The organism is Actinacidiphila rubida, assembly GCF_900110255.1.
GTDB lineage: Bacteria > Actinomycetota > Actinomycetes > Streptomycetales > Streptomycetaceae > Actinacidiphila > Actinacidiphila rubida.
Map to the genome: position 1 here is coordinate 1 of NZ_FODD01000014.1, position 112935 is coordinate 112935.

Annotated in this window: 102 protein-coding genes, 2 tRNA genes and 1 pseudogene (1 of these 105 only partly in view); 52 read left to right on the forward strand and 53 right to left on the reverse strand. The window is 74.5% G+C overall.

Going from position 1 to position 112935, the window contains the following annotated elements; all coding sequences use genetic code 11:
• Window positions 1-465, forward strand: a pseudogene (locus BMW99_RS15255) (hypothetical protein); the annotation flags it as partial.
• An 84-nt stretch (window positions 466-549) separates the two neighbouring features.
• Here the strand turns inward: BMW99_RS15255 and BMW99_RS15260 are convergent.
• A complete protein-coding gene (locus tag BMW99_RS15260) occupies window positions 550-951 on the reverse strand; it encodes a hypothetical protein (protein ID WP_141726422.1) in 402 nt (133 codons plus the stop codon).
• Window positions 952-1144: 193 nt separating this feature from the next.
• Window positions 1145-2779 (reverse strand): ABC-F family ATP-binding cassette domain-containing protein, encoded by a 1635-nt coding sequence (locus BMW99_RS15265; RefSeq protein ID WP_075016968.1) that lies wholly within the window; start codon window positions 2777-2779, stop codon window positions 1145-1147.
• Between the two features lie 513 nt (window positions 2780-3292).
• On the opposite strand from BMW99_RS15265, the gene BMW99_RS15270 reads away from it, so the two are divergent.
• From BMW99_RS15270 to BMW99_RS15300, 6 genes are all read left to right on the forward strand, one after another.
• On the forward strand, window positions 3293-4168 hold the full coding sequence (locus BMW99_RS15270; protein ID WP_069465926.1) for a TIGR03084 family metal-binding protein: 876 nt from the start codon (window positions 3293-3295) through the stop codon (window positions 4166-4168).
• Window positions 4165-5754, forward strand: coding sequence for an acyl-CoA carboxylase subunit beta (locus BMW99_RS15275; protein ID WP_069465925.1), 1590 nt, complete (start codon window positions 4165-4167; stop codon window positions 5752-5754). The genes BMW99_RS15270 and BMW99_RS15275 overlap by 4 nt, the downstream gene beginning before the upstream one ends.
• A 14-nt stretch (window positions 5755-5768) precedes the next feature.
• Window positions 5769-8084, forward strand: a complete 2316-nt coding sequence (locus BMW99_RS42075) for an acetyl/propionyl/methylcrotonyl-CoA carboxylase subunit alpha (protein ID WP_079138813.1) — start codon at window positions 5769-5771, stop codon at window positions 8082-8084.
• The gene (locus BMW99_RS15290; RefSeq protein WP_069465924.1) at window positions 8081-9271 is read left to right on the forward strand and encodes an acyl-CoA dehydrogenase family protein; all 1191 of its coding nucleotides are present in this window, start codon (window positions 8081-8083) and stop codon (window positions 9269-9271) included. The genes BMW99_RS42075 and BMW99_RS15290 overlap by 4 nt, the downstream gene beginning before the upstream one ends.
• 146 nt (window positions 9272-9417) lie before the next feature.
• A complete protein-coding gene (locus BMW99_RS15295) occupies window positions 9418-10158 on the forward strand; it encodes an enoyl-CoA hydratase family protein (RefSeq protein WP_075016969.1) in 741 nt (246 codons plus the stop codon).
• Window positions 10146-10766, forward strand: coding sequence for a TetR/AcrR family transcriptional regulator (locus BMW99_RS15300; protein WP_075016970.1), 621 nt, complete (start codon window positions 10146-10148; stop codon window positions 10764-10766). The genes BMW99_RS15295 and BMW99_RS15300 overlap by 13 nt, the downstream gene beginning before the upstream one ends.
• Before the next feature lie 113 nt (window positions 10767-10879).
• Here the strand turns inward: BMW99_RS15300 and BMW99_RS15305 are convergent, their stop codons facing one another.
• Window positions 10880-11476 (reverse strand): DUF1349 domain-containing protein, encoded by a 597-nt coding sequence (locus tag BMW99_RS15305; protein ID WP_069464337.1) that lies wholly within the window; start codon window positions 11474-11476, stop codon window positions 10880-10882.
• Window positions 11454-12389 (reverse strand): GNAT family N-acetyltransferase, encoded by a 936-nt coding sequence (locus tag BMW99_RS15310; RefSeq protein WP_069464338.1) that lies wholly within the window; start codon window positions 12387-12389, stop codon window positions 11454-11456. Before BMW99_RS15310 ends, BMW99_RS15305 begins: the two co-directional genes overlap by 23 nt.
• A gap of 204 nt (window positions 12390-12593) precedes the next feature.
• On the opposite strand from BMW99_RS15310, the gene BMW99_RS15315 reads away from it, so the two are divergent.
• The gene (locus tag BMW99_RS15315; RefSeq protein ID WP_069464339.1) at window positions 12594-12878 is read left to right on the forward strand and encodes a DUF6343 family protein; all 285 of its coding nucleotides are present in this window, start codon (window positions 12594-12596) and stop codon (window positions 12876-12878) included.
• Window positions 12879-12934: 56 nt separating this feature from the next.
• Here the strand turns inward: BMW99_RS15315 and BMW99_RS15320 are convergent.
• Window positions 12935-13008: transfer RNA gene (locus tag BMW99_RS15320), tRNA-Met, on the reverse strand.
• 170 nt (window positions 13009-13178) lie between these two features.
• Window positions 13179-13550 carry a hypothetical protein gene (locus tag BMW99_RS15325; RefSeq protein WP_069464340.1) on the reverse strand — a complete coding sequence of 124 codons (372 nt, stop codon included), beginning with the start codon at window positions 13548-13550 and terminating at the stop codon, window positions 13179-13181.
• A gap of 428 nt (window positions 13551-13978) precedes the next feature.
• Here BMW99_RS15325 and BMW99_RS15330 point away from each other — a divergent pair, with 428 nt between their 5' ends.
• The 4 genes from BMW99_RS15330 (at window position 13979) to BMW99_RS15345 (ending at window position 18794) form a co-directional block, all read left to right on the forward strand.
• The gene (locus BMW99_RS15330) at window positions 13979-15595 is read left to right on the forward strand and encodes an ABC-F family ATP-binding cassette domain-containing protein (RefSeq protein WP_069464341.1); all 1617 of its coding nucleotides are present in this window, start codon (window positions 13979-13981) and stop codon (window positions 15593-15595) included.
• A 154-nt stretch (window positions 15596-15749) separates the two neighbouring features.
• A complete protein-coding gene (locus tag BMW99_RS15335) occupies window positions 15750-16691 on the forward strand; it encodes a pseudouridine-5'-phosphate glycosidase (protein ID WP_075016971.1) in 942 nt (313 codons plus the stop codon).
• Entirely contained in the window at window positions 16688-17728 is a 1041-nt protein-coding gene (locus tag BMW99_RS15340; protein WP_079176070.1) for a carbohydrate kinase family protein, read from the forward strand. The genes BMW99_RS15335 and BMW99_RS15340 overlap by 4 nt, the downstream gene beginning before the upstream one ends.
• Before the next feature lie 178 nt (window positions 17729-17906).
• Window positions 17907-18794: an endonuclease/exonuclease/phosphatase family protein gene (locus tag BMW99_RS15345; protein WP_069467089.1), complete on the forward strand. Its 888-nt coding sequence runs from the start codon at window positions 17907-17909 to the stop codon at window positions 18792-18794.
• A gap of 39 nt (window positions 18795-18833) precedes the next feature.
• Here the strand turns inward: BMW99_RS15345 and BMW99_RS15350 are convergent, their stop codons facing one another.
• The 5 genes from BMW99_RS15350 to BMW99_RS15370 form a co-directional block, all read right to left on the reverse strand.
• Window positions 18834-19628, reverse strand: a complete 795-nt coding sequence (locus tag BMW99_RS15350) for an aminotransferase class IV (protein WP_069467088.1) — start codon at window positions 19626-19628, stop codon at window positions 18834-18836.
• A 5-nt stretch (window positions 19629-19633) separates the two neighbouring features.
• On the reverse strand, window positions 19634-20092 hold the full coding sequence (locus tag BMW99_RS15355; protein WP_069467087.1) for a RidA family protein: 459 nt from the start codon (window positions 20090-20092) through the stop codon (window positions 19634-19636).
• 137 nt (window positions 20093-20229) lie between these two features.
• Window positions 20230-20313 (reverse strand) — tRNA-Leu (locus BMW99_RS15360).
• A 156-nt stretch (window positions 20314-20469) separates the two neighbouring features.
• Entirely contained in the window at window positions 20470-21135 is a 666-nt protein-coding gene (locus tag BMW99_RS15365) for an NAD(P)-dependent oxidoreductase (protein WP_075016973.1), read from the reverse strand.
• Window positions 21136-21316: 181 nt separating this feature from the next.
• Window positions 21317-21667: a chorismate mutase gene (locus BMW99_RS15370; RefSeq protein ID WP_075016974.1), complete on the reverse strand. Its 351-nt coding sequence runs from the start codon at window positions 21665-21667 to the stop codon at window positions 21317-21319.
• A gap of 140 nt (window positions 21668-21807) precedes the next feature.
• Here BMW99_RS15370 and fdhD point away from each other — a divergent pair, with 140 nt between their 5' ends.
• On the forward strand, window positions 21808-22653 hold the full coding sequence (gene fdhD, locus BMW99_RS15375) for a formate dehydrogenase accessory sulfurtransferase FdhD (protein WP_075017018.1): 846 nt from the start codon (window positions 21808-21810) through the stop codon (window positions 22651-22653).
• Window positions 22654-22719: 66 nt separating this feature from the next.
• Window positions 22720-23094 carry a hypothetical protein gene (locus BMW99_RS15380; RefSeq protein WP_069461957.1) on the forward strand — a complete coding sequence of 125 codons (375 nt, stop codon included), beginning with the start codon at window positions 22720-22722 and terminating at the stop codon, window positions 23092-23094.
• Between the two features lie 66 nt (window positions 23095-23160).
• On the opposite strand, the gene BMW99_RS15385 is transcribed toward BMW99_RS15380, so the two are convergent.
• Together BMW99_RS15385 and BMW99_RS15390 are read right to left on the reverse strand one after the other, a co-directional pair.
• Entirely contained in the window at window positions 23161-23688 is a 528-nt protein-coding gene (locus BMW99_RS15385) for a DinB family protein (protein WP_245791473.1), read from the reverse strand.
• A complete protein-coding gene (locus BMW99_RS15390; protein WP_069461955.1) occupies window positions 23621-24676 on the reverse strand; it encodes a bile acid:sodium symporter family protein in 1056 nt (351 codons plus the stop codon). Before BMW99_RS15390 ends, BMW99_RS15385 begins: the two co-directional genes overlap by 68 nt.
• 91 nt (window positions 24677-24767) lie before the next feature.
• Between BMW99_RS15390 and BMW99_RS15395 the strand changes: the two genes are divergently transcribed.
• Window positions 24768-25637: a LysR family transcriptional regulator gene (locus BMW99_RS15395; protein ID WP_069461954.1), complete on the forward strand. Its 870-nt coding sequence runs from the start codon at window positions 24768-24770 to the stop codon at window positions 25635-25637.
• A gap of 333 nt (window positions 25638-25970) precedes the next feature.
• Window positions 25971-27797 (forward strand): AMP-dependent synthetase/ligase, encoded by a 1827-nt coding sequence (locus BMW99_RS15400; RefSeq protein ID WP_069461953.1) that lies wholly within the window; start codon window positions 25971-25973, stop codon window positions 27795-27797.
• Window positions 27798-27824: 27 nt separating this feature from the next.
• Here the strand turns inward: BMW99_RS15400 and BMW99_RS15405 are convergent, their stop codons facing one another.
• Genes BMW99_RS15405 through BMW99_RS15415 form a run of 3 tightly spaced genes read right to left on the reverse strand, consistent with a single transcriptional unit; the run spans window position 27825 to window position 35130 of the window.
• The gene (locus BMW99_RS15405) at window positions 27825-29804 is read right to left on the reverse strand and encodes a metallophosphoesterase family protein (protein ID WP_069461952.1); all 1980 of its coding nucleotides are present in this window, start codon (window positions 29802-29804) and stop codon (window positions 27825-27827) included.
• On the reverse strand, window positions 29801-34480 hold the full coding sequence (locus BMW99_RS15410; protein WP_143080537.1) for an FtsK/SpoIIIE domain-containing protein: 4680 nt from the start codon (window positions 34478-34480) through the stop codon (window positions 29801-29803). Before BMW99_RS15410 ends, BMW99_RS15405 begins: the two co-directional genes overlap by 4 nt.
• Window positions 34477-35130: an SLATT domain-containing protein gene (locus tag BMW99_RS15415; protein ID WP_107451821.1), complete on the reverse strand. Its 654-nt coding sequence runs from the start codon at window positions 35128-35130 to the stop codon at window positions 34477-34479. Before BMW99_RS15415 ends, BMW99_RS15410 begins: the two co-directional genes overlap by 4 nt.
• 414 nt (window positions 35131-35544) lie before the next feature.
• Here BMW99_RS15415 and BMW99_RS15420 point away from each other — a divergent pair, with 414 nt between their 5' ends.
• A complete protein-coding gene (locus BMW99_RS15420) occupies window positions 35545-36276 on the forward strand; it encodes a class I SAM-dependent methyltransferase (RefSeq protein WP_075017019.1) in 732 nt (243 codons plus the stop codon).
• Between the two features lie 81 nt (window positions 36277-36357).
• On the opposite strand, the gene BMW99_RS15425 is transcribed toward BMW99_RS15420, so the two are convergent.
• Window positions 36358-37110 (reverse strand): Clp protease N-terminal domain-containing protein, encoded by a 753-nt coding sequence (locus tag BMW99_RS15425; RefSeq protein WP_069467643.1) that lies wholly within the window; start codon window positions 37108-37110, stop codon window positions 36358-36360.
• A 97-nt stretch (window positions 37111-37207) separates the two neighbouring features.
• Between BMW99_RS15425 and BMW99_RS15430 the strand changes: the two genes are divergently transcribed.
• Window positions 37208-37789 carry a TetR/AcrR family transcriptional regulator gene (locus BMW99_RS15430; protein WP_075016976.1) on the forward strand — a complete coding sequence of 194 codons (582 nt, stop codon included), beginning with the start codon at window positions 37208-37210 and terminating at the stop codon, window positions 37787-37789.
• Between the two features lie 151 nt (window positions 37790-37940).
• Complete coding sequence (locus BMW99_RS15435; RefSeq protein ID WP_176735738.1) at window positions 37941-38702, forward strand: SDR family NAD(P)-dependent oxidoreductase; 762 nt, start codon at window positions 37941-37943, stop codon at window positions 38700-38702.
• 86 nt (window positions 38703-38788) lie between these two features.
• On the opposite strand, the gene BMW99_RS15440 is transcribed toward BMW99_RS15435, so the two are convergent.
• Window positions 38789-40891, reverse strand: coding sequence for a phage holin family protein (locus BMW99_RS15440; RefSeq protein ID WP_245791474.1), 2103 nt, complete (start codon window positions 40889-40891; stop codon window positions 38789-38791).
• Between the two features lie 194 nt (window positions 40892-41085).
• Here BMW99_RS15440 and BMW99_RS15445 point away from each other — a divergent pair, with 194 nt between their 5' ends.
• Window positions 41086-41877, forward strand: coding sequence for an MBL fold metallo-hydrolase (locus BMW99_RS15445; protein WP_069467017.1), 792 nt, complete (start codon window positions 41086-41088; stop codon window positions 41875-41877).
• Window positions 41874-42527 (forward strand): DedA family protein, encoded by a 654-nt coding sequence (locus BMW99_RS15450; protein ID WP_069467018.1) that lies wholly within the window; start codon window positions 41874-41876, stop codon window positions 42525-42527. The genes BMW99_RS15445 and BMW99_RS15450 overlap by 4 nt, the downstream gene beginning before the upstream one ends.
• Before the next feature lie 73 nt (window positions 42528-42600).
• Here BMW99_RS15450 and BMW99_RS15455 read toward each other — a convergent pair whose 3' ends face one another.
• From BMW99_RS15455 to BMW99_RS15465, 3 genes are all read right to left on the reverse strand, one after another.
• Window positions 42601-43602 carry an MBL fold metallo-hydrolase gene (locus BMW99_RS15455; RefSeq protein WP_069467019.1) on the reverse strand — a complete coding sequence of 334 codons (1002 nt, stop codon included), beginning with the start codon at window positions 43600-43602 and terminating at the stop codon, window positions 42601-42603.
• Window positions 43603-43703: 101 nt separating this feature from the next.
• Entirely contained in the window at window positions 43704-44942 is a 1239-nt protein-coding gene (locus tag BMW99_RS15460) for an aminotransferase class I/II-fold pyridoxal phosphate-dependent enzyme (protein ID WP_075017020.1), read from the reverse strand.
• Window positions 44943-45279: 337 nt separating this feature from the next.
• Window positions 45280-45945, reverse strand: a complete 666-nt coding sequence (locus tag BMW99_RS15465) for an HAD family hydrolase (RefSeq protein WP_069467527.1) — start codon at window positions 45943-45945, stop codon at window positions 45280-45282.
• Between the two features lie 139 nt (window positions 45946-46084).
• Between BMW99_RS15465 and BMW99_RS15470 the strand changes: the two genes are divergently transcribed.
• From BMW99_RS15470 to BMW99_RS15480, 3 genes are all read left to right on the forward strand, one after another.
• Entirely contained in the window at window positions 46085-46771 is a 687-nt protein-coding gene (locus BMW99_RS15470; RefSeq protein ID WP_075016977.1) for an SDR family oxidoreductase, read from the forward strand.
• A 418-nt stretch (window positions 46772-47189) separates the two neighbouring features.
• Complete coding sequence (locus tag BMW99_RS15475) at window positions 47190-48737, forward strand: bifunctional phosphatase PAP2/diacylglycerol kinase family protein (protein ID WP_107485371.1); 1548 nt, start codon at window positions 47190-47192, stop codon at window positions 48735-48737.
• Window positions 48738-48979: 242 nt separating this feature from the next.
• Window positions 48980-49804, forward strand: a complete 825-nt coding sequence (locus BMW99_RS15480; protein ID WP_075016979.1) for an enoyl-CoA hydratase/isomerase family protein — start codon at window positions 48980-48982, stop codon at window positions 49802-49804.
• 62 nt (window positions 49805-49866) lie between these two features.
• Here BMW99_RS15480 and BMW99_RS15485 read toward each other — a convergent pair whose 3' ends face one another.
• Window positions 49867-50346, reverse strand: coding sequence for a winged helix-turn-helix transcriptional regulator (locus tag BMW99_RS15485; protein WP_069462898.1), 480 nt, complete (start codon window positions 50344-50346; stop codon window positions 49867-49869).
• A gap of 269 nt (window positions 50347-50615) precedes the next feature.
• Window positions 50616-51041 carry an SseB family protein gene (locus BMW99_RS15490; protein ID WP_069462899.1) on the reverse strand — a complete coding sequence of 142 codons (426 nt, stop codon included), beginning with the start codon at window positions 51039-51041 and terminating at the stop codon, window positions 50616-50618.
• A 161-nt stretch (window positions 51042-51202) separates the two neighbouring features.
• Between BMW99_RS15490 and BMW99_RS15495 the strand changes: the two genes are divergently transcribed.
• The gene (locus BMW99_RS15495; protein ID WP_075016980.1) at window positions 51203-51838 is read left to right on the forward strand and encodes a GNAT family N-acetyltransferase; all 636 of its coding nucleotides are present in this window, start codon (window positions 51203-51205) and stop codon (window positions 51836-51838) included.
• Between the two features lie 114 nt (window positions 51839-51952).
• Here BMW99_RS15495 and BMW99_RS15500 read toward each other — a convergent pair whose 3' ends face one another.
• The gene (locus tag BMW99_RS15500; protein WP_069467104.1) at window positions 51953-53020 is read right to left on the reverse strand and encodes an RNA ligase (ATP); all 1068 of its coding nucleotides are present in this window, start codon (window positions 53018-53020) and stop codon (window positions 51953-51955) included.
• A gap of 142 nt (window positions 53021-53162) precedes the next feature.
• Here BMW99_RS15500 and BMW99_RS15505 point away from each other — a divergent pair, with 142 nt between their 5' ends.
• On the forward strand, window positions 53163-54155 hold the full coding sequence (locus tag BMW99_RS15505) for a ketopantoate reductase family protein (protein WP_069467103.1): 993 nt from the start codon (window positions 53163-53165) through the stop codon (window positions 54153-54155).
• Between the two features lie 88 nt (window positions 54156-54243).
• Complete coding sequence (locus BMW99_RS15510) at window positions 54244-55083, forward strand: LLM class F420-dependent oxidoreductase (protein WP_069467102.1); 840 nt, start codon at window positions 54244-54246, stop codon at window positions 55081-55083.
• A gap of 123 nt (window positions 55084-55206) precedes the next feature.
• On the opposite strand, the gene BMW99_RS15515 is transcribed toward BMW99_RS15510, so the two are convergent.
• Entirely contained in the window at window positions 55207-57369 is a 2163-nt protein-coding gene (locus BMW99_RS15515; RefSeq protein ID WP_245791475.1) for a DUF5107 domain-containing protein, read from the reverse strand.
• Window positions 57370-57615: 246 nt separating this feature from the next.
• Between BMW99_RS15515 and BMW99_RS15520 the strand changes: the two genes are divergently transcribed.
• From BMW99_RS15520 to BMW99_RS15535, 4 genes are all read left to right on the forward strand, one after another.
• A complete protein-coding gene (locus BMW99_RS15520) occupies window positions 57616-58395 on the forward strand; it encodes a maleylpyruvate isomerase family mycothiol-dependent enzyme (RefSeq protein ID WP_075016982.1) in 780 nt (259 codons plus the stop codon).
• 209 nt (window positions 58396-58604) lie between these two features.
• Window positions 58605-59135: a hypothetical protein gene (locus BMW99_RS15525; RefSeq protein ID WP_143080538.1), complete on the forward strand. Its 531-nt coding sequence runs from the start codon at window positions 58605-58607 to the stop codon at window positions 59133-59135.
• Window positions 59136-59144: 9 nt separating this feature from the next.
• Window positions 59145-59579 (forward strand): ankyrin repeat domain-containing protein, encoded by a 435-nt coding sequence (locus tag BMW99_RS15530; RefSeq protein WP_069465151.1) that lies wholly within the window; start codon window positions 59145-59147, stop codon window positions 59577-59579.
• 337 nt (window positions 59580-59916) lie between these two features.
• The gene (locus BMW99_RS15535; RefSeq protein ID WP_069465149.1) at window positions 59917-60159 is read left to right on the forward strand and encodes a hypothetical protein; all 243 of its coding nucleotides are present in this window, start codon (window positions 59917-59919) and stop codon (window positions 60157-60159) included.
• Here BMW99_RS15535 and alc read toward each other — a convergent pair.
• The 3 genes from alc to BMW99_RS15550 form a co-directional block, all read right to left on the reverse strand.
• Entirely contained in the window at window positions 60152-61285 is a 1134-nt protein-coding gene (gene alc, locus BMW99_RS15540; RefSeq protein WP_069465148.1) for an allantoicase, read from the reverse strand. The two genes, BMW99_RS15535 and alc, sit on opposite strands and share 8 nt — an antisense overlap.
• A gap of 113 nt (window positions 61286-61398) precedes the next feature.
• On the reverse strand, window positions 61399-62322 hold the full coding sequence (locus BMW99_RS15545; protein WP_069465147.1) for a LysR substrate-binding domain-containing protein: 924 nt from the start codon (window positions 62320-62322) through the stop codon (window positions 61399-61401).
• Window positions 62323-62436: 114 nt separating this feature from the next.
• Window positions 62437-63441, reverse strand: coding sequence for an AraC family transcriptional regulator (locus tag BMW99_RS15550; RefSeq protein ID WP_069465146.1), 1005 nt, complete (start codon window positions 63439-63441; stop codon window positions 62437-62439).
• A gap of 312 nt (window positions 63442-63753) precedes the next feature.
• On the opposite strand from BMW99_RS15550, the gene BMW99_RS15555 reads away from it, so the two are divergent.
• Window positions 63754-64263, forward strand: coding sequence for an anthrone oxygenase family protein (locus BMW99_RS15555; RefSeq protein WP_069465145.1), 510 nt, complete (start codon window positions 63754-63756; stop codon window positions 64261-64263).
• 158 nt (window positions 64264-64421) lie between these two features.
• Here BMW99_RS15555 and BMW99_RS15560 read toward each other — a convergent pair whose 3' ends face one another.
• Both BMW99_RS15560 and BMW99_RS15565 read right to left on the reverse strand, forming a co-directional pair.
• Entirely contained in the window at window positions 64422-65246 is an 825-nt protein-coding gene (locus BMW99_RS15560; protein WP_075016983.1) for a crotonase/enoyl-CoA hydratase family protein, read from the reverse strand.
• Between the two features lie 118 nt (window positions 65247-65364).
• A complete protein-coding gene (locus BMW99_RS15565; protein WP_069467390.1) occupies window positions 65365-65964 on the reverse strand; it encodes a helix-turn-helix domain-containing protein in 600 nt (199 codons plus the stop codon).
• Window positions 65965-66082: 118 nt separating this feature from the next.
• On the opposite strand from BMW99_RS15565, the gene BMW99_RS15570 reads away from it, so the two are divergent.
• The 3 genes from BMW99_RS15570 (at window position 66083) to BMW99_RS15580 (ending at window position 68413) form a co-directional block, all read left to right on the forward strand.
• Window positions 66083-66745 carry an AzlC family ABC transporter permease gene (locus BMW99_RS15570; protein ID WP_069467389.1) on the forward strand — a complete coding sequence of 221 codons (663 nt, stop codon included), beginning with the start codon at window positions 66083-66085 and terminating at the stop codon, window positions 66743-66745.
• 49 nt (window positions 66746-66794) lie between these two features.
• Window positions 66795-67106 (forward strand): AzlD domain-containing protein, encoded by a 312-nt coding sequence (locus tag BMW99_RS15575; RefSeq protein WP_075016984.1) that lies wholly within the window; start codon window positions 66795-66797, stop codon window positions 67104-67106.
• A 197-nt stretch (window positions 67107-67303) separates the two neighbouring features.
• Window positions 67304-68413, forward strand: a complete 1110-nt coding sequence (locus BMW99_RS15580) for a phosphatidylinositol-specific phospholipase C domain-containing protein (protein ID WP_245791476.1) — start codon at window positions 67304-67306, stop codon at window positions 68411-68413.
• 175 nt (window positions 68414-68588) lie between these two features.
• On the opposite strand, the gene BMW99_RS15585 is transcribed toward BMW99_RS15580, so the two are convergent.
• The 3 genes from BMW99_RS15585 to BMW99_RS15595 form a co-directional block, all read right to left on the reverse strand.
• On the reverse strand, window positions 68589-68966 hold the full coding sequence (locus BMW99_RS15585) for a nuclear transport factor 2 family protein (RefSeq protein ID WP_069467481.1): 378 nt from the start codon (window positions 68964-68966) through the stop codon (window positions 68589-68591).
• Window positions 68967-69179: 213 nt separating this feature from the next.
• Window positions 69180-70061 carry a L,D-transpeptidase family protein gene (locus BMW99_RS15590; RefSeq protein ID WP_245791477.1) on the reverse strand — a complete coding sequence of 294 codons (882 nt, stop codon included), beginning with the start codon at window positions 70059-70061 and terminating at the stop codon, window positions 69180-69182.
• Window positions 70062-70241: 180 nt separating this feature from the next.
• Window positions 70242-71063 carry a GNAT family N-acetyltransferase gene (locus BMW99_RS15595; RefSeq protein ID WP_075016985.1) on the reverse strand — a complete coding sequence of 274 codons (822 nt, stop codon included), beginning with the start codon at window positions 71061-71063 and terminating at the stop codon, window positions 70242-70244.
• Window positions 71064-71242: 179 nt separating this feature from the next.
• Here BMW99_RS15595 and BMW99_RS15600 point away from each other — a divergent pair, with 179 nt between their 5' ends.
• The gene (locus BMW99_RS15600) at window positions 71243-72265 is read left to right on the forward strand and encodes a MerR family transcriptional regulator (RefSeq protein WP_079138899.1); all 1023 of its coding nucleotides are present in this window, start codon (window positions 71243-71245) and stop codon (window positions 72263-72265) included.
• Here the strand turns inward: BMW99_RS15600 and BMW99_RS15605 are convergent.
• The 7 genes from BMW99_RS15605 to BMW99_RS15635 all read right to left on the reverse strand — a co-directional run bounded on the left by BMW99_RS15605 (window position 72219) and on the right by BMW99_RS15635 (window position 77670).
• Window positions 72219-72932 carry an alpha/beta fold hydrolase gene (locus BMW99_RS15605; RefSeq protein ID WP_069466439.1) on the reverse strand — a complete coding sequence of 238 codons (714 nt, stop codon included), beginning with the start codon at window positions 72930-72932 and terminating at the stop codon, window positions 72219-72221. The genes BMW99_RS15600 and BMW99_RS15605 overlap by 47 nt on opposite strands.
• 168 nt (window positions 72933-73100) lie before the next feature.
• Window positions 73101-73850 (reverse strand): SRPBCC family protein, encoded by a 750-nt coding sequence (locus BMW99_RS15610; RefSeq protein ID WP_069466438.1) that lies wholly within the window; start codon window positions 73848-73850, stop codon window positions 73101-73103.
• 3 nt (window positions 73851-73853) lie between these two features.
• Complete coding sequence (locus BMW99_RS15615) at window positions 73854-74405, reverse strand: dihydrofolate reductase family protein (RefSeq protein ID WP_069466437.1); 552 nt, start codon at window positions 74403-74405, stop codon at window positions 73854-73856.
• Entirely contained in the window at window positions 74402-75022 is a 621-nt protein-coding gene (locus tag BMW99_RS15620) for an ArsR/SmtB family transcription factor (RefSeq protein ID WP_069466436.1), read from the reverse strand. Before BMW99_RS15620 ends, BMW99_RS15615 begins: the two co-directional genes overlap by 4 nt.
• 302 nt (window positions 75023-75324) lie before the next feature.
• Window positions 75325-76056, reverse strand: a complete 732-nt coding sequence (locus BMW99_RS15625) for a Mut7-C RNAse domain-containing protein (protein ID WP_069466435.1) — start codon at window positions 76054-76056, stop codon at window positions 75325-75327.
• A 147-nt stretch (window positions 76057-76203) separates the two neighbouring features.
• A complete protein-coding gene (gene tsaA, locus BMW99_RS15630; RefSeq protein ID WP_069466434.1) occupies window positions 76204-76650 on the reverse strand; it encodes a tRNA (N6-threonylcarbamoyladenosine(37)-N6)-methyltransferase TrmO in 447 nt (148 codons plus the stop codon).
• A gap of 207 nt (window positions 76651-76857) precedes the next feature.
• A complete protein-coding gene (locus BMW99_RS15635) occupies window positions 76858-77670 on the reverse strand; it encodes an exodeoxyribonuclease III (protein WP_069466433.1) in 813 nt (270 codons plus the stop codon).
• A gap of 52 nt (window positions 77671-77722) precedes the next feature.
• Here BMW99_RS15635 and BMW99_RS15640 point away from each other — a divergent pair, with 52 nt between their 5' ends.
• Complete coding sequence (locus BMW99_RS15640) at window positions 77723-78208, forward strand: GNAT family N-acetyltransferase (protein ID WP_407640297.1); 486 nt, start codon at window positions 77723-77725, stop codon at window positions 78206-78208.
• A gap of 83 nt (window positions 78209-78291) precedes the next feature.
• Here the strand turns inward: BMW99_RS15640 and BMW99_RS15645 are convergent, their stop codons facing one another.
• Entirely contained in the window at window positions 78292-78510 is a 219-nt protein-coding gene (locus BMW99_RS15645) for a lipopolysaccharide assembly protein LapA domain-containing protein (protein ID WP_069466441.1), read from the reverse strand.
• Window positions 78511-78714: 204 nt separating this feature from the next.
• On the opposite strand from BMW99_RS15645, the gene BMW99_RS15650 reads away from it, so the two are divergent.
• Window positions 78715-79254: a GNAT family N-acetyltransferase gene (locus BMW99_RS15650; protein WP_069466432.1), complete on the forward strand. Its 540-nt coding sequence runs from the start codon at window positions 78715-78717 to the stop codon at window positions 79252-79254.
• Here the strand turns inward: BMW99_RS15650 and BMW99_RS15655 are convergent.
• Both BMW99_RS15655 and BMW99_RS15660 read right to left on the reverse strand, forming a co-directional pair.
• Window positions 79223-80461 (reverse strand): M14 family zinc carboxypeptidase, encoded by a 1239-nt coding sequence (locus BMW99_RS15655; protein WP_322900202.1) that lies wholly within the window; start codon window positions 80459-80461, stop codon window positions 79223-79225. The genes BMW99_RS15650 and BMW99_RS15655 overlap by 32 nt on opposite strands.
• 1126 nt (window positions 80462-81587) lie before the next feature.
• Entirely contained in the window at window positions 81588-82259 is a 672-nt protein-coding gene (locus tag BMW99_RS15660) for a class I SAM-dependent methyltransferase (protein WP_075017023.1), read from the reverse strand.
• A gap of 293 nt (window positions 82260-82552) precedes the next feature.
• Here BMW99_RS15660 and BMW99_RS15665 point away from each other — a divergent pair, with 293 nt between their 5' ends.
• Together BMW99_RS15665 and BMW99_RS15670 are read left to right on the forward strand one after the other, a co-directional pair.
• Window positions 82553-83347 carry a response regulator transcription factor gene (locus tag BMW99_RS15665; RefSeq protein WP_075016987.1) on the forward strand — a complete coding sequence of 265 codons (795 nt, stop codon included), beginning with the start codon at window positions 82553-82555 and terminating at the stop codon, window positions 83345-83347.
• Window positions 83340-84473, forward strand: a complete 1134-nt coding sequence (locus BMW99_RS15670) for a sensor histidine kinase (RefSeq protein WP_069465441.1) — start codon at window positions 83340-83342, stop codon at window positions 84471-84473. The genes BMW99_RS15665 and BMW99_RS15670 overlap by 8 nt, the downstream gene beginning before the upstream one ends.
• A gap of 21 nt (window positions 84474-84494) precedes the next feature.
• On the opposite strand, the gene BMW99_RS15675 is transcribed toward BMW99_RS15670, so the two are convergent.
• The 6 genes from BMW99_RS15675 to BMW99_RS15700 form a co-directional block, all read right to left on the reverse strand.
• Window positions 84495-85436 (reverse strand): S66 peptidase family protein, encoded by a 942-nt coding sequence (locus tag BMW99_RS15675; RefSeq protein ID WP_245791479.1) that lies wholly within the window; start codon window positions 85434-85436, stop codon window positions 84495-84497.
• Window positions 85433-87424 carry a dipeptidyl-peptidase 5 gene (locus BMW99_RS15680; protein WP_069465442.1) on the reverse strand — a complete coding sequence of 664 codons (1992 nt, stop codon included), beginning with the start codon at window positions 87422-87424 and terminating at the stop codon, window positions 85433-85435. Before BMW99_RS15680 ends, BMW99_RS15675 begins: the two co-directional genes overlap by 4 nt.
• Window positions 87421-88800, reverse strand: a complete 1380-nt coding sequence (locus BMW99_RS15685) for a M20/M25/M40 family metallo-hydrolase (protein ID WP_069465443.1) — start codon at window positions 88798-88800, stop codon at window positions 87421-87423. Before BMW99_RS15685 ends, BMW99_RS15680 begins: the two co-directional genes overlap by 4 nt.
• Complete coding sequence (locus tag BMW99_RS15690) at window positions 88793-89626, reverse strand: M55 family metallopeptidase (protein WP_069465444.1); 834 nt, start codon at window positions 89624-89626, stop codon at window positions 88793-88795. Before BMW99_RS15690 ends, BMW99_RS15685 begins: the two co-directional genes overlap by 8 nt.
• Before the next feature lie 85 nt (window positions 89627-89711).
• A complete protein-coding gene (locus BMW99_RS15695) occupies window positions 89712-90434 on the reverse strand; it encodes a class I SAM-dependent methyltransferase (protein ID WP_069465445.1) in 723 nt (240 codons plus the stop codon).
• Between the two features lie 88 nt (window positions 90435-90522).
• Window positions 90523-93117: an ATP-binding SpoIIE family protein phosphatase gene (locus tag BMW99_RS15700; RefSeq protein ID WP_069465446.1), complete on the reverse strand. Its 2595-nt coding sequence runs from the start codon at window positions 93115-93117 to the stop codon at window positions 90523-90525.
• Between the two features lie 297 nt (window positions 93118-93414).
• Here BMW99_RS15700 and BMW99_RS15705 point away from each other — a divergent pair, with 297 nt between their 5' ends.
• A complete protein-coding gene (locus BMW99_RS15705; RefSeq protein WP_218108457.1) occupies window positions 93415-95124 on the forward strand; it encodes an MFS transporter in 1710 nt (569 codons plus the stop codon).
• A gap of 86 nt (window positions 95125-95210) precedes the next feature.
• On the opposite strand, the gene BMW99_RS15710 is transcribed toward BMW99_RS15705, so the two are convergent.
• Both BMW99_RS15710 and BMW99_RS15715 read right to left on the reverse strand, forming a co-directional pair.
• Window positions 95211-97763, reverse strand: a complete 2553-nt coding sequence (locus BMW99_RS15710; RefSeq protein WP_075016988.1) for an MFS transporter — start codon at window positions 97761-97763, stop codon at window positions 95211-95213.
• Between the two features lie 169 nt (window positions 97764-97932).
• Entirely contained in the window at window positions 97933-98376 is a 444-nt protein-coding gene (locus BMW99_RS15715; RefSeq protein WP_069467544.1) for an SRPBCC family protein, read from the reverse strand.
• A 136-nt stretch (window positions 98377-98512) separates the two neighbouring features.
• Here BMW99_RS15715 and BMW99_RS15720 point away from each other — a divergent pair, with 136 nt between their 5' ends.
• The 10 genes from BMW99_RS15720 to pssA all read left to right on the forward strand — a co-directional run bounded on the left by BMW99_RS15720 (window position 98513) and on the right by pssA (window position 110551).
• Window positions 98513-99601 carry an Rv2578c family radical SAM protein gene (locus BMW99_RS15720; RefSeq protein WP_075016989.1) on the forward strand — a complete coding sequence of 363 codons (1089 nt, stop codon included), beginning with the start codon at window positions 98513-98515 and terminating at the stop codon, window positions 99599-99601.
• Window positions 99602-99619: 18 nt separating this feature from the next.
• Entirely contained in the window at window positions 99620-100147 is a 528-nt protein-coding gene (locus BMW99_RS15725) for a GNAT family N-acetyltransferase (protein WP_069467545.1), read from the forward strand.
• A gap of 274 nt (window positions 100148-100421) precedes the next feature.
• Entirely contained in the window at window positions 100422-102302 is a 1881-nt protein-coding gene (locus BMW99_RS15730) for a 3-hydroxyacyl-CoA dehydrogenase family protein (protein WP_075016990.1), read from the forward strand.
• 157 nt (window positions 102303-102459) lie between these two features.
• Window positions 102460-103248, forward strand: a complete 789-nt coding sequence (locus tag BMW99_RS15735; protein ID WP_069462585.1) for a TetR family transcriptional regulator — start codon at window positions 102460-102462, stop codon at window positions 103246-103248.
• A 511-nt stretch (window positions 103249-103759) separates the two neighbouring features.
• On the forward strand, window positions 103760-105097 hold the full coding sequence (gene ccrA / locus BMW99_RS15740; protein WP_069462584.1) for a crotonyl-CoA carboxylase/reductase: 1338 nt from the start codon (window positions 103760-103762) through the stop codon (window positions 105095-105097).
• Window positions 105097-107154, forward strand: a complete 2058-nt coding sequence (locus BMW99_RS15745; RefSeq protein WP_075016991.1) for a protein meaA — start codon at window positions 105097-105099, stop codon at window positions 107152-107154. The genes ccrA and BMW99_RS15745 overlap by 1 nt, the downstream gene beginning before the upstream one ends.
• 1 nt (window position 107155) lies before the next feature.
• Window positions 107156-107662 (forward strand): MaoC family dehydratase, encoded by a 507-nt coding sequence (locus BMW99_RS15750; protein WP_069462582.1) that lies wholly within the window; start codon window positions 107156-107158, stop codon window positions 107660-107662.
• Window position 107663: 1 nt separating this feature from the next.
• Entirely contained in the window at window positions 107664-108878 is a 1215-nt protein-coding gene (locus tag BMW99_RS15755) for an acyl-CoA dehydrogenase family protein (protein WP_069462581.1), read from the forward strand.
• 181 nt (window positions 108879-109059) lie between these two features.
• Window positions 109060-109716 carry a phosphatidylserine decarboxylase gene (locus tag BMW99_RS15760; protein ID WP_069462580.1) on the forward strand — a complete coding sequence of 219 codons (657 nt, stop codon included), beginning with the start codon at window positions 109060-109062 and terminating at the stop codon, window positions 109714-109716.
• Window positions 109703-110551 (forward strand): CDP-diacylglycerol--serine O-phosphatidyltransferase, encoded by an 849-nt coding sequence (gene pssA / locus BMW99_RS15765; protein ID WP_075016992.1) that lies wholly within the window; start codon window positions 109703-109705, stop codon window positions 110549-110551. Before BMW99_RS15760 ends, pssA begins: the two co-directional genes overlap by 14 nt.
• A 167-nt stretch (window positions 110552-110718) precedes the next feature.
• On the opposite strand, the gene BMW99_RS15770 is transcribed toward pssA, so the two are convergent.
• The gene (locus BMW99_RS15770; protein ID WP_069465772.1) at window positions 110719-111825 is read right to left on the reverse strand and encodes a glycerate kinase; all 1107 of its coding nucleotides are present in this window, start codon (window positions 111823-111825) and stop codon (window positions 110719-110721) included.
• Window positions 111826-111952: 127 nt separating this feature from the next.
• On the opposite strand from BMW99_RS15770, the gene BMW99_RS15775 reads away from it, so the two are divergent.
• On the forward strand, window positions 111953-112474 hold the full coding sequence (locus tag BMW99_RS15775) for an NUDIX domain-containing protein (RefSeq protein WP_069465773.1): 522 nt from the start codon (window positions 111953-111955) through the stop codon (window positions 112472-112474).
• 54 nt (window positions 112475-112528) lie between these two features.
• Here the strand turns inward: BMW99_RS15775 and BMW99_RS15780 are convergent, their stop codons facing one another.
• Window positions 112529-112935, reverse strand: the 3' portion of a protein-coding gene (locus tag BMW99_RS15780; protein ID WP_069465774.1) for an NUDIX hydrolase. 106 nt of this gene lie beyond the right edge of the window; the window shows 407 of its 513 coding nt (coding positions 107-513); its start codon lies beyond the right edge, outside the window — the gene reads right to left on this strand; the stop codon is at window positions 112529-112531.

The following is a 112935-nucleotide window of genomic DNA, read 5'->3' on the forward strand; positions in this document are numbered from 1 at the left end:
GGCGGCTGCACCGCCGCACAGCTGCTGGGCAACCCGGGCTTCGAGACGGGCACGGCCGCGCCGTGGACCGCCTCCAGCGGCGTGATCGACAACAGCACCGGTGAGGCCGCCCACAGCGGCTCGTGGAAGGCGTGGCTGAACGGCTACGGCACCACCCACACCGACACGCTGTCCCAGTCGGTGACCGTGCCGGCGTCCTGCACCACCGCCACCCTCACCTTCTACCTGCACATCGACACGGCCGAGACCACCACCACGACCGCGTACGACAAGCTGACGCTGACCGCCGGCTCGACGACGCTGGCCACCTACTCCAACCTCAACAAGAACACCGGCTACGCCCAGAAGTCGGTGAACCTGTCCTCCTACGCCGGCCAGACGGTGACCCTGAAGTTCACCGGCACCGAGGACTCCAGCCTCCAGACCTCGTTCGTCATCGACGACACCGCGGTCAACGTGAGCTGACGCAGGAACGCGCCACCAGCACACGACGGACCCGGGTCGGCCCCCACTGCCGACCCGGGTCCGCCGTTTCCCCCGGTCACCCGGTCACCGCACGCTGACGGTGACCTTCCACCCGACGATGGCGTGGCAGGACACACCGCCGGGTTTCGCGCCCGGGCAGGCGTGCCGGAAGCCGCTCAGCTGGGCACTGCCGGCCCGTGCGCCGCGGTAGACGCCGGGTGAGACCTCGGTCAGGGCAGTGCCGTTCAGGTTGGCCGGCACGTCCTTGGCGCCGATCCGCACCCGTACGGTGCTGCCCACGTTCAGACACACCTCGCGCGCACCGGTGGCGTCCAGGTCGACGACGACGTCGCCGCAGTCCGGCTGCGCACCGGCCGTGCTCGGGTCCGGTGCTCCCACCCGCACCCCGCCAGCCGAGCCGCATCCGGCCACCAGCACCAAGGACGCGACGGCCGCCCCCGCGGCCGCTGCCATCCGAGCGCGCATTCCCCAACCTCCCTCGCCCGGGCCGCCCTTGGTCGGGGAGCGGCCGGTCATGGGTGGGACGCAGGCCGGCCGGGTCCGGTTCCCCGCGGCCGCGGGGACGGCGGGGCGGGTCGGGGCGCGGGGCGGGCCCTGGCCCAGGCGGGCCGAGCCCCGCAGCGTTGCGGACCGCGCACGGCCGGAGCGCGGGCCGGGCTCAGCGCTCGGTGATCCGCCCGTCGGCGACCTCGATGCGGCGGGTGGTGTGCACCGCGTCGAGCATGCGCCGGTCGTGGGTGACCAGCAGCAGCGTGCCCTGGTACGAGGCCAGCGCCGACTCCAGCTGCTCGATGGCGGGCAGGTCGAGATGGTTGGTCGGCTCGTCGAGCACCAGCAGGTTCACGCCCCTGGCCTGGAGCAGCGCCAGCGCGGCGCGGGTGCGCTCCCCCGGCGACAGGGTCGCGGCGGGCCGCAGCACGTGAGCGGCCTTGAGGCCGAACTTGGCGAGGAGCGTGCGGATCTCCGCGGGCTCCATGTCGGGAACCGGTGCGCGGAAGGCGTCGAGCAGCGGCTCGCCGCCGCGGAACAGCGCGCGGGCCTGGTCGACCTCGCCGACCTGCACGCCGGGGCCGAGCGCGGAGGTGCCCTCGTCCAGGGGCAGCCGGCCGAGCAGCGCGGCCAGCAGCGTCGACTTGCCCGAACCGTTGGCGCCGGTGATGGCGACCCGGTCCGCCCAGTCGATCTGCAGGTCGACCGGGCCGAACGCGAAGTCGCCGCGCCGCACCCGGGCGCCGCGCAACGTGGCCACCACCGCGCCGGAGCGGGGCGCGGCGGCGATCTCCATCCGCAGCTCCCACTCCTTGCGCGGCTCCTCCACGACGTCCAGCCGCTCGATCAGCCGCTCGGTCTGCCGGGCCTTGGCCGCCTGCTTCTCGCTGCCCTCGGCGCGCGCCTTGCGGGCGATCTTGTCGCCGTCGGGCGCCTTGCGCAGCGCGTTGCGGGTGCCCTTGTCCATCCAGCCCCGCTGCATCCGCGCCCGGGCCTCCAGCCCGGCCTTGGTGTCGGCGAACTCGTCGTACTCCTCGCGGGCGTGCCGGCGGGCGGTCGCCCGCTCCTCCAGGTACGAGGCGTAGCCGCCGCCGTAGACGCCGACCTGCTGCTGCGCGAGGTCGAGTTCCACCACGCTGGTGACGGTGCGGGTGAGGAACTCGCGGTCGTGGCTGACCAGGACCGTGCCGGCGCGCAGCCCGGTGACGAACTTCTCCAGGCGCTCCAGGCCGTCCAGGTCGAGGTCGTTGGTGGGCTCGTCGAGCAGGAAGACGTCGTAGCGGCTGAGCAGCAGCGAGGCCAGGCCGGCGCGGGCCGCCTGCCCGCCGGACAGCCCGCGCATGTCCGCGTCGAGACTGATTCCCAGCCCGAGCGTGGCCGCGGCCTCGTCCGCCCGGTCGTCCAGGTCGGCACCGCCCAGGGCGAGCCACCGGTCGAGCGCCGCCGCGTACGCGTCGTCCGCGCCGGGCGCCTCCTCGACGAGCGCCTGCGTCGCGGCGTCCAGGGCGGTCTGCGCGGCGGTCACACCGGTGCGGCGCCCGAGGAACTCGCGCACGGACTCCGCGCGCCGGTCGGGTTCCTGCGGCAGGTACCCGACCGTGGCGTCCGCGGGGCTGAGCCGCAGCGCGCCGTCCTCGGGCGCGTCGATCCCGGCGAGCAGCCGCAGCAGCGTGGACTTCCCGGCGCCGTTCGCCCCGACCAGTCCGATGACGTCCCCGGGGGCGACGACCAGGTCGAGACCCGAGAACAGGGCACGGTCGCCGTGTCCGGCGGCAAGCTTCTTGGCTACGAGGGTGGCACTCATCAGAGGCCGGATCCTATCGCCTCCCCTCGAACGCAAACCACCCGATTCCCTCCGGGCCCACCTGTACGCCGAACCGTCCGCACGCCCCCGCACCGCTCCGGCCCCCGGCACCGGCACCGGCACCGGCACCGGCACCGCTGAAGATCGTCCACCACGTCGACGACCGGCCACAGCTCGAGCCGCCGCCGTGGACATCCGGCAGCGCACGGCAACCACCACCGCCCCCTCGGGCCGACGGGCCAGACCCGCCGTACGCGGTCGAACCGCGCCCGCGCCCACCTTCCCCTCGGCCGGCCACGCCCGAACCGTCGTACAGGTGCGGCCGTGCCGGCCGCAGGCTTCGGGCCCGGGCCCCGTCGGGGGCCTCCGGCACGCGAGGGACGGCGGAGAGAACACGCGCGCGTCGGGGCGGAAAATCATGCATGCATGCTTGATTGTTTTTCGGGGGGCTGCCACGCTCGGGCCGCACGCTGACTTCGACGTCGTCACATCGGCGTCATCCGAGGGGTGGCCATGGCCGATCCGCAGTCCGTACGCACCGTCCTGGACGATCTCCGTGCCGAGAGCGACGCGCTCGACAGCATCGTCGCGGGACTGGACCCCGAGCGCTGGGGCGATTCGACGCCCGCCGCGGGGTGGACCGTCGCGCACCAGATCGCGCATCTGGCCTGGACCGATCACCAGGCGCTGCTGGCGATCGACGACCCGGACGCGTTCGCGGCGGAACTCACCTACGCGATGGGGAACTTGGACACGTACGTGGACGAGGCCGCGGCGGAGGGCGCGCGGCTGCCCCCGGCCGCACTGCTGGAGCGGTGGCGTTCCAGCCGGGCGCGGCTCTGGGCGACGCTCGTCGCGCAGCCGCAGGGCGTCCGGCACCCCTGGTACGGGCCGCCGATGAGCACCGCCGCGGTGGCGACCGGGCGGCTGATGGAGACCTGGGCGCACGGCCAGGACATCGCCGACACGCTGGGTGTACGGCGCGAGGCGACCCCGCGCCTGCGTCATGTCGTGCGGATCGCGGTGCGCGCCCGCGACTACGCGTTCGCGGCACACGGCCGCCCCGCGCCCGCCGCCGAGTTCCGGTGGGAACTGATCGCGCCGGACGGCACGTTGTGGACCTTCGGTCCCGAGGACGCCGAACAGCGCGTGACCGGACCGGCGGTCGACCTGTGCCTGCTGGCGGTGCAGCGCCGCCACCGCGACGACCTGGCGCTGCGCGCAGAAGGGGAGGACGCCGACACCTGGCTGTCGATCGCCCAGGCGTTCGCCGGTCCTCCCGGCAACGGCCGTCCGCCGGGCGGGACTTCGGGATCCTCGGCGAGCGCCGGAAGCGCCGCGGGCGGCACAGGCGGTGGCCGGACGGATTCCGCCGGAGGCACCCGATGACGGGCACGCTTCCCCGCGGCGCGGACTTCGCCGAGCGCCGTACGACGATGCTGGAGCGGCTCGCCGAGGTCGCGGGCGCGCACGCCGAGGCACTGGCCGGCGGCGGCCCCAAGTACCAGGAAAGACACCGGAGTCGCGGCAAGCTCGGCGCGCGCGAGCGGATCGAGCTGCTGCTCGACCCGGACACCCCGTTCCTCGAACTGTCGCCGCTGGCGGGCTGGGGCAGCGACTTCACCACGGGCGCCTCGCTCGTCACCGGCATCGGCGTGATCGAGGGCGTCGAGTGCCTGGTCACCGCCAACGACCCGACGGTGCGCGGCGGGGCGAGCAACCCCTGGACGCTGAAGAAGGCACTGCGCGCCAACGAGATCGCCTTCGCGAACCGGCTGCCGGTGGTGAGCCTGGTGGAGTCGGGCGGCGCCGACCTGCCCAGCCAGAAGGAGATCTTCATCCCGGGCGGCGCGCTCTTCCGCGACCTGACCCGGTTGTCGGCGGCCGGAATCCCCACCGTGGCCGTCGTGTTCGGCAACTCCACGGCCGGCGGGGCCTACGTACCCGGCATGTCGGACCACGTCATCATGGTCAAGGAGCGCTCGAAGGTGTTCCTGGGCGGCCCGCCGCTGGTGAAGATGGCGACCGGCGAGGAGAGCGACGACGAGGAGCTCGGCGGCGCGGACATGCACGCCCGTGTCTCCGGCCTCGCGGACTACTTCGCCCTCGACGAGCCGGACGCACTGCGCACCGCCCGCCGCGTCGTGGCCCGCCTCAACTGGCGCAAGATCGGCCCGGCGCCGCGCCCCGCCCCGCGCCCGCCGCTGTTCGACGAGGACGACCTGCTCGGCATCGTGCCGGGCGACCTGCGCACGCCGTTCGATCCGCGTGAGGTGATCGCGCGGATCTCGGACGGCTCGGAGTTCGACGAGTTCAAGCCGCTCTACGGCCCGAGCCTGGCCACCGGCTGGGCCGAGATCCACGGGTACCCGGTGGGTGTCCTCGCCAACGCGCAGGGCGTCCTGTTCAGCGCGGAGTCCCAGAAGGCCGCGCAGTTCATCCAGTTGGCCAACCAGCGTGACATTCCGCTGCTGTTCCTGCACAACACCACCGGCTACATGGTGGGCCGCGAGTACGAGCAGGGCGGCATCATCAAGCACGGCTCGATGATGATCAACGCCGTCTCCAACTCGAAGGTCCCGCACATCTCCGTGCTGATGGGCGCCAGTTACGGCGCCGGCCACTACGGCATGTGCGGCCGTGCCTACGAGCCGCGGTTCCTGTTCTCGTGGCCGAGCGCGAAGTCGGCGGTGATGGGCCCGGCCCAGCTCGCCGGAGTGCTGTCGATCGTGGCCCGCCAGTCCGCGCTGGCCAAGGGGCACCCCTACGACGAGGACGCGGACGCGGCACTGCGCGCGATGGTGGAACAGCAGATCGAGGCGGAGTCGCTGCCGATGTTCCTGTCGGGGCGGCTGTACGACGACGGCGTGATCGACCCGCGGGACACCCGCACGGTGCTCGGCCTGTGCCTGTCCGCGGTGCACGGCGCGCCCGTCGAGGGCGCGCGCGGCGGCTTCGGCGTCTTCCGGATGTGAGGGGCGGGCAAGGGATGGCAGCGACAGCAGCGGCGCCGGGCGAGCGGCGCAAACCCGATGGCACGGGCACGCCCGACGTACCCGAGCGGCCGGACGCCGCCCGGAGGACGATCCGTTCGGTGCTGGTGGCCAACCGCGGCGAGATCGCCCGGCGCGTCTTCCGCACCTGCCGCGACCTCGGCATCACGACGGTCGCCGTGCACTCCGACGCCGACGAGCGGGCACCGCACGTCCGCGAGGCCGACGCGGCGGTGCGCCTGCCGGGCGACGCGCCCGCCGACACGTACCTGCGCGCCGACCTGCTGGTGGCCGCGGCACTGGCCGCGGGGGCGGACGCGGTCCACCCGGGGTACGGATTCCTCTCGGAGAGCGCGGAGTTCGCCCGTGCCGTGCAGGAGGCGGGCCTGACATGGATCGGGCCGGCGCCGGGCGCGGTCGCCGCGATGGGCTCGAAGACACGCGCGAAGGAACTGATGGCGGCCGCGGGCGTCCCGCTGTTCGGCCGCCTGGACCCGGCCGCGGTGACCGCGGACGACCTGCCGCTGCTGGTGAAGGCCGCCTCGGGCGGTGGTGGCCGCGGCATGCGCGTCGTCCGCGAACTCGACCGGCTCCCGGCGGAGTTGGCGGCCGCCGAGGCCGAGGCGTGCTCGGCGTTCGGCGACGGCGAGGTCTTCCTGGAGCCGTATGCGGAAGGCGCCCGGCACGTCGAGGTGCAGGTCCTCGCGGACACGCACGGCACGGTGTGGGTGCTCGGCGAGCGCGACTGCTCGCTGCAGCGGCGGCACCAGAAGGTGATCGAGGAGACCCCGGCCCCCGCGCTGCCGGAGGACGTGCGCGAGGTCCTGCACGAGGCGGCAGGGCGGGCTGCCCGCTCCATCGGCTACACCGGCGCGGGCACCGTGGAGTTCCTGGTCGCGCGCGACGGCCGGCCGTACTTCCTGGAGATGAACACCCGCCTGCAGGTGGAGCATCCGGTGACGGAGTGCGTCACCGGACTCGATCTCGTCGCGTGGCAGATCCGCGTCGCCGAGGGCGCCGCACTGCCGCCGGAGCCGCCGCGGCCACGCGGCCACGCGATCGAGGCGCGGCTGTACGCGGAGGACCCGGCGCGCGGATGGCAGCCGCAGCCCGGGCCGCTGCACCTGCTCGACGTACCGGGCGTGGACGCGGAGTTCGCGGTTCCCCCGGGGCGGGAGACGGGTCTGCGGCTGGACGCGGGCGTGGCGGGCGGCGACACGATCGGCGTGCACTACGACCCGATGCTGGCCAAGGTCATCGCCTGGGCGCCGACCCGGGCCGAGGCGGTCCGCCGGCTGGCAGGTGCCCTCGAGCGCACCCGGCTGCACGGGCCGCGCACCAACCGCGATCTGCTCGTCCGGGCGCTGCGGCACCCGGAGTTCGCGGCGGCCCGGCTGGACACGGCCTTCCTGGAGCGCCACTCCGCCGAACTGGGCGTGGGCACCGGCGCATCGGCGCACGCGGACGGCGGGACCAGCACCAGCACGGCCAGCGGCACGGTCACCGGCACCGGCACCGCCGCGGACACCGGCGCGACGTCCTCCTTCGTGGACGGCACCGCGGCGGCCCCGGAGGCCCCGGCTCAGGACCGGACGGCGCTCGCCGCGCTGGCGGCGGCCCTCGCCGACGCGGCGGCGCGGACGGCCGGCGGGTCGGCCGCCCCGGGCGCGGCAGCTTCCGGCCCGGGCACGTCCGGCCCGGCGGCCTCGGGCCGGCGGGCTCCCGGCCTCTCCCCCACCGACTCCCCTACGGACGGAACGGCGGTCGCTGCCGTCCCGATCCGGCTCGGCGGCTGGCGGAACGTTCCCTCGCAACCGCAGCTGAAGCGTTTCCGCGCCGAGGCCACGGGAGCCGTCCACGACGTCCGCTACCGCCTGGACCGCGACGGCCTGACCGCCCCGGACTTCCCCGGCGTCACGCTGGTGAGCGCAGCTCCGGACCGCGTCGTCCTGGAGATCGCGGGCGTCCGGCACCCCTTCTCGGTGGCCGCCTACGCCGAACGGGTGTTCGTGGATTCGCCCTTCGTGTGCACGGCACTGACCGCGCTCCCCCGGTTCACCCCGCCCGGGGAACGCACCGCGCCGGGGTCGCTGCGTGCGCCGATGCCCGGAACCGTCGTCCGGATAGGTGAATTCACCGCCGGCGACCGCGTCACCGCCGGCGCCCCGCTGCTGTGGCTCGAGGCGATGAAGATGGAACACGTGATCGCCGCGCCCGCCGCGGGGACCCTCACCGAACTCACCGCCGAGGTCGGCCGCCAGGTCGAACTCGGAGCCGTACTCGCCGTCGTCAAGGAGGAAACGGGACCATGACCACCGTCCGCAGCACCTTCGACAGCGCCATGCTGGAGAGCGAGGAGCGGCGCGCACTGCGCGAGGCCGTGCGCTCGCTCGGCAGCCGCTACGGGCGCGACTACTTCACGGCGACCGTGCGCGCCGGCAAACACACCGACGACCTGTGGCAGGAGGCCGGCCGGCTCGGCTATCTGGGGGTCAACATCCCGGAGGAGTACGGCGGCGGGGGCAGCGGCATCAGCGAACTGTCCATCGTGCTGGAGGAGCTGGGGGCGGCGGGCTGCCCTCTGCTGCTGCTCATCGTCTCCCCCGCGATCTGCGGGACGGTCATCGCGCGCTTCGGCACCGACGCGCAGAAGCAGCGCTGGCTGCCCGGCATCGCCGACGGCTCGCTGCGGATGGCGTTCGGCATCACCGAGCCCGACGCCGGTTCCAACTCGCACCGGATCACGACCACCGCCCGGCGCGACCCCCAGACCGGCGGCTGGCTGCTGACCGGCCGGAAGGTGTTCATCTCCGGTGTCGACATCGCCGACGCCACGCTGATCGTGGGCCGGACCGAGGACGCGAGGACCGGGAAGCTCAAGCCCTGCCTGTTCATCGTCGAACGGGACACCCCGGGCTTCGAGTTCCGGCAGATCGACATGGAACTGTCGGCGCCGGAGAAGCAGTTCCAGGTGTTCCTGGACGACGTGGCGCTGCCGGCCGAGGCGCTGGTGGGCGACGAGGACGCGGGCCTGCTGCAGCTGTTCGCCGGGCTCAACCCGGAGCGCATCATGACCGCCGCGTTCTCCGTGGGGATGGGCCGCTACGCGCTCGCCACCGCGGTCGACTACGCGCGGACGCGGCAGGTCTGGACGTCGCCGATCGGCTCCCACCAGGCCATCGCCCATCCGCTGGCGCAGGCCCACATCGAGCTGGAGCTGGCGCGGCTGATGATGCAGAAGGCCGCGTACCTCTACGACGCGGGCGACGACATGGGGGCGGGCGAGGCGGCGAACATGGCGAAGTACGCCGCGGCGGAGGCGGGCGCCAAGGCCGTCGACCAGGCGGTGCACACCCTCGGCGGCAACGGGCTGACGTCGGAGTACGGTCTGGCGTCGATGCTGACGGCGTCCCGGGTGGGCCGAATAGCCCCGGTGAGCCGGGAGATGATCCTCAACTTCGTCTCCCACTACACCCTCGGCCTGCCCAAGTCCTACTGAGCGGGGCCGCGTTCGTCCCGGCGGTCTGGCCCTTCCCGCCCGCCCCGGCCGGTCTCCGTCCGATCCGAGCGACCGTTGGGGCCCGGCTCCGGTCCGCACGAAGCCGAACCCTGTCCCGACCCGCATCCACACACCAGGAGCCCGCAGTGACCACAACGCCGCTGGTGCGGCGGCACACCGACCGCGGTGTCGCCGTGCTCACCCTCGACTCGCCGGGCAACCGCAACGCCCTGTCCGCCGACCTCGTCGCGGAGTTGGGTGCGGCGCTCGACGAGGCCGGCGCCGACAACGGGGTGCGGGCGCTGCTGCTGACCCACACCGGGCCGGCGTTCTGCGCGGGCGCGGACCTCAAGGGGGGCGGTGCGGGGAAGGGGCCGCAACTGCTGGTGGACCTGATGCGGCAGATCGCGATGCTGCCCAAGCCGGTGGTCGCACGGGTCGACGGACATGTGCGGGCCGGCGGGCTGGGGCTCCTGGCGGCCTGCGACATCTCGGTGGCGACCGCGGCGGGTTCCTACGCGTTCAGCGAGAGCCGGCTCGGGCTGGCCCCCTCGGTCGCCTCCCTCCCGGTGCTGGCCCGGGCCGACCGGCGGGCGGCGGCCCGCTGGATCATCACCGGCGAGCGGTTCGACACCGCGGAGGCGGTGCGGATCGGTCTGGTCACGGCCTGGGACGAGGCGCTCGACGGCATCCTGGACGGGATGCGCGCGGCCTCCCCGCAGGGGCTCGCGGCGTCGAAGGAGCTGACCACGGCGGCGTTCCTGCGCCGGCTCGACGCCGACGCGGACGAGCTGTGCCGCCACAGTGCCCGGCTGTTCGCCTCGCCGGACGCGGCCGAGGGCGTGCGGGCGCTGCTCGAACGGCGGGATCCGCCATGGGCGCTGTGACCGAGCGGGCGCCCAAGCAGGACCGCAGCCGGGCCACCCGGCAGCGCATCCTGGAGGCCGCGGTGGCGTGCCTCGCCGAACACGGCTGGTCCGGCAGCACGGTGGCGGTGGTGTGCACCCGGGCCGGGGTGTCGCGTGGCGCGGCGCAGCACCACTTCCGCACCCGCGAGGAGCTGTTCACCGCGGCGATCGCGCACGTGGCGGAGCAGTGGCTGACGGCGGTCCGTGAGCGGGCGCGGGCCCTGCCGCGCGAAGGCCCTGACCGCACCTACGCGGTGGTGGACATGCTGGTGGCAGTGCACACCGGGCCGCTGTTCCGCGCGGCCCTGCACCTGTGGGTGGCCGCCGGGGAGGAGGAGGCGCTGCGCCCCCGGGTGACCGCGCTGGAGTCCCGGATCGGGCGGGAGGCGCACCGGCTGGCGGTCGACGTCCTCGGCGCGGACGAGGGCAGGCCGGGGGTGCGGGAGACCGTCCAGGGCATCCTGGACATGGCGCGCGGGCTGGGCCTGGCGAACCTGCTCAGCGACGACTCGGCGCGGCGGGGGCGGATCGTCCGCCAGTGGTCGCGGATGCTCGACGCGGAACTGCGCGCTACGGCGCAGGGTTGAGCCGCGCAGGCGCCGAGCCGGGCTGAGCTCCGTTGGGCTGGGCTGGGCTGGCCTGGTCGGCGGCTGGGCTGGGCTGGTCGGCCGCTGGCGCCGCGGTCCGGCGGCCCCCGGGCTCAGGAGTGCAGGGCGGTGTCCGCGGGCCCGGCGGTCAGCCGGGTGAAGCGGACCTGGAGCCCGGCGCGCTGCGGGGAGCAGCAGAACGGTCCGGCTGACGCCTGCGCCGCCGGGTCCAGCCAGGCGAGCCGGATCATGCGCCAGGGTTCGCCGTCGCAGCGCGCCCGTACGGTCACCGCGTCGCCCGCCCGGCTGACGCGGACGGTGACCTCGCGTCCGGCCCACCCGGGTACCGGCGCGAGCGACCAGTCCGACGTGCCGTGGGTGACGACGGCGCCCAACTGAGGTACGCCGTCGGACAGTTCGACGCCCGCCTTGATCCAGGTGCCGGGGTCCACCCGCACCAGGGCGCCGGCCTGGTCGAAGACCTCGTCGAAGTCCGCGACGAAGGAGACCTCCACGGCGGTGCCGGCCGGGAAGGGGAACAGCAGGGCGTGGCCGTCGTCGTGCACGAAGCCGTAACTCGTGGTGCGCCAGAAGTCCGTGTCCTGGCGGGTGGTGACGAGCAGGTGGGAGCCGTCCTCGCGGGCGCCGGCGGGCGGGTTGAGCCAGTCGCCGTCGCTCCAGGACAGGTCATGCCCGGTCGGTGAGCTCACGGATGTACCGCCATTCGGTCGCGGACGGCTGGTAGCCGAGCCATCGGTTCACGGCGAGCATCGGCGCGTTGCCCCCGTCGTTGCTGGTGTACGCCTCATGCAGGCCGCGGGCGCGGGCCAGGTGCAGGGAGTGGGCCTTGGCGGCCCGGGCGAGCCCGCGGCCGCGGTGCGCGGGGTGCACGGCGGTGCCGCTGGACCAGTACCGGCCGCGGTCGTCGGTCTCCACGAGGAGCAGCCCGGCGACGGCGCCGTCGACCACGGCCACGGTGCTCAGCTGCTGGTCGAAGTCGGGCCGGTCCCAGATCGTGGTGCGCCAGTCCTGGAAGGTGATGGCGTCGGGCGTCACGTCGCCGGGCTCGCCGACGAAGCACTCCTGGTCGGCCTCGTGCAGGGCGGGCAGGTCGTCGGCCCACTCGGCGGCGGGCCGCAGCCGCACACCGGACGGAAGGGCGGGCGGTTCGGGGAGCGGACCGCTCTCGGCGAGGTCCAGCCGCAGGTAGTTCGCGGAGCGGCCGCGGTGGTAGCCGTGCCGGGCGGCGAAACCGTGGGCTGCGGGGTCGTCGAAGGCCCAGGCGTACACGGTGTGCGCGCCGACGGCGGCCAGGTGCTCCTCGGCGGCGGCCAGCAGCGCGCTGCCGACGCCGTTGCCGCGGTCGCCTTCGTCGACGACGAGGCTGGTGAAGGACAGTCCGGGGTCACTGGTGTCGGCGAACAGGGCGGCACGCACGTATCCGGCGATCCGCCCGTGCCCGTCCTCGGCGACCAGCAGCCGGTAGTGCTGGCGGGCCGGGGAGTCGACGACCTGGGTGTGCAGTCCTCGCGGCGTCATGACCCGGTAGGGGGCGTTCGCGTACAGCAGTGCGACGACGGCTTCGGCGTCGCCGGCGCGGTAGTCCCGCACGAGCGCAGTCATGGTGAGGGACCCTACGCGCCGTGTTCCCTCCGGCGCCCGGCATTTTCCGGCGGCCGGGCGGGGCCCGGACCGGAGGACGGGAGCGGGTGGGCGGCGACGGCCGCGCGGGGCGTCCGCGGCGCCGGAAAGGGGCCGGATTCAGGGCCGTCCGGCGGTCCCGGAGGGCCGGATCGGGGGGATGCTGGGGGTAGGGAGATGACAGGGATGCCCAGGACCGGATCGGAGCCCGTCCAGGCCCGCAGTCCGCTGCGGCTGCGGCTGGTGCTCGCGCTGCTGGGGGTGGTGTGGGGCGTGGCGGCCGCGGTCGGCTTCGCGCTGGCCGGCCAGCCGGGCTGGGCGGCGTTCGTCGCGGCCATCGCCGCGGTGGCGCTGGTGGACGTGGTCGTGGTGATCCGGCACATGCGGCAGGGGGCCCACTGGCAGCCGGGGCGCGGCATCCCGCCGTACCGCCCGGTGGAGAGTCGGCGACGGCCCACGCAGCGGCGATGACACCCGTGCGAGAACGCGACGAGGCCCGGCACATGGTGCCGGGCCTCGTCGTGCAGTAGCGGGGACAGGATTTGAACCTGCGACCTCTGGGTTATGAGCCCAGCGAGCTACCGAGCTGCTCCACCCCGCGTCGGTGAACTCCACTTTAGGGGGTGTTCACCCTGACGCCAAATCGATTTCCGCGACTTCGGCACTCCCGGCCCGGCTCACCCCCTGCCACCTGGCCTTTCCCGCCGTACGACGCGGGGCGTGGCCGGACGCCGGCAGTGCCGGGATCCCTCGCCGCGCCGTTCCCGCGGCCTACCGCGGGGTGAGCAGCCGGCGCCGCCGCGGGTCCTCCGTGACCAAGGTCACGGCCGCGAGCGCCGAAACGCACGCCGCGGCCCACACCGGCCACAGGGCCCAGGCGGAGACGACCGCGGCGGCCACCTCGAGGAGGACCATCAGCACCGTCGCCCAGCCGGGCACCGCGACGATCACCTGCGCCTTGTCGCCGGGCGTGGCGAACACGGCGGGCAACCCGATCAGCACGACCAGTGACAGTGCGGCCAGGACCCAGGAGGTGTGCGACAACCACCAGGGAGTGGCCACCCAGGCGACCAGTTCCGTCGCGAACCGGAACGCCGACGGCACGGTGTCCTTGGGTGCGGCACCCGCCGCCTGACTCGTCACGGCCGCAGCGTCTCACGCGGCCCGATCGCCGTACAGAGGTGATCCGCACACGGGCACGGGCCCCGCGCCGGAGTGCGGCACGGCAGGCGGAGAGCGGGGATCGGGGAACCGGGCACGGCGGAAATCCCGTTGCCCGCCTGCCCGCGCCCCCGTACCGTCCTTCCCCGAAGGCCGTGTTGCCGTCCGACAGGAGTAGGCCGTTGTACGTCTGAGGTCCCGGGTCACCGATGCCCGAGCGCCGCGTCCGCGTGAGAAACGCGTGACGCCGCCCAGGTACGTGTGTGCGACCTCGACGTCCGAGCAGGCCAGGGGCGGAACTTCACAGCGGTGTCCTCGCGTCGGCGAGCCCGCCTCCGCCCCTCCCCCGCACACACACCGGTGTCCCGTTCCGTCGCTCTGCCCACCACCCAGCGACCCGGGAGACCTTCATGTCATTCACCCCTGCCTCCGTCGTCTGCGCGCAGCTGACCTTCGGATGGCCCGACGGCACCGCCGTCTTCGACCGCCTCCAGTGGGCGGCCGCACCCGGCCGCACCGGCCTGATCGGCCTCAACGGAGCCGGAAAATCGACCCTGTTGAAGCTGATCGCCGGTGAACTCGCCCCCGGCTCCGGCTCCGTGAAGGTGTCGGGCGAGATCGGCTACCTGCCGCAGGACGCCGCTCTCGACACCCGGCTGCGGGTGGACCAGGCGCTCGGCATCGCCGGGGCCCGGGCCGCGCTGCACGCGATCGAGGCCGGCGACACCGGCGAGGAGCACTTCGCGGCGGTCGGCGACGACTGGGACGTCGAGGAGCGCGCCCGCGCCACCCTCGACGCGCTCGGCCTGGAGCGCATCGGCCTGGACCGCACCGTCGGCGAGGTGTCCGGCGGGGAGTCGGTGCTGCTGCGGCTGGCCGCGCTGCTGCTGCGCCGGCCCGACGTGCTGCTGCTCGACGAGCCGACGAACAACCTGGACCTGCGCGCCCGGCGCAGGCTGCACGCGGCGATCGCGTCCTGGCGCGGACTGCTGATCGTGGTCAGCCACGACCGCGAACTGCTGGAGCACGTCGACCAGATCGCCGACCTGCGCGACGGCGAGGTGCTCTGGTACGGCGGCAACCTGTCGGCGTACGAGGAGGCGCTGGCCGTCGAGCAGGACGCCGCGGAGCGGGCGGTCCGCGCCGCGGAGGCCGACGTCAAGCGGCAGAAGCGCGAACTGGTCGAGGCTCAGGTCAAGTTGGCCCGCCGGGTGCGGTACGGGCAGAAGATGTACGAGATCAAGCGGGAGCCGCGGGCGGTGATGAAGCTGCGCAAGCGCTCGGCCGAGGTGTCCGCGGGCAAGCACCGGCAGGTGCAGGCCGACCGTCTCGCCGAGGCCAGGGAGCGCCTGGGCGAGGCGGAGCTGGCGGTCAGGGACGACGACGAGATCCGCGTCGACCTGCCGCACACGGCGCTGCCCGCGGGCCGGACCGTGCTCACCGTGGAGCGCGCGCGGCTCCGCCACGGCACGCACGTCGACCTGGACGTGCGCGGACCCGAGCGGATCGCGCTGCTCGGCCGCAACGGCGCCGGCAAGTCGACGCTGCTGCGGACGCTGACCGGCGAGATCGCCCTGGCGGAAGGCGAGATGGTGGTGCACGTCCCGGTCCGCCATCTGCCGCAGCGCCTCGACGTGCTGGACCCTGAGGCGACGGTCGCGGAGAACGTGGCGGCGTTCGCACCGTCGGCGACGGAGAACGCGGTCCGGGCCCGGCTGGCCCGGTTCCTGTTCCGGGGCGCGCGGGCCGACCAGCCGACCGGCTCGCTGTCCGGTGGGGAGCGCTTCCGGGCGACGCTGGCCGCGCTGATGCTGGCCGAGCCGGCGCCGCAACTGCTCCTGCTGGACGAGCCGACGAACAACCTGGACATGGCGTCGGTGCGGTCGCTGGCCTCGGCGCTCGCCTCGTACGAGGGCGCGCTGGTGGTCGCCGGTCACGACGTGCCGTTCCTGCGGTCGCTGGGCATCACCCGGTGGCTGCGGATCGAGGACGGAGTGCTGAGGGAGGTGGACCCGGTGCTGCTCTGAGCGGCGACCGGCGGCGGGGCGGTCCCGCCACGGCCGACCCGTCACGGCCGCCACACCGCGGCCGACCCGCCTGCGCCGCGGCCACCCGGCCACGCCTGTCCCGCCGCGGCTCTCCCGAGGTTTGGGGAGGGCCGCGGCGTGCCAGGTAAGGGCCATGAACTCTGACGGATCCGTCCCGGCCGCCGCCTTCGCCCTCTCCCCCGAGGTGGCGGACGCGGTGGCCCGCCGCGCGCCCGTGGTGGCGCTGGAGTCCACGATCATCTCCCACGGCCTGCCCCGGCCGCGCAACCTCCAGGTCGCGCGGGAGCTGGAGCGGATCGTGCGGGACGCGGGCGCGGTCCCGGCCACCGTGGCCGTCCTCGACGGCGTGCCGCGGATCGGTCTGGACAAGGACCAGGTGGAGCGGGTCGCGGAGGATCCCGGGCTGCGCAAGCTGGGGTTCCGCGACCTGGCGCCGGCCGTCGCGTCGGGCGCGAGCGGTGCGACGACCGTGTCGGGCACCGCGTTCCTCGCCGCGCGGGCCGGCATCCGGGTGTTCGGCACGGGCGGCCTGGGCGGGGTGCACCGCGGCTGGACCACCGTGCAGGACGAGTCCGCGGACCTGGGCCTGCTGGCCAGGACCCGCATCACCGTGGTGTGCGCGGGCGTGAAGTCGATCCTCGACGTCCCGGCGACCCTGCAGCGCCTGGAGACGCTCGGCGTCGGCGTCCTGGGCTACGGCACCGGCCGCTTCCCCGGTTTCTACCTCACCGACTCCGGCGAGCCGGTCGACTGGACGGTGGGCACGCCCGAGGAGGTCGCCGCGGCCATGGCCGCGCAGGATGCCCTGGGCGGCCCGGAGTCGGCGCTGGTGGTGGCCAACCCGGTGGCGCCCGAGCGGCAGTTGGACCCGGAGTTGCACGACCGGGTGCTCGCCGAGGCGCTGTCCGCCGCGGAGCGGGACGGGGTCGCGGGCCAGGCCGTCACGCCGTTCCTGCTGGCGTATCTCACCGAGCACACCGCGGGCGCCTCGCTGGAGGCGAACCTCGCCGCGGTGCGCGGCAACGTGGAACTGGCGGCGGCGGTCGCCGTGCAGTGGTCGCGCCGCGCGGCATGACCGCCGTGACGGCCGCGGCGGCCGCGAACGGCGTGCCGGGCGCGGCGGGCGGGGCGCCCGGCCTGCTGGTGGTCGGCGACGTGGTCACCGACGTGGTGGCCCGCCACGCGGAGCCGCTCGCGCCGCACACCGACACCGCGGCCCGTATCGCGGTGCTGCCGGGCGGCGCGGGCGCCAACGTCGCGTGCTGGGCGGCGCGTTGCGGGGCGAGGGTCCGCCTGCTGGCCAGGGCGGGCGCGGACTCCGCGGACTGGCACCGCGCCGCGCTGCTGGCCGCCGGTGTCGAGCCGGCGCTGCGGGTCGACCCGGAGCTGCCGACCGCGGTCGTGGTGGCGCTGGTCGACGCGGCGGCCGAGCGGACGCTCGTCACCGACTCCGGGGCCGCGTTCCGGCTGGGCCCGGAGGACTGGGACGAGGACCTGCTGGACGGCAGTCCCGGTGGGCACGCCGGCGGCGGCGCCGTCGGACGGGTCCACCTGTCGGGGTACCTGTTCTTCTGCGCTCCCGGGCGGGAGTTGGCGACCGCGGTACGCAAGGCGGCGCTGGCCCGCGGGATTCCGGTGAGCGTCGACCCGGCCTCCGCGGGCTTCCTGCGCGGCCTCGGGACGGAGGCGTTCCTCGACGCGGTGCGCGGGGTGGACCTGCTGCTGCCGAACGCGGCGGAGGCGGCGCTGCTGTCCGGGCGGGACGAACCGGCGGCCGCGGCTGCGGAGTTGAGCGCCCGGATCGGCGGCGGCACCGTCGTGGTGACGCTGGGCGCCGGCGGCGCGCTGGCCGCCGAGGCCGGTGCGGTCACGGTGCGGTCCGCTGCCCCGCGGGCGGCGGCGGTGGACAGTACGGGCGCGGGCGACGCGTTCACCGGGGCCCTGCTGGCCGCCCGTCTCGCGGGCGCGGACCTGGCGGCGGCGCTCGACGCGGGGTGCCTGGCGGGGGCGCGGGCGGTCACGGTGGCGGGCGGCCGGCCGCCGCTGTCGCACGACGCGCCGCACACGGTGGTGTCGGCAGCCCGTCCGACGGCACCGGACGCCCTCCCCTGACCCGCGGTTCACACCCGCGCCCGCCCAGGTTGACGGAGAGTTTGGCGGAAAGTTTCATCTGATCGGTTCTTCGCGGCAGAAGGTTCCCTGAGCGGGGTGGGGCCGCTAGCGTGATCGCCGTTACGGCGGCGGGCCGCTGCGGTCGCGTCGCCGCGCCCCGATAACCAGGAGGTTCCCCATGCGTGCCGGAAACCGCCGCAGGCGGTCCGCTGTCCTGTTCTGCTCCACCGCCCTGCTCTGCGCGGCCGCCGCCCTGCCGGCCGCCGCGCAGGACCAGGCCACCGAGGCGGCACCGCCGCCGGTCGCGGTCCGCGCGATGACGTTCAACATCCGTGCGGGATCCGGCGAGGACGGCGTCTTCGACATCGCCAGGACCTCCGCCGCGATCGCCGCGCAGCACCCCGACGTCGTCGCCCTCGAAGAGGTCGACGTGCACTGGGGCGCCCGAAGCGACTGGCAGGACGAGGCCACGCGGATCGCCCGCGCGACCGGCATGCGGGTGTTCTTCGCGCCGATCTACAGCCTCGACCCGCCGCAGGCCGGGGCGCCCCGCGAGGAGTTCGGCGTCGCGCTGCTGTCCCGCCACCCGATCCTGTCCGCCGTCAACCACCAGCTGACCCGGCTCTCCACGCAGGTGGCGAACCCGGTGCCGGCGCCCGCGCCCGGCTTCCCGGAGATCGTCACCGAGATCGGCGGCGCCCTCGTGCACGTCTACGGCACGCACCTGGACTACCGCGCGGACCCGTCGGTGCGGCGCCTGCAGGTCGCCGACACCCTGAGGATCCTCGACGAGGACCACGGCGAGCAGCAGGTCCTGATGGGCGATCTCAACGCCACTCCGAACGCCCCGGAGCTCGCCCCGCTGCTGGACCGCCTGACCGACGCGTGGGCCGTCACGCACCCGGGCGACCCGGGCCTGACCTACCCGGCCGGGGTCCCCGCGGAGCGCATCGACTACGTGCTGGTCTCGCACGGTGTCGGCGTGCGCGGCGCGGCCGTGCCGGTGACCGAGGCGTCCGACCACCGCCCGGTGGTGGCCGACCTGACGGCGGCCCGCGGGCGCTGACCCCGCCGGGCCGCGCTCAGCACGCCGGCGCCCGGACCGTCAGATCGTGTCCCACGGTGCGGACGCGTACAACTCGCTGATCTTGGCGAGGAGTTCCGCGTCCGCGGGAAACGGCACGTCGTCGATGAGCGAGATCGGCGACGTGCCGCGCGAGTTGGCGAGGAAGGCGCCGTCGTACCCCGGGACGTCGGCGAGCCGCAGCGGCCGCCGGATCTGCGGAACCCCGGCAGCGTCGAGGAGTTCCTCCAGCACCTGGAGCGTCACACCGCGCAGGTGCGGCGCGGTGGGCCACACGACGGTGCTGCCGGCCACGAAGCCGATGTTGGTGACCGCGCCCTCGGCGATCTCGCCGCCCGGACCGGTGAGCAGTGCCTCGCCGAACCCCTCGGCCGCCACCCGCCGCAGGTGGTAGCCCTGCCCGAAGCCGCCGAGGTGCTTCAGGTGCGCGGCCGGACGCTGATACGGCACCGACTTCACGCGCATCGGGCCGGCCGGCGCGTGTCCCGGCGGCCGGACGCTGACCACGAGCGTCACCGGCGCGCCCCCGCCGTCGTCCGGCTGGTAGACGTGGACGCGCACGGAGGCGTCGGTGCGGCCGGAGGAGGACAGCGCGTGCGTGACGGCGGCGCGCACCCGCGCGCCGTCCAGCGCGGTGCCGAACAGCTCCCGGGTGGCGCCGTCGAGCCGGGCGAGGTGGAAGCGCAGGCCGCGCACCCGCCCGTCCCTGACCTGCATCGCGGTGAAGTGGCCGTACCCGGTGAGCACGGCGCCCAGGGCGTCGGCGGTCGCGGGCTCGCCGTCCGCCTCGACCAGCAGTTCGGGAGTGTCCGTCATGCCCGTCAGCCTAGGCGGGGTGTGCGGGCCGGGAGCGCGGCGGTGAGGTCCAACTCCACGAGCTGGCCGGTGAATCCGAGCCGGGTCACACCCAGCAGCGTGCTCGCGGTGCTGAACGCGGGCCCGAGATCGGTGGAGTTGAGGGCCTTCCAGACGAGGCCGAGCACTTGGGTGCTGTCGCTCGCCACGTAGACGACCGACCGCACGACGTCCTCCGGACGGGCGCCGACCGCGGCCAGCGCGATCAGGCTGTTGGCGGCGACCCGCCGGGCCTGCGCCTCGTGGTCGCCGGGCCCGACGAGGTTCCCCGCGGCGTCGAGCGGGCACTGCCCCGCCAGGTAGGCGGTCCGGCCGGCCTCCACCACGGTGATGTGGTGGTAGCCGGGCGTCGGATGCAGGCTGTGCGGGTTGACCCGCGTGATCCGGGGGCTCGCCGCGGCGTCCGCGGTCTCGGGGGGCTTCATGCCGGGGAGTCTGCCCCACCCGCGGCGGCCTTCCCATTCCTTTTCCCGCGGGCGGGACGCGGCCCCGGGCACGCGCGGGGCCGGGAACGAAAAAACGGTGCCGACCCGAGGGGTCGACACCGATCATGTACACAGAGTGTCCGAGGGGGGACTTGAACCCCCACGCCCAATAAGGGCACTAGCACCTCAAGCTAGCGCGTCTGCCATTCCGCCACCCGGACCGGGTACGACGCCGCGACCTGCGTGGTCGCGGTGACAGGAACAACGATACCAAGGATTCGGAGTGCTCCTCACCTCCATTGCGCGCGGGCGGGAACGCCGCAGGCGGGCCCCGCCGCGGCCTGCCGGCGGGCCCGCCTGGGGCGCCGCGGTCACGCCTAGTCGGCGATCCCGACGGCCCTCCGGATCATGCCCGGGTCCTCCAGCGCGCGCAGCATGCAGTGGGCCACGTCGGCACGGGCGACCGTCATGCCGCCCCTGACGTTGCACCCGTAGGCGGTGCGGTAGGCGCCGCTGAGCGGCCTGCCGGTGAGCCGGGGCGGGCGGACCGCGGTCCAGTCCAGCCCGCTGTCGCGCAGCACGTCCTCCATGACGGCCAGGTCCGCGTACTGCCGGCCGAACACCCGCCGCACCAGCGGCGTGGCCACGTAGCGCGTGAGCGGGGCCTCCCCGGGGTCGTGGCGGGGCGGGTTGGGGCGGCCCGGGGACGGCGTGACGGAGACCGGCGCCGCGCTGACCACGACGATCCGCCGCACGCCCGCGGCCTGCATCGCCGCGGTGATCGCGCGGGTGCCGGCGGCCGTGATGCCGATGTCGGCGCGGGAGCGGGGGCCGAGCGCGGACAGCACCGCGTCCGCGCCCTCGACCGCCGTCCGCAGCGCGGCCGGGTCCGGTGCGGCCAGGTCGGCGGCCACCGACGGCACGTCCCGGGTGAGGTGGGCGGGGTGCCGGGCCACGGCGGTGACGTCGTGGCCGGCGGTGAGGGCCTGCTCCAGCAGGTGCGTGCCGATGCCTCCGGTGGCGGCGAAGATCGTCAGCTTCATCGGTCGCTCCTCGTGTCCGTGGCGTCGCCGCGTGCGGTCCCTACGGGATCAACGCGGAGGTCCGCCCGCGGTTGCGGGAGCGGTCGCCGGGCGTTCCGGGCCCGGCTCACGGCCGGCGGTGTCGCGAGGCCGCCGGGTCCGGGCGTTCCGGGCCTGCGGCAGCGGAGGCTCGCGGGAGGCGTCAGGCCGCGGGCCCGTCCTGCCGCGGTCGGGCGGCGATCGCACGGTGGTGGCGGACCACCTCGTCGATGATGAAGTTCAGGAACTTCTCGGCGAACGCGGGGTCCAGCCGGGCGTCCGTGGCAAGCCGCCGCAGCCGCGCGATCTGGTCGGCCTCCCGGGCCGGGTCGGCGGGCGGGAGGTGGTGGGCGGCCTTGAGCTCACCGACCTGCTGGGTGCACTTGAAGCGCTCCGCCAGCAGGTGGACCAGTGCCGCGTCGAGGTTGTCGATGCTGCCGCGCAGGGCCCGCAGCTGCTCCAGTGCGGCCTCGTCGCCCACCAGAGTGTTCTCGGCGGTCGGCTGGTCGTTCATCTCGGTCTGCCATCCTGGTCGGTCCGTGGTGCTCCCATGCGCTGCCGGCTTCACCCTATGACACCCTGCACGAAGGGGCCGAGCGCGCCCGAAGGGCGGACACCGCGGGCCGGACGGGCACAGCGACGGGACTGATGGGCATGGGACGGGTCACCGAACGGCGCCGGGTACTGCGCATCAGGAACGGCGCCACGGGGTACCGCGCGGACACGCTGGTGGCCGAGGAGCCGATGGAGATTCGGCTCAACGGCCGGCCGCTGGCGATCACCATGCGCACGCCCGGCGACGACTTCGCGCTCGCCACGGGGTTCCTGGTGAGCGAGGGCGTGCTGGCCTCCGCCGACGAGGTCGCCAACGTCGTGTACTGCGCGGGCGCCACCGCCGACGGCGGCAACACCTACAACGTCGTGGACGTGACGCTCGCGCCCGGCGTGCCGCTGCCGGACATCGCGCTGGAACGCAACGTCTACACCTCCTCCTCCTGCGGGCTGTGCGGGAAGGCGAGCCTGGACGCGGTGCGCACCGCGACCCGCATGCCGCCCGGCGACCCGCTGGCGCCGCGGCTGACCCCGGAGTTGCTCGCCGCCCTGCCCGACCGGCTGCGGGCCGCGCAGGAGGTCTTCGACCGCACCGGCGGGCTGCACGCGGCGGCCCTGTTCACCGGCGACGGCGACCTGGTCGACGTGCGCGAGGACGTGGGCCGGCACAACGCGGTGGACAAGCTGGTGGGCCGCGCGCTGACCGAGGGCCGGCTGCCGCTGCACGACCTGATCCTCATGGTCTCGGGGCGGGCCTCCTTCGAGCTGGTGCAGAAGGCGGTGATGGCCGGCATCCAGGTGCTGGCCGCGGTGTCCGCGCCGTCCTCGCTGGCCGTCGACCTGGCGGCGGAGTCGGGTCTGACGCTGGTGGGATTCCTGCGGGGCGACTCCATGAACGTGTACGCGGGCGCGGACCGTTTCGCACGGGCGGCCGAACAGGCACACTGACGTCCGAATCCCCCGGCGGGCAACGCCGCCGGCGGCCGGCCGTGCCAAACCCTGCGGGAGCCCTGCGTGTTCGCCCTGAGTGCCGTCCTGACCGCCCTGCTGCTCCTGGAGGTCGTCCCGTCCGCGATCGCCGCACTGACCCGGTTCGGGCCGGGCGTGGAACGCCTGGACGGCCTGACCCGGCTCGGGCTGGTGGAGGGGCGCCGCCGCTGGGTGCCGCCGGTGGTGGGCGCGGGGCACACGCTCGCCACGGTGGCGCTGCTGGCCGGCATCTGGCACCCGGCCCTGGGGGTCGCGGGCGCGGCCGCCGAGGTCCTGTTCTTCGGCTGGGTGCTGACCCGTCAGCTGCGGTTCGGCGACCGCGGCAGGGAGCTGTTCGCCTACGGCCTCTTCACGTCGTGGTCGGCGGCGGTGCTGCTGGTGGCCGCGGTCCGGCTGTGAGCGCCGGGACCGCGGCCGGAACGGCGGCCGGGGCCCGCGCCCCGGCCCGAGCCGGTTCGCGGGCGGTCAGCGTCCGACGGACCCGTCGTGCAGCTCGCGCAGGATGTCGGCGTGGCCGGCGTGCCGCCCGGTCTCCTCGATCATGTGGACCAGCACCCAGCGCATGGTGGGCGGCGGGGTGCTGCGCAGCGAGCGCGCGCCGGGCCGCTCCAGGTCGTCGCACGCCTCGATGACGGCGTTGGCGCGGGCGATCGCGTCGCTGTAGGCGGCGACCAGCTGTTCGCGGGTCTCGCCGCCGGACTGCGGCTCGTCCTCCCACGGGGGCCCGTCGTGGCCCTCGTAGGCCCACACGAACCAGTTGAGCTCGACCGCGGTCAGGTGCCTCAGCAGCCAGAACAGGCTGGTGCCCGACGGCACGAGCGGCGTGTCCGCGGCGTCGTCGGGGACGCCCTCGGTCTTCCGGACCACCGACTCGCGCAGGTAGTCGAGGAAGGTGAGCAGGGTGCGCTTCTCGCCGTCCGCCGACTCAGGCGGGCGCAGGTCGCGCTGCCTGTCCCGGCTCCCGCCGGCCGGCGGCATCGTTGTCTCGGTCATCGGGCCACGCTATCGGGGGCGGTGGTTGCCGCGCCCAGCGCTTGGCGAGCACCGCGCAGACCATCAGCTGCATCTGGTGGAAGAGCATCAGCGGCAGCACCGCGAGTCCCGCGTGGGCGCCGAACAGCACCGCGGCCATGGGCAGTCCGGAGGCGAGGCTCTTCTTCGAGCCGGCGAACACGATGGTGATCCGGTCGGCGCGGCCGAAGCCCAGACGGCGGGCGCCGAACCCGGTGAGGGTGAGCATGGCGGCGAGCAGCAGGGCCTCGGCGGCGAGCAGGCCGGCCAGCCGCGGCAGGGACACCTGGTGCCAGATGCCCTCGGCCATGCCGGCACTGAAGGCGGCGTAGACCACGAGCAGGATCGAGCCGCGGTCGACGTATCCGAGCAGCCGCCGGTGCCGGGCCAGGCGCGGGGCGGTCCAGCGGCGCAGGAGCTGCCCGGCGAGGAACGGCGCGAGCAGCTGCGCGGCGATGCCGATCACGGCGTGGCCGTCGATGCCGGCGCTGCCGCCGATCACCAGGGCCGCCAGCAGCGGGGTGACGACGATGCCGGCCAGGCTGGAGAAGGAGCCGGCGCACACCGCGGCGGCGACGTTGCCGCGGGCGATCGAGGTGAACGCGATCGACGACTGGATCGTGGACGGCAGCAGGCACAGGAACAGGAACCCGGTGTACAGCTGCGGGGAGAGCACGTACGGCACGAGGCCGCGGGCGGCCAGGCCCAGCAGGGGGAACACCGCGAACGTGGCGGCGAGGACGGTCAGGTGCAGCCGCCAGTGGCGGAGGCCGTCCATCGCCTCGCGGGTCGACAGCCGTGTCCCGTACAGGAAGAACAGCAGGGCGACGGCGCCGTTCGCGGCCGTGCCGGCGACGTGCGCGCCGCCGCCCGTGGCCGGCAGCAGCGCGGCGAGCAGCACGGTGCCCAGCAGGGCCGCGATGTACGGGTCGACGGGCAGGCGGGCGAGGAGCGCGCGGGGACGGGGCACGGCTCCAGCATGCGCGCGGCACGGTGATCGGGAAAGGCGCTGGCCGCACTGACTGCCATCACGATGCGCGATGACCGGCTAGGCTGGCGGCGTGTTCGACCCGGTGCAGTTGCGCAGCTTCCTGACCGTCGCCCAGACGCTGAGTTTCACCCAGGCCGCCCACCGGCTGGGCCTGCGGCAGTCCACGGTCAGCCAGCACGTGCGGCGGCTGGAGGAGGCCGCGGGCGTGCGGCTGTTCGCGCGGGACACCCACAGCGTGGACCTCACCGAGGACGGGGAGGCGATGCTCGGCTTCGCCCGCACGATCCTGGAGGCCAACGAGCGGGCCGCCGGCTTCTTCACCGGGACCCGGCCGCGCGGCCGGGTGCGGTTCGGCGTCTCAGAGGACTTCGTGCTGACCCGCCTGCCGGAGATCCTGGAGGGTTTCCGCCGCGAACACCCCGAGGTGGAGCTGGAGTTGACCGTGGAGCTGTCCGGCACCCTGCACCAGCGGCTGGCGGCCGGGCAGCTCGACCTGTGCCTGGCCAAACGGTACGGCGCCGACGGTCCGGGCCGGCTGGTGTGGCGGGACAAGCTGGTGTGGATCGGCAGCGAGCGGCTGCGGCTGGACCCGCAGCGGCCGGTTCCGCTGATCGCCTTCCCGGCGCCGGGCATCACCCGGGCCCGCGCGCTGGACGTGCTGGAGCGCCACGGCCGCAGCTGGCGGGTGGCGTGCACCAGCGCCTCGCTCAGCGGCCTGGTCGCCGCGGCCCGCGCCGGCCTCGGCGTGATGGCCCATGCGCAGGGACTGATCCCGGCGGGACTGGTCCGGCTGCCCGCGCGGGCGGCCGCGCTGCCCGAACTCGGCGGCGTGGACTTCGTGCTGCTGCACGGCCGCCGGCGGTCCCCGGCCCAGCCCGCCGCGGACGCGCTCGCGGCCGCGATCCTGGCAGGCGGGGACCGGTTGCACCGCTCTCTGTGATCCGTCCGTGCGGGCGCGCAAACGGCCCGGAAGGGCCCTCGCGGACCCCCTCCGGATGCCCGTTCGAGCGCGGGACGGGTGGGGCGAAGGGGACAGGTGGGGTCCGAGAGGATGGAGCGACCGTGACCGGCCCGGGCAGATTTGGTGGAGATCACCCCCGCCGGGCGCCCCCAGCGGGCTGGCCAGGGCCGACCGCGTTCCCCCTACTCATGCGTAACCATGCGCCGACCTGGGCATATACCGATTCGAGCGGCCCGCGTCTCGGCTCTCCCGCTTCCTGTGAGGATCGGGTAGCTTACGGGCCCGCACCGTGCGGTCCTAGGAGAACAACCGTTGCGCCAGTACACCGTCCCCCCGTTGGTCACCACGCCGCAGGCGGGAGGCTTGGCGGATGCCGTCTTCGGCAACGCCCAGAGCCACCCCGGCCATGTGGTGCTCGGGCGTGCGGACGGCCAGGGCGGATGGCTCGACGTGACCGCCGTCGAGTTCCGCGACCAGGTCGTCGCCGTCGCCAAGGGTCTGCTCGCGGAGGGCATCAGATTCGGCGACCGCGTCGCGCTCATGAGCCGCACCCGCTACGAGTGGACGCTCTTCGACTTCGCCCTGTGGGCGATCGGCGCGCAGTCCGTGCCGATCTACCCCACGTCCTCGTCGGACCAGGTGCGGTGGATGCTGCACGACTCCGGCGCGGTCGCGGCGATCGTCGAGCACGAGGACCACGCGATGACGATCGGCGCCACCGTCGACGAACTGCCGCGGCTGACCCGCCTGTGGCAGCTCGACTCCGACTGCGTGGCCGAACTGACGCACGCCGGGCGGCTGCTCGGCGACGACGTGGTGGAGCGCCACCGCCTCGCGGTGACCCCGGACGCGATCGCCACGATCATCTACACCTCGGGCACCACCGGCCGGCCCAAGGGCTGCGTGCTCACCCACGCCAACTTCATGGCGGAGTGCGACAACGTGGTGGCCCGCTGGGAGCCGGTGTTCGCCAACAAGCCCAACGAGGTGCCGTCCACGCTGCTGTTCCTGCCGCTCGCCCACGTCTTCGGGCGCATGGTGGAGGTGGCCTGCATCCGGCACCGCATCCGGCTCGGCCACCAGCCGAGCATGGCCGCCGCCGAGCTGATACCCGATCTCGCCGCGTTCCGGCCGACGTTCGTGCTGGCCGTGCCGTACGTCTTCGAGAAGGTCTTCCAGGCCGCCCGCCGCAAGGCCGAACTGGGCGGCAAACTCGGCCCGTTCGAGAAGGCCGTGGAGATCGCGGTGCGCTACGCGGAGGCCGTCGAGTCCAAGGCGTTCGGCCTGGGCCCCGGCCCGAGCGCGGGCCTGCGGATGCAGCACCAGATCTACGACAAGCTCGTCTACAGCAAGGTGCGGGACGCGCTCGGCGGGCGGGTCAGGCACGGCATCTCCGGCGGCTCGGCGATGGAGCGCCGGCTGGGGCTGTTCTTCGCCGGCGCGGGCGTCACCATCTACGAGGGCTACGGGCTCACGGAGACGTCCGCCGCGGCCACCGCGAACCCGCCGGAGCAGACCCGGTTCGGGACCGTCGGCCAGCCGGTGCCGGGCACCACGGTGCTGATCGCCGAGGACGGCGAGATCTGGCTGCACGGCGGCCAGGTCTTCGGCGGCTACCTCAACAACGAGAAGGCCACCGAGGAAGTGCTCCGCGAGGGCTGGCTGGCCACCGGGGACATCGGCACGCTCGACGACGACGGCTACCTGACCATCACCGGGCGCAAGAAGGAGATCCTGGTGACCAGCGGCGGCAAGAGCGTGTCGCCGGTGGCCCTTGAGGACAAGGTCCGGGGGCATCCGCTGGTCGCCCAGTGCGTGGCGGTCGGCAACAACCGCCCCTACGTGGCCGCACTGGTCACCCTCGACCCGGACGCGGTCACGCACTGGCTGACGATGCGCGGCAAGCCGCAGCTGTCCGCGGTCGACCTGGTCCACGACACCGAGCTGGAGCAGGAGATCCGGCGGGCGGTGGTGGCCGCCAACACGCTGGTCTCGCAGGCGGAGTCGATCCGCACGTTCCGGATACTGGCCGCGCAGTTCTCCGAGGAGCGCGGCACGCTGACCCCGTCGATGAAGCTGAAGCGGCGGGTCATCGAGACCGTGTACGCCCGGGAGATCGAGGCCCTGTACGGGCCCTGACGCCCGCCCCCGCGTGGAAGGCGGTGCTCAGGGCTCCTCGGCACACAGGTCGGCCAGCGGCAGCTCGTCCGCGCCGCCGGGCCGGAACGCGTACGCGGGCCCGGCCGCCCACTGGCCGCCGTCGAACCGCAGGGTCCGCAGCGCCAGTGCGTGCGCGCCGCCCTCGCGGGCCACGAACAGCTCGTTGTAGCCGTTGCGTTCGTCGGTCTCGCTGCTGGCCAGGGCCGGCGCCCCGGCGATCCGCATGGTCCACGGCGGCTCCGCCCCCAGCAAACGCTCGGCGGCGCCGAACGCCAGGTGCGTGTGCCCGTGCAGGATCAGCGCGGTGCCGGACCCGGCCAGCGCCCGCTTGGCCTGCCCGGCGTTGACGACGCCGGAGTACGGGGCGACCTCCACCGCGGGCACCGGCGACAGCGGGTGGTGCAGGGCCGCGACGGTGACATAGCCGGGCTGTGCGGCCAGGCGGTCCAGCACGCCGCGGGCCACCACCCCCGGGTCCACCCGCTCGAAGTCGTGCACCACGGCGGCCACCGCGTCCTCGTCGCGCCGCTCGTCGTCGGCGGCGGCCAGGTACGCCTCCTGTGCGGCCCGCAGCCGCTCCCGGTCCTCGTCGCGGGCCGCCTCCCCGCCGGACTCCGCGCTCCCCAGCAGCGCGAACCGCAGCCCGACCGCGGGGTAGGAGACGTACAGCCTGCGCGCCGCCGGGTCTCCGAGGTGCAGGTCGGGATGCGGGTAGCCGGCGAAGTGGTCCGCGAACCACGCGTGCCTGCGCTGCGGTGAGGGGTCGAGCGCCAGGTCCCACGACACGTCGTGGTTGCCGCCGACCAGCACGATCCGCGGATCGTCCGCGGCCAGGTCCTGGTGCGGGGCGAGCAGCCCGGCCAGTTCCGCCAGCCAGTCCCGGGCCAGCGCCCCGTACGCGTCGTGCGGCCGGTTGACCAGGTCGCCGGTGACGACCACCAGGTGCGGGGCGCGGCCGTGCGCGCGCAACTGGCGTACGTGGTCGAGGTAGCTGTCCATCGGGGTGCCGGCGCCGGCGATCGCGGCGATCTTCCGGCCGGCCGCGCTGCCGTCCTTGGCGTCGACGTTGGCGTTGAGCCGGCCGCCGTGGTGGAGGTCGGACACGTGGTGGACGCGCAGCACCTCGGGCAGGTGCCGGGCCAGCACCGGGTCGTCGGCGAGCCGTTCCTCGCCGCGCAGTTCGCCGGTGCCCTCGGGCACCTCCAGGCCGGCCGCCCGCCAGCGTCCGGCGCGCAGGGCCGCGCGGTGCGGGGCGCCGAGCCCGTCGTGGAACCACTGCTCGACGTACTGGTGGTCGTGCAGCGCGTGCTGGGCCGCCGCGGCCAGCAGCTCCTCCGGGCGGTCGCGCAGGCCGGGCATCTCCTCGCCCATTCCCAGGGCGAGTTCGAGCAGGTACGGGGTCGTCAGCCAGGACGGCTCCCGCTCCCGGACGAGCTCCGTCAGGGCCGGCGCCCACTCCGGCGCGCGCGCCGCCATCCTGGCCTGCTCGGCCGCGTCGAGGAGCGGCGGCCGCAGCACGTCCTTGGGCACGTCGGGGCCCAGGTGCCGGGCCAGCAGGGCGTGTTCGGCCGGAGTCGCGAACACCACCGGCACCGCGCCCTGCTCCTTGGCCTGGACGAGGCCCTCGGCCAGCACGGCGGGATCGGTCGCGCGGGCGCCGAGCGCCGGCTCGTCCACGATGAGCATCTGCCCCTGCGTCAGCGGCAGCGGGGTGGGCCCGCCGGTCAGCCCGTCCAGGCAGCGCTTGCGGACCTGGGCGGGGAACCGCAGGTCGACCAGGAGCGTGCTGCCCTCGGCGCGCGCGTGGGCGATGCCCTTGGCCAGCCAGCTCTTCCCCGCTCTGCGCGGCATCACCACCAGCCAGGCGGGACTGTTCGGCGCCTGCCCGCGGACCAGCCGGTCGACCCAGCCGGGCACGGGCAACCCGTCGACGAGCCTGATGTCCAGCTCGCGCTGGTACGACCGGCTGGCCGAGAACACCGTCATGCAGGTAACTCCTCGTCACGCAGCGAGATCTCGTTCCTGGCGATCCAGGCGAGGAAGGGCGGGTCGTCGGACCACCGTTCGCCGGGCAGCAGCAGGCCCACCTCGCGCAGGTCCTGCCGCTGCGTCGGGGACGCGTCGCGCGGCTGCTCGCCGGGCCGGGCCAGCAGCGCGGCCCGGCCGGCCGCGCCGATCTCCGCCCAGCGCGACTGGAAGTGGTGGGCCCAGTCGTCCAGCAGCCGCCGGTCGACGAGGGCCTGCAGCGCCGCCGGGCTGTTCAGCGGCTGCAGGTCGTTGGCCTGCACGGCGCGCACCACGCCGTCGCCGACGGCCTGCAGGTAGAACGGCCAGGTGCCGACGAGGTCCACGATGCGGGTGGCGGCGGTGTCGCGGCCCAGGTTCACACCGAGGTTCGCGGCGGTGCCGGTCAGGAAGTCCAGGGCGGCGTCGCGGTCCAGGGGGCCCAGGGCCCGGCGGCCGATGTCGTTGCCGAAGCTGGACCCGGGCAGGGTCAGCGCCCAGCGCACGACGGACAGCCAGTCCTTCTCCGTGCCCGTGTACATCAGCCAGGCACCGGCCTGCCCGAGGTCGCGCAGCCACGAGACGGCGGCGGGCCCGTAGCTGGCGAGCCGGCCGACCTCGTCGAGCAGGAACACCAGCCGGTCGGCGCCGGTGCCCGACGACGCCTTGTCCAGCAGGGCCTCGGCGGGGTGGGCCGTGCCGCGCAGGTCGCGCAGCAGGATCGACGCCAGCGCGTCGGGGCTCTCCACCGACGAGTTGGGCTCGGGCACCACCAGCTTGTGCACCGCGCGGAACCCGTCGGCCTGCAGCCGGCGCTGCAACTCCTCCAGCACCCAGGTCTTCCCGGCCCGGCGCGGTCCGAGCAGCGCGGTGGAGGCACCGGTGCCGCAGCGGTCGCGCAGCCAGGCCAGCACGTCCTCGCGGCCCACCGGGCGGCCCTTGCCCGCGCCGACCCGGAACTGGTCGGCGGCCCTGGGCGCGTCCTCGATCCGGAACGGCCGCCGCGACTCGGGGACGCCGGCGTCCCGCTCGCGGAGCCGGGTGGCGAGCGTGCCGAGCGCGTCCGCCTGCCCGCGCCGGGTGGGGTCGCCGTCGAGCAGCGCGACCTGGGTCTCGGTGAAGCTGTCGGCGTGGAAGGCCCGGCCGGGGGTGATGCTCGCGGGCACCAGACGCGGGTTGATCCCCGCGAGGAGGTAGTCGTCCTCGGAGGCGAGGCCGAGGGCCAACTGCTCCTGGAAGCGCGATGTCATCGGCCGTGTCAGCAGGGCGCGTTCGCCGGTGACGACGACCCGCACGCCGACGCCCGGCCCCTCGCGGAGCAGGCCGGTCAGCTCGGCGGCGAAGTCGGTGTGGTCGGCGTCCAGGGCCGCGAACGCCTCCCAGCGGTCCAGCAGCACCACCAGGTAGGGCAGCCGCTGGTCCGCGGGCATGGCCTGGCGCTGCGCGGCCACGTCCCGGAAGCCGCCGGTGGCCAGGATCTCCTTGCGCAGGAAGACCGTCGCGGTGAGCCGGCCGAGGAGCCGGCTGATCAGGTCGGGGCGGCGGGGGGTGACGACCACGCCGCAGTGCGGCAGTCCGGCGAGCGCCAGCAGGCCGCCGTCGCCGCAGTCGATGCCGTAGAGGTGGACGTCCGCGGTGCTGTTCTGGCGGGCGACGGCGGCCGCGAAGGTCCGCAGGAACTGCGACCTGCCGCTGCCGCGGGTCCCCGCCACGGACAGCGAGCCGGTGCGCGCCAGGTCGAACACCGCGCACTGCCGGGCGGGTTCGTCCGGCACGTCCTGGATCCCGTAGGCGACCGGCGGCACGTCGGAGCCCCACGCGTCGGGCGGCCGCACCTCGGCGAGGGTGACGGTCTCGGCGAGCGGCGGCGGCAGCGGCCCGGCGGGCACCTCGATGCCGAGGGCGGCCGTCGCGTCCTGCACCGCCGTCACGAGGGCGTCGAGCGGGCTGCCGAAGTCCAGTCCCTCCAACCGCCCGCGGTGCGGCGGAAGTTCACCGCTCGGGCCCATCTCGCGGACCTCGATCCGCGGTGCCCCGAGCCCGCCGGCCGCACTGACCTGGGCGAGCTGGACCTCGTCGAGCCGGCCGGAACCGGCCCGCACGAAGGCCCGCCCCGGGGTGGAGCGGCCGATGTGCGCGGCGTCCGCGGAACCGAGGATCTGCAGGCTCTCCTGCTCCTGGGCGGCACGCAGCCCGATCCGCAGGTTGGTGTTGACCAGCACGTCCCCGGTCGCCACCCGGCCGGCCTGCTGGGTGGCCAGCACCAGGTGGATCCCGAGGCTGCGGCCGCGCCGCGCCGTGTCGAGCAGGCCGTTCACCAGGTCGGGGGCCTCGCGCGAGAGCGCGGCGAACTCGTCGACGACGAACACCAGCCGCGGCATCGGCGGGAGGCGGGGGTTCCTGCGGCGCCGGTCCTGGTAGGCCTCCAGGTCCTTGACCTCCGCGGAGGCCAGCGCGCGCCCCCGGGAGCGCAGCAGCAGGCCCAGCCGGATGATGATGCGGGCGCTCTGCCGGGCGTCGAAGTCGGTGAGCAGCGCGGTCACGTGCGGAAGTTCGGCGAGCCGGCTGATCTCCGGGCCGCCGCCCTTGTGGTCCATGAGGACGACCGTCAGCTCGTCGGGGCGGTTCGCCACGGCCAGCGACGCCACCCAGGTCAGCAGGAACTCCGACTTGCCGGAGCCGAGCGCACCGGAGACCAGCGCGTGCGGGCCGTCCCTGCGCAGGTCGATGCTGTACGGCCCGCGGGTTCCCAGGCCCACCGGCACCGACGTGGTGTGCGGCACCGCACGCCACTGCTCGGCGATCCGGTCGGCGGACACCGCGTCCAGGTCGAGGATCTCGGTCAGCGCGCTCTGCCGCAGCGCCCGCCTGCGGTCCTCCGCGTCCTTGTCGCGCAGCGGCGCCAGTGACCGCGCCAGGCGCTCGAAGTACGGCCAGGGCACCAGGTCGAGGAGCACGGGCCACGACCGGCCGTCCGGTGTGCGGACCTGTCCCATCCCGGTGTCGTCGGCCAGGACGACGGTCCGGCACTCCGGCGGCAGGTGCTCCGGGTCCTCGGCCACCCACACGACGTGCACGCCGACCTGCGGGCCCTTGCGCACCAGCCGGGTCATCGCGTCGGTGGGCCCGGACCGCGGGCACTCCACGATCAGCAGCACCTCGGGGGCGCCCCGGCCCGGCCCGTGCCACGTCCCGTCCCGTTCCTCGACCATCTCCTCGAACGCCTTGAGCGCCGCGCGGCCGCCCCGCCGGTCGAGCTGGGCGAGGACCCGCGGCGGTTCGTCGACGTCGAGCGGGGTGGCGGAGCGCGGCAGCCAGCGCAGCCAGCGCCACTCCCCCGCCGACTCCTTGTCGGTGAGCACCCGCACCACCACGTCGTGCGGGCGGTGCAGCGCCGCGACCTGGGCGGCGAACCACGCGGCGATCCGCCGCGGCAGCCCGCCGGAGCCGACGAGCCCGATCGCGCCCAGCTCCCGCAGCGGCAGCTCCGCGACCGGCGTGACGTCGCCGACGGGGGCCGTGGCGACGCCGCCGTGCGCGGTGACCAGGCGGTTGGTGCCGTCCCAGTCGCGCGGCGGCACCTCGATGTCGAGACCGCAGCGCAGCGTCAGGAACGCGCGGGACCGCGGGTCGCGTTCCCAGACGCGGTTGCTGCGGCGGGTCACCAGCGACAGCACCTCGGCGGCGTCCGGCAGCGCCTGCCGGGACTGCGCGGCGGCCTGGACCAGCGGCAGGCGCTCCGCCCGGCGGGCGCTCTCCGCGGCCATCCTCCGCCGGGTGGACGGGCGGTTGTACCAGCGGACGGGAACGCGGTCGACGAAGGGCCGCGACGCGGGGCGCGGCGTGTGTTCGTGCGAGAGGTCGAACACCGTGGTGCCGGCGACGCCCATTCCGGTGGTGCTCGTCCCGGCTTTGGGCACCTCGCAGAACTCCAGGCAGAGGTTGCCCATCGTGAGCATCGTGCCGTCCGGCCACTCGCGGGCCCAGCTGGACATCTTGACGGGCTCGCCGTCGATCACCGCGAACTTCTTGCGGTCGGTGGACAGGCTGGGCCGCGTGGCTCCGGCGAACATCAGCATGTCCCAGCCGGCGGTCTCGGCGCGGCCGGCCAGCAGTTCCCCGGTCTTGCGCATCTCCTTGCGGGTGAAGGTGTGGATGGTGCCGGCGCCGGGTCCGGCCACGATCCGCAGTTCGTAGTCGCCGGCCGCGGGTTCGTCGTCGGGCGGCACCACGCCGAAGCCGACGCGCACCCCGTCGCGCAGCGGGGAGTCCCCGAGCGTCATGGAAGCGGGCAGCGGTCCGCGGGCCGTGAACAGCGGTGTCAGGGGTTCCGCGCCGGCCTCGTCCCCGGGCTCCGCGACCGCCGCGGCGCCGGGCTCCGCACCCTGCGGGAGCACGCGGTCGCTGCCGCCGTTCCGGGGTGCGGGCGGCAGGGCGTTGAGCGTCACGGTGGCCATGCCGAGCCGGACGACCTGCCCGCCGGCCTGGCCCGGATCGTCGCCGTCGGCCGGGTCGTCCGCCGCGGCCGCCGGCGGCTCGCCCCAGCGCACGGCGAAGCGCCGGGCCAGCTCCGCCATCGACGTGGTCTCCGGGGCGTCGAGGTCGATGTCGTGCTCGGTGCCGTCGTGGAGGAGGACGGTCAGCAGGCGGCCCATCATGCCCCCGGGGTACGTTCGGCGGCCGGCAGGGCGCCGCCCTGATCGTGGAGTTGGCGGGTGGAGGCGCTGAACTCGGCCTGCCACTCGGCGGTCTCCGACTCGACGTGCGACCGTACGGCCGTCACCAGGCGGGCGATGAGCGCCAACTGCCGCTCCACCTCCTCCGGTTCCAGGGGCTGCCCGGGCTCGGCGACGGCTCCGGCCGGTCCGGCGCGCAGCACGTCCGCGGCCCATTCCAGCCGGACGGCGTTGAGTTCGGCGCGCAGCGCGTGCGCGACGCCGATGTCCCGCATCCAGGTGGAGGAGAGGCCGAAGAAGTGGTCGAAGGCCTTGCAGCCGGCGGCCGCCGCCAGCAGGACGTAGCCCCAGCCCTGGCCGGAGCCGCCCGCCGCGGCCGTACCGAGCGGCACCGCCGTACCGGCCACGGCGAAGCCGATCGCCAGCCCCTGCAGCAGCCGCGAACCGAGGCGCTTGCGCCGCTTGTCGCGCAGGTACCAGTCCATGGCGTCCTCGGCGCTCTGCTCGGCCCAGGCACGCAGCCGTGCCAGCGCCTCGCGCTGCGCGGCCGGGCTGTCCGCGCTGATCCGCGGGAACGGCCGCAGCTCCAGGTCCCTGAGCGCACGCCCCTGCCGCGGTACGGCGGACGGCATGCCGCCGCTCCCCGTCCCGGTCGCCGTGGGCGCGGCTCTCCTGGTCCCGGTCGCCGCCGCCCCGTCGTCCCGGCCTGCCATCGGACCGCCCCCCTCGTGCCGAAACCGCAGCCGAGGCTATCGGCTCCCCCGGCCCCCCGGCAGCCGAAGTACCGGCTTCGCGCCACCAGTTGGGGCGCCGAGGGGCGCACGCCCGGAGCACGAGGTCCCGCGCCGGCCGCCCCGCGGGCCCGGCGCTCCGCGCGGCGCGGCGCGGCGCGGGGGGTGGACCGGGGGACCCGGGGGCCGGGGCCGCCTGCCGGCCGGCCGCGCGGGGGCGGACCGTCGCACGGGGCCGCACGGCGGCATGCGCGTAACCAGGACGAAAGGTCCCGGGTGAACTGCTGTTCACCCGTGACCCCTAGCATGTCCCACATGCTGGACTACGACCTGGAGGCGGCGCGTTACGACGCGACCCGCGGCGGCGTTCCCCGTGCACGGTCCGCCGCCCGGGCGGTGCTCGCGCTCGTTCCCGAACGGGCCGCGACGCTTCTGGACGTGGGCTGCGGCACGGGCCTGGTCACCGGGCTGATGACGCGGCCCGGCCTGCGCGTGTTCGGGGTCGACGCCTCGCCCGGCATGGCCCGGGTCGCGGCGGGCCGGGTCGGCCCGACCCTCGTGATCGGCGACAGCCGGGGACTGCCGTTCGCCGACGCCTCGCTGGACGCGGTGAGCGCGGTGTGGCTGCTTCACCTGCTGCCGGACGCACCGGCGGTCATCGCCGAGTGCGCCCGGGTCCTGCGCCCCGGCGGGGTGTTCGTGACGACGGTCGACAAGGACGCGGGCCACGACGTCGAGAGCGACGTGGCCGCGCTGATGGCGCCCTACCGGGTCACGCGGGCCCACGACGCGGCGTCGCGGGTGCTCGCGGTGGCCGGCGAGCACGGGCTGCGGCGGGCCGGCGAGGCCCGTTTCACCGGCCACGGCCAGGGCCTGGCACCCGCCGACGCCGCGCAGCGCGTGGCACGCGGCTACTTCACGTCGGCGCTGACCATGACGGAGGCCGAGTCGGCCGTGCTGGCCCGGGAGCTGGAGCTGCTCCCGGACCCCGACGTGCCGCGCGCCGACCCGGTGTACCGGCTGCTGGCGCTGCGCAAGGAGGCCTGAGGGGCGGACGCCGCGCCCCGGAGAGACCCGGTGGGCGGACGCCCACCTCCATGGGCCGGGACGTTCCGGTCGGGGACGCCGTCACTGCCCGAACGGCGGCCGGCCGGTGATCTCCGCGAGCATGGCGACGACCTGCCGTTCGACCTCGTCGTGGGTGACGCCGAGCCCGGCGAGTGCCTGCGCGCTGGGCTCCTGGTCGTCGCTGAGGACGCCGAGCAGGATGTGCTCGGTGCCGATGTAGTTGTGGCCCAGGCGCAGCGCCTCGCGGAGGACGAGCTGGAGCGTCTTCTTCGCGGCCGGGCTGAACGGGATGTTGCCGACCACCGGTTCGCTCTCGGTGCCGGGCGTGCCGACCTCGGCGCGGATCACCTCGGCGTCGGCGTCCAGCGCCTCGAACACCTTGGTGGCGACCGTCTCGGGCTGGCCCACCAGGCCGAGCAGCAGGTGCTCGGGCTCGATCGCCGCGTGGCGGGCGGTGCGGGCCGCCTCCTGGGCGTCGACGACGGCCGTGCGGGCGCGCGGCGTGAACCGGTTGAAGCTGGCGGCGTCGAAGAGGTCGACGTCCTCGGGGATCTTGGGCACGAAGCGCTTCTGGGCGGCCTGCTTGCTGACGCCCATGTGCTGCCCGATGTCGGTCCAGGACGCGCCGGCCCGCCGGGCCTGGTCGACGAAGTGGCCGATGAGGTGGTCGGCGACGTCGCCGAGGTGGCCGGCCACGGTCACCGCTCGCTCCAGGTCCTGGAGCGGGTCGCCTTCCGGCTGCTGCTGCTTCACGAAGTCGATGAGGTCGTCCAGGCGGACCGGACGCTGCTGGGGTTGAGGATTCTGCGTCATGCGTCAACCGTAAGTTGACGAATCAGGATCGTCAACCTTGAGTTGACGACTCCCCTCTTTCTTGACCGATCATTCTCGTACGCCCTAGAGTCACCCCATGGCCAGGACCAAGGAATTCGACCCGGCGACCGCGCTCCAGGCGGCCATGGAGCTCTTCTGGCGGCGCGGGTACGAGGCCACGTCGATGGCGGACCTCGTGGAGCACCTGGGAATTGCCCGCGCGAGCATCTACGCCACCTTCGGCAGCAAGCACCAGCTCTACCTGCGGGCACTCCGGAGCTACGGCGAGACGCGCGATCCCGCACTGCTGGACGAGCTGTCCCAGCCCGGCCCCGCGCTGCCCGCGGTCCGCGCGCTCGTCCGGCGGTTCGCCGCCGAGGCCGCCGCCGACGACGTGCGCCGCGGCTGCTTCGTCACCAACACCGCCGTGGAGCTGGCGCCGCACGACCCGGCGGCCGCCCGACGCGTCGAGGCGAGTTGGGACCACCTGGAGGCCGGCCTGACCGCCGCACTGCTGCGCGCCCGCGCGCAGGGCGAACTGCCCGCCGGCCGCGATCCGCGCCTGCTGGCCCGCATGCTGCTGGTGCTGCTGCAGGGCATCCGCGTCGTCGGCAAGGCCGGTGGCGACCAGGACCGCGCACGGGACGCGGCCGAGCAGGCCCTGGCACTCCTGGACTGATCGCGCCGAACCCCTCGGGACCTCTCCGGACCTCGGCAGCCTCGCGTTCTTCGCGCCGCACGCCGCACACCGGCGACACGTCCTCTCACGACCTCATAACAGAACGATCGATCCAATAAACAGACCGCACCGCATCACGGAGGACACGGACATGCTGGACATTTTTGACGGCCGGGTGGCGCTGGTGACCGGCGGCGGCAGCGGTATCGGGCGGGCGACCGCCCGGGCCTTCGCCGCGGCGGGCGCCAGGGTCGCCGTCGCCGGGCGCACCGCCGACACGCTGGCCGGGACCGTCGCCCTGATCGAGGCGGACGGCGGCAGGGCGGCCGCCCTCACCGCGGACGTCACGCAGGCGGCCGACATGGAACGGCTGGTCGCCGAGACGGCCGGGCGCTTCGGCGGACTGCACGTAGCGGTCAACACCGTGGGCGCCGCCATAGCGCCCGGCCCGGTCGCCGATGTCACCGAGGACGACTGGCGGTTCCTGGTCGACACCAATCTGACCGGCCTGTGGCTGGCGATGGCGTACGAGATCCGGCACATGCGGGAGCACGGCGGCGGCGCGATCGTGAACGTCAGCTCCAACCTCGGTGCCCACCGCCGAGCCCCCGGCATGACGGCCTACGCGGCCACGAAGGCCGCGGTGAGCGCCCTGACGCGCGGTGCGGCGCTGGACCACATCGCGGACGGCGTGCGGATCAACGCCGTCAGCCCCGGCCCGGTGGACACCCCGATGTCGTCACGCCCCGGCGAGACGCCCGCGGAGAAGGCCGAGCGCATGCGCACCTCCCTGCCTGCGGGCCGCGTCGCCACGGTCGGCGAGATCGCCGCCGCGATCCTCCATCTGGCGTCCCCCGCCTCGGCGTTCACCATCGGCACCGACCTCGTGGTCGACGGCGGCGCCAGCGCGTAGGCCGCGTGCCCGCGCGGAAGGCGCATCCCCGTGCCGAGGGTGCGTGGCCCGCGCGTTCGGTGCAGCAGCGGGCGCGTCGGCCCGGGTCAGGCGCGTGCCGCGGGGGTGCGGGCGCCGGTGGCCGCGCTGGGAGCGGGCACCGCCGCGCGGTCGGCCTCCGCCGCGACGGCCGGCGCCAGCCACGCGGTGAACAGCGCGTGCAGCGACTCCGCGCCGGTCATCGACGCCTCGGGGACGGGCAGTTCGGCCGGGTGCAGCAGAAAGGGATGCGACTGGGGGCCGCCGAGGCCGCCGTGCGAGCCGGCCTGCTCCTCGAAGGCGTGCACGGTGCCGGTCCGCCGGTCGCACGCCGAGTTGATCATCAGGTCGGCGGTGTGCGGGAAGGCGTCCGCACGGAGCACCGCCGCGGCGGCTCCCGGGCCGAAGGGGGCGAGCGGGTCGTCGCCGGTGATCCGGCCGCCGGCCAGCTCGTGGCTGCCGCCCGGCCCGAGGACCACCGGCCCGCGCTCGGCGCTGCGCACCAGCACGAACCCGATGCCGGGGTGACCGGTGAGCGAGGGGAGCAGATCGGGGCAGCGGCGCTCCAGCTCCTCGAGCGTGGCCCGGCCCGCGATGTCGGGGAACGCCACCAGGCCGAGATTGCCCGAAGCGAGCACGATCGGCTCGGACGGCGGTCCCTCGCACTCCGCCTCCTCGGCCCGCCGGCCCCGCTCGGGCCTGCGCAGGGCGCTGCGCGCCGCTGCCCGCGCCTCGGCGCCGCTCCTGCGCCGCGCCCCGTCCGGGGCGCCGTCGTCGAGACCGCACCCGACCCGGACCAGTTCGCGCAGGCTCAGGCCGTAGGCGCCCTCGAAGGTCTCGCCGCCGCTCTGCCCGTGGTCGGAGAGCAGCACGATGCGGTAGGGCCGCGGGGCGTAGCGAGCGGCGTCGGCGATCAGCCGGACCGAGCGGTCCAGCCGGGCCAGCACCTTGCGGGCGTCGCGGCTGTGGGGGCCGGAGTGGTGGGCGACCTCATCGTAGGCGACGAGGTCGGCGTAGACGGCGGTGCGCCCGGCGAGCATGTCGCCGACGACGGCCGCGACCGCCACGTCCCGCTCCACCACCGTGGCGAACGCGCGCAGCAGCGGGTACAGCCCGCCGCGCTTGATGCGGGGGCGGTCCCGTCGCATCCGGGCCGCGGTGGACTCCGCGATCTCCCGGACCACCTCGGTGCAGAACGACGCGGCGGTGCGCACGGCGTGGGCGGGGTCGGAGAAGTACGCGAAGTACCCGGTCCGCGGCCGGCTGAAGGTGTCCGCGCGGGCGGCGACCGACATCACCAGCGCCGACTGCTCGGCGCCGCCGCTGAACAGGTTGCCGCGGGACGCGCCGTGGCAGGCCAGCAGCCCGGCGGACCCGGTGCGGGCGACCGCCCTGCGTTCCAGTTCGGCCGCGCTGGACGGACGGTTGCAGACCATCACCTGCCCGGTGTCCTTCTCGAACCAGCGGAAGGCGGGCACGTCGTGGTTGCTGCCGTGCAGGATCGCCAGCTGGCTGGCGCCCGTCTGGCTGCTCCAGTCGGTCGTCCAGGGCACGAGCCGATGGGTGCTGCCCAGCCAGCGCGCGACGGTCGGCATCGCGGGCGGGGCGCCGGTGAGGGCGTCGCGCAGCACGTCGTGGCCGACGCCGTCGAGCTGCAGGAAGACCGTGCCGGGCCCGGCGGGCAGCGGCGGGTCGCCGGCCCGCTGCCTGCGGCGGCCGGCCAGGCGGGCCAGCCGCCGTCCGTACGCGGCGTCGTCGCGGACGGCCAGTGCGGTGCTGGTGGCCGACGAGGCCGCCGACATCACCGCCGCGATGACCACGGCGGTGGCGGGCGCCACCGAGCCGCGGCCGTCGGGTGTGAAGCGCAGCGCGACCAGCAGCAGCGAGCCGTTGAGGAAGAAGACGAGCGCGCCCAGCACGAGTGCGGGCACCAGCAGCAGCGCCCGCACGAGCAGCGGCCACACCAGCGCGCTGAGCACGCCGAACGCGCCCGCCCCGACCGCCGCGGTGACCGCGATCTGGGTCGGGCTGTCGCCGCTGGGCGACTCGATCCTGAAGTCCGGCAGCAGCCATGCCAGCACGGCCAGCGTCGCGGACGCGACCACCCACACCACGAGCACCCTGCCGACGGTCCGCACCGCACTGCGACCCGCGGCCCGTCTTCGACTCACACCCGGCTCACGCACTGCTCCACCCTGCCATACGGGTGACGCGTGCCCCGCGCGGCGCAGGGCATACGCTCGACGTCGAGGAGCCGCCCGGCCGGGCGCGCGGACCTGCGCCGACGGGCCCGGACCGCACGGCGGGGCAGGCACCGCGACACGGACCGGCGCCGGCCGGCCCGACCGGGGAAGGGACGAGCACGGTGGCGGTGGAGATCACGTGGTGGGGGCATGCCACGGTGACGGTGCGCGACTCCGGCGTGCGGGTGCTCACCGACCCGCTGTTCGCACGGCGGCTGGCCCACCTGCGCAGGCGCCGCGGCGCGCTGCCGCCGGCGTCCGCGGCCCGTGCCGACGTCGTCCTGGTCTCCCATCTGCACGCCGACCACCTGCACCTGGGGTCCCTGTCAGGGCTCGCCGACGGCACGACGGTGCTGCTGCCCCGCGGTGCGCGGGCCGCGGTGCCGGGGCTGCGGCGGCTGGCGGGCCGGCTGCGGCTGGTCGAGCTGGCCGCGGGCGACACCCACGCGCACGGTGAGCTGACCGTGCGCGCGGTGCCGGCCGCCCACGACGGCCGGCGGCTGCCCTACGGCCGCCAGCGTGTGCAGGCCCTCGGCTACGTGGTGTCCGGCGAGGCGCGCACCTACTTCGCCGGCGACACCGGCCTGTTCGACACGATGGCCGCGGACGTCGGCCCGTGCGACGTCGCGCTGCTCCCGGTCGGCGGCTGGGGCCCGTTCCTCGGCCACGGCCACCTGGACGCCGGCCGCGCCGCGCAGGCGCTCGCCCGCCTGGAGCCGCGTGCGGCCGTGCCGGTGCACTACGGCACGTACTGGCCGATCGGCATGGACGCGGTCCGGCCGCACGAGTTCCACACGCCGGGCGAGGAGTTCGTCCGGCGCGCCGCCGAGCTGGCCCCGCAGGTCGCGGTGCACCGGCTGGACCACGGCCAGAGCGTGCTCGTCGAGGGCGCGGGACGGGAGAGCACCGGGTGATCGCCTTCCTGGCGTCGGCCGCCGCCAACCCCCCGCCGTCGCAGGGCGCCCAGCAGGCGATCGGCTATCCGACGCTGTTCCTGCTGGTGGTGCTGGGCTCGCTGGTGCCGGTGGTGCCCACCGGCGCCCTGGTGTCGGGCGCCGCGGTCGTCGCGTTCCACCAGACCGAACCCGTCGCGCTCGCCGTGGTGTTCGGGGTGGCCTCGCTCGCCGCGTTCCTCGGCGACGTGGCGCTGTACTGGCTGGGCCTGCGCGGGGTCCGCTCGCGCGGCGGCTCGCGGGTGCTGCACCGGCTGCAGGACCGGGTCGACGACCGGACCCTGGCCAGGTCGCAGCGGCAGCTCGACCAGCACGGCGCCGCGGTCCTGGTGCTGTCGCGGCTGATACCGGCCGGCCGGCTGCCCGTGATGGTGGCCTGCCTGCTCGCGGAGATGCCGCTACGGCGCTTCGTGCGCGGCGACGTCGTCGCGTGCCTGGCGTGGGCGGCGTCGTACCAGCTGATCGGAATCGTCGGCGGCTCGCTGTTCCCCGAGCCGTGGCAGGGCGTGGCGCTGGCCGTGGGCCTGACGTTCGCGATCGCGGCCGGCCCCGCGCTGGTGCGGCGGCTGCGCAGGCCACCGCAGGAGGCGCCGGGCGCCGGCCACCCCTGACGCCCCCTTCCGGGCCGGAGTGTGAGGACCGGCGGGCCCGCGCATGGAACCCGGCGGGCGCGTCCGTCCGGGTTCAGCCCGTCCGGGGCAGGACGCGGGAGCCGCCGACGGGCAGGTCCCAGAGGGCCGCGCGCCGCAGTCCGGCCTCGGCCCAGGCCGCGCGCAGCCGCATCAGCGGCTCCAGCGGCGGCTCGCCGGACAGCAGGAACGTCGCCCAGTGCATCGGCGCCATCGCGGCGGCGCCCAGGTCCTGGAACGCCCGCACCGCCTCCTCGGGATCGGTGTGCACCGGCCCGAGCATCCACCGCGGCGCGTACGCGCCGATCGGCAGCAGTGCCACGTCGATGCCCGGGTGGGCGCGCGCGATGTCCTTGAAGAAGCGGCCGTAACCGGTGTCGCCGGCGAAGTAGATGCGGTGCCCCTCCCGGTCGGTCAGCACCCACCCGCCCCACAGCGAACGGCAGGTGTCGGTGAGGGTGCGCCGGCTCCAGTGGTGCGCGGGCACGAAGTCGAAGCGGACGCCGTCGAGTTCCGCGGCCTCCCACCAGTCGAGCTCCGTCACCTCCTCGAAGCCGCGGCGGCGGAACCACGTGCCGAGGCCCGCGGGCACGAAGCACGGGGTCTCCCGCGGCAGCCGCTTGAGGGTGGGCGCGTCGAGGTGGTCGTAGTGGTTGTGGCTGACCACGACCGCGTCGATGCGCGGCAGCAGCGACCAGGGCACCCCGACCGGGGTGATCCGGGCGGGCGTGCCGGGGATGCGGCGGGACCAGACCGGGTCGGTGAGGACGGTCATCCCGCCGATCCGCAGCACCCAGCTGGCGTGCCCGGCCCACGTGACGGCCACGGTGCCGGGGGCGGCCTCGGGCAGCGGGCCCGGTTCCACCGGCAGCTTGACGACGTCCTTGAGCGAGGACGAGGGGGGCCGCACCGCGCACTCCCGGGCCAGGCGCACGAGGTCGCGCAGCCCGGGCATCGGCAGCGGGTCGGTCAGGCGGTCGGCGAAGGAGCGCGGCCAGGTGCGGTGCTCGCCGGCCGGCCGGGGCGAGGCGACGGTGCGTTCGCTCTGGTCGGTCATCACGGCTCCCTTGCTGCGCTCGCGCGGCCTCGTTCGGGCCGAGCCGCCCGGGCACCAACCGGAGTCGGTGATTCCGCCTCTCGGCTGCCTCCGAACGTAAGTCAGGCCCCGCGGCCCCGCGATCCCGAGCCGGCCGGTCCGGTGGCCGCGCCGGGCCCGCACAGCTCGGCGAACGCCGAGGTCAGCGCGGCGAGTCCGGCGGCGACATGCGGGGCGGAGACCGGATCCGCGGCGGTCAGCGCGGTACGCCGTTCGGTCTCGGTCGCGCCCAGCAGCGCGCCGATGTCGATCCGGACCCGGGGCTCGGCCGGATCGTCGCCGAAGCGGTGGCCGCCGAGCACCGGCCGCCCCAGCGCCGCGCTCAGCCGCTCCTCGGCCTGCTCGGCCGTCATGGCGGGCGTGCCGGGGGCACCGGGCACCCCGGTCGTGCTCAGGGTCGGGTACAGCTGGAACCCGGCCTTCGGCGGCCGGCACACCGCACCGGCCTCGGTGACCGCGCGGTAGGCGGCGGCCCCCACCCGGGCGTGCAACCGGTTCGCCGCGGCCCGGTGGTCGGTGACCTCGGGCGGCTCGGTCAGCACGTAGCCGGTGGCCGCGGCGACGGGCCCGGTCAGCGCCGCGCGCATCGCCGCGAGCGCGGCCGCCGCCCGCTCCCGCCAGGCCGCACCGTGGTCGGTGCCGGGGAAGCGGGCGAGCGCGGCCGGCACGGAGACCGGCACCAGGGTCGCGCCGAGGTCGGTGATCACCACGGTGTGGTCGGGCAGCATCTCCGCGGGGCTGAGCAGCACCGTGTCGTGGTGGTGAAGGGTGTCCGAGTACGTCTCGTCCGAGACGATCATCAGCCCGGCCTCCGCGGCGGCCTCGCACGTCTCGTGCAGCAGCTCCGGCGGGCTGACCGTGCCGCTGGGATCGTCCGCGGCGGACAGCACGAGCAGCCGCGGCGCCCCTCCCTCCGCCCGCGCCCGCCGCACCGTCTCCAGCAGCGCGAACGGGTCCGGGACGCCGCCGCCCTCCGGCGGGGTCGGCACGGTGTGCACGCGCCGCCGCAGCAGCCGCGCGAGCGGCTGCTGCCAGGCGGCCGCGGGGCGGGCCAGCACGGGATCGCCGTCGGTCGCGGCGAGCAGCGCGAGCAGCAGCGGCTCGGCGCCGGGCGCGGCGAGCGCGTGCCGCGTGTCCACGGGCAGCCCGCGCCGCGCCCAGTACCCGCAGGCCGCTTCCAGCAGCCGCGCCCCGCCACCTGGCGGCTCGGCGGCCGCCCCGTGATCCAGTCGCGTGTCCCAGTACGGCGGTACCGGCAGCCCCGGGTCGGGCCGCACGTCGAACGGCAGGGTGAGACGCATGGTGCGCACCTCCACGGAGCCGGGGCCTCTGCGCCCACCTTCCCCCTTTTCCCCCACCCCCGCCCCCCGAGCCGCCCGCGCACCAGCGCGCCACAGGCGCGCGAACCCCCGCACGGACGCGCAGCCGAAGACGGCGACGGGACTCCCCGCGGAGCGGACCCGCACCCGACGACGAAACCCGCACGGGTGGCGCGGGTGGGAACACCAGCGCGCCACAGGCGCGCGAACCCCCGCACGGACGTGCAGCCGAAGACGGCGACGGGCCCCAGCAGGCCCGCGAAACCCGGCACGGATGTGCGGCCACCGACGGCGACGCGCCCCCCGAGGGGACCCGCGCTCAGCCCCGTATCAGCCCCACCAACTCGCGCATGTCGTCGAAGACGACCGTGTCGTCCCCGCGCAGCCACTCCCCCGGCGTCAGCCCGCCGCAGTAGCCGAACGCCCGCATCCCCGCGGCCCGCGCCGCCTCCACTCCGTAGCGGCTGTCCTCCACCACCACGCACCGCCGCGGCTCGACGCCGAGGCTGCGCGCCGCGTGCAGGAACAGGTCCGGTGCGGGCTTGCCCCGCGCCACCTCCGCCGCGCTGAAGATGCGTCCGTCGAACCGCTCGTACAGGCCCGTCAGGCCAAGCGTGTGACGCAGCCCCTCGTGGGAGGTGCTGGACGCGACGCACGACGGCAGGGTGAGCGCGTCCAGCGCCTCCACCACACCGTCGACGGGCGTGAGTTCGCGTTCGAACGCCTCCCGGTACGACCGCCGGTACGGCGCGTCCCAGCCGTCGGGCAGCGGCCGGCCCAGGTGCTCGCCGATCGCCCGCGCCATGTCGGCGTAGCTGCGTCCGACGAACCGCTCGACGACCTCGTCCTCGCTCATCGGCCAGCCGAGGTCCGCGAGCATCAGCACGTCGATCTTCACCGCGATCTTCTCGCTGTCGACGAGGACGCCGTCGCAGTCGAAGATGACCAGTTCGGTCTCGGGCCAGGCGTCCTGGGATGCGTTCACGCAGGTGAGGGTACCGTCGCGGATTCCCGGGCCCACCCGGCGCCCACCCCGCGCCCGTCCGGCGCCCCCACCCGTCCGATGTGCGGGGCCACGGCTTCCGTCGCAGGCTGGCAGGGAGGGGGCGGCAGGAGGGAACACGATGGAGATCAAGGGAGCGGTCGCCCTGGTGACCGGGGCCAACCGCGGCATCGGCCGGGCCTTCGCGCGGGCGCTCGTGGAGCACGGCGCGGCCAAGGTCTACGGTGCCGCCCGCGATCCCGCGGCCGTGGACGACCCGGACCTGACCCCGCTGCGCATGGACGTGACCGATCCGACGCAGATCGCCCAGGCCGCGGCCGGCGCTCACGACGTCACGATCGTGATCAACAACGCGGGCGTCGGAGGCTTCTCCACCAAACTCCTGGCCGGCTCGATGGACGGCGCACGCGAGGCGATGGAGATCAACTACTTCGGCACCTGGGCCGTTTCGCGGGCGTTCGCGCCGATCCTGGCCGCCAACGGTGGGGGCGCGCTGGTCAACATGCTGTCGACCGCCTCATGGGCGTCGCGTCCGGAGTACCCGGGGTACGCGGCCTCCAAGGCCGCGCAGTGGTCGCTGACGGGCGCGCTGCGCGAGGGACTGCGCGCGCAGGGCACGCTCGTCGTGGGCGTCCACGCCGGATTCGTGGAGACGGACCTCAGCTCGTTCACCGACGCCCCCAAGATCAGCGCGAGGGACGTCGCGGAGCAGACCATGGACGCCCTCGCCGGCGGCCGGACCGAGGTGCTCGCGGACGACCGGACCCGGGAGGTCAAGCGCGCCCTCTCGGAGCCGCCCGGACAGTGAGCGGCCCGCGATGACGCAGGCGGCCCCGTACGCCCGCCCCACCCTGCGCTAAGGCGCGGCGGGCACGTGCGACGCGCTGGTGGGTGAGGCCGCGGCAGCGGTGCGGTCGGCGCACGAGCCCGGCACGCTGGTGCAGGCGTGCGCCGAGGTCGAAGCCGGCCGCTTCCCGGGCGAGAGCGGGACGTAAGCGGAGCGCACCGGGATCGGCCGGCTCCGCCCGTACGCCGGCAGGTCCCCCGCCGGCCCCGCGTAGGACGGCCGCCGTGGACGCGGGCGTTCACCGGCGTGGGCGCCGAGTGGGCCTCTGCACCCTCCCGTCGACCCCCGGGTCGACGGGCGCGGCGCGTTCACCCGCGGGTCCGGGGGTGAACGGCGCGGGCCGGTGCGTGTCGCCGCCCGGCCCGGGTATCCGATGGCCATGACGCAACCGTGGCGGGCCGCAGGGGCCTGGAGACAGTGGGACCGTGCCGTGTTCGCCGGGGTCGCCGGCCGGCACTGGCCGGGTGCGGAACCGGTGCTGCCCAAGCTGAGCCATGCGGCCAACCACGGCCGGCTGTGGCTGGCTGCCGCCGGCGTGATGGCGGTGGCGGGAGGCCGCGAGGGGCGGCGCGCGGCGGCCCGCGGTCTCGGCTCGATGGCGCTCGCCTCGCTCACCGTCAACACCGTCGGCAAGGGCACGGTGGGCCGGACCCGTCCGCTGCTGGACGCGGTCCCGGTGATCCGGCGCCTGCACCGGCAGCCGGTCACCTCGTCGTTCCCTTCCGGGCACGCCGCCTCGGCCGCCGCGTTCGCGGCGGGCGTGGCCGCCGAGTCGGGCACGTGGGGCACGGTCGTGGCCCCCGTCGCGGCCAGCGTGGCCTTCTCCCGCGTGTACACGGGCGTGCACTACCCGAGCGACGTACTGGTCGGCTGCGCGCTCGGGATCGGTGCCGCGCTGGCGCTGCGGGCGCTGCGCCCGCCGGCCGGGCCCCGCCCGACCGCGAACCGGCCGGTCCCCGCCCCGGCGCTGGAAGCCGGCCGGGGCCTGCACGTGGTGGTCAACACCGCGTCGGGACCGCCGCCGTTGCTGACGCCCACGGCGAACCGGGTGCGGGCGGCCCTCCCGGAGGCGGTCGTCGTCGAGCGGACCGAGGACGAGGACCTCGGGCAGCTGATGGAGACCGCGGCGAAGGCGGCCCGGGACGCGGACGGCGCGCTGGGCGTGTGCGGCGGCGACGGGACCGTTGCACTGGCGGCCGACGCCGCACTGCGCCACAACGTCCCGCTCGCGGTGTTCCCCGGCGGCACCCGCAACCACTTCGCGCTCGACCTCGGCCTGGCGACGGTCGAGGCCACAGCGGACGCGGTGCGCGCGGGGCGGGCCGCGCGGGTGGACGTGGCGCGGCGCACGGACGCCTCGGGCCGGTCGCCGATCCTCAACACGTTCAGCATCGGCTCGTACCCGGACCTGGTCCGGGTACGGGAGCGCTGGTCGCGGCGGGTCGGCAGCTGGCCGGCGAGCGTCCTGGCGGCCGTGCACGTGCTGCGCACCTGCTCGCCGGTCACCGTCGAGATCAACGGCAGGACCCGCGACGTGTGGCTGCTGTTCGCCGGCAACTGCCGCTACTCCAGCTGGGGGCTGGCCCCGGTGCGCCGCCGGGATCTGACGGACGGCCTGCTGGACGTGCGCATCGTCGACGGCGGGCGGTTCGCCAGGACCCGCCTGGTGGGGGCGGCGCTGACCGGCGTGCTCACGTCCTCGCCGATCTACACCGAGGCGACGGTCCGGCGCCTGCGGATCCGCCTGCCCGACGCCGGCCGCCCCGACGCCGGCGGGTGCCCGCCGGCCGATGGCGCGACGGGCCCGCCGGGGTCGGCCGCCGGCCCCGGCGTCCACCTCGCCTGCGACGGCGAGGTGTCGCCCGCACCCGCCGAGCTGCTGCTCGACAAGGTGCCCGGCGGGCTGCGCGTCTACCGGGCGGCCTGACGCCGGCGGCCGGGCCGGGCGGCCTTCCCGCCCGGCCCGGCCGCCTCGGCCCGCCGTCCGCGGGCGGCCGGCTCGCCAAGCGCCGCCAGCCCCGCTGACTTGATTTTCGCAAGCCTGGAGCAACGCCTGTACGCGAGCCTGACACCCATCCCAGGCAGCCACACCTGACCGGAATGCGGCAAACAGGCGACGTGGTCGAGAGATGCTCGCTTCGAAAAAAGCAGTTGGATACGCTCCCGCCCATGACTGACGAACCACAGTTCCACGTGGAGGAAGTGTCGCCCTCCTACTGGAATGTGACCTTCTCGAACGGCCGGATCAACCTCATCGACGTCGACACGATCGAGCAGCTCGCCGATCTGGTGAACCGCATCGAACAGGCGTCCGAGCTGGCCGTGGTGGTCTTCCGCAGCGCCAACCCCGAGTTCTTCATGGCGCACTTCGACTTCCTGTCGGACAACGACCGCATCGCCGCCATGAAGCCCGGCCCCACCGGGCTCCACCCGTACGCCGACAACTTCGTCCGGCTGAGCCGGGTCGCCCCCGTCACCATCTCGGCGATCCGGGGACGCGCCCGCGGCGGGGGCAGCGAGTTCGTTCTGGCGACGGACATCCGTTTCGCCGGAGACCGCGCCGTCCTGGGGCAGTTCGAGGTCGGCGTCGGCACCGTGCCCGGCGGCAACCCCGCGGGCCGCCTCGGCCGGCTGGTGGGCCGAGGCCGCGCGATGGAGATCCTGCTCGGCGGGGACGACTTCCCGGCACCGCTGGCCGCCGCGTACGGCTACGTCAACCGGGTCGTGCCCGACGCCGAGCTGGACGGCTTCGCCGACACGTTCGCGCGCCGCGTCGCGGGGTTCGACCGGGTCGGCGTCACCGGGACGAAGGAACTGGTCGGCGCGGCCACCGAGATCCCGGACGAGGAGGCCGGAGCCGCACTCGCCGCCTACTTCCGCACCGTGGGGCGTCCGGAGAACGCGCACCGCGTGCGGCGCCTGTTCGACGCCGGGCTGCAGCAGCCGGACGGCGTGGAGCTGGACCTCGGCAAGCGGGTCGCGGAGGGCGGCTGAGCACCCGCCCGGGCCGTCACGCGGTCCGCGTACCGGCCGTACGCGGACGGGCGCGCAGGTCCTCAGCCGTGGGGCGCGGTACCGCCCGCCTCGGCGGGAACGCCCCGCAGATCGACATCGGACGCGGGGACCTCGCGTGCGTCGTCGTCGGCGATGAAGCCGACGTGGACCGGCCGGCCCGTCGAGCGGCGGCGCCGCAGCGCCGCGGGCCCGGTGGCGCGCGGGCGGTGGCGGTCGCCCCACTGCTGGAGCGCCGCGAGGACGAGCTCCAGCTCCTCCCCGGACGGCGTCAGGTGATAGCTCTCGCGATGCCGGCTCCCCGGCGTCTGGTACGCCAGCTTGCGGAGGATCCCCGCGCTCACCAGGGTCTTCAGCCGCGTGCTCAGCAGATTCGGGGCGATGCCCAGGGACGTCTGGAGATCGGCGAAGCGGTGCCGCCCGGCATGGACGTCGCGGATGATCAGCAGCGTCCAGCGCTCGCCGAGCACCTGCAGGCTGCGTTCGATCGAGCAGGACGGCTCGTCCTGCGCGGCGTCGGGCACGTCGCCTCCTTGCGTCCTGTGGCAACCGCGGCTTTCCCCGAGAGCCTAGCTTGCATTTTCCTGAGGCACACCATGCCCCGGACTCGCGGTCGAGCGCGGGAATCCGCTGGGCAACGGCGATGCGGGGAGCTTCAGATTTTCAAGTCACAGGGACCGGACGGGCCCCGAAGCCCGCGGCGGCCCACGGGGACCGCGCCGCCCCTCCCGGCGGGCAGGAAGCGGAACGGCGAGGCGGGTGCGGCACCCGCCTCGCCGTCTCTCTCCGGGGGTCAGCTGCCGCTGATCAGCCCGGCCAGCGCGCGCACCCCCTCGCCGGAGATGCTGAGCGCGTCGTCGTTGCCGGTGTCGATCGAGAGGATCAGCTCGTCGGACGGCCAGGCGCCGCTCAGCGCGGCCAGCTGGATCAGCCGGTAGCGGCGGGTGGCGGGCAGCGCGTCGGCCATCCGGGACTCGGAGGTGAACACCGGCACGAGCTGGCGGCCGTCGTCCTGCTCGTACACCGGCAGCTGGATCTCGCGCGGCAGTTCCGAGCCGTCCACGCCCTCCGGGTACTCCTCGACACCGGGTACCGGCAGCAGCACCTCGCTCACCGCGAGGGTGCTGAGCGCCACGACGTTCTCGCTGCCGTGCGAGATCTCGTGCAGGGCACGCTGGGCGGGCGGCAGGGCGCCGTCGGGGTTCGGGATGTCGGTCATCGCTGGGCTCCTCTCGCAGACCGGCTGCTCGCCGGGCATCACTTCCACGGGCGTTCGCATGGTGACTGAAACCCCCGCGTACCCCAGGTGCAGCCGGTCATGCCGCCCGCGGGGCGAAATGCCGTTGGCCAGGCACGGCCCCGCCCGCATACGGTGCCCACATGGTTGCCACGAGCCCCGCCCCCGTCGTCCTGGACGGCCGCTTCGTCCGCCTCGAACCGCTCGATCCCGGGACCCACGGGGCCGACCTGTTCGCCGCCGGCGGCGGTGACGAGGAGGTGTGGCGCTGGATGCCGACCCGGGCGCCCCGCACCGAGGCGGAGTTGCGGGACGTCGCGGCCGCCGTGAAGGCCTCCGCGGAGGCCGACGGCGGCATGGCGTTCGCCGTCGTGGAGAAGGCCGGCGGCCGGGCGATCGGCTGGACCGGCTACCACGACGTGAGCACGCGCGACGAACGGCTGGAGATCGGCTGGACCTGGTACGGGCGGGCCCACTGGGGCACCGCCGTCAACGCCGAGTCGAAGCTGCTGCTGATGACCCACGCGTACGAGGACCTCGGGATGGGCCGGATCTGCTGGAAGACCGACCATCTCAACACCCGTTCGCAGCAGGCCATCGCCCGCCTCGGCGCGGTCCGCGAGGGCGTGTGGCGCCGGCACCGCCTGCGCGCGGACGGCGTGACGTGGCGCGACAGCGTCTTCTTCTCCCTCCTCGCCGACGAGTGGCCCACCGCCAAGGCCGCCCTCCAGTCTCGTGTCGCCGCCCACGCCCCCGCCGACGCCCCCGCCTCCCCCTGACCGCCCGCACGGCCGCCGGCGCCGGGAACCACCGCCACGCGCCGCTTCCGGCCACCGCGCCGGAAGCGCTCGGTGCGGGACCGGCGCGGTGGCCGGAAGCGGGACGCGGCACGCTCACTCGTACTCGGTGCCGCCCTTGCGCGTGAGGTAGGCGTCGCTGACGACCTTGGCGATGGCGCGGCCCCCGAGGACCGGGCTGTAGGCGTCGGCGGCGGTGCGGACCACGACGCCTTCACGGATGTGCTCCGCCCGGCCGGTGACCGTCTCACGGCCCTGCGCCAGCGCGAGCACCGCGTCCAGATCGAAGGGTCCGTGGAACAGCCGCGGCACGAGCGGGAGTTCACCCAGCGGAAGCTCGGCGGGGTCGATCCAGCGCAGCCGGCCCCCCATGTCGGCGCACACGTCGAACGCGGCGAAGCCCGGCAGTTCGCGCCCCGCGTCCACGCCGTACCCGAGGTCCTGCACCCCCTTGCCGTACACCTCGCCGTAGACACCGATCCGGTCGGCGCCGAGCGCGGCCGCCAGGGCCGCCGCGATCTCCGGCAGCCCGTAGCCGCGCACCGCACGCCAGTACAGGTTGCCCGCCGCCTCCTTCAGCGCCAGCCGCTGCGCGCCCAGCCCCTTCGACGTGACGTGCACCGCGCCGGACTCCGCGTAGTACGTCATGCAGCACGCCGTGCCGTGCAGCTTCTCCGTCACGGTGACGGGATCGCCCGCGGCGAAGACGCCCGGGTAGCGCTTGAGGTTCTCGATGTCGGTCCACGGCAGCAGGTCCGGCGCGGACTCCACGTCGCCGCTCATCGAGATCGGCACCGGCGGCACCCACTTGACGACGCCGAGCCGCCCGGCGAAGTCCTCGCCGCCGGCGGCCGCCGCCGCCAGGTCGACCCCCGCGAGCACACCCGGCCGGCAGACGATGCCCTGCGACAGCTCGCCGCGCAGCCGCACCGCCCTCACACGGTTCGCCGCGGACCCCGCGAGCCGCCCGGTGAGCCCGAGTTCGGCGATCAGCGGCTCAGGGAGCACCGCCTGCTCCGGGATGTACACCGCGAACTCCCCCGTGCGGTACACCCCCTTGGCGACGACCGCCCGGTACAGGCCCACCTGCGCCAACTCCAGTGCGTCGGCGTTCGGGTGCTCGAGAATCGTCAGCCGCTCCGCGGTCACGCGCAATGTGGACATGGCTGTGCCCTCCCCCGTCGTCGCTGTGGAGTGCGGCCAACCCCTCCTGGGTGCCGCGCGGTTCACTGTGGCCGCCGTGGACGGCCACGGGCCACCGGTTTTCGCCCCGGCGGCCCGGCGGACGGTGTGGCAGGCTGCGGGCATGCGATACGTGATCATCGGGGCCGGCGCGGTCGGCGGCACCATCGGCGGCCGGCTGTCCGACGCGGGGCACGACGTCGTGCTGGTGGCGCGCGGCCCGCACGCCGAGGCGCTGCGGGAGCACGGACTGCGGCTCGAACTGCCCGGCCGTGACCTGGAGTTGTCCATTCCCGTGGCCACCGGACCGCAGGACCTGGCGCCCCGCGCCGACGACGTGCTGGTGCTGGCCGTGAAGACCCAGGACACCGCGGCCGCTCTGGACACCTGGACCGACTGGGGCGACGGGCTTCCCGTGGTCTGCGCGCAGAACGGCGTGGAGAACGAGCGACTGGCGCTGCGCCGGTTCGCCGCCGTGTACGGGATGTGCGTGTGGCTGCCCTCCCAGCACATGGAACCGGGTGTGGTCCGGGCCCCGGGGGCGCCGCTGACCGGCATCCTGCACCTGGGCCGCTACCCGGCGGGTACCGACGGCACGGCCCGGCGGATCGCCGCGGACCTGGAGAGCTCCGGGTTCGCCGCACCCGTAGGCGACGCGGTGATGGCCTGGAAGTACGCCAAGCTGCTGTCGAACCTCGGGAACGCCGTCGAAGCGGTGTGCGGCACCGCCGAGGGCGCGCCGGTCGAGGAACTCGACGCGGCCGCGCGGGCGGAGGGCGAGGCGGTGCTCGACGCCTCGGGCATCGCCTACGTGAGCGTGCAGGAGCAGGCCCGGGTGCGCGGCGACCGCGTCGAACTCCAGCCGGTCAAGGGCGAGAAGCGGGGCGGGGGTTCGTCGTGGCAGAGCCTGATGCGCGGCACGGGGTCCATCGAGGCGGACCATCTCAACGGGGAGATCGTGCTGCTCGGCCGCACCGCCGGGATACCGACGCCCGTCAACGAGGAACTGCGGCGCACCGCGAACCGGTTCGCCCGCGAGCGCCGCAGGCCCGGCGAGCTGACGGACGCCGAACTCGCCCGCCTGCGCGCGGTGGTGGCCTCCGCCGCCGCACGCTGACCGCACGCTGACCGCACGGGCGGACGCCGCTGTGCCAGCCGCGCACGCGGAGGGCGTGCCCGCACGCGCCTGGCGCTAACGTGCCGCCATGCGCTTCGCGTTCAAGACCTCGCCGCAGCACACCACGTGGGACGCCATGCTCGCGGTGTGGCGGGCCGCCGACGGCATCGCGCTCTTCGAGTCCGGCTGGACGTCCGACCACTTCTACCCGACGCACAGCCCCGAACCGGGCGGACCGCGCCTCGAGGGCTGGATCACGCTGGCCGCGCTCGCCCAGGCGACCCGCAGGCTGCGGCTGGGCACGCTGGTCAGCAGCGTCCACTACCGGCACCCCGCGGTACTGGCCAACATGGCCGCGACGCTGGACGCCGTCTCCGGCGGCCGCCTCGAACTGGGCCTGGGCGCCGGCTGGAACGAGGAGGAGTCCGGCGCCTACGGCATGGAGCTGGGCAGCCCCAAGGAGCGCAGCGACCGCTTCGAGGAGGCGTGCGAGGTCGTCACGTCCCTGCTGGCCCGCGACACCACGACGTTCGACGGCGCCTACTACCGGCTCCGCGACGCACGCTGCGACCCCAAACCCGTGCAGCGGCCGCACCCGCCGCTGTGCGTGGGCGGCAGTGGCGAGAAGCGCACCCTGCGCACCGCGGCCCGCTTCGCCCAGCACTGGAACTTCGACACCGGCACCGTCGAACAGTTCACCCGCGCCCGGGACGTGCTGCACCGGCACTGCGCCGACGTCGGACGGGATCCGGCGGAGATCCTGCTGTCCGCACAGGTCCGGTTCACCGGCGACCCGGCCGCGACGGCCGCGCGGGCCGCAGAACTCGCCGCGGCCGGAGCGCAGTTGGCCATCGTGTACCTGCCGCCGCCGCACACTCCGGCCGTCCTGGAGCCGCTGGCCGCCGCGCTGGCGCCACTCGCCGGCTGACGCGGGCGAGCGGTCGCCACCGAGCGGCGGCGGCTGTCGGCGGCTTCCGGCGGCTGGCGGCCGCGTCCAGCACGTGCGGCTTCCACCGGCGAGCGGCCGGAGCGCCCTGAGGGGCGGCGCGGCTCAGTCCGCCGCCCGCGCCTCCCGGACCCCCTGGGCGTCCCGGGCTTCGACGGGGGCAGCGGTCGCGTCGCCTTCCTGGCTCTCCGGACGCATCCGGAAGTCGTAGGCGGCGGGCAGCGGATGCTCGGCGCGCGCCCGGGCCCGGACCGCCTCGTCGACGGGGCCGTCACCGGCCACCAGCCGCTCGGCGATCGCGTACCAGGTGTCACTGAGCGCCTCGTCGCCCTCCCGCAGGTTCTCCACCACGAAGCCCTCATCGAACAGCGCGCGGGCACGCGGCGCGTCGCCGAGGCCCAGCGCGGCCCGAGCGCGCAGCAGCCGGATGCGGCCGCCTTCCAGCGGGGCGCCTCCGCCCGCCGCGGGCTCGTCGAGGAGCCGCTCCGCGTCGGTGGCGCGGCCGGCCTCGATCAGCGCGGGCACCGCCTCCAGCAGCAGCGCGCGCTGCACGGCGCGCGCCGCGTCCTGGACCGGGCCCGGCTCGCCGGCCGCGGCCGGCGTCTCCTCGCGCAGGCACGCGTACGCCGCGAGGTAGCGCTCGGCGGCCTGCTCCGGCCGGCCCGCCGCGCCCTCGGCGACGGCCAGGGCGCGCAGCGCCCACGGCGACGGCCGCGCACCCGCCGAACGCTCCCAGCTGCGCACCGCCTGCGCCCGGTCGCCGGCCGCCCACTGCGCGATGCCGAGGTGGTAGTCGAGGAACCACTCGTTGCCGGGGTAGGTGTCGGCGGACTCCAGCAGGTCCCGCCACTCCGGGGCGACCAGCGCGGGCCCGGGCGGGGCGTCGGCGGCGGGCCGCGGGAAGACACCGGCCAGCAGCAGCTCCAGCCACGGCTTCTGCGCGGCGCCGAGAGTCGCGGCGGGGAACGGCGTGCCCGGCAGGTCGAAGTGGCCGCGCTCGGCCTCCAGCGCGCCCCAGCCGGACCCGGTCGCCAGGATGTCCTTCGGCTCGGTGTCGGCGTGCTCCAGCCACGCCGCGTACGCGGCGTCCACGCTCGCGCGCGGCAGCGCCGCCTCCAGGCGGCCTGCGGCCTCGGCGCGGGCCGCCGCCCAGTCGTCGCCGTGGACGAGCGCCGGGTCCGCGGCGAGCGGCCCGTACGCCTCCAGCCAGGTGAACTCGGAGTCCGCCGGCATCGGGATGTGCTCCAGCTGGGTGCGGGCCAGGCCCGCCTGGATCTCCAGGTAGCCGCCGGTGCCGGGCTCGGTCAGCCATTCCTGCCAGCGCTGCCCGCCGCGGCCGCTGCCCCACAGGAACAGCTTGCGTCCGCGCAGCCCGTCGGTCGACGTCTGCACCAGGCCGTGCCCTTCGCCGTCGAGCGCGGTGATCCACCGGCGGTCGTCGCCCGCGATGTCGAAGAAGTAGTCGGCGGCGTGCAGCGAGCGGGTCGTGTACGTGATGTCGGTGGTTCCCGCACCGTGCGGCGCGGGCACGGGCACGCGGGACAGCGCCTGGGTGTAGTCGAAGTGGTAGGCGGCGTCGGCGGGCGCGAGCACCCGCGTGTCCTCGCTCTCGGGGACGGCCATGTTCGACCACCAGTAGGCGGGCACCGTGCGGTCGTGCGGGTTGCGGACCCGCACGCCGACGTACAGGAACTCCGACTCGGCGGGCAGCCACATGTCGATCTGGAACGGCAGGTCGCGCAGCCGCTCCCACTCCCACAGCCGCAGCATCTCCCCGCCGTCGGGCGCGGGGACGCGGGCCGCGTGCAGCGGCGCGCAGGTGTGGGCGCAGTGCCCCGTCGCGCCCAGGTTCCACTCGACGCCGCCGGAGAACCAGGCGTCCGCGAGCGCGAAGTTCGCCGGCTGGAGGACCGGGTTGCGGTACAGCAGTTCACGGCCGGTGGGCTTGTGCACCAGCGAGTACAGCCGGCCTCCCAGGCCGGGCAGCACGACGGCGCGGATCTGCTCGTTCTCGATCTCGACCGCGTCGAGCTCCACCGGGGCGCGGTCCCGGCCGTAGCCGTCCCGCAGCCGGACCGGCAGCACCGAGCGCAGCGGCGCGTACCCGATCTGCCGCGCCATGTCGGACGGCAGCAGGTCCCGGTCGCCGGCGTCGACCTGGTGCAGTTCGTCGAGCGGACGCAGCGCGGGCAGCGGGTTCTCGTCGCCGAGGGGGACGGCGGGAAGGGTCACCACGATGCGCCGCACGGTCGTTGCTGTCGTAGCCAAGGCCACCTCTTCCCGCTCGCGGCCGCTTCAGGTCGGTCGGCCGTCCGGTGACCATGGAACATGGTCCGGCGCCGGCTGACCAGGGTCCCCCGGGGTCAGAGTTGAGCAAAGGCCGGGGTATCGACCGCCTTTCCCGGCAGTCACCGGGCTCGGCCCGGCCCGGCACGACGGGAGTGGACGGCTTCCGCCCGGGTCCGCGCCGGACGATCGCGCACGTTGTCGGTGGTCGCTGCTACAACGGACGCCATGACGACTGCGCGCTTCCCCGAACCGTCCTTCGGGGACCGGCTGGAGCTGATCGAGGACCGGTCCGCGGCGCTGCGGGCGGCCGCCGCGGTGGCCGATCCCCTGGCCCGTGTCCCGGGCTGCCCCGACTGGTCGGTGCGCGATCTCGTGGCGCATCTGGGCGGGGTGCAACGGTTCTGGGCGGCGACGGTGGCGGCCGGGCCCGCTCTGCTGCCGCCCGCCGACGACGCGGTGCCGGGCCGGGAGCCGGACGGCGACCTGCTCCCGTGGTCGGCGCAGTCGACGTTGGTGCTCCTCGACGCCCTGAAGGCGGCGGGCGCGGACGCCATGTGCTGGACGTGGTGGGCCGAGTCCGGCACCCCGGCGACCGCCGGCGCGGTCGCCCGGCACCAGGTCCAGGAGGCGGCCGTGCACGCCCGGGACGCCCAGGAGACGGCGGGCGCGCCGCAGCCGCTGCCCGCCGCCGTGGCGGTGGACGCCGTGGACGAGTTCCTGCACGTCGGTTTCGGCTCCATGGACGGCTGGCCGCACGCCCCCGCCCGGGTCCGCCTGGTCTGCGACGAGGGTGTGGCCTGGACGCTGATCCTCGACGAGACCGGGGCGTCCACGGTGCGCGGCGTCCCCGGCCGGGGCCCCGACGTCGGCGCCACGATCTCCGGCACCGCGAGTGACCTGCTCCTCGGCCTGTACCGGCGGGCCCCCTGGGACGGCGATCCGCTGCGGGTGACCGGCGACGCGGAGCTGGTACGGCAGTTGGCGGTCTGGCCGCCGCTCGGCTGAGGACGTACCGTCCTGACGAGGGGGTGATGCCCATGTCAGGACGGGTACTGCTCGCAACGGGCGTGGTGTGCGGGGCTCTGGCCCTGCTCGGCGGTTGTTCCTTCGGCGGCGGCACGGACGATTCGGCTCCGAGTCCCTTACCCAGCTCCTCCCCGCCACCCCCCGTGGGGAGCATCGACCATCCCCGCCCGGTGGAATGCGTCGACGGCATGACCGCCCGCGCCGGCACCCCGCACACCACCGGATCGAACACCGTCCCGGGCACTCCCGCCGGGTCGCCCCTGCCCACGTCGAGCGGGTCCCCTCCCTCCGGCACCCCTCGGTCCCCGGGCGCCACTCGGGGCGCTTCGGCCAAGGACGCCCCCGGGGACGTCCGTGTCGGGCCCCTGGTGTGGCGCGGACTCGGCGATCTGGCGACCGGTGACCAGAACGCCCACGGCGAGCAGAACTCGGACGGCTGGCACTACCGCCTGGTCCCCCGGCTGAACGCCGGTGCGGTGGTGACCGTGACCATCGGCGCCGAGCAACGCGCCCGCGCGGGACTGGAGTACGGCGGCGGCTACGGCATCGCCCCCGCGCCCTCCGTCGTCTTCCACGCGTGCACCTCCACCACCTTCTTCACCGGCGGCTTCTTCGTCGCCGGCGACGGCCGCGCCTGCGTCCCGCTGGACGTGAAGGTCGGCGACGCACCGACGCAGCACATCGTGATCTCCTTCTTCAAAGGTCACTGCCCTGCGTAGGCTGGTGGCATGACCGAGCACACCCCTGACCCCGCCGCCGGCCAGCCGTCCGACGAACCGGCGCACGACCCGGAGGTCCTGCAGCTCGCCGCCCAGGCCTTCGAGCTCGCCCGGCACGGGGACACCGACCGGCTCGCGGCGTACGTCGACGCGGGAGTGCCCGCCAACCTCACCAACGACCGCGGCGACACTCTTCTGATGCTCGCCGCGTACCACGGCCACGCCGAGACGGTGCGGTCGCTGCTCCACCGCGGCGCGGAGGCCGACCGCGCGAACGACAACGGGCAGACCCCGCTCGCCGGCGCCGTGTTCAAGGACGCCCGCGAGGTCATCGACGCCCTGCTCGAAGGCGGTGCCGACCCGGCCGCCGGTGCTCCCTCCGCCATCGAGACCGCTCAGATGTTCGCCAAGGACGAGTTGCTGAAGCTGTTCGGCGTGCAATGACGGCGGTGCCCCCGTCCGACGACCCGCTCTCGGCTGGTCCCGGCGATCCGGCCCCCGTGCCTGCCGCGGTGTCCGCGGTGCTCGGCTCCGACGAACCTGCGCGGCACCACGTCACACGGTTGACGCACCGTCAGCTCACCCAGGGCACCGGCGGAGTCTGGCGGGTGTCCGGCCCGAACGGCTCCGCCGTGGTGAAGGTCTGCGGAGCCGGGACCGACGGGACGCCTGGCGGTTCCCGCACGACCGGCGGCTCGCGCACCGCGCCCAATCCCTGCGGCTGCGGTCCCTCATGGTCGGTGGAGCGTCTGGGCGCCTCGATGTGTGACCGTTCAACCTGATGGCGACCGGGGGACCGGCGCCCGACGCATCCGCCACCGGCCGTCACACCGTCCTGCTGGACTGGGCGTTCGTCGGCGAGGGCGGTGTCGGGGAGGACATCGCGAACCTCATCCCCGACTGCGTGTCCGACGGCCGGATGCCTGCCGCCCTGCTGCCGGAGATCTCCGAGTCCGTCGTCACCGGATATCTGCGGGGCCTGCGCCGGGACGGTCACCGCGTCGACGAGCAGACGCTCAGCTGATCGCCTCCGCGCGTTTCGTGAACCGCGTGGCACCATCTTCCGTCAGCGACCCGTACAACCGCAGCCGCGCGATGCCCCCGTCGGGGAAGATGTCGATCCGCACGTGGGTCGACGGGATCGGGTTGACCAGGAAGCGGTGCAGGCTGTCCGGCTGGAGCCGAACGCGGGGTATGAGCGTCAGCCACTCCCCCTCGGCGCCGTCCCGTATGGACAGCGAGGCCCAACCCGCCGCGTTGCCCTTCAGATAGGCCGTGTCGATCTCGACGGCCCGGATCACGCCCTGCTCGACCAGGCGGTAGCGGATCCAGTCGTTGCCGGTGTCGCGGCGCCTGCGGGTCTCCCAGCCGTCGTCCATCTTCTGGGAGCGGCCGGGCATGATCGTGTGCTCCGGAGGCGAGTAGAAGCGGTCCGACGCGTCCTCGACCCTGCCGCCGTTCTCCAACGCCACCAGGTCGAAGGTGTCGAGTTCGGTGAGCCAGCCCGGGTCGGGCACCACTTCGCCGAACACCCGCAGCCGGGCTACTCCTCCGTCGGGGTGCTGGCGCAGCCGCAGGTGAGTGAAGCGCCGCTCCACGTGAACGGCGAAGGCGTTCTCCGCGTGACCGCCCACCGGCGTGCGGGCCACCAGTTCCGTCCATTCGACGTCAGGGTCGAGCAGATCCTCGGGTGCGGCCGAGATCGAGTGGGCGGTCGCCTCCACCGACACCGCCTGCGGGTAGTTGCCACGGAAGTGGGCGGTGTCGACCACGACCCCGCGGATCACGCCCGGCGCCCCGAGACGTATCAACGCCCAGTCGTGGTCGGCCGCATCGGGGTGCGGCACGTCCGCGGACCCTCCCCGCCGGCGCCTGGTCTCCCAGCCGTCCATCACCTTGCCCTTGTGCCCGAAGTGCTCCGGATCGAAGACCGCGGGCCCGGGCAGCAGCAGGTTCTCCCGCTCGGCGAAGAACTCGTCGTTGGCCGCGATGATCCCCGCGCCGAGACGGCGGTCGGACAGTTCCGCCAGCCCGGCGAAGGGCAGCTCGCCCTTGCGGTAGTCGGCGTACGGATTCCCGCCCGCGTACGGCAGGGCATCCCCCGTGAAGTCCGTCAGGGCGGTGAAAGCCGTGGTTGCGGTGGAAGCCATGCGCGCGGTGGGAGCAGCGGAAGGTGTCGTCTTCTCCACGTCGTCTCGTGTCATGGCTCCACTGTCGAGGACGCGAACCCTTCACGTCCATCGAAACTTACTGAACCAATTCTTCAGTTGAACTTGACGGTCGGATCCAGCTCGGCGGCCTGCCGTAGCGCCGCCATCGTCCGGCGCAGCAGCGGGGCGTCCTCGGCACCGCCGCGCACCGCGCCCACGATGCGGCGCAGCGGGCGGTCCGCGTCGAGCGGCCGCACGGCCACCTCGTTGCGCAGCCCGCCCGAGAACGCCATCCGCGGCACCAGGGCGATCCCCATACCCGCCGCGACCAGCGAGAAGATCGCCGGCCAGTCGGCCGCGGCGTGGGCCTGCTCGGGCACGAAGCCCGCGTCGGCACAGGCGGCCAGCGTGATCTCGCGCCACGGCCCGCGGCTGCCGAAGATCCACGGTTCCTCCGCCAGCCGGGCCAGCCGCAGCCCCGGCACCGCGGCGAGTGGGTGCCCGGCCGGGAGCGCGATGTCCATCGGGTCCGCGAGCAGCGGGAACACCACGAAGCGCGCGTCGCGGGCAGTGGGCGCGTCGACCGCGAGTGACACCGCCAGGTCCACCTCGCCGGCGGCCAGTTCCTCGTACACCTCGGCCGCCTCGGCCTCCCGCACGGACAGCGTGATCCCGGGTGCGGAGCGCCGCAGGAACTCGGCCGCGGGCACGACGAGCCGGCTGATCGCGGTGGCGATGGTGCCGATCCGCACGAGGCCGGCGTCCCCCCGCGCGTACCCGTCGAGCTCCGCCCCGGCGCGCTCCAGCTGCGCGAACACGACCTCGGCGTGCCGCAACAGCACGTGTGCGGCACCGGTGAGGCGCACTCCGCGGCCCCGGGCCTCGATGACGGGTGCCCCTATCTGCTTGGACAGCGCGGCGAGTTGCTGGGAGACCGCCGAGGGCGTCATGCGCAGGGCGGCGGCCGCGGCCGTCACCGTGCCGGTGTCTCGCAGCGTGCGGAGGATCTGCAGCTTCCTCAGGTCCCACTCTTTCATGCAGCCAGACTAAACACTCATGAAGCGATCGTGAAGTACAAACGAGTCAGGCCGTCGGCCGGCGCGAGGTACGGGACGTCGGCCAGAGCGGGCCGGCCGGACCGGGCCGTCGGTTCAGGACGCGGCGACCGCGTCCCGGTGCTGCTGCGGACTGACCCCGCGGACCCGCTTGAACGCGGCGCTCAGCGCGAACGGGCTGCCGTAACCGACCTTGCGGGCGACCGCGGCGATCGTCGCGTCGGGCTCGCGCAGCAGGTCGGCGGCCAGTGCGAGGCGCCAGCTCGTGAGGTAGGCCATGGGCGGTTCGCCGACCAGATCGGTGAACCTGCGGCCGAGCGCGGCGCGCGACACGCCGGCCCTGGCGGCCAGGCCCGCTACGGTCCAGGGGTACGCCGGATCGTCGTGGAGCAGTCGCAGGGCCGGGCCGACCACCGGGTCGCTCTGGGCCGCGAACCAGGACGGCGCGCCCGCCTCCGGCCGGGAGAACCACTCGCGCAGGACCGCGATGAGCAGCAGGTCCAGCAGCCGGTCGAGCACCACGTCCTGCCCGGGCGCGGCGCGGACGATCTCCTCGGCGAGCAGTCCGGGCAGCGGACTGTTCCAGGAGTCGCGCGGCAGCACGAGCACGTGCGGCAGCGCGGTCAGCAGGCGACGGCTGATCTCGCCGTCCATCTGGTACGTGCCGCTGATCATGACGGCGGAGCCGCCCGGGCCGCCCGGGCCGGCCGCATCGACCGAGCCGTCCGCCCCGACCGGAGGGGGTCCTGGCTCGGCCCGGTCGCCCCAGGTACGGACTCCGAGGTCCATCTCCTCGCAGAGCTCCTCGCCCTGCGGGGTGGCCGACACCTGGCCGGGGCGGATCACGATGCGCGGCTCGGTCCCGGGGGCGTCCGCGACCGTGTAGGGCTCGGGTCCGCGGACCACGGCGACGTCGCAGGGCCGCAGGTGCACCGGGGTCGCGTCGTCGGGGACGATCCAGCCCTCGTCGCGCACCATGAACAGCAGCGTGACGGGAGCGCGGTCCTCGATCCGCAGCGACCAGGGCGGTGTGAGGATCGATCGCAGCAGGAAGGCACCGCGCGCCCGCGGGCCGTCGAGCAGGGTCGCGAGCGCGTCCATGGCGCCAGCTTAGGTCTGGACGCATGCGCATGGCCACGCGCTTCTCGCACATGGCCGGGGCGCGGACTCCGCGGCTGTACTGGGCACATGACCTCGAACGCGCCGCTCGCCCCGCACACGCCGGACCCGTACGGCTCCGGAACGCCGGCACCCGGTCCGCCCCGGCCGCATCGCCAGGCCCGGCCGCTGACGTCGGACCACGCCCCTCAACAACCGTGGGGCTCCGGGCGTCCGCCCGCGTCCCGGCGCCCGCCCGCTCCGCGGTGGCGGGCGGACGGCCGTCCGACCCGCGTTCCACGGAAGGGAGTTGCCGTGAACGGCGACATCCGCAGCATCGTCCTGCTCGCCGCGACGCTCACCACCGGGCTGATGGCCGGGCTCTACTTCGCGTTCTCCGTCGCGGTGATGCCCGGGCTCGCCCGGGCCGGCGACCGGACGTTCGTCGAGACGATGCAGCGCGTCAACGTGGCCATCCTGAACGGCTGGTTCAGCGTCGCGTTCGGCGGGGCGCTGGTGCTCGGGGTCGTGTCGATCGCGCTGAACTGGAGGGGCGACGGCCGTCCCGCGCTGCCCTGGATCATCGCGGGCGTGGTGCTCTACGCCGCGTCCCTGGTGATCACGATGGGGCTCAACGTGCCGCTCAACAACCAGCTGGCGCACGCGGGTGATCCGGCCCGGATCCACGATCTGGCCGCCGTCCGCGAGAGGTTCGAGACGACATGGGTGCACTGGACCGTCGCCCGGACGCTGACCAGCACCGCGGCCCTGGGGTGCCTGGCCTGGGCGATGCGGTCCGTGGCGCGGGCGTCGGGACGGGGCTGAGCCGGAGCGGTCAGCCGACCTACACGGCGATGCGGCGGGCGACGGCCCGGCGCGTTCCGACGGTCGGCGCAGCCCCCGCCCTCCTCGCGCGGCCTGGCGGGATGGACGCGCCGGTCAGGCCGTCCGCCACACCGGACGGCCGCCGGACGGCCCGCCTGTCAGCTGTCGGGGCCGTCCGCCGGGGTGAAGGCGCCATGCCGCCCCTCCCCCGCCGCGAACCGTGCCGCCCCCTGGGCGGCCTCGGCCAGCGAGATCCGGCCGCGTGCCAACTCGACGGCGAAGGCGTCACGTTCGGGCAGGCCTTCCTGCTCCAGCAGGGAGAGCCGGTCCTGGCGCAGGCAGGTCTGGGGGAACGCGGCGATCTGCGCGGCGAGTTGCTCCGCGGCCGGGCGGGCCTGGCCGGCCGGCACGACGCGGTCGACCAGGCCCATCGCGAGGGCCTCGCGGGCACCGACCGGGCGGCCGGTCAGGATCAGGTCCATCGCGCGTCCGGCGCCGATCAGCCGGGGCAGGCGCACGGTGCCGCCGTCGATCAGGGGCACGCCCCAGCGGCGGCAGAAGACGCCGAGGACGGCGTCCTCCTCGACCACCCGAAGGTCGCACCAGAGCGCCAACTCCAGTCCGCCGGCGACCGCGTGGCCCGCGACGGCCGCGATCACGGGCTTGCCGAGCCGCATCCTGGTCGGGCCCATGGGGCCGTCGCCGTCGTCCTCCACGGCGTTGCCGCGCTCGGTGCCGATGGCCTTGAGGTCGGCGCCGGCGCAGAACGTGCCGCCCTCGCCCCAGAGGACCGCGACGGACGCGGCCTCGTCGGCGTCGAACGCCCTGAAGGCGTCGGCGAGTCGGGCGGCCGTCGGGCCGTCGACGGCGTTGCGGGCCGCGGGCCGCGACAGCACGACGGTGCTGATCGCGCCGGCGCGCTCGGTGCGGACGGCAGGGGTGGCGGCGGTCTTGCCGGTCCGCCGGGCGTCCTCGTCGGTCATCTTCCGGGCCCCTCGGTGATCGGTGGTCTGTGCGGCGACGGGTGGGCGGAGCAGGAGCCGTCCCCTGTCGGCGCGGGCGGTGTCAGCAGGACCAGTGAGGTCAGTGGTGTCCGGGCTGTCAGTGGTGTTCGGAGAGGAGCACGGCCACGGTGTCGGGTTCGAGTGCGCGGAAGACGTGGGCGACGTCGCCCGGGTAGGAGACGTAGTCGCCGGGGCCGAGCTCCACCGGGTCCTCCGTGAGGCCGACTTCGGCGCGGCCGGTGCTCAGGACGACGTGCTCGACGAGGCCCGGCATGTGCGGCTCGGACTCGCGGGCCAATCCGGGCTGGGCGGTGACGACGTAGATGTCGCGGAGGGCGTGGGGCGGGCACGTGGCGAGCAGGGTGGCCACGTAGTCGGAGTGCTCGGCACTGAAGGTCGGGCCCTCGCCCGCCCTGATGACGTGCACGCGGGGCCGCGGCGGGTCCACGAGCTGGGCGAACGGCACGTCCAGGGTCACGCTGAGCGCCCACAGCGTCTCGACGCTCGGATTGCCGGTGGCGGACTCCAGTTGCGAGAGCGTGGACTTGGCGATGCCGGCGCGGCGTGCGGTCTCGGCGAGGGAGAGTCCGGCGCGGCGCCGTTCGCGTTGGAGGGACGCGGCGATGGCCGCGAGCGGGGGGCCGCCGGACGGGCGGTCCTCGCCGCCGGGTGCCGCCCGCCGTGCTGCTGGTGCCATGACCGCCCTCCGTACCCTCCGCGCCGTTCGTTCGGTTCGCGCCGTTCGCGCCGTTCGGCAGATCAGTCCGAGCGTACGGTTTGACGAACGCCCGGCGTCGTGTTCATTCTAAAGGGTGATGCGTTCGATAGGACGAACCCTGATGCGCCCGGGCCTGGCCCGGGACATCACCCTGGTCTGCGTGGCCGACGCACTGGTCGGCGTGTCGTTCGGCGCGATCGCGGTCGGCCTCGGACTGCCGCTGTGGCTGCCCGTGCTCCTGTCGCTGGTGGTCTTCGCGGGGGCCGCGCAGTTCCTGTTCGTCGGGATCGTCGGCGCGGGCGGCAACCCGGTCGCGGCCGTCGCCGCCGGGTTGCTGGTCAACGCCCGGCACCTGCCGTTCGGCTTCGCGGTGGGCGACGTCCTGGCCACGGGGTGGCTGCGGAGGCTGGCCGGCAGTCATCTGATGGTGGACGAGACGGTGGCCTTCACCCTCGCGCAGGACGATCCGCGGCGGCGGCGGATCGCCTACTGGGGGTGCGGCGCGGGGCTGTTCGCCGCCTGGAACCTCGGGGTGCTGGCCGGCGCGTTCGGCGGCCGGGCGGTCGGTGACACCGACGCGTTCGGGCTGGACGCGGCGTTCCCGGCGGTCCTGGTGGCGCTGCTGCTGCCGTCCCTCGGCGACCGTGCCCCCCGCCGGGCCGCGGGCGTCGGAGCGGCGGTGGCGCTGACCGCGACACCCTGGCTCCCGGCGGGAGTTCCGGTGCTGCTGGCCCTGGCCGGGCTGGCGGTGGCACGGTGAACGGCTCGGCGCGCGACCCCGGCCCGGGGCCCGGTCAGGCGGTTCCGGAGTGAGACTCGCCCTGGCGTCCGCCGTCCTCGGCGCGGGCACGTTCGGATTCCGTTTCGCCGGGCCCTTGTTGAAGGCCCGCGTGCGGCTCTCGCCGCGGGTCGAGCGGGCGATGGGCGTGGCGGTGGTCGTCCTGCTGGCCGCGCTGGTCGCCACCGCCGCGCTGACCGAGGGCCACCACTTCGCCGGGCCCGCCCGCCCGGCCGGGGTCGCGGTGGGCGCACTCCTCGCCTGGCGCCGGGCGCCGTTCGCCCTGGTGGTGGTCGCGGCCGCGGCGACCGCGGCGGGACTCCGCCTGCTCGGCCTCCCGTGATCGCCGTCCCCCACCCACCGGCCGCGGGCCGTTCCCCCACCCGGCTCCCTCCCACCCAACTCCCGTACTCCTGTCGGAAATCCGGCGCGAATCGGAGGTGACAGCAGGATTCCAGATCGTGTTACGTGTCATGTCTCCGTCGATTCACGAGTGGGCGTCACCGTCCAGACGGAGATCCGCCCCCCACAGGAGGACACGTGACCGGTCCGCTCATCCGTCGGGCACGACGCGGCGCGCTGCGCCCGCGCGCCGCCGTGCGCACCGCACTGCTCGGGACGCTCACCGCGTGCTTGGCGTTCACCGTCGCAGGGCCCGGAGGCGTCAACGCCTCCGCCGCCGACGGCGACAACCTGCCGCTGTCCGGAGCCACCACTTCCGGCCTGCACAACACGTACGACCCGTCCGCGTTCAGCTACCTCGCGCAGGGGCTCGACTCGGGCACCTCGATGATCGAACTGGACGTCTGGGACGACTTCCTCACCCAGGAATGGAAGGTCAGCCACTCCAACCCGGCGGGCAACAGCAACAACTGCGTCAACGCCTCGACGCCGTCGCAGCTGTACACCGGCGGGGCGAACAAGGACCTGGAGAGCTGCCTGGACGACGTGCGGGTGTGGCTCGGCGCGCACCCGGGCCACGGGCCGCTGTTCATCAAGCTGGAGATGAAGGCCGGCTTCCAGGCCACGTTCGGGATGAGCGCGGCCAAGCTCGACCAGTCGATCAGCGCGCACCTGGGCAGCCTGGTGTTCAAGCCGAACGACCTGCTGAACAAGCCGGGCGGCGGGCAGTACGCGACGCTCGACGACGCCGCCACGGCGGGCAACTGGCCGACGAGGGCGCAGCTTGCGGGCAAGGTGATCCTCGAGGTCATCCCCGGCACGGTCGAGGAGTCGAACCCGACCGACTCGCTGTGGACCGACCAGGAGTACGCAGGCTACCTGCGCGACCTGCACAGCCAGGGCAAGACCGCGCAGGCGAACATCTTCCCGTCGGTGCACAACGCCCAGGCGGGCGACCCGCGTTCGCGCTACTCGGACACCTCGCTGCGGCCGTGGTTCGTGGCCTTCGACGGCGACGCGGCCACGTACCTCAACGGCAGCATCGACACCAGCTGGTACGACACACACCACTACCTGCTGTTCATGACGGACGCGCAGAACGTCCCGCCGGCCCTCGACGACACCAACCCGTCAACGGCCGACGCGCAGGCCCGGGTCGCCCAACTGGCCAAGGCCCACGCGACGGTGGCGTCCAACGACTGGCGGGGCCTCACCCAGGTGCAGTCGATGGTGGTGCCGCGCGGCTGAGCCGCCCCCCCGATCCGGCGGCGGGGTCCGGGCTCGGCCCCGCCGCCCGGCTCCCCTCGGTGCCCGCGTCCGGCGTCCGCCGGCCGCGGGCACACCTGCGACGGCTCGTCAGGCGGCGGCCGAGGGCGCGGCGGCGCGGGGCGGGTCCCGGCGCGGTGCCCCTTCGGGCGGCGGCTCAGCGTGCGCCGGTGGGGCTGAGGTGGACGGCGGCGAGCTTCCAGCGGCCGTCCTCCTCCACGAGGGTCTGCGTGATGCGGAAGTGGCCGTCGGCGTCCCGCCCGTCGTATGTGCTCTGCTGGCGCTGCACGCCGACCGCCACGGCGGCTCCGCCGTACCGCCGGACCGCCACCTCCGTCCAGGCGAAGGCGTCGTGGACGAGGGCGCCGGAGGCGTAGCGGTCGAGCCACCGCTCCTTGTCCAGGACGAAGCCGCGGGGCCCGACGGCGGTGAAGTCGTCGGTGAGCAGGCGCCGGAGTTCCTCCACGTCGCCGCGGCACTCGGTGTCGGCCCAGTGCTGCGGGAACTCCGCCAGCTCCTGCGGGAGCGTCGTCATGCCGGTTGCCTCCGTCACGGATCGCGGGTGTCGCTGTCCCCGACAGGGTCCCGCCGCGGGCGGTTCGGGGCATCGCCCGGCGGTATGCCTCCGCGCTACTCCCGTGGGAGTAAGGCGCGACGACCGGCCGGAAGCGGGACGGCGGAAAGGGCGCGGCGGGGGGTGCCGCGGGAGACGGCCTGACGGAGGACCGCCGGGTGGGCGGTCCTCCGCTCAGGAGGCGAGCGACGCGCGGTCGCCCATGACGATCACCGGATGGCCGGCCGGTGTCAGCGTGTGCAGCAACTCGACCATGTGCGCGGCCGAGACGCTGACGCACCCGTGGGTCGGGCCGCCGTGGTCGACGTGCACCCAGATGCCACCGCCACGGTCCTCGCCCATCGGCTGGGTGCTGTCGAGCGGGGACGTGCCGGGGACACGGTTGTAGTCGATGGCGATCACGTAGTCGAAGGCGTCGTCGAGCGGCTCGCCGTCGAAGCCGACGCCGCCCGCCTGGAACTTCGACGAGTGGTGGTACGGCAGCTTCGAGCCGGGATCGGCGTCGAAACCGCCCGCGTCGTGCAGCGTGAACACGCCGATCGGGCTGTGCAGGTCCCCGGCGTGGTGGGTGGCCGTCCAGCCGTGCAGGGCGTTGTGCGCCGGCCACGGGGTGCCGGCGTGCCAGTGGCCGTCCTTGGTCCGCGTCCACAGGGTCACGACGGTGTCGGAAGAGTTCTTGGCCTTGCCCGACGCGACCAGCACCTGCGTGCTGCCGGCGGGGATGGCCGCCCGCGTCTTCGGCCCGAGCCCGGCTATCGAGAGCGGCAGGGTGTCCCTGACGCCGAGGGTCCCGGGGCCGGCGGGGGCGTTGGCGCGGGTCGGCACCGGCGCGGCCGGGGCGGGCTGGTGCACGCGGGTGTCGGCGGCGGCCGCGAGGCCGCCCTGCCGGCCGAGGAGGACGTACCCCGTGCCGAGCGCGGCCAGCCCGACCGCCCCCGCCGCCGCCACGATCACGCCCTTGCGTGCGGCGGTACGACGGGGTCGCCGGTGCCGTCGCCGGCCACGGCTGGGATCGGTGTCGCTCTGGTCGAGCGATTCGGTCGGAGTGGAAGTCATCGCCGTCGATCCTCGCAAACCACCCGCCGGGTCTTGGTATCCGACCCCCGTCGGCGCCCGTTTTGGTCCCAGACGCCGTATTCGCGACGGAGCCGTTCGGGTGAGGCGGCGTTAACTCACGCTGACGCGGTGCCCCGGATGGCGGGCGTCCGGCGCGCGGCGACGCGCCCTGCCGGACGGTCAGCCGGCCGCCGGGCCCGCCTCCGGGCCGCCGTCCCCGCCGTCCCCGCCGTCCCCCGTCTCCCCGGCGCCATGGGTGGCGTCGCGCGCGCCGCCGGCACCACCGCCGCCGTCGCCGAAGTCGAGCCGCATGACCGCACGGCGCTTGGTGGGGCGGCTCACCTCGGTGAAGCCCGCCGCGGCGAACGCGCTGACCGTGCCGACGTGGAGCTCGCCCCAGGGCACGTCCTGGCCGGGGTGGGTGACCGTGGGGTAGCCCTCGACGGCGCGGGCGCCCCTGCTGCGGGCCAGGTCGGCGGCGGCACGGGCCAGGACGTGGGTGATGCCGGTGCGGCGGGCGGGGGCGCGGACCGCGAAGCAGGTGACGGCCCACACTCCGGGGTCGGCGGGGTCCTCGTCGCGACCCGCCCAGGGGATCCGGGTGCCACGCAGCTTGGGATAGGCGGTGCGGGGCTCGACCGCGCACCAGGCGACGGCCTCGCCACCGATGAAGGCCAGCAGACCGCTGGTGGTCCGCGCGCCGGGGTGCCCGCACTCGCTCTGCTCGCGCAGCCGGTGGGCGCGCTCGGCGTCGTCCGTCACCCGCCACTCCGGGTTCGGGATCTTGAACCGCTGGCAGTAGCACTGTCCGCCGTGGCAGCGTGCGCCCCCGAGGACCAGCTCCAGGTCCTCCCATGCGGCCTCGTTCGCCGGCACCACGGTGACCCCCGCGTCCGGCGCGTCCACCGCGCCCGCCCCTCCCACCGGACCGGCGGCGTCCACGGCGTCCACCGGACCAGCCGCGTCCGCCGCGTCCGCCGCGGAAATGCCCTCGCCCGTCATGCCCACCCGTCCTCGTCCGAACCGCCCCGCGGCCCCCGTCTCCGAGCGGTCGCGCGTCGTCCCGCGATTATCGCCGCACGTTCGCCCGACGTCGGCCCCACGAACCTCGGCACGAACCTCCGTGCGAACTCCGGTCGGCGCTTGCGTCTCCCCCGAGGGGAGACGGCACAGTGGCCGCCATGGACGACAGCGGCCCGCTCCACTCGATCGGCGAACTCGCCCGGCGCACCGGCCTGACGGTGAAGGCCGTGCGGTACTACTCCGACCGCGGCATCGTGACGCCCGCCGGCCGCACTCCCGCGGGCTACCGGCGGTACACCGCCGATGCCGTGGCCCGGCTGGAACTCGTCCGGACACTGCGCGAGTTGGGCGTGGACCTGGAGACGGTACGCGAGGTCGTCGCCCGGGAGCGTCCGCTGTCCGACGTCGCGGCGGAGCACGCCGCCGCGCTCGACGTGCAGATCCGCGTGCTGCGGCTGCGGCGCGCCGTACTGGCGGCCGCGGCGGAACGCGGCCCAGAACCTGAGGAGTTGACGCTCGTGCACCAGCTGGCCAGGCTCTCCGAGGAGGAACGCGCGCGCCTCGTGCGGGCGTTCCTCGACGACGTCTTCCACGGGCTCGCCGCCGACCCGGCGTTCACCGGGATCATGCGGTCGCTGTCACCGGAACTGCCGGAGGATCCCGAGCCGGGACAGGTCAGGGCCTGGGTGGAACTCGCCGAACTGGCGGGTGACCCCGGATTCCGCGCGTACATGCGGCAGCTGGCCGAGGAGCACGCGGCCCGGGCCGGGCGGCCGGAGGGTGCGGCGCCGGGCGTGAGCCGGGACCTCACGGCGACCGTCGTCCAGCTCGCCGGGCCCGCGGTGGCGGCCGGTGTCGTGCCCGGCGGGGAAGGTGCCGCGCCGTTCGTGGCGGCGCTGGAGGCGGGGTGCGCCCCCTTCGTCGGCCCGGGCGCCGACGTGCGCACGCGTCTGGCACGCCGGCTGGAGCGCCTCAACGATCCGCGGCGAGAGCGCTACCTCCGGCTGCTCGCCACGGTCAACGGGTGGCAGGAGCCGCCGAGTCCGGCCCCGGTCCTGGACTGGACGGTACGGGCTCTCGACGCCGCACCCGTCACCACCGCACGATCCCCCGCCATGCCCGACGGGCCACCGGTCATGCCGGACCGGTCAGGGCGCGGGCCAGCTCCCGCGGGCGGCTGAGCGCTCCCAGGTGGCCGCCGGGCACCTCCTCGACGTCCAGGCCGAGGCGTTCGCGGACCACCCGCCGCTGGAACTCCAGCGGGAAGAACCGGTCGTCCCGGCCCTGGAGGAACCGGGTCGGCACGTCCGGCCACGACGCCAGCGGCCAGGGCTGCGCGAACACCCCCGAGGGCGGCGGGCCGGGCTGGGCCGCGAACGCCTCGTCGGTGACCGCGGCGGGGACGTCGTGGAAGAAGTCGGTGCGCAGGTCGAACTGGGCGTCCGGGCCGCGCCGTCCGTCCGCCTCCGCGCGGGCCGCGCGCGCCGCGGGCTGGCCGGTGGCGTCCCACCACTCCCCCGCCGTCTCGCCGGGCCGCGGCACCATCGCGTTGACCAGGATCAATCGGTCGACAGGCAGCCGGGTACAGACCAGCGGCGCGGAGAACCCGGCCAGCGACTGGGCGACCAGGACCAGCGGACCGCCCTCACGCCCCGCGCTCCTGGCGGCGGCGAGCGCCCCGGTGGCCGCCTCGGCGATCGCGTCGGCGACGTCGTCCAGGTCGGCGGCGTCGTGCATGGGCAGGTCGAGCGAGACCGCGTCGTGGCCGGCGGCGCGCAGTTCGGGGAGAACCAGGTGCCAGTACCAGCCGGCGCCGTCCGCGCCGGGAACGAGTACGTACGTCGCCATGCCAACCGCCCTGCCCGTCGTCGGAGATCGCCTGACGGCCATCGTGTCACCGGCCTCCGACAGCCACCGCTCGACCGCACCGCTCGGCCGCGGGCCCGCCTGGCACCGCAGGCCCACACCGTCCACCCGCGGGTCCGCGGCGCACCGACCGCCGAGAGCGGTGCCCCGTTACGCGTACACCTCGTCCAGCCAGCCCTGCCAGCGGGCGCCGGTGCGCGCCGCGTCCGCGCCGGCCGCGAAGTCGTGGACGGTCACGCCGACCGTCGCCCCGAAGCGGTTGCGGCCGAAGACGCGGACCATCGCGTCGGGCGTGCGCAGGCCGATGAAGTACGCGTTGCGGAAGTCCAGTTCGGCATCGACCGGTGTCTCCGCACCCGGCAGCAGGACCCGCACGGCGTCTCCTTCAGCGGCGCCGCCGGGCAGTCCCAGGGCCCGGGCGGCGGCGTCGAGGGCGTCGGGGGCCCCGGACGCGGCGCTCGTGCCGTCCGCGCCGGAGAACGTCGCACGCCGGCCGGCGAAGTGCAGCAGGTACTGGCGCAGGGTGTGGAGGTAGAAGTCCGTGTGCCGGTTCGCGCCGTCGTACTGGTTGTCCCAGTCGTCGACGAGGATGCCGCTGTGCACGTAGCGCACCCACGAACCGCCGCCCTCGCGCGGCTCGATGAGGTGGTCGAGCTGGTTCAGGGTCTGCCGGGGGCCGCCTTCGGGCAGGTCGGCCTCGGCGATCTCGGTGCGGCCGGCGAGGCGGTGCGGCGGGTCCCAGGCGGTGACCGTGCCGCCGTGCGGGGCCGCGCCGCCCTCGCGCGGCTCGTACTCCATGGGCCACAGCCAGCCGGCGGTGCCGGACGTCAGCGCGTCCCACACCTCCTCCGGGCTCGCCTCGACCTCGAACTCCCGGACGATCTCGAACGGCTTGCCCATGGTTCAGCCCTGCTTCCGCTGCGGGGCGTACACGACGTGGTGGACGCCGGATCCGAACATCTCGGACCGCACGACGGCCAGCGGGATCGCGGCCGGGCCCTCCTGGAACAGGCGCTTGCCGCGGCCCACGACGATCGGGTCGATCAGCAGCTCGATCTCGTCGACCAGGCCCTTGGCGAGCAGCCACCGCACGAGCGTGGCGCTGCCCATGACGGTGATGTCGCCGCCCTCCTGCTCCTTGAGCGCGCGGACGGCGCCCTCGGGATCCTCGGAGATGACGGTCGAGTTGTTCCAGTCGGCCTTCTCCAGCGTCGTGGAGACGACGTATTTGGCGACACCGTTCATGTGGGCGCCGCCGGGCTGGTCGGCCATCGCGGGCCACGCCTCGGCGAAGCCCTCGTACGTGGTGCGGCCGAGCAGCAGCGCGTCGGAGGCCGCCATCTGCGCCGAGACGGTACGGGCCATGTCCTCGTCGAAGTAGGCGCCGTGCCATTCGAAGGGGGACTCCATCACGCCGTCGGCGGTCAGGAACTCGCTGACGATCAGCTTCCTCATGGTGTTGCCTCGATTTCGTCCGGTGCCGCGACCTGCGGCTTCACGGTGGGGTGCAGGGCCACGACGATCCGGTGCGGCCGGCCGCCCTCGGCGTCCGCGTCGTGGTACTTGGCGACGAGCGCGCTGACGCCGTGGGTCAGCTCCTCGACGAAGGCCGCCCGGTCCGCGGCGGAGGCGAACCGCACCTCGCCGTCCAGGGCGAAGGTGGCGATCCGCTTGCGGGCCCGGTCCGCGCCGGTGATCAGCGCGCCGACGTCCCGGACGAGCCGGGCGGCGACGGCCAGCAGCCAGCGCGCGGAGAGCTGGTCGCGGAAACGGTCCGGGTCCGGCTGGACCTGGGCCAGGGCCAGGGGCGAGATCACGAACGAGGCGGCGGTCGCCCGCATCAGCCGCTCGGTCACGTTGCCCTTGCGCCGCTCGCCGGCCAGCTCGACCAGGCCGTGCTTCTCCAGCGCCCGCAGGTGGTAGTTGACCTTCTGCCGGGGCAGCCCGACGCGGGCCGCCAGCATCGCCGCCGAGGCGGGCCCGCCGGCCAGTTCGGCCAGCAGCCGGGCCCGCGTCGGGTCCAGGGAGACGGCGGCCGCCTCCGCGTCCTCGATCACGCTCACGTCCAACATGACTCCACCGTCTCACCGAAAACTTTTTTTGTCCAGGAGAGAGGAATTGTCGGTGTGGCGGCGTGACGGCTCACGGCGGGAGGAGCATCCGGGCAGCACGACCGGCTTGTCCGCGGCGCGACGGCGCGGGTGGTGGGCGTGGCTCGGCGCGGGGGCGAGGCGCGGCTGGGTGCGGGGCGCGGCGGGACGACGGATGGGCGCGAGGGCAGGACCGGCGCCGGCGCCGGTGCGGCGGTACGGGGCGGAGGGCCGCCCGCGCCCGTGGCGGGACGGCCTGGTCGGGCCCTGCCGGAAGAAGGGTCTCAGGCGGTCGGGTGGGTGCGGAGGGCGTCGTCCACCAGGGCCTGGAGGGTGGCGTGGTGGGCGCCCTTCCAGTACACGCGGTCGCATTCCGTGCACTGGGCGAAGACGTCGTACGAGCGCTGGGTGCCGTCGTGGAGGCGGTCGCTGACGGCGGCCTTGTCGGCCTGCGCGAGCGGCCCGTTGCAGGCGACGCAGCGCGTCCAGGGGGCGAGCTCGGGCGCGAACCGGTCCAGGACGTCGTGGAGTTGCTCCTCCGGGCGGTCGCTGTAGACGTACGCGCCGGCCCACAGCTCGCGGCGGCGCAGCAGGCCGCGGTCGCGGGAGAGCATCACGCGCTTCTCGCGGGCCGACCGGGCGGCGAGCGCGGGGTCGCCGATGTCCTCGTTGAGGTACGCGGCGTCGACGCCGAGCAGCCTCAACCGCCGTGCCAGCGTGCCCAGGTGGACGTCGAGGAGGAAGCGCAGCGGGGCACCCGGCACGCGTTGGGGCCGGGTGACCGCGGCCACGGAGATGTGCTCGCCGTCGGCCGGCACGTGCGCGACGGGGACCTCGCGGCCGTCCGCGCCGAGCCCGCCGACCTCGGTGAGCGGGATGCCCAGCGACTCCACGACGTGGCCGAGCGACGAGGTCCCGTCCGTCGCGACGTCGACGGCCTCGGACCGGCGCCGGTCCGAGGAGACGAACACGTGCAGTTCGGCGGGGATGCTGACGGTGATACGCGGTCGGCTCACGGCCTCAGCATGCCACCGGCACCCGCCGGCGGACCACGCGTTTCCCGGGCTCCGCCCAGGGTCCGTCGTGTGGTTCTCCGCGGTGTCGCGGCGCCCGGCCCGCCCCGGACACCGCTCCTTCGCCCACGGGGATCCGCACGACAGGCCCTAGCGCTCCGCGATGCCGCCGAGCACGGGCTTGACGTCGAGCAGCGGGGTGCCGTCGAGTGCCTCGAGACCGCTGACGCGCAGGCGGGTGCCGCCGGGGTCGACGGCGAGGACGCGGACCCGGTGCAGGCCGATGGGGTTCGGGCGGTCGGGCGAGCGGGTGCTGAACACGCCCTGCTCGGGCCGGGCGGCGTCGCCGCGCGGGTGGACGGTGAGGCGGGTGCGGTCGGCCCGGTCCAGCCAGGTGAGCAGCAGGACGTCGCTGCCCTCGGCGACGTCGCGGAGCGCGGGGCGGTAGGCGTCGGCGAACACCAGCCATGCCTCGGGCGCGCCCTCGTCGCCCTGCCGCGGCGCGTCGGCCTGGTCCCGGAGCGGGGACTCGACGTGGCCCACGGGGACGACCGGGAACGACGTGCCGGGCGGTTCCTGGGTGTGCTCTGCCGTCATGCGCGCGCCTCCCGCTGCCGTGCGGTCTCGTCCGCTCGCCGGCCCTCGGCGGCCGGTCCACCAGATCGTAGGCCGCGCGGACGCGTCACCGGTGGGGTATCGGCTCGTCCACGGCGAAACCGGCGGGCCGCCGGCCGGGCGGCGGGCGCGACGGGGAGCCCCCGGCCTCAGAGGTCGCGGGCCTCAGACCTCAGAGGTCGTAGGGCCTCAGAGGTCGTAGGAGACCGTCACCGGGGCGTGGTCGGACCAGCGCCGGTCGTAGGAGGCGGCGCGCTCGACGACGGCGGTGGACGCGGTCTTCGCCAGGCGCGGGGTGGCGACCTGGTAGTCGATGCGCCAGCCGCTGTCGTTGTCGAAGGCCTTGCCGCGGTAGGACCACCACGAGTAGGGGCCCGCGGTGTCGGGGTGGAGGTCGCGGACGACGTCGCTCCAGGCGCCGGGCGCCAGCACCCGGGACATCCAGGCGCGCTCCTCCGGCAGGAATCCGGCGGCCTTCTGGTTGGCGCGCCAGTTCTTCAGATCCACTTCCTGGTGCGCGATGTTCCAGTCGCCGCACACCAGGGCGTGACCGGCGGAGTCGCCGTCCGTGCGCTCCAGCGTCGCGGCGAGGTGCTGCCGGAAGGCGTCCATGAAGCGGTACTTCTCCTCCTGCCGCTCGGTGCCGGCCTCGCCGGAGGGCAGGTACAGGCTGCCGACGGTCACGACGGTGCCGGCGTGGGGGAGGTCGACCTCCAGGTAGCGGCCGGACGCGTCGAACTCCGCGGCGCCGAAGCCGACGCGCACCGCCACGGGCTCGCGGCGGCTGAACACGGAGACCCCGGCGCGGCCCTTGGTGGCGGCGGGCGCGTGGTAGGCGTGCCAGCCGGCGGGCGCGCGCAGCTCGGCGGGGAGCTGGTCGGGCTCGGCACGGACCTCCTGCAGGCAGATCACGTCGGCGGAGGTGTTCTCCAGCCAGGGCAGGAAGCCCTTCTTGGCGGCGGCGCGCAGGCCGTTGACGTTGGCGGTGGTGACGGTGAGCACCCCTGGACCCTACCGGGACCGCGCGTCGGGATCAGGACCGTACGCCCGTACGATAGTGACCGTGGAGATCAGAACGACGCGCTTCGACCACCCCGACGCGATGAAGCTCAACGACCTCGTCCAGCAGGAGTACGTGCTGCGGTACGGGGACGGCGACCTGACGACGATGGACGCCGCGCACTTCGCCCCGCCGCAGGGCCTTTACCTGCTGGTCTACGACACCGACGGCACTCCCGTGGCCAGCGGTGGCTGGCGTGCGCAGGACGCCTCACCCGAGGGGTTCACGGACGGCGACGCCGAGGTCAAGCGCATGTTCGTGGTGCCGGAGGCGCGCGGGCGCGGCCTGGCGCGGAGGCTGCTGGCCGAGCTGGAGTCGACGGCCGCCGCCGCGGGCCGGCAGCGGATGGTGCTGGAGACCGGGCTGAAGCAGCCCGAGGCGATCAGGCTCTACGAGTCGTCGGGCTACGCGCCGGTGGACAAGTTCGGGTACTACCGGGACCACGAGCTGTCGGTGTGCATGGGGAAGCCGCTGTCCTGAGGCGGCCGGCACCGGCCGCAGGCACCCGCCGCCGGGACCGGCTGCCGGGCTGCGCTCCGGGCTGTTCGCCGTCCGTGGCGGCGCTAGCGGTTCCTTCGGCGGCGCCGGCGGGCGAACTGGGCGTATATCCCGACCAGCCCGCCGATCACGAACGTGATCAGCAGCGCTCCCCACAGGGGCATGGTGACCTCGGGGATCAGCAGCCTGATCCGGACGCTGTGGGTGTTCTCGAAGATGAAGATCAGCGCGAGCACGCCGAGGACCAGCACCGTGATCCGGGCCGGCGTCATCCGCTGGCGCATGCCGCTTTTCTCCTGAGGCGGCGCGCCCACACCGCCGGTGCCGTCCGGTCCGCCCGTCCCGCTCATGACGTTCACCCGCTCTCGTTCGCCCCCGTCCATGCTCGCCGCACCTGGCGGCGGCCGGGGCCCGGGACGGTCCGTCCGGGTGATCGCGGGCGTCCAAACCGTTCGCGCGGTCCCGCCCCCACCTGCCAGCATGCACCCATGGACACGCTGCGCGACCTTCCGGTGCTGCCGGCCGGGGACTACGTCCTGCGGCGCTGGGAACTGACCGACCTCGCCGTGGTCGAGGAGGCCGCGCAGGACCCCTACATCCCGCTGGTGAACACCGTCCCGGCCCGCTACACCCGCGACGCCGGGATCGCGTTCGTCGAGCGGCAGTGGGGGCGGCCGGCGAGCGGGCTGTACCCCTTCGCGATCGCCAGGGCCGTGGACGGGCGCGCGGTCGGCCACGCCGGCCTGCGTGCGCTCGGTCCCGACCGGGCCTCGGTCGGGTACTGGGTGGCCCCGCCGGGGCGCCGCGCCGGAGCCGCCGCGGCGGCGCTGAGGGCGATCACCGCGTGGGGGCACGGCGAGCTGGCCGTCGCCCGGCTGGAACTGCACGTCGAACCGTGGAACACCGGCTCGCAGCGCACCGCGGAGAGCTGCGGCTACCAGCGCGAGGGCCTGATGCGCGACTGGATGCGGGTCGGCGGCGAGCTGCGCGACGCGTTCATGTACACAGCTCTTCGTACACCGCGATGACGCTCCGGGCCTGCTGCTCGACCTGGTCCTCGACGGGCACCCAGCGCGGCCGGTAGGCCCGCTCGTACTCCGCGCACCACTGGTCGACCAGGCGCGTGACGCAGGGCAGGTCGGCGATGCGGCGCAGCATCGCGGCGGCGCGCAGCGGGATGCGCTGCGCGTACACCTGGATGCTGGTGACCCGGGCGGTGGTCATCTCCGGCAGCGGCGCCGCGCCGGGCGGCCGCACGGCCGGGTCCCACTCGGCACTCAACTGCGGCCCGATGCCGACGAGTTCGCGGACGGTACGCAGCATCGGGCTGTCGGCGCCGATGACGTCGGGGTCGATCCCGTCCAGCACCCGCGCGACCGTGGGCAGATCGCGGCGCAGGGCCGCGCCCGCGGTGCGCAGGGCGTGGTCGGGGTCCGGGTGCGGGGTGGTGTCGGCGCTGCGGTCGCACGCCCACATCGGGACCTCGACGATGGCGGTCACGCCGTCGTAGCGCTGGGCGTGCGCCCAGGTGGAGTGGGCGCCGTCGCCCGCCGCCGGGTCGTTCGTGGGCGGCATCACGTAGACACCGGGGCCGGGGCTCGGCCACTGGAACGCGTCGGACGAGCCGCTCTCCAGCGGTATGTCCAGTTCCGCGGCGGACTTCCCGATCCGTTCGGGGACGCCGGGCACGTCGCTGGTGAGCTGGACGAAGCTGCCGCCGATGTCGATGCCGTGCAGCGAGCACTGCAGCACCGGACGCAGCGCGTCCAGCACTCCCAGCAGGGCGCGGGTCTCCGGCAGGACCGGCGGCTGCGCGTCCTCGTCGTGCGGCAGCCACTCGGGCTGTTCGGCGGAGCACGGCCGGAAGAAGTGCTCGTAGTGGCCGCGCAGGGTGTAAGGGCCGGGCAGCCAGGGCTCGTTGAGGGCGGCGCCGTCGGGGTCGATGCACAGCACGAAGTGCCAGGCGCTGCCGTCGTCCTCGCCGCGCTCGCGGATCTCGGCCATGCGCGCGGCCAGGCGCAGCACCGTGGCGCCGCCGACCGCGGCCTCGTTGGCGTGCGGGCCCGCCACCACCAGGACGTTCCGCGGCCCCTGACCGACCGTCAGCATCAGCAGCGGCCGCCCCGCCCGCGATCTGCCGACCTCCCGCAGCCGGCACGTGCCGGGAAACCTCACTGTCAACGCGCGTGCTCCGTCGACGACTTCGGCGGTCGTCGGATAGCGCTGTCTCGTCACCGCAATCCCCCTGGAGCCGAAGCGCCATGCACGCCCCGGCCGCATTACGACATCGAGTGGATCCCGTTAGTAGGTCACGGTCCCCGCGGAGGTGTCAACGGTGCTACCCGGCCCTTTCCCCGGGCGCCATCGCGCCTGGCCGGAGGCGCGACGTGATCGCGTTCCGCGCGGCGGGCGGCGTGACGTCGGGCCGCCGGGGCCCCGGGGCCCCGGTGGGCAGCGCGGGTCCACCCGGCCGTACCTGCGCGTCCCTCGCGGGGGCGTCCTCGCCGTGGCGCCGCGGCGCCCGGGCGGGCGTACCCCGCCTACGCCGGAGGGCCGAGGGGCCGCGCGGCCCGGCCCCGCGACCGCGTCCCCCGGTGGTCCGCCACCGGCGCGGAGCCCACCGCAGCGAGCGCGCGACCGCCCCCGCGCCCGGCCGGACCTGCGGCGCGGCACGGTCCCTCGGCCCCGGCGGCCCCACCCCGCGGAGCGCCTGCGCCCCTCACCCGGGTGACGCGGCAGACACCCGCGCACTCCTGTGTCTGGCTGGACGGCGTACGGCTCCTCCGCCCAGGCGATGACGACGCCGTCCGCAGCCGCCGTACGCAATCCCCCGGCAGACGTGCGACGCCGCCCCTCCCGATCCGGTCAAACCCGACACGGCCTCTGCGCCCCCCCAATCTCATCCCCCGAACCCGCCCCGCCCCCGCACGAGCACGGAGTGCGCGGCGGCGCGGGGGACGCGGGGACGAGGTGGCCGGGCGACCCGGCTGCGCGCAGGCGGCGCCGAGGCGCGGCAACAGAGCGGCACGGATGCCGACAGGCCCGGAGGCCGGGCCTCGGTGGACGTCGGCAGAGGGACGACGAACGACCTGGCGCGGGGTGGCGTGAAGGCGACGGGCCCGAAGGGCGGGGCCGGGGGCAGGCGTCAGCAGGGACGCGCTGGGGCGGCACGGCAGTACGGATGCCACGGGCCCGGAAGCCGGGCCACGGCCGGCCTCAGCAGGGGGCCGACGAACGACGTGGCACGCGGTGGCGTGAAAGCGACGGGCCCCGGGGCCGGCGTCAGGGGGGCCGGGCGGAGTGGCGAGGGGTGGGGGGCGATCCGGCACGGGTGCCGGGGTCGGTGCGGCGGGAAGGGGCCTCAGGGTGCGGGGGTGGAGAGGGCGGCGAAGGGGCGGTCGGCGGCGGACCATTCCTCCGTGATGGTCCAGCCGGCGTGGCGGGCGGCGGCGCGGAGGGCGGCGGGGCCGAGGCGGGCCCAGGGGAAGTCGCGGCCGTGGCGGCCGCGGGCGTCCTCGACGCGGACGGTCAGGCGTTCGTCGACCTCGTAGGGTGCGGCCTCGGCGAGCAGGCGGCCGCCGGGCGCGAGGAGGGAGCGGACACGGCGGAGGAGCGCGACGGGGTCGCCGCCGATGCCGATGTTGCCGTCGGCGAGGAGTGCGGTGCCCCACCGTCCCTCCGCGGGAAGCCGCTCGAAGACCGAGCGGCGCAGCACCGCGCCACCGATTCCCTTCGTGCGTGCGACGGCCGCGGGGCTGACGTCGACGCCGAGCGCGGGCAGACCGCGGCGGGCGGCGCCGGCGACGAGCCGGCCGGGCCCGCAGCCGATGTCGAGGACCGGTCCGCGGCAGCGCGCCAGCACCGTCGCGTCGGCGTCGTCGGGCGGCGCGCACCAGCGCTCGACGTCGAGCGGCAGCAGCCAGCCGTCCGCGCGCCGCAGGAACAGCGGGCCCCGGCCGCGGGCCAGGGCGTGGGCGTAGGGGTCGCCGCCCCAGCCGGGTCGGGGGGCCGCGACGGCCGCGACGGTCGTCACGGGCTGATCCTCCGCCCGGCGCGAGGCGGGGATCGCGGCCGCCGGCACGCGCGCGGTCACCGGTCCCGGTCCCGGCGCGGCGTCCCGGCGCAGACGGCAGGCGCGGCGGCGGCGGTCCCGACGGGCGGAGAGGTGGCGGCACGGGCCGTGCGGTGGGGCGGGTTGGTCACGCGCTCACCCTACGGAGACGGAACGGACATTTCGGGTTGCGGGTTCTTACGAAACACGGACGGCGCCGCTACGCGGGCCGCCGCCCATGGTCACTGTCAGTGGTGGGTGTCAGACTCGGGTCCATGAACAGCGCAACCGTTCCCGTCCCGCCGTCGCCCGCCCCGCCGCGACGGCGGATCCTGGTGGTCGACGACGACCCCACCGTCGCGGAGGTCGTCGCCGGCTATCTGGACCGGGCGGGATTCGCCGTCGACCGGGTCGCCGACGGGCCGTCGGCGGTGGACCGGGCGGCGGTGGCGCGCCCCGACCTGGTGGTGCTGGACCTGATGCTGCCGGGCATGGACGGTCTGGAGGTGTGCCGGCGGATACGCGAGGGCGGACCCGTGCCCGTCGTCATGCTCACTGCGCGTGGCGACGAGGACGACCGGATCCTCGGCCTGGAGGTCGGCGCCGACGACTACGTCACGAAGCCGTTCAGCCCCCGCGAGCTGGTGCTACGGGTGGAGTCGGTGCTGCGCCGGTCCGGCGGGGCGCCCGCGCCGGGCCCGTGGCTGCGGTCCGGGGGCCTCGCGCTCGACCCGGCGGCGCGCCGCGCACTGCGGGACGGCCGCGAACTGCCGCTGACGATCAGGGAGTTCGATCTGCTGGCCTTCTTCCTGCGGCATCCGGGCCGGGTGATGGGCCGCGAGGAGCTGATGCGCCGGGTGTGGGGTTGGGAGTTCGGCGACCTGTCGACGGTGACGGTCCATGTGCGGCGGCTGCGGGAGAAGGTCGAGGACGATCCGGCCCGGCCGCGGCTGATCAGCACGGTGTGGGGGGTGGGCTACCGCTTCGACCCGGCCGGCGGCCCGGACCCCGCCACCGCCGCGCCCGCCGTCTCCGATCCCGCTGCCGAGGCGGGTGAGGTCGGTGCATGACCTGCTGCTGATCGCGGCCTACGCGGCGCTGGGCGCCGCCGCGGCGGGCCTGCTCGGCGCCCAGGTGCTGCGCCTGGTGCGGAACCGCTCGGTCGCGCTGTCGCTGGCCGTCGTCGCGGTGGTGACGGTGGCGGCGATGCTCGCCGGCACGCTGTCGGTGGCGTGGGCGATGTTCCTGTCCGAGCACGATCTCGGCGTGGTCACCACGGTGTGCGCGATAGCCGCGGTGGTCTCGCTGGCCGTGACGCTCATCCTGGGGCGGCGGGTCGTGGCGGGCAGCCGTGCGCTGGCCGCGGCCACCCGGGCGTTCGGGGACGGCGACGCCTTCGCCGCGCCGGTCGGCGCGCCGACCGCCGAACTCGCCGAGTTGGGAAGGGAACTGGCGGCCACCAGCGCCAAGCTCGCGGCGTCGCGGGAACGGGAGCGCGCGCTGGAGGCGTCGCGCCGGGAACTGGTGGCCTGGATCTCGCACGACCTGCGGACGCCGCTGGCGGGACTGCGGGCGATGACGGAGGCGCTGGAGGACGGCATAGCCGAGGACCCGGCGCGCTACCACCGGCAGATCCGCGCCGAGGTGGACCGGCTCAGCGGCATGGTCGGGGATCTGTTCGAACTGTCGCGGATCCAGGCCGGCGTGCTGGCCCTGTCCCCCACCCGGATGTCGGTCTACGACCTCGTCGGGGACGCGATCGCCGGGGCGAACGCGCTCGCGACCGAGCACGGCGTGCGCCTGGTCGGGGACCGCGTGGAGCAGGTGCCGGTGGAGGTGGACGGCCGGGAGATGACGCGGGTGCTGGCGAATCTGCTCGCCAACGCGATCCACCGCACCCCGGCCGACGGGACGGTGGCGGTGTCGGCACGGCGGGACGACGCGTCCGACTCGGTGGTGCTGTCGGTGTCGGACGGCTGCGGCGGCATCCCGGTGGACGACCTGCCGCGGGTCTTCGACACCGGCTGGCAGGGCACCGGCGCGCGGACGCCCCCGGCGGGCGCGGGCCTGGGCCTGGCCATCGTCCGCGGCATCGTGGAGGCGCACCACGGCAGGGCCGCGGTGCAGAACATCCCGGGCGGCTGCCGGTTCGACGTGGTGCTGCCGCTGCCCGCGGCGCCCGTCCCGCAGGGGTGAACGGGCGCCGCGGGCCGGGCGTCAGACCAGCGCGGGCACGTCGAGGGTGAGGGTGCGCGCGTCGGCGTCGAGCACGGCCGGCACGCCCAGCGGGACGGTGAGCGTGGACGGGCAGTGGCCGAAGCCGAACTCCTCCACGATCGGCACGCCGAGCCCGCCCAGGAGGTCGGCGAACAGCGCCCGCACGTCCTCGTAGGGGTCGCAGTCCTGCCAGGAGCCGAGGACGACACCGGCGACGCCGTCCAGCCAGCCGGCGCGCAGCAGTTGGGTGACGATCCGGTCGAGCCGGTAGGTCTCCTCGCCGACGTCCTCGAGCACCAGGATGCCGCCGGCCGCGGACGGCCGGGCGTGCGGGGTGCCGAGGTCCGCGGCGAGCAGGCTGACGCACCCGCCGAGGGTGACCCCCGCGGCCGTGCCGGGCACGAGGGTGCCGGCCGTCGCGGACGTCAGCACCTGGGTGTCCTGCGGGGTGAACAGGGTGCGCTTGAGGTGCTCCTGCGTCGGGCCGTCCTTGAGGAACGTCTCGGCGGCGGTCATCGGGCCGTGCAGGGTGGCCAGGCCCAGCCGGCTGGCGAACGCCTCGTGCAGCGCGGTGATGTCGCTGTAGCCGATGAACGGCTTGGGGCCGGCCGCGCGCATCGCGTCCCAGTCGACCAGGTCGACCATGCGCTGCACGCCGTAGCCGCCGCGCGCGCACATCACGGCCGCGACCGACGGGTCGCACCAGATGTCCCGCAGGTCCTGGGCGCGGTCGCGGTCGGCGCCTGCCAGGTATCCCGACGGGTGCGTGTCCGTGACGTGCGGGGCGACGACCGGGTCCAGGCCCCAGCCGCGCAGGATGTCCAGGCCGGCCTCCAGCCGGTCGGCGGGGACGGGTCCGCTGGGGGCGACGATCCCGATCCGGTCGCCGGGCTGCAGCCGGTGCGGGCGGGTCAGCCCGGTCGCGGGGATGTGCTCGCTCACGTGGTCAGCTCCAGCTTCGGGACGCCGGCCGGGGTGAACCCGAACACCTGGCCGTACAGGGAGAGTTCGGCCTCCAGGCTGGTGACCATGGTGTCGAGGCGGCGGAAGCCGTGGCTCTCCCCCTCGAACGCGATGTAGGCGTGCGGGATGCCGCGGCCGGCGACCGCGGCGAGGAACCGCTCGCACTGCACGGGCGGGCAGATCACGTCGTCCAGGCCCTGCAGCAGCAGGAACGGTACGTCGATGCGGTCGCCGTGGTGGACCGGCGAGCGATCGCGGTACCGCTCGGGCACCTCGTCCAGCGGGCCGATGAGCGTCTCCAGGTACCGGGACTCGAAGTCGTGCGTCTCGCCGCCGGCGGGCGACCAGCCGTACAGGTCGAGGATCGGGTAGATGACGGTGCCGCAGGCGTAGGTGCTGGTGGAGGTGAGCGCCGCGGCGCTCGTCCAGCCGCCGGCGCTGCCGCCGCGGATGGCCAGCCGGTCCGGGTCCGCGGCGCCTTCGGCGACGAGGCCCGCGGCGACCGCCGCGCAGTCCTCGACGTCGACGACGCCCCACTGCTCGCGCAACCGGTTGCGGTACGCGCGGCCGTAGCCGGTGGAGCCGCCGTAGTTGACCTCGGCGACGCCGATGCCGCGCGAGGTGAAGTAGGCGATCTCCAGGTCCAGCACCATTCCGGCGCGGCTGGTGGGTCCGCCGTGCACCCACACCGCGTAGGGCGCGGGGCCCTCCCCGGTGACGGCCGGGTTGGCCGGCGGGTAGATGTTGGCGTGCACCTCGCGGCCGCCGGGGCCGGTGAAGACCCGGTGCCGTGCCTCGGGGAGGTAGGCGGGGTCGACGGTGTCGTGGTGCGCGTTGCCCACCACGCGGGTGTGGCCCGAGATCGCGTCGAGTTCGACGATCTCGTAGGAGGTGCGGGCGCCGGCGGCGACACCGACGACGCGGCGGCCGGCGCCGGCGAGCGTCGGGTTCCACTCGGTCCACGGCCCGGCGGCGTCGGCGATCTCACCGGTGGCCGGGTCGAGCAGGCCGAGCCGCAGGGCGCCGACGCCGTGCAGCACCGCGATCAGGCCGTTGTCGAGCGCGCGGAACCAGCGGTGGCCGAGCTTCCACAGCGCGTTGCCGAACTCCTCCTCGCGCGGGCACAGGTTGACGGCCTCGCCGCTGTCGGGGTCGACGCGGTGCAGGTTCCACCAGCCGGTACGGTCGGTGAGGGCGAGCAGGGTGCCGTCGGGCGCCCAGTCGGCCTGGGTGACGGACTCCTCGGGGCCGCCGAGGACGGTGCGGGCGGTGCCGAAGGTGCCGTCGTCGAAGACGTCGGCGACGCGCAGTTCGGTGCCGTCCCATGGCATCCGCGGGTGATCCCAGGCGATCCAGGCGGCGCGGGCGCCGTCCGGCGACAGGCGGGGGCCGGTGACGAAACGGTGGTTCTCGGCAGTCAGTTCGCGGACCGCGGTGCGGTCGCCGGCGGCGGAGCCGTCGAGCGGCACGGCGGCCGGCACGCGGCGGCAGTCGCTGGGGCCTTCGCCGGTGAACTCCTCGAGCACGGCCCAGACCTCGCCGTGTTCGGGGTGCACGGCCAGGTCGGCCCAGCGCAGCCCGCCGCCGGTCCCGGACACCGGGGTCAGGGGCCGTGGCCCGTCGCCGGGGGTGTCCGGGCGGAAGGCGTAGAGCCGCTGGTCGGCGTGGTGGACGAAGACGATCAGCGGGGAGTCGTCGACGATCGCGCCGGCCCACGGGGTGCCGCCGTACTCGATGAGGCGGCTGCGCACGTTCCAGGGCGCGGGCAGCGGGCACTCCTCGGTGCCGTCGGGACGGCGCCGGATCAGGGCGCGGCGGCCCGCCTCGGCGGGCCGCGGCGCGGTCCACCACAACTCGTCGCCGACCGCGCCGACGTACTCGGGGCTGCCGTCGTGGGCGGCGGCGGTCGCCGCGTCGATGGGCGAGGGCCAGGTGCCGTAGGGCGCCGTGGGCAGGGCGGCGGTCATCGGCCCTCCTCGCCGGCCGGGGCGGTGGCGCCGCGCAGGAAGCGGTCCAGCACGCGGACGCCGAAGTGCAGGGCGTCGACCGGGACGCGCTCGTCCACGCCGTGGAACAGCGCGAGGTAGTCGTAGCCGGGCGGCAGCTTCAGCGGGGAGAAGCCGTAGCCGGTGATGCCGAGCCGGGAGAACTGCTTGGCGTCGGTGCCGCCGGACATGCAGTAGGGCACCACGTGGCCCTGCGGGTCGAAGTGCTCCAGCGCCTCGCGCATCGCCGCGTAGGTGGGCGAGTCGACGGGTGCGGTCAGCGGGACCTCGCGGTGGTGGTACTCCCACGTCACGTGCGGGCCGGTGAGCTCGTCGAGCGTGGTGGTGAACTCCTCCTCGCCGCCGGGCAGGATGCGCCCGTCGACGAAGGCGGTGGCGGCGCCGGGGATGACGTTCACCTTGTAGCCGGCGTCCAGCATCGTGGGGTTGGCGCTGTTGCGCACGGTGGACTTCACCAGCGTGGCGGACGGGCCGAGCTTGGCGAGCAGCCCGTCGACGTCGTCCAGGTCGGCGGCGACGCCGTGCAGTTCGGCCAGCGCGAGCAGTTCGGCGCGCACGGTGTCGGTGATGCGCACCGGCCACCGGTGCTCGCCGATGCGGGCGATCGCCGCGGCGAGGTGGGTGACGGCGTTGTCGTGGTTGACCTTGGAGCCGTGGCCCGCGGTGCCCTTGGCGCTGAGCTTGAGCCATGCGGTGCCGCGCTCGCCGGCCGCGACCGGGTAGATCCGCAGTCCGTCGCCGGCGTGGAAGGTGAACGCGCCGGACTCGCTGATGCCTTCGGTGCAGCCCTCGAAGAGGTCGGCGTGCTCGGCGACGAGGTAGCCGGAGCCGTAGGCGGCGCTGTCCTCCTCGTCGGCGGTGAAGGCCAGCACGATGTCGCGCGGCGGACGCTGCCCGCTGCGGGCCCAGGCGCGGACGGTGGAGAGCACCATCGCGTCCATGTTCTTCATGTCGACGGCGCCGCGGCCCCACACCACCCCGTCGCGCACCTCGCCGGAGAACGGGTGCACCGTCCAGTCGGCGGGCTCGGCGGGGACCACGTCCAGGTGGCCGTGGACCAGCAGGGCGCCGGCGGTCGGGTCGGTGCCGGGGATGCGGGCGACGACGTTCGCGCGGCCGGGTGCGGACTCCAGGATCTGCGGGGTGATCCCGGCGTCGGCCAGCTGCTCGGCGACGTACTCGGCGGCGGGGCGCTCGATGCCCTCGCCACCACCGCGGTTGGTGGTGTCGATCCGGATCAGCTCGGAGGTGAAGCGCACCACCTCGTCGAGTGCCTGCGCGTCGATCACGAGGGAGGTATCCGCCGCCGCGGGGGCGGTGGTCCGCTGCTCAGCCATACTGCTCCTCCACGGCCTGCGAGACGAGGGTGGTGACCGCCTTGAAGGCCCGGATGGCCTCGTACATGGTCGGCAGCGTGTAGGCGACACGGCGCTCGCCGGTCCGCTCCACGCCCGGCACGACACCGGCCGCGCCGGCCAGGTGCACGGCGTCGAACTCCAGCTCCACGGTGAACGGCCCGGCCTGGGAGGGCTCCTGGCGGACCGCGAGGGACGCGGCCTCCTTGGCGGCGGCCCGGATGTCGGCGGCGGTGCGCGCCGGCGGGCGGCACACGGCGGCGTACCGGGAGACGTAGTCCTTGACCGCGACGGTGCGGGCGAGCGGCGCGTAGCCCTGCGCGTCGATGCCGGTGCGGTCGTCGCCGGTGACGAGGACGACGGGCACGCCGTACTCCGCGACCACCAGGGCGTTGAGCCGGCCCTCGCTCGCGGGCTCGCCGTTCACCCACACGCCGGTGATGGAGTTGGCGAGGTAGGTGTGCGCGAGGACGCCCTCGGTGCCGGCGCCGGTGTGGTAGCCGACGAACGCGATGCCGTCGACGTCGCCGTGCTGGACGCCCTCGACCATGGAGAGGTCCTTGTGGCGGCCGGTGAGCATCTGGGCGCGCTCGTCGAGCTTCTCGAGCAGCAGGTTGCGCATGGTCCAGTGCGCCTCGTTGATCAGCACCTCGTCGGCGCCGCCGTCGAAGAAGCCGGCCACGGCGGCGTTGACATCGGAGGTGAACAGGTGGCGGCAGCGCTGCCACTGCTCGCTGCCGGGCAGCACGTCGGCCGGCCAGGTCACACCGGTCGCGCCTTCCATGTCCGCGGAGATGAGGATCTTCATGCCGTCACGTTACGCGGCCGCGGCGGGCCCCGGCCAGAGCCCCCCGCGACCTGTGGACAACTTCAGTGGTCTATACCTCTCGAGGTCACCCTGGACGGCCCGCCACCAGCCATTTCGACGGAACCTCGACGGTCTCGCCGTCGGGTGTGAACTCGGTCGTCACCAGCGGCTGTTCACCCTCGGCCAGCACCGTGAGACCCGCTTCGTGGAAGTAGCCGGGCACCGCCGCGTCGGCCACCTCGCCCGGCGCGATACCGTGCGAGAAAACCGCGCGGAGTTTCAGCGGCGGCCCCTGCGGGCCGGCGGCCAGACCCGCCAGCACCTCCTTGGCGGCCTCGGCGAGCTCCACGGCGAAGACCCGGCCGCGCTCCCCGGTCAGGGCGGCGATGCCCGCCACCAAGGCGGCCCGGTCCGGCGTCCGGCACTGGTGCAGCACCCCGCGCATGTAGACGTTGGCGTCGCCCAGCTCGTCGTGCAGCCGCCGCACCGCGTCGGCGTCGACGCCGTCCAGCCGCCGGTAGTCGGCCGTGCCGCGCGGATCGTCGCGGCGGGCGAGCGCGACGGCCGCGCGGGCCAGGTCCACGCCGACCACCCGGTCGTAGCGCCCGGCCAGGAAGCGGGTCTGCGTGCCGTTGCCGCATCCCAGGTCCACCAGCGGCAGCCCCGGGTCGAAGTGCGGCTCGAAGTGCGGCAGGTGCCGCGCCGCCGTCACCGAGGGATCGGCGTCCCAGAAGACGCCGCCGGCCTCGGCGGGCGCGTCCTGCCAGAACCCCTCCCACGCCTGCTCGTACTCGCTGGACACCTTCACACGTACTCACCACTCCCCAGGAACGTGACCGAACGTGACCGTGCACGGGAAGGGCGCGCCCGCGGGGCTGCCCGGCCCGACCCCCGTGTCAGTGCCTCCGGCGCGGCAGCGTCTGCTCGAACCAGACGGTCTTGCCGTGCGCGGTGCGGCTGGTGCCCCATTCACGGGCCAGCCTGCTGACGATGCGCATGCCCCGGCCGCCCTCGTCCTGCGGGCCGGCGCTCATCAGCACCGGCAGGGCGTGGTCGTCGTCGCTGACCTCGCACAGCAGGGCGCCGGCCCGCACCAGGCGCAGGCCGACCCGCCGGGTGTGGGCGTGCCGCAGGGCGTTGGCCACGACCTCGCCGACCAGCGTCTCGGCCGTCCCGGCGATCGCGTCGAGGCCCCAGTCGCGCAGGGTCTGCCGGACCAGCCGGCGGGCCCGGCCGGCCTCGCGCGGGTCGATGTCCAGCTCCCAGGCGGCGACGTCCTCCCGCGGGATGCCGTTCAGGCGGGCCATCAGCAGGGCGACGTCGTCCTTGCGGCCGTCGCGGGGGTTGAGGGCGCGGATGATCGTGTCGCACGCGTCGTCCATGGACGCGGCCGGGTGGGCCGCGCTCTCGCACAGGGCGGCCAGGCCCGTGCCGATGTCCTGGCCGCGCACCTCCACCAGCCCGTCGGTGCACAGCACCAGGCGGTCGCCGGGCGCCACCCGGAACCTGACCTCCTCGAAGGGCACGCCGCCGACGCCCAGCGGGGCGCCGGTGGGCATCTCCAGCAGTTCGCTGCGGCCGTCCGCGGCGCGCACCAGGACCGGCGGGATGTGCCCGGCGTTGGCCATCCGCAGCTCGGACTCCACCGGGTCGTAGACCGCGTACACGCAGGTGGCCAGGTACTGGTCGCCGAGGCGCTGCGCCAGGTCGTCGAGGGTGCGCAGCAGGTGCGCGGGCGGCATGTCCAGCGCCGCCATGGTCTGCACGGCGGTGCGGAACTGGCCCATCATCGCCGCGGAGTTCAGGCCGTGTCCCATGACGTCGCCGACGACCAGGGCCAGCCGCGACCCGGGCAGTTTGATGCTGTCGAACCAGTCGCCGCCGACCCGGCCCATCCGGGTGCCCGGGAGGTAGCGGGTCGCCATGTCGCAGCCCGGCATGTGCGGCGCGATGTGCGGCAGCATGCTGTCCTGCAGGGTGTCGGCGACGTTCTCCTGGTACGTGTACATACGGGCGTTGTCCAGCACCAGACCGGCCCTCGCGGCCAGCTCGGCACCGGTGACCCGGTCCATGTCGTCGAACGGCACGCGCTCGCGGTGGCGCAGCAGCACGATGAACCCGAGCACCACCGTGCGGGCCTTGAGCGGGACGACCAGCATGGAGCGGTTGTTGATCAGCGGGCTGATGTCGCGCTTGGGGAACTGCGCGGCGATGGCGTTCCCCATCTCCTCGCTGATCCGCGGGACCAGCACCGGCTCACCGGTGGTCATGCACTGGAAGAACGGCGTCCGGGCGGGGAACGGCATCGACTCGCCGACCGGCACCACGTCGTCCCAGCGGCCCGGCTCGTCGGTGTGCTCGACCGCCACGCGGTGCCACATCGTCGTCACGTCCGGCGGGCCGTCGGGGAAGCCCTCGCCGGCCAGCACCTGCTCGCGCAGGTACGTCCCGGCCACGTCCGTGAAGCGCGGCACGACCGCCTCGCTGACCTCCTGGATCGTGCGGGCCAGGTCCAGGGAGGTGCCGATGCGGCCGCTGACCTCGTTGAGGAACTCCAGGCGCTCGCGCACCGCGGCGTACTCCAGGTCCGGCGCCAGGTCCTCGGCCGGGGCGGCGGCCGGGTCCAGCGCGGCGGCCGCGGCGGCCGCGATCCGCCTGGCCTGCCGCTCCACACGGCGCGGCACTCCCCAGTCGGGGGTGACCGGCACCCGGTCGTGCCGGCTGATCTCCAGGACGGGATAGCCCAGTTCCAGGACCTGGGCGACGATCCGGGCGCTGTCCAGCGGGTTCATGCTGGGCAGGATCTCCGGGAGCCGCTTGGCCAGCTGGTCGGCGCCGGCGAACTCGGTGTGCAGGGCGAAGCCGGGGGCGGTCCGCTCGACGAGCCGCGGTTCGGCGGTCGCCGCCTCCGCGTCCGGGTCCGCCCCGGCCGCCTCGGGCTCGACCTGGGCGGCGTCGGCGGCGAGGACCAGCAGCCGCTCCGGGCCGGGTCCGGCGAGCGGGTACGCCCACCACAGCACGTCGAGCGGGCCGGGCTCGCGGCCTTCCTCGCCGGCGCCGACGGCGTCCGCAGTGCTCCCAGTGCCCGGGGTACTCACCGTGAGGCGCTGCGCAGGGTCCGCGGGGACGGGCGGAGCGGCGTGGTCGTGGAGCCGGGCACGGCCGGCCGTCGGGTAGGGGGATCCCAGCGCGAACGGGGACTCCGCGTCGTGAGGCACGCCGCCGGGAAGGGGGTAGGCCGCTCCGTAGGCGCCCTCCTGGCCCTCCGGGGAGGCGGCGCCGAAGTCCGCCGCGCGGCCGGACAGCGCCTCGTCCAGCGCGCCGCCCACGGGTAACAGGTCCAGCGCGGGGCGGCCCACCGCCTCGTCGCGGGACGGGCCGAACAACCGCCGTGCTCCCGTGCTCCAGTGCGACACCAGGCCGTCGGCGTCCACGACGATCACCGCGAGCGGGATCCGTCCGGATGGCCCTGGCGGGGTTCGGCGGTCCATGGTCTCGTCGGGCTCCTTCCCGTGGCACCCGCCGCACGCGTCCGCCGAGCTCCAGGGGAGGGAGCCCGGCGGCACAAGATCTGCGATGCCGCTACCACGGTACGGCCGCCGGGGTTGCCGGGGCAGGCGTTGCGCAAAACCGGGCGCACGCCCGCGCACGAGCAACCAACGCAGTCGTGCTAGCGTCCAAACACCTGTGTTCGACGTGCGTCCGGCCGACGACCGGAAGGCGCCTCGACCCCCCCGCCGGCCGGGCCCGGTCGGGACGACTCCGTACCCGCTACCGGAAGAGGCCACGTGACCACCTGGCAGCCTGCGCGCATCGGCGCCGTCCGGGGACCCCGGACGGACCGGCGGTGGGCGGACCCCCGCAATCCGCTGATCCTGGCGACCGCGGCCGCTGCCGTGCTCCACGTGCTCTGGGCGCTGTTCCTGGCCCGGGACTCCGGTGACATGGCCGCTCAGTACGCCTGGACGGACTTCATACGGGCCCATCCGTCGGCGTCGTACAACTTCTCCTGGTACGGCGGCATGCACCCCGCCTCCTACAGCATCCTGTCGCCGTACATCATGGCGGCCCTCGGGGTGCGGACCACGGCGGTGCTCGCCGGCACGCTGTCGGCGACGCTGGCGACCGCGATGCTGCTGCGGTCGCGGATCGAGCGTCCGCTGATCCCCATCGCGTGGACGGTGTTCGCTCTTTGGTGTGACGTCGTCTCCGGCCGGGTGACGTTCGCGCTGGGCATGATGTTCGCCCTCGTCTCCGCGGTGCTGCTGTTCCCGGCTGAGCGGGCGGTGAAGGGCCGCACCAGACGGATGGCCGTCGCCGTCGCCACGGCCGCCCTCGCGACCATGTGCAGCCCGGTGGCCGGGTTGTTCCTGCTCGTGGTCGCGGCCTCGATGTTCCTCACCGGCCGCCGCACCGAGTCCTACGTGCTGGCCGCCGCGCCGCCGCTGGTCGTCGGCGCGACGTCGCTGCTGTTCCCGTTCTACGGGGTGCAGCCCTTCAACTGGTACTTCGCGATCATCCCGTTCTCCATCTCGGTGGTGACCGCGCTGGTGGTGCCGCGCAGGTGGCGCTCCCTCTACCTCGGCGCGTGGGTGTACGCGCTCGGCGTGGCCCTGACCTACGTGATCCCGTCACCCATCGGGAGCAACGTCGAGCGGCTGGCGCTGCTGTTCGGCGGGACCGTGGTGCTGATCATCGCGATGGGCAGCACGTGGGGCCCGCGCCGGACGCTGCTGCTGTGGCTGGCGTTCGCCGGGGTGGCCGTGTGGCAGATCACCAAGCCCATCATCGACCAGGTGCAGACGTCCGCGGTGTCGTCGACGATCAAGACCGCCGGGCCCCTGATCACCGAGCTGCGGCAGGTCAGGGCCGACCGCGGCCGGGTGGAGGTCGTGCCGCTGCGCTCGCACTGGGAGGCCTCCGGCCTGTCCCCGTACGTCAACCTGGCCCGCGGCTGGAACCGGCAGGCCGACGTCGAGCGCAACCCGCTCTTCTACGACGGCACCCTGACCCCGGACAGCTACCGCGACTGGCTGCGCCGGTGGAGCGTCAACTACGTGGTGCTGCCGTCCGACGAGCCGGACGGCGCGGGCGTCGCCGAGGCCAAGATCGTCGCGGCGGGCAACCCCTGGCTGAAGCCCGTGTGGAACGACGCGCACTGGAAGGTGTACGAGGTCAGCGGTGCCGAGCCGCTCGCCGATCCGCCCGCGGTGGTCAACGAGGCCGGGCCCGCGGAGCTGACCGTGACGATGCCGCACAGCGGTTCCGTGGTGCTGCGCATCCCGTGGTCGCCGGTGCTGGGCATCGAGGGCGCCAAGGACAACAAGCACGGGTGCCTGACGCCGGACGGCGACTGGACCCGGCTCTACGCCCCCAGCGGGGGCACCTACCGGATCGGCGGCTCGTACGCGCTGATCCGCGGCACCCAGTGCGCCAAGGACTCGACACAGGGAGCCGGGGCACCGGTCCCCGAGGTCCCGGCCGGCAGCGGCGGCTGACCCCCGCCGCGTCCACGTGTCTCATGCCTGCGGGGCCCGGGGATCCGGGCCCCGCAGGCGTTCGCCGCCGGCCTCCCCCGCGCGGCTCAGTCGGCGTGGCCGAGCTGGATGTCCCGTTCGGTGCGGCCGCCGCCGGCGACCTGCAGGACGGTGGCCACCGGCGGGTAGCCGGCCGCGATGACGGTGTACTCGCCGGACGCGAGGTCGACGAAGCGGAAGTGCCCGTCGGCGCCCGTGGTGACGGAGTCCACCACGTTGCCCGCGGCGTCCAGCAGGGTGACCCGGGCGTCCTCCACCAGGCGGCCGCCCGGCGCCCGCACGGTGCCGCGCAGCACCGCTCCCCCGGCCAGCTCGACGTCCTGCCGGGTCTCCCGGGACGCCTGCACGGACACCGGCAGCGCGGCCGGGCGGAACGCGGGGGCGCTCGCCGCCAGGGTGTACTCGCCGGCGACGAGTTCGCTGAGCACGTACAGGCCCTCGCGGCCGCTGCGGGCGCTGGCCACGACGTCGCCGCGGACGTCGGTGAGCGTCACCACGGCGTCCCTGACGGGCGTGCCGTCGGCGGTGTGCACGGCTCCGGCCAGGCGGCCCGCGCCGCCCAGCACCACGTCCAGCTCCACGGGATGGTCGCCGACGGTGACGCTGACGGCCTTCGGCTGGTGCCCGCCGGCCGCGGCGATCAGCACGTAACTGCCGTGGCCGGGGGTGCTGAGCGCATACCTGCCGTCCTCTCCGGTGGCGCCGCGCCCCACCTGGTGGCCCGAGCCGTCGATCAGGGTGAGCGCGGCGCGGCCCACGCTGGTGCCGTCGGAGTGCAGCACGGCGCCGCACACGGGGACGCCGCCGGTGTGGCTTCTGCGGGCGCCGGGGAAGCCGGCGTCGGGCGCACCGTGCGCGTCGGCCAGCGGGGTGCCGTTGGCGGGGGTGTGCGCCGGGTCGTACAGGCCGTCGTACGACGGTTCGTGGGCCGCCGGGGCGGCCGGGCCGTGCTGGGTCACCAGAGGTTTCTCCTTGAGCAGGAAGGCGAAGAGGAAGCCGAGGACGAGGACCGGCACCAGGTAGAGGAAGATCCGCGGCATGGCCTCGGCGTAGGCCGCGATGTAGCCGTGGCGCACCGGCCCGGGCAGCGTGCGGACCAGTTGCGGGGTGACCGACTGCGGGTCGGGCAGGTGCGCGCCGCGCGGCAGTTCGACGGCGAGGCGCTTGGTCAGGCGGTCGGCGAACAGGGTGCCGAAGACGGCGGCGCCGACCGAGCCGCCGATCTGCCGGAAGTAGTTGTTCGCGCTGGTGGCGGCGCCGATGTCGGACGGCCGCACCGAGTTCTGGACCGCGAGCACCAGCACCGGCAGGATCATGCCGATGCCCAGGCCGAGCACCGCCATGGAGCAGCTGTACCGCAGCTGCGGGGTGTTCGCGTCCATCCGCGACAGCAGGTACATGCCGACCGAGGAGAGGGCGCCGCCGAGCAGCGGGAAGATCTTGTAGCGGCCGGTGCGGCTGATCAGCTGGCCGCTGCCGATGGAGGCCACGACGACGCCGAGCATCATCGGCAGCATCAGCAGCCCGGAGCCGGTGGCGCTGGCCCCGTCGACCATCTGCAGGAACGTCGGCAGATAGCTGGCGGCGCCGAACAGGGCCACGCCGACGACACCGCCGACGACCGCGGTGACGTTGAAGACCCCGTCGCGGAACAGCCGGAGCGGGATGACGGGTTCGGCGGCGAACCGCTCGACGACGACGAACAGGACCCCGCAGACCAGGGCGCCGGCGCCCAGCCCGAGGATCTCCCGGGACCGCCAGCCGTACGTGGAGCCGCCCCAGGTGGTGAGCAGGACCAGGCAGGTGGAGCCGACGGCGAGCAGCAGCGCGCCCAGCACGTCGAGCCGCGGCCTGGACGTGGGCTTGGGGAGCTTGAGGACGAGGGTGATCACCACGAGGGTGACCAGGCCGAAGGGGATGTTGATCGAGAAGCACCAGCGCCAGGAGGCGTGGTCGGTGAAGAAGCCGCCGAGGAGCGGCCCGGCGACGGAGGCGAGGCCGAACGCGGCGCCGATCAGGCCCATGTAGCGGCCGCGCTGCCGGGGCGGCACGATGTCGGCCATGATCGCCTGCACGCCGATCATCAGCCCGCCGCCACCGATGCCCTGGATGGCGCGGAAGGCGATGAGCTCGTCCATGGTGCGCGACCACGCGGCCAGGGCCGAGCCGACGACGAAGGTCAGGATGGCGAACTGGAAGACGCCCTTGCGGCCGAAAAGGTCGCCGAGCTTGCCGTAGATCGGCAGGCCGATGGTGGAGGCCAGCAGGTAGGCGGTGACCACCCAGGACATCTTGTCCAGGCCGTGCAGCTCGCCGACGATCTTCGGCAGCGCCGTCGCCACGATCATCTGGTCGAGGGCGGCGAGCAGCAGGGCGAGCATCAGCCCGAGGAAGATCAGCCGGACGCGGCGCGGGGGCAGGACGACCGCTCCCGGGGCACCGGCGGCGCCGGCCGTGCCCGCTGCGTCCGCCGGTGCCGCCGGGAGGCTGCCGGGGTCCGCGGCACCCGGCGCGGCGGCGCCGGGATCACCGGGGCCGCCGGGCCGGGGCCCCTCCCCGGGCCCCGCCTCGGTCCGCTCGATCAGCGTGCCGCCACTCACTGCCGCTCCCCTCGTCGCGCCTGCTCCGCCACCGTTTCCCGCATGAGGCGACAACGAGGGACGAGCGCGGCGATTCTCAGGAAGTAGGCAGAACCACCCGTATCAGTGAAGGATCACGAAACCAATCGGGTGACCTGGCGTTCCCGGCGGCACGTGGGTCACCCGGGTGCTATTTCTCGACGTCGGCCGCGAGCGCGGTCAGCACCTCGCCGTAGATGCGGTTGAGGCCCTTGGGGGCGAAGGTGCGCTCGAAGAAGCCGCCGACGCCGGTGGCGCCCTGCCAGGTGGTGACCGCGACGACCTTGCTGCGGCCGGTGCCGGCCGGCGTCACGGTCCAGGTGGTGATCATCGACGAGTTGCGGTCGGTCTCCACCAGCTGCCCGGGCGACGGCGCGGTGACGTCGAAGAGGCAGTCCCTGATCCGCTTGCTCGTCGCCTGCAGCTTCCAGTGCACGAGGGTGCCCGCGCCCTGGCCGCCCTCCCTGACCTCGTACTCGCTGAACTGCTCGGGAAGCACCCGGCCGCGGGTGCCGGCGTAGTCGGCGAGGGCGTCGTACACCCGCTCCGGCTCCGCCTCGACGATCCGCTCCGTGGTGGCCTCGACCAGCGGCATGACTACTCCTCGGTTGTGTCCGTGCGCGTTCTTCACGCGGCGCCCAAGCCAATCACACCCGCATTTCGAATCTGTGTTCTATTGTGGGTCCCGGGCAGGGAGCCCGGGGGGCGGGACGACCGCAGGAGGGTGTGCGATGCGCTGGGACGGACTCAACCGCGACGACGCGGCGGGGGCGCTGTTCGGCTCCGACGCCGTGACCAGCCGCACCTTCGACACGCCGGGTTTCCGCGGCATCACCTTCCACGAGATACGCGCCCGGTCGATCCTCAACCGGGTGCCGGGCGCCTCGCGGATGCCCTTCGAGTGGACGGTGAACCCGTACCGCGGGTGCAGCCACGCCTGCGTGTACTGCTTCGCCCGCAAGACGCACAGCTACCTGGACCTCGACACGGGCCGCGACTTCGACACCCAGATCGTGGTGAAGACCAACGCGGTGGAGCTGCTGCGCCGCGAGCTGGCCGCGCCGCGCTGGAAGGGCGAGCACGTCGCCATGGGCACCAACGTCGACTGCTACCAGCGGGCCGAGGGCCGGTACCGCCTGATGCCCGGCATCATCGCGGCCCTGCGGGACCGCGCCAACCCGTTCTCCATCCTCACCAAGGGCTCGCTGATCCTGCGCGATCTGGAGCTGGTGCGGCAGGCCGCGAGCGTCACCGAAGTGTCCATCGCGCTGTCCGTCGGATTCACCGACGGCGAGTTGTGGCGCAGCGTGGAACCGGGCACGCCTTCCCCCGAGACGCGACTGGCGGTCTGCCGCACCCTCAGCGAGAACGGCATCCCGCCGACCGTGCTGATGGCGCCGGTGCTGCCGTTCCTCAGCGACACCCCCGAGCAGCTGCGGGCGACGGTCAGGGCGATCGCCGCGTCCGGCGCGGTCTCGATCACGCCGCTGGTCCTGCATCTGCGGCCCGGCGCCCGGGAGTGGTACATGGCCTGGCTGGCCCGCAACCACCCGCATCTGGTGCGGCGTTACGAGGCGCTGTACGCGGACGGGGCCTATGCGCCGACCTGGTACCAGCGCCGCATCACCCGCCAGGTCCACGAGTTCGCGGCCGAGTTCGGCTGCGGGCCCGGCGGCCACCGGGGCACCCGCGGGGAGGCGGCACGGGACCGGCGGACCCCCGCTTCGGACGCCGTTCCGGGGACGGCCGCGGACCGGAACCACGAGGCCGCGCCCGGGATCCCGCGGCAGCCGGAAAACACCCAGCTCACCCTGCTGTGATCCCTCTAGAGTCTGCGCATGGCGCAGAGCACGGTGCAGATCAGGGAGATGACCGGGGCCGACGTCGAGGCGGTGTCCGGGATCCGGGTGCGGGGCTGGCGGTGGGCGTACGCGGGGATCGTGCCGCAGAGCTACCTGGACGCGATGGACCCGGAGGCGGACGCGGCGTGGCGGCGGGAGACACTGGCCCGCTCGGCCGGCCGGGTGCGCAACCTGCTGGCGGTGGTCGACGGTGCACCGGTGGGGTGGGCGGCGTTCGGCCCCTACCGCGGTGAGCCGGACGACGCGGGCGACGGCGAGCTGTACGCGCTGTACGTGGTCCCCGAGCACGTGGGCACCGGCGTCGGGCGTGCGCTGACCTCGGAGGTCGTACGGCAGACCGCGGAACTCGGCCGCACCCGGCTGCTGTTGTGGGTGCTCGCGGAGAACGCGCGGGCCCGGCGCTTCTATGCCGCGGCCGGCTTCGCGCCCGACGGCGGCGAGACCAGCGACGACTACGACGGGGTTCGGCTGCGCGAGGTGCGCTACGCCCGCGCGGTGGCGTGAGGACGGGCACGTCGACCGCCACTCGACGGACCGGGCGCTCATCTGGCGGTGGAAGACATCACATGCGCACAGGGGTAGCGCTCAAGTTACCCACGAGTTAGTCTCAAGTCAGGTGACCGGAGCCTGGTGACGCAGCTACGGCCACCTTCACCACCACGTCGGTTCGGCACATCGCGGCGCGGCCCCGGGACAGGGTCCGCCTTGGTAACAGCGGGCGCACCCACCTGTGCGTTCAGCCCGCGTCTCCACTTCGCCTGTCATCAGGAGTCACGCGATGGACCGTCCCTCTGCTTCCTCAGCGTCCCCTTCCCCCTCCTCCCCGGCTTCCGCGGCCTCCCCGGGCCCCGCTTCCCCGGGGTCCCCCGCCTCGGCCGCCGCCCCGCGCCCTCCCGTCGTCGCCGTCGTGGGCCTGGGCACCATGGGCACCGGCATCACCGAGGTGCTCACCCTGGCCGGCCACGAGGTCATCGGCATCGACGTCAGCGACGACGCGGCACGCCGTGCCGTCGCCGCGCTGGAGCGCTCCACCGCCCGCGCCGTCGAGCGCGGCCGGGTCGCGGCCGCCGAACGCGCCGCCGCCCTCTCCCGGTTCCGCACCTTCCCCGACCTGCAGGCGGCCGCGGAGGCCGACCTGGTCATCGAGGTCGTGGACGAGTGCTACGACACCAAGCGCGAGGTCTTCACCGCACTGGACCGGATCGTCCGGCCCGACGCGGTGCTCGCCACGGGCACCAACGCCCTGTCGGTGACCCGGCTCGCCGCCGACACCTCGTACCCGGACCGGGTCGTCGGCCTGCACTTCTTCGCCCCCGCGCCGGCCATGAAGCTGGTCGAGGTGGTCTCGACGGTGCTCACGTCGCCGCAGGCCACGCGGACCGTCACGGACCTGGTGGTCCGCCTCGGCAAGGAGCCGGTGCCGGTCGGCGACCGCCCCGGATTCATCGCCGACGGGCTGCTGTTCGGCTACCTCAACCAGGCCGCCGCGATGTACGAGGCCAGGTACGCCACCCGTGAGGACATCGACGCGGCGATGAAGCTCGGCTGCGGCCTGCCCATGGGCCCGCTGGCGCTGCTCGACCTGATCGGCGTCGACACCGCCACGACCGTGCTGCAGGCGATGTACGAGGCCACCCGGGACCGTCTGCACGCGCCGGCCCCGGTGCTCAAGCAGCTCACCGCGGCCGGCCTGCTCGGCCGCAAGTCCGGCCGCGGCTTCTACAGCTACGACGCGCCCGGCGGCTCCACCGTGGTGCCCGACGCCGAGACGCCGGCCGCCCGCGCGGACGCGGTCGCGGGCCGCTCCGTGCGGTCGGTGGGCGTGGCCGGTTCGGGCACGATGGCCACCGGCATCGCCGAGGTGTTCGCCAAGGCCGGGTTCGAGGTCGTGCTGGCCGCGCGCACCCCGGAGAAGGCCGAGGCCGCGGTGGCGCGGCTGGCGAAGTCCCTGGACCGCTCGGTGGCCAAGGGCCGGCTGACGCAGGAGGAGCGGGACACGGCGGTCGGCCGGGTCACGCCGGCCGGGTCCTACGACGCGTTCGCGGACGCCGACCTCGTCGTCGAGGCCGTGGCGGAGGACCTGTTCGTCAAGCAGCAGCTGTTCCGGATGCTGGACAAGGTCTGCAAGCCGGGTGCGGTGCTGGCGACCACGACGTCCTCGCTGCCGGTGGTGGCGATCGCCCGGTCCACCGGCCGCCCGCAGGACGTGGTCGGCATGCACTTCTTCAACCCCGCGCCGGCGATGAAGCTGGTCGAGGTGGTGCGCACGGTGCTGACCGACGACGACGTGGTCGCGACCGTGCGGGAGCTGTGCGGCGCGGTCGGCAAGCACCCGGTGGACTGCGGCGACCGGGCCGGCTTCATCGTGAACGCGCTGCTCTTCCCCTACCTGAACAACGCCGTGAAGATGGTCCAGGACCACTATGCGACCGTCGACGCGATCGACGCGGCGATGAAGCTCGGCGGCGGCTATCCGATGGGCCCGTTCGAACTGCTGGACGTGGTGGGCCTGGACGTCTCGCTGGCCATCGAGCAGGTGCTGCACGAGGAGTTCCGCGACCCCGGTCTGGCGCCGGCGCCGCTGCTGGAGCACCTGGTGTCCGCGGGCTGTCTCGGCCGCAAGACCGGGCGAGGTTTCCGCGAGTATGCCCGGCGCTGACCGCCCTGCGGCGGGTCGCGGCGCCGGCCGGAGCCCCGGCCGCGCCCGCGGCCGGGGCAGCTCCGGGGACGCCGGGGACGACACGGCCCGTCCGGTGGGCTGGGGCGGATTCCCGCCGGCTTCCGGACGGGGGGCTCCGGCGTGTTACGTTCCCCACATGCCCCCAGCCGTGCGCTCCGACGCCTCCGACACCGCGAGCGGCCGCCGCGCCGCGGCCCAGCGCCACCGGGTACGCCAGGACCTGGCCGCGGCGGCGATGCAGCTGTTCGCGACGCAGGGCTACGAGGCCACGACCGTCGACGAGATCGCCGCGAAGGCGGGCGTGGCCCGGCGGACGTTCTTCCGCCACTTCCGCTCCAAGGAAGAGGCGATCTTCCCCGACCACGACGACACGCTGGTGCGGGTGCAGGCGGTGCTGGACTCCGCCGACCCGCGCGAGCACCCGCTCGACACCGTGTGCCGCGGCATCACCGAGGTGCTGCGCATGTACGCGCAGGTCCCGGAGGTGTCCGTCGAGCGGTACCGGCTGACCCGCGAGGTGCCGACGCTGCGCGAGCGCGAGATCGCCTCGGTGGCCCGTTACGAGCGGCTGTTCACCCGCTATCTGCTGGGCCACTTCGACGAGGGGGCGCAGCACGACGGGGACGACGATCCGCTGCTGGCCGAGGTCGCCGCGTCCGCGGTGGTCGCCGCGCACAACCACGTGCTGCGGCGCTGGCTGCGGGCCGACGGCAAGGGGGACGTCGAGGCGCAGCTCGACCACGCCTTCGACGTCATCAAGGACACCTTCGGCACCGGGATCGGCGCCGGACGGATACCGACCAAGGCCGAGGCCGCGCCGGCGACGGTCTCCCGGCAGGGCGAGGTGGTCGTCGCCGTGGCGCGCACCGACGCCTCGCCGGCCCAGATCCTCCGCAGCATCGAGGAGGCGCTGCGCCGGGCCTGAACCCGGCGCGGCACAGCCCCAGGGCCCCCGGGGCGGGCCCGGGGCGGCCACACGGCCGCACAGGCGGCACAACAGCGACAGGCCGGCGACAGGCGGCCGTCCGGAGCGATCCGGGCGGCCGCCTGTCGCCGTGGTGCGTGTACGGGCCCTGCTGTTGCCCACCTGAGGGCCGAGGGTGACACTTGAGTGAAATTGTTGGCACGCAGTGTCTTTACGAGTGGCACAGAGTGCCATACGGTGAGGACACCCCCCGGCGGCAGCCGGGAGACCCAAGTCCGGGTGGGCGGCGTGTGGCGATCCTTCGCACGCCGGCTGTCCCCAAGGCCCCAGCCCCGCGCCCGGACGCCTGCGTCACAGGCATCGTTCCCGCGCCACCGCGCGGTCCTTCAGCCGCACCGTCAGCTCCACAGCTCCGCAGTTCTTCGCCGAACCGACGACGGCAGCCCCATCCACCCGACCCCTGCGTTCCCCCGGGCGTTACCGCGAGAACGCTTCGCCGGAGGCGAGTCACATGAAGGAAATCCTGGACGCGATCCTCGAACAGGACAGCACCGCCGCCGACTTCGCGGCCCTGCCGCTGCCCGAGTCGTACCGTGCCGTGACCGTGCACAAGGACGAGGCGGACATGTTCGCCGGGCTCCCCAGCCGGGACAAGGACCCCCGCACCTCGCTGCACCTGGACGACGTCCCGCTGCCCGAAATCGGCCCCGGCGAGGCGCTGGTGGCCGTGATGGCCAGCTCCGTGAACTACAACTCGGTGTGGACCTCGATCTTCGAGCCGGTGTCCACGTTCGCGTTCCTGGAGCGCTACGGCCGCCTGTCGCCGCTCACCAAGCGCCACGACCTGCCGTACCACGTCATCGGCTCCGACCTGGCCGGCGTGGTGCTGCGCACCGGCCCCGGGGTCAACAAGTGGCAGCCCGGCGACCGGGTGGTCGCCCACTGCCTCAGCGTGGAGCTGGAGTCGGCCGACGGCCACAACGACACGATGCTCGACCCCGAGCAGCGGATCTGGGGCTTCGAGACCAACTTCGGCGGCCTCGCCGAGATCGCGCTGGTCAAGTCCAACCAGCTGATGCCCAAGCCGGAGCACCTGTCGTGGGAGGAGGCCGCCGCGCCCGGACTGGTCAACTCCACCGCGTACCGTCAGCTCGTCTCGCGCAACGGCGCCGGCATGAAGCAGGGCGACAACGTGCTGATCTGGGGGGCCAGCGGCGGACTCGGCTCCTACGCCACGCAGTTCGCGCTGGCCGGCGGCGCCACGCCGATCTGCGTGGTCTCCAGCCCCGAGAAGGCGGAGATCTGCCGGAAGATGGGCGCCGAGGCGATCATCGACCGCAACGCCGAGGACTACCGGTTCTGGAAGGACGAGCACACCCAGGACCCGCGGGAGTGGAAGCGTTTCGGCGCCACGATCCGTGAGCTGACCGGCGGCGAGGACGTCGACATCGTCTTCGAGCACCCCGGCCGGGAGACCTTCGGCGCGTCGGTCTACGTGACCCGCAAGGGCGGCACGATCGTCACCTGCGCCTCCACGTCGGGCTACCACCACGAGTACGACAACCGGTACCTGTGGATGAGCCTCAAGCGGATCGTCGGCTCGCACTTCGCCAACTACCGCGAGGCGTGGGAGGCCAACCGGCTGATCGCCAAGGGCCGGATCCACCCCACGCTGTCCCGCACCTACACGCTCGCGGAGACCGGGCAGGCCGCGTACGACGTGCACCGCAACCTCCACCAGGGCAAGGTGGGCGTCCTCGCGCTCTCCCCCGAGGAGGGCCTCGGCGTCACGAACCCCGAGATGCGCGAGCGCCACCTGCCGGCCATCAACCGCTTCCGGGGCGCCTGATGACTCCCGAGCGGACGAGCGAGCGAAGGGCCGCGGCCGGGCCGGAGGCGGGCGAGCGCAGAAAGAGGGACAGGCCGTGGCTCATGCGGACGTACGCGGGGCACTCCACTGCTGAGGCGTCCAACGAGCTGTACCGCCGCAACCTCGCCAAGGGGCAGACCGGACTGTCGGTGGCCTTCGACCTGCCGACGCAGACCGGCTACGACCCGGACCACGTGCTGGCCCGCGGCGAGGTCGGACGGGTCGGCGTGCCGGTGTCCCATCTCGGCGACATGCGGCGGCTGTTCCAGGACATCCCGCTGGAGCGCATGAACACCTCGATGACCATCAACGCCACCGCCATGTGGCTGCTGGCGCTCTACCAGGTGGTCGCCGAGGAGCAGGGGCTGGACGCCGAGGCGGTCGCGGGGCTTCAGGGCACCACGCAGAACGACATCGTCAAGGAGTACCTGTCGCGGGGCACCCACGTGTTCCCGCCGGGGCCGTCGCTGCGCCTGACCACGGACATGATCACGTACACCGTGAACCACATGCCCAAGTGGAACCCGATCAACATCTGCAGCTACCACCTGCAGGAGGCCGGCGCGACGCCGGTGCAGGAGATCGCGTACGCGATCTCCACCGCGATCGCCGTGCTGGACGCGGTGTTCGCCTCGGGGCAGGTGCCCGAGGAGCGCAGGGGCGAGGTGGTCGCCCGCATCTCCTTCTTCGTCAACGCCGGTGTGCGGTTCGTCGAGGAGATGTGCAAGATGCGCGCCTTCGGGCGCATCTGGGACACCGTCACCCGGGAGCGGTACGGCATCCAGGACCCCAAGCAGCGCCGTTTCCGGTACGGGGTCCAGGTCAACTCGCTGGGCCTGACCGAGGCGCAGCCGGAGAACAACGTCCAGCGCATCGTGCTGGAGATGCTGGCCGTGACCCTGTCCAAGGACGCCAGGGCCCGCGCCGTGCAGCTGCCGGCGTGGAACGAGGCACTGGGCCTGCCGCGGCCGTGGGACCAGCAGTGGAGCCTGCGCATCCAGCAGGTGCTGGCCCACGAGAGCGACCTGCTGGAGTACGACGACATCTTCGCCGGCTCCACGGTGATCGAGGAGAAGGTGGCCGGCCTGGTGGACGCGGCCACCGCCGAGATCGCGCACATCGAGGAGCTGGGCGGCGTGATGGCGGCCGTGGAGTCCGGCTACCTCAAAGCAGAGCTGGTGGCCTCGCACGCGGAGCGCCGGGCCAGGATCGAGTCGGGCGAGGAGCGGATCGTCGGCGTCAACGTCTACGAGAGCACCGAGCCCAACCCGCTGACCGCGAACCTGGACGCCGCGATCATGACCGTCGACCCGGCCAACGAGGCCCGGGTGGTGGCCGCGCTGCACGACTGGCGGCTGGCGCGGGACGAGGGGCGTGCGGAGGCGGCGCTGTCCGCGCTGCGGGCGGCCGCGGCGGGCACCGAGAACATGATGGAGGCGACGCTGGAGTGCGCGCGGGCCGGGGTGACCACCGGCGAGTGGTCCTGGGCGCTGCGCGACGTGTTCGGCGAGTTCCGCGCGCCGACCGGGGTGAGCAGCGCGCCGGTGGCGGTCGCGGCCGAGCCGGGCAGCGAGCTGCACGAGGTCCGGCGCAGGGTGGCCGAGACCGCGGAGGAGCTGGGCGGCGGGCGGCTGCGCCTGCTGGTCGGCAAGCCGGGCCTGGACGGGCACTCCAACGGCGCCGAGCAGATAGCGGTCCGGGCGCGCGACGCCGGGTTCGAGGTCGTGTACCAGGGCATCAGGCTGACACCCGAGCAGATCGTCGCGGCGGCCGTCGCCGAGGACGTGCACTGCGTGGGGCTGTCCATCCTCTCCGGCTCGCACGCCGCGCTGGTCCCGGACGTGCTGGAGCGGCTGCGCGCGGCCGGCGCGGACGACGTCCCGGTCGTCGTCGGGGGCATCATCCCGGCGGCGGATGCCAAGGAGCTGCGCTCCGCTGGCGTGGCGGCGGTCTTCACACCCAAGGACTTCGGTATCACCGGGATCATCGGCCGGATCGTGGACGAGATCCGGCTCGCGAACAAGCTGGAGGTATGACGTGCAGTTCGGGCGCACCTACGAGGAGTTCGAGGTCGGTGCGATCTACAAGCACTGGCCGGGGAAGACGGTCACCGAGTACGACGACCATCTCTTCTGCCTCCTCACCATGAACCACCACCCGCTCCACCTGGACGCCAACTACGCCGGGAAGACGACCGACTTCGGCCGGAACGTGGTGGTCGGCAACTACGTGTACTCGCTGCTGCTCGGCATGTCCGTGCCGGACGTGTCCGGCAAGGCCATCGCCAACCTGGAGATCGAGTCGCTGCGCCACGTGGCGCCGACGTTCCACGGCGACACGATCTACGGCGAGACCACGGTGCTCGACAAGTGGCCCTCGAAGTCCAAGGACGACCGCGGCATCGTCCATGTGGAGACCAAGGGCTACAAGCAGGACGGCACCCTGGTGTGCGTCTTCCGCCGCAAGGTGATGGTCCCCACGGCCACGTACATCAAGGAGCGGGGCGGGGAGCAGCCCGGCCGCCCGGAGCTGGGAGAGAACTGAGATGACCGACCGCCTCGCGCAGACCGACGGGCTCACCGACATCCAGCGGGAGATCCTGTCCACCGTCCGCGGCTTCGTGGACAAGGAGATCCTGCCGGTCGCCACCGAACTGGAGCACCGCGACGAGTACCCGACGCAGATCGTCGAGGGCCTCAAGGAACTCGGCGTCTTCGGCCTGATGATCCCCGAGGAGTACGGGGGCCTCGGCGAGTCGCTGCTGACGTACGCGCTCGCCGTGGAGGAGATCGCCCGCGGCTGGATGAGCGTGTCCGGCATCATCAACACGCACTTCATCGTCGCCTACATGCTCCAGCAGCACGGCACGCAGGAGCAGAAGGACTACTTCCTGCCGAAGATGGCGGCCGGTGACGTGCGCGGCGCCTTCTCGATGTCCGAGCCGGGGCTCGGCTCGGACGTGTCGGCGATCCGCACCAAGGGCGTGCGGGAGGGTGACGCGTACGTCGTCAACGGCCAGAAGATGTGGCTGACCAACGGCGGCACGTCGAACCTCGTCGCGGTGCTGTGCCGGACCGACGAGGGACTGCCGGAGGACGCGCCCGCGCACCGCTCGATGACGACGTTCCTCATCGAGAAGGAGCCGGGGTTCGGCCCCAACCCCAAGGTCTCCGGGCTGACCGTGCCCGGGAAGATCGAGAAGATGGGCTACAAGGGCGTCGACACCACCGAGCTGATCCTGGAGGACGTGCGGGTGCCCGCGGACCGGGTGCTCGGCGGGTCCACCGGCAAGGGCTTCTACCAGATGATGGACGGCGTCGAGGTGGGCCGGGTGAACGTGGCCGCGCGCGGCTGCGGCGTCGCCCGCCGGGCCTTCGAGCTGGGCATCGCCTACGCCCAGCAGCGGCACACCTTCGGCAAGCCGATCGCCGAGCACCAGGCCGTGCAGTTCAAGCTCGCCGAGATGGCCACGAAGGTCGAGGCCGCACACCAGATGATGGTGAACGCCGCGCGCAAGAAGGACTCGGGGCAGCGCAACGACCTGGAGGCGGGCATGGCCAAGTACCTGGCCGCCGAGTACTGCAAGGAGGTCGTGGAGGACGCGTTCCGCATCCACGGCGGCTACGGCTTCTCCAAGGAGTACGAGATCGAGCGGCTGTACCGGGAGGCGCCGATGCTGCTGATCGGTGAGGGGACCGCCGAGATCCAGAAAATGATCATTGGTCGACGGCTCCTGGAGGAGTATCGCATCCAGGGCTGAATGTCCGTATATGCACCGATAATTTCGAGGCAAATGTCACAGCGCGTCATCGGTGCGGCTACGGGAACCGGCCATCGACTCGCCTGCGAGCTTGCCGTGTTGCCGGTATCAGCCGATACCATCGACGAAAGCCGCCGTCCCCAGAAGCAATTCGCGGCATCCTCCGCTACGAAGGTCTTCCATGCCCCACAGCAAATCGTCTGCACCCCGCGGCAGCCGTGTCGGCGTACGTCTCGCGCGCGGAGCGTCGCCGTGGCTCCTTCCGACCGTGGCCACCGCGGCGGTCAGCCTCTCCAAGGCCCGCCGTTCCGGGCGCTGGGCGACGGTGGCGGTCCCCGCCACCGCCCTCGCGGCCGGCATGCTGTGGTTCTTCCGCGACCCCGAGCGGGAGATCACGGAGGGCCGGGTGATCTCCCCGGCTGACGGGGTGGTGCAGAGCATCATGCCGTGGAAGGACGGACGCACCCGCGTCGCGATCTTCATGAGCCCGCTGAACGTCCACGTGAACCGTGCCCCGCTCGCGGGCACGGTCACCTCCGTCGAGCACATCCCCGGCGGCTTCGTTCCCGCGTTCAACAAGGAGAGCGAGAACAACGAGCGGGTGGTGTGGCACTTCGACACCGAGATCGGCGACGTCGAGGTGATCCAGATCGCCGGCGCCGTGGCGCGCCGGATCGTGCCGTACGTGCCGCGCGGCTGCAAGGTCGAGCAGGGCGACCGGATCGGGCTGATCCGGTTCGGCTCGCGCGTGGACGTGTACCTGCCGCAGGGTGTCGAGCCCGCGGTCGAGGTCGGCCAGACCACCACGGCTGGGGTGACTCGCCTTGACCGTGATTGAGCCCGACACGACCGAGTCCACGTGGGTCAGCGAGCTGGAGGAGGACGGGCCGGACCTCCCGCTGTCCACCCGCCTCTCCATCGCCGACGCCCTTACGCTGGGCAACGCGATCTGCGGCTTCATGGCCGTCTACTTCACGACCACCGGCGTCCTCGTGCCGCACCTGATGGGCGACGGCAACAGCGGGATGTCCAAGAGCAGCGCGGCCAACGCGGTCACGCTGATGCTCATGGCGTCGGTCTTCGACCTCTTCGACGGGCTGGTGGCGCGCAAGCTGCGCAGCTCCGCGATGGGCGCCGAGCTGGACAACCTCTCGGACCTGATCAGCTTCGGGCTGGCGCCGGCGTACTTCGTCATCGTCTGGGGCCTGGTCACCGACGACGCCCACGGCAAGGTCGCCGCGGTGGCGGCGGTGCTCGTGGTGCTGGCGGTGGTGCTCCGGCTCGCCCGGTTCTCCTGCACGACGCTGCGGGACGGGGTCTTCCAGGGCATGCCGAGCCCCTTCGGGGCGATGACGGTGGTCTCGCTGGTCCTGCTGGAGCTGCCGTTCGTGCCGACGATCATCGGCATCGTGGGCGTGGCCTGGCTCATGGTGAGCCGCGTCGAGTACCCGAAGCCGCGGGGCCGGCTCGCGCTCATCACCTTCTGCTGGACGATCGTCAGCATGGGGTGCCTGGCCGCGTGGACGCTCGGCGTGCCGGGCGGGCACCAGCTCCTCCAGGCGGGCTGCGCGCTCCAGTGCACGGCCGCGGCGTTCCTGCCGTGCTTCGCCACGACGCGGCGGGTGAACACGATGCGGGCCGCTCGGCGCGAGGCCCGCACCGCCACCCGCTGACCCCCACCCTCCGGGCCCGAGCCCCGTCCCCTCCTGGGGGCGGGGCTCGCCCCTTTTTCCCGTGGGGGGAGGGCGGCGCCCGGGTGGCGCCGGGATGAGCCCGGTGACGCCGCGCCCCTACGGGGCCCGGCCAGCCCCGCAGCGGCGCGTTGCCGGGCGGACCCGGGTCAGAGGAGGAAGGTGTCGCGGGCGAGGGTGGCCGCCGCGCGTTCGAGCAGGGGGGCCGCCTCGGCCATGCAGCGGGCGACGTCGGGCTCGAGGTCGGCGAGCGCGTAGGCGCGCTGGATGCCCGCGGAGCGCAGCGCCTCCGGGGTGAGCGCGAGGCGGCCGCAGACCGCGAGGACGGGGACGCCGCGGGCCCCTGCGGCCTGCGCCACCCCCGCCGGCGCCTTGCCGTGCAGCGTCTGCTCGTCGAGGGAGCCCTCGCCGGTGATGACCAGGTCCGCCCTGGCCAGCGCGTCCTCGAAGCCGAGCACGTCGAGCATCACCTCGATCCCCGGGCGGAACGTCGCGCAGAGCCCGACCAGCGCGCCGTACCCGATCCCGCCGGCCGCGCCGGCCCCGGGCGCGTCCGCGGACCGCTGGTCGCCGAGCGCCTCCGCGAACCGTCCGAGCGCCTCGTCGAGCGCCTCGACCTCGAACGGCGACGCGCCCTTCTGCGGCCCGTACACCGCGGCCGCGCCCTTCGGTCCGAGCAGCGGGTTGTCGACGTCGCTGGCGAGGATCACCTCGGTGTCCGCCAGCCGGGGGTCGAGCCCGCTCAGGTCGGCGCTCGCCAGCCCGGCCAGCGGGCCGCCGCCGGGGCTGACCGGCTGCCCCGCGGAGTCCAGCAGCCGCGCGCCGAGCGCGGTGAGCATGCCGGCCCCGCCGTCGGTGGTGGCGCTGCCGCCGACGCCGAGCACGATGGTGCGGGCGCCCGCGTCCAGCGCGGCCAGCAGCAGCTCGCCGGTGCCGTACGTGGTGGCGGTCAGCGGCGCGAAGACGCCCGGCGGCAGGTGCCGCAGGCCCGACGCCTCGGCCATCTCGACCACCGCGGTGTCGCCGCGGACCGCGTACACCGCCTCGACGGGCGTGCCGAGCGGGCCGGTGACGGTCCGCCTGCGCCGCTCGAACCCGGCGGCCACGGCCGCGTCGACCGTGCCGTCACCGCCGTCGGCGACGGGCAGCGACACGATGGTGAGGCCGGGCGCGACGCTGCGCAATCCGGCCTCGACGTGGGCGGCCACCTGCACGGCGGTCAGCGAGCCCTTGAACTTGTCGGCGGCGATCAGCACGCGCCCAGTGGATCGGTGTGCGGTCTCGGACACTCGGGTTCTCCATCCGGAACGGTAGGTCGCGCCGCTGGCGACCCTATCCCGCGGGCGCCGACGCCGCGCAGGGTCACGCGCGTAGGTTGGTGCCATGACCACCGACTTCGCCGCCTACATCGCGGGCCTCCCCAAGATCATCTCGGGCGCCAACACGCTGTTCCGCTCGGCTGACGGCAGGGTCCTGCTCGTCGAGCCGAACTACCGGGACGACGGGACGTGGACGCTGCCGGGCGGCACCATCGAGTCCGACGAGGGCGAGACGCCCCGCCAGGCGGCGCGGCGCGAGTCGCTGGAGGAGATCGGCCTGGACGTGCCGCCGGGCGCGCTGCTGGCCCTGGACTGGATCACCGGCCGGGCGGGCGGCCCGCCGCTGGTCACGTTCCTCTACGACGGCGGGATCCTCACCGAGCAGCAGCTCGCCGCGGTGCGGCTGCAGGAGGAGGAGCTGGACTCGTGGCGGCTGACCCCGGTCGACGAACTCGACAGCTATCTGACGGCGGGCGCGTCCCGCCGGGTGCGCGCGGCCCTCGCGGCACTGCTGGCCGGCACCGGCCCGGCGGAGCTGGTGAACGGCCGCCCCGCGGAGGGCGTCGCCGCGGCCGAGCGGTCCTGAGCGTGCGGGCGCCCGGCCCGGACCGCTCCGCCGGGGTCGTTCCGGTCAGTCCGGTCAGTCGCGTGCCGCGGGACCGGGCACCCGGTTCGGCACGTAGCCCAGGTCGGGCGCGGGGTCCTGCGGGCCGTGCGCCCGCAGTCCTTCGAGCAGGTCCGCGAGGTTCGGCGGCCACATCGCCTCGTCCGCGGCGGCCAGCTCCGCCGGCGTCCACCAGCGCGCGCACTCGATGCCGTCGGCGGCGTGCGCCGCGGAGACGTCCCCGGCCGGCGGGCGGCGCGGGGCGCGGGCGACGTAGATGTGCTCGTGCTGGCGGACCGGCACGGTGCCGCGCGTGAAGTCGTGCTCCCAGGTGCACAGCAACGGGCCCGGCTCGACGTCGGTCCAGCCGGTCTCCTCGCGCACCTCGCGGCACGCCCCCTCGCGGGGACTCTCACCCGGTTCCAGGCCGCCGCCGGGCATCG

Coding starts and splice junctions, on each gene's coding strand:
- BMW99_RS15340 (WP_079176070.1), top strand. CDS start 16,688: ATGACCGCCGTGACGGCCGCGGCGGCCGCGAACGGCGTGCCGGGCGCG.
- BMW99_RS15490 (WP_069462899.1), bottom strand. CDS start 51,041: ATGACCGACATCCCGAACCCCGACGGCGCCCTGCCGCCCGCCCAGCGT.
- BMW99_RS15585 (WP_069467481.1), bottom strand. CDS start 68,966: ATGACGACGCTCCCGCAGGAGCTGGCGGAGTTCCCGCAGCACTGGGCC.
- BMW99_RS15520 (WP_075016982.1), top strand. CDS start 57,616: ATGACGACTGCGCGCTTCCCCGAACCGTCCTTCGGGGACCGGCTGGAG.
- BMW99_RS15610 (WP_069466438.1), bottom strand. CDS start 73,850: ATGGGCAAGCCGTTCGAGATCGTCCGGGAGTTCGAGGTCGAGGCGAGC.
- tsaA (WP_069466434.1), bottom strand. CDS start 76,650: ATGACGGCAGAGCACACCCAGGAACCGCCCGGCACGTCGTTCCCGGTC.
- BMW99_RS15550 (WP_069465146.1), bottom strand. CDS start 63,441: ATGGACGCGCTCGCGACCCTGCTCGACGGCCCGCGGGCGCGCGGTGCC.
- BMW99_RS15420 (WP_075017019.1), top strand. CDS start 35,545: ATGCTGGACTACGACCTGGAGGCGGCGCGTTACGACGCGACCCGCGGC.
- BMW99_RS15595 (WP_075016985.1), bottom strand. CDS start 71,063: ATGACGGGCGAGGGCATTTCCGCGGCGGACGCGGCGGACGCGGCTGGT.
- BMW99_RS15425 (WP_069467643.1), bottom strand. CDS start 37,110: ATGACGCAGAATCCTCAACCCCAGCAGCGTCCGGTCCGCCTGGACGAC.
- BMW99_RS15385 (WP_245791473.1), bottom strand. CDS start 23,688: ATGACCGAGACAACGATGCCGCCGGCCGGCGGGAGCCGGGACAGGCAG.
- BMW99_RS15545 (WP_069465147.1), bottom strand. CDS start 62,322: ATGAAAGAGTGGGACCTGAGGAAGCTGCAGATCCTCCGCACGCTGCGA.
- BMW99_RS15480 (WP_075016979.1), top strand. CDS start 48,980: ATGACTGACGAACCACAGTTCCACGTGGAGGAAGTGTCGCCCTCCTAC.
- BMW99_RS15410 (WP_143080537.1), bottom strand. CDS start 34,480: ATGATGGGCCGCCTGCTGACCGTCCTCCTCCACGACGGCACCGAGCAC.
- BMW99_RS15530 (WP_069465151.1), top strand. CDS start 59,145: ATGACCGAGCACACCCCTGACCCCGCCGCCGGCCAGCCGTCCGACGAA.
- BMW99_RS15685 (WP_069465443.1), bottom strand. CDS start 88,800: ATGGCTGAGCAGCGGACCACCGCCCCCGCGGCGGCGGATACCTCCCTC.
- BMW99_RS15730 (WP_075016990.1), top strand. CDS start 100,422: ATGGACCGTCCCTCTGCTTCCTCAGCGTCCCCTTCCCCCTCCTCCCCG.
- BMW99_RS15495 (WP_075016980.1), top strand. CDS start 51,203: ATGGTTGCCACGAGCCCCGCCCCCGTCGTCCTGGACGGCCGCTTCGTC.
- BMW99_RS15500 (WP_069467104.1), bottom strand. CDS start 53,020: ATGTCCACATTGCGCGTGACCGCGGAGCGGCTGACGATTCTCGAGCAC.
- BMW99_RS15475 (WP_107485371.1), top strand. CDS start 47,190: ATGACGCAACCGTGGCGGGCCGCAGGGGCCTGGAGACAGTGGGACCGT.
- BMW99_RS15405 (WP_069461952.1), bottom strand. CDS start 29,804: ATGACGGTGTTCTCGGCCAGCCGGTCGTACCAGCGCGAGCTGGACATC.
- BMW99_RS15300 (WP_075016970.1), top strand. CDS start 10,146: ATGGGCGCTGTGACCGAGCGGGCGCCCAAGCAGGACCGCAGCCGGGCC.
- BMW99_RS15270 (WP_069465926.1), top strand. CDS start 3,293: ATGGCCGATCCGCAGTCCGTACGCACCGTCCTGGACGATCTCCGTGCC.
- BMW99_RS15665 (WP_075016987.1), top strand. CDS start 82,553: ATGAACAGCGCAACCGTTCCCGTCCCGCCGTCGCCCGCCCCGCCGCGA.
- BMW99_RS15570 (WP_069467389.1), top strand. CDS start 66,083: ATGCGTTCGATAGGACGAACCCTGATGCGCCCGGGCCTGGCCCGGGAC.
- BMW99_RS15370 (WP_075016974.1), bottom strand. CDS start 21,667: ATGAACGACCAGCCGACCGCCGAGAACACTCTGGTGGGCGACGAGGCC.
- BMW99_RS15700 (WP_069465446.1), bottom strand. CDS start 93,117: ATGGACCGCCGAACCCCGCCAGGGCCATCCGGACGGATCCCGCTCGCG.
- BMW99_RS15365 (WP_075016973.1), bottom strand. CDS start 21,135: ATGAAGCTGACGATCTTCGCCGCCACCGGAGGCATCGGCACGCACCTG.
- BMW99_RS15690 (WP_069465444.1), bottom strand. CDS start 89,626: ATGAAGATCCTCATCTCCGCGGACATGGAAGGCGCGACCGGTGTGACC.
- BMW99_RS15560 (WP_075016983.1), bottom strand. CDS start 65,246: ATGACCGACGAGGACGCCCGGCGGACCGGCAAGACCGCCGCCACCCCT.
- BMW99_RS15350 (WP_069467088.1), bottom strand. CDS start 19,628: ATGACGGACACTCCCGAACTGCTGGTCGAGGCGGACGGCGAGCCCGCG.
- BMW99_RS15505 (WP_069467103.1), top strand. CDS start 53,163: ATGCGATACGTGATCATCGGGGCCGGCGCGGTCGGCGGCACCATCGGC.
- BMW99_RS15310 (WP_069464338.1), bottom strand. CDS start 12,389: ATGACTGCGCTCGTGCGGGACTACCGCGCCGGCGACGCCGAAGCCGTC.
- BMW99_RS15265 (WP_075016968.1), bottom strand. CDS start 2,779: ATGAGTGCCACCCTCGTAGCCAAGAAGCTTGCCGCCGGACACGGCGAC.
- BMW99_RS15590 (WP_245791477.1), bottom strand. CDS start 70,061: ATGACTTCCACTCCGACCGAATCGCTCGACCAGAGCGACACCGATCCC.
- BMW99_RS15435 (WP_176735738.1), top strand. CDS start 37,941: ATGCTGGACATTTTTGACGGCCGGGTGGCGCTGGTGACCGGCGGCGGC.
- BMW99_RS15600 (WP_079138899.1), top strand. CDS start 71,243: ATGGACGACAGCGGCCCGCTCCACTCGATCGGCGAACTCGCCCGGCGC.
- BMW99_RS15735 (WP_069462585.1), top strand. CDS start 102,460: ATGCCCCCAGCCGTGCGCTCCGACGCCTCCGACACCGCGAGCGGCCGC.
- BMW99_RS15330 (WP_069464341.1), top strand. CDS start 13,979: ATGTCATTCACCCCTGCCTCCGTCGTCTGCGCGCAGCTGACCTTCGGA.
- BMW99_RS15335 (WP_075016971.1), top strand. CDS start 15,750: ATGAACTCTGACGGATCCGTCCCGGCCGCCGCCTTCGCCCTCTCCCCC.
- BMW99_RS15615 (WP_069466437.1), bottom strand. CDS start 74,405: ATGAGGAAGCTGATCGTCAGCGAGTTCCTGACCGCCGACGGCGTGATG.
- BMW99_RS42075 (WP_079138813.1), top strand. CDS start 5,769: ATGGCAGCGACAGCAGCGGCGCCGGGCGAGCGGCGCAAACCCGATGGC.
- BMW99_RS15290 (WP_069465924.1), top strand. CDS start 8,081: ATGACCACCGTCCGCAGCACCTTCGACAGCGCCATGCTGGAGAGCGAG.
- BMW99_RS15775 (WP_069465773.1), top strand. CDS start 111,953: ATGACCACCGACTTCGCCGCCTACATCGCGGGCCTCCCCAAGATCATC.
- BMW99_RS15650 (WP_069466432.1), top strand. CDS start 78,715: ATGGACACGCTGCGCGACCTTCCGGTGCTGCCGGCCGGGGACTACGTC.
- ccrA (WP_069462584.1), top strand. CDS start 103,760: ATGAAGGAAATCCTGGACGCGATCCTCGAACAGGACAGCACCGCCGCC.
- BMW99_RS15725 (WP_069467545.1), top strand. CDS start 99,620: ATGGCGCAGAGCACGGTGCAGATCAGGGAGATGACCGGGGCCGACGTC.
- BMW99_RS15470 (WP_075016977.1), top strand. CDS start 46,085: ATGGAGATCAAGGGAGCGGTCGCCCTGGTGACCGGGGCCAACCGCGGC.
- BMW99_RS15605 (WP_069466439.1), bottom strand. CDS start 72,932: ATGGCGACGTACGTACTCGTTCCCGGCGCGGACGGCGCCGGCTGGTAC.
- BMW99_RS15260 (WP_141726422.1), bottom strand. CDS start 951: ATGCGCGCTCGGATGGCAGCGGCCGCGGGGGCGGCCGTCGCGTCCTTG.
- BMW99_RS15755 (WP_069462581.1), top strand. CDS start 107,664: ATGACCGACCGCCTCGCGCAGACCGACGGGCTCACCGACATCCAGCGG.
- BMW99_RS15645 (WP_069466441.1), bottom strand. CDS start 78,510: ATGCGCCAGCGGATGACGCCGGCCCGGATCACGGTGCTGGTCCTCGGC.
- BMW99_RS15720 (WP_075016989.1), top strand. CDS start 98,513: ATGCGCTGGGACGGACTCAACCGCGACGACGCGGCGGGGGCGCTGTTC.
- BMW99_RS15455 (WP_069467019.1), bottom strand. CDS start 43,602: ATGACCGACCAGAGCGAACGCACCGTCGCCTCGCCCCGGCCGGCCGGC.
- BMW99_RS15680 (WP_069465442.1), bottom strand. CDS start 87,424: ATGACCGCCGCCCTGCCCACGGCGCCCTACGGCACCTGGCCCTCGCCC.
- BMW99_RS15460 (WP_075017020.1), bottom strand. CDS start 44,942: ATGCGTCTCACCCTGCCGTTCGACGTGCGGCCCGACCCGGGGCTGCCG.
- BMW99_RS15430 (WP_075016976.1), top strand. CDS start 37,208: ATGGCCAGGACCAAGGAATTCGACCCGGCGACCGCGCTCCAGGCGGCC.
- BMW99_RS15415 (WP_107451821.1), bottom strand. CDS start 35,130: ATGCCGTCCGCCGTACCGCGGCAGGGGCGTGCGCTCAGGGACCTGGAG.
- BMW99_RS15620 (WP_069466436.1), bottom strand. CDS start 75,022: ATGTTGGACGTGAGCGTGATCGAGGACGCGGAGGCGGCCGCCGTCTCC.
- BMW99_RS15355 (WP_069467087.1), bottom strand. CDS start 20,092: ATGAAGCCCCCCGAGACCGCGGACGCCGCGGCGAGCCCCCGGATCACG.
- BMW99_RS15745 (WP_075016991.1), top strand. CDS start 105,097: ATGACTCCCGAGCGGACGAGCGAGCGAAGGGCCGCGGCCGGGCCGGAG.
- fdhD (WP_075017018.1), top strand. CDS start 21,808: ATGGGACGGGTCACCGAACGGCGCCGGGTACTGCGCATCAGGAACGGC.
- BMW99_RS15525 (WP_143080538.1), top strand. CDS start 58,605: ATGACCGCCCGCGCCGGCACCCCGCACACCACCGGATCGAACACCGTC.
- BMW99_RS15535 (WP_069465149.1), top strand. CDS start 59,917: ATGGCGACCGGGGGACCGGCGCCCGACGCATCCGCCACCGGCCGTCAC.
- BMW99_RS15565 (WP_069467390.1), bottom strand. CDS start 65,964: ATGGCACCAGCAGCACGGCGGGCGGCACCCGGCGGCGAGGACCGCCCG.
- BMW99_RS15510 (WP_069467102.1), top strand. CDS start 54,244: ATGCGCTTCGCGTTCAAGACCTCGCCGCAGCACACCACGTGGGACGCC.
- BMW99_RS15275 (WP_069465925.1), top strand. CDS start 4,165: ATGACGGGCACGCTTCCCCGCGGCGCGGACTTCGCCGAGCGCCGTACG.
- BMW99_RS15760 (WP_069462580.1), top strand. CDS start 109,060: ATGCCCCACAGCAAATCGTCTGCACCCCGCGGCAGCCGTGTCGGCGTA.
- BMW99_RS15715 (WP_069467544.1), bottom strand. CDS start 98,376: ATGCCGCTGGTCGAGGCCACCACGGAGCGGATCGTCGAGGCGGAGCCG.
- BMW99_RS15315 (WP_069464339.1), top strand. CDS start 12,594: ATGCCCAGGACCGGATCGGAGCCCGTCCAGGCCCGCAGTCCGCTGCGG.
- alc (WP_069465148.1), bottom strand. CDS start 61,285: ATGGCTTCCACCGCAACCACGGCTTTCACCGCCCTGACGGACTTCACG.
- BMW99_RS15345 (WP_069467089.1), top strand. CDS start 17,907: ATGCGTGCCGGAAACCGCCGCAGGCGGTCCGCTGTCCTGTTCTGCTCC.